This is a genomic window from Nonomuraea sp. WAC 01424, from assembly GCF_003947315.1.
Taxonomy (GTDB): Bacteria; Actinomycetota; Actinomycetes; order Streptosporangiales; family Streptosporangiaceae; genus Nonomuraea; species Nonomuraea spiralis.
This window is the reverse complement of record NZ_QHHZ01000008.1, coordinates 56,446-168,023: the sequence shown is the minus strand read 5'-3', so window position 1 is coordinate 168,023 and position 111,578 is coordinate 56,446. Positions and strand designations below refer to the sequence as shown.

The window sequence follows — 111,578 nt, the reverse complement described above, 5'->3', positions numbered from 1 at the left end:
GGGTGCCGCGGCGTCGTCTTCACGTCGACCACGCTCCCGGGGAGGGGGATGACCGCTCCCGGGACGATCGTTCCGGGACGGCCGACGCCCGTGGCCGAGGTCAGCCGGTCGATCCCGGTGACGGAGGCGTAGGCGTACAGCTTGACCTCGCCGTCCAGGCCGGTGGCGGGGGCACGGAGCTCGGCGCCCGCGACGTACGAGCCGCGCCAGCCGATGGTGAACTGCTTGCCCACGGCGGCGGTGGCGGGCACCGTGAGCGTCAGGTCGATCTTGACGGTCTGCGTCTCGCCCGTGGCGCGGGTCGTGCACGTGTACACGACGGCGGTGCCGCCGTCCGGAGCGGGCGTGGAGAACAGCAGGACGGCCAGGGGCAGGATCAGTTGCAGGCGCACGGCGATTTCCCTTTGTGACGGATGTGGCACAAAAGGGGACGGTGTGCGAGGCCGACAGGTTGACCGGGCTGTCCACATCCGGACAACCCCGTCGTGCGGAGCGGTTCTGTCGGACCCGGCTGGTATCCATGGCTCCCATCAAGATGATCACCCTGACGGCGGAGGCCCCGGGCTCTCGTGAACGTGCGACGCAAGACATTCGAAGACCTCGATGAGCCGGACGCATCCCCGGGCCCCGACTACTCTCCTTTGGAAGGGCATGTCTGGGGGTGGAGGGTTTCGTGACGGTCAACGGGGCTGCGAGCCGGGAGGCGTCTCCTGCTGCGGCGGCGGCCGGAGAGGCGGTCGGGCGGGTCCTCGGCACCCAGGCCGCCTCACCGCTGTCGTTCTGGGTCGGCCTGGAGCCCGGCAAGGTGCTCCAGCTCGACGACGTCGTGGTGACCAGGCGCGAGGTGCCGGGCCACGGCACGGTGCTGGTGGCGGGCGTGGTGACCACGGTCGAGGCCAGGCACGAGGGCGCCGCCTACGACTCCGACGTGTTCCTCATCGCCGAGGGCGCGCTGCCGGCCGCCGTGGTCGAGGTGGCCGAGGTGCGGGTGACCAGGGTCGAGCCCGAGGTGTTCGTGCCGCCGCTGCCCGGCTCCAAGGTCTTCGTGGCCGGGGCGGGCGACCGCGACCAGGCGCTCTACTTCGACGTGATGGACCGCCGGGTCCCCATGGGCATGGGCCGCGACGGCCAGCCCCTCTACGTCAACTTCGACTTCCTCGACGGCACCCGCGGCGCGCACGTGTCGATCTCCGGCGTCTCCGGCGTGGCCACCAAGACGTCCTTCGCCACGTTCCTGCTCTACTCGATCTTCAACTCCGGCGTGCTCGACGCCGAGTCGGCCAACACCAAGGCCCTGATCTTCTCCGTCAAGGGCGAGGACCTGCTCTTCCTCGACCACGACAACGTCCGGCTCGACGAGGGGGCGCGGGCCGCGTACGCCAGGCTCGGGCTGCCCGCGCGGCCGTTCGGCAGCGTGCACGTCTTCGCGCCGCCGCGGCCGGGCGACCCCAACGGCGTGCCGCACGTGTCGGCCCGTACGCAGGGGGTCAGCTCGTTCTTCTGGACGCTGGTCGAGTTGTGCGAGGAGGAGCTGCTGCGGTTCGTCTTCGCCGACGCCGACGACGAGCGCGCCGGATACTCCCTGCTCGTGGGCCAGGTGGCGGCCCGGCTGAAGTCGTGGGCCGAGCCGGTGGGCGACGGCGGCGCGGTCATGATCAGGGGCACCGCCTGCCGCACCTTCGGCGACCTGGTCGAGCTGCTGTCCGACCAGTTGCAGGACGAGGCCACCCGGATCGAGTGGACCGGCGCGCAGACCCCGCTCGGCACCGTCAACGCCTTCCTGCGCCGGCTGCGCAGCGCGGTCAAGCCGCTGTCCCCGATCATCCGCGGCGACCTGCCGTTCTTCCGGGCCCACTCGGTGCGTACGTCCGACGCCCAGGTCACCATCGTCGACCTGCACAACCTGCCCGAACGGGCCCAGCGGTTCGTGGTCGGCGTCGTGCTGCGCGGCGAGTTCCACCGCAAGGAGACCTCGGGCACGGCCAAGCCGCTGCTGTTCGTGGTGCTCGACGAGCTGAACAAGTACGCGCCGCGCGAGGGCGACTCGCCGATCAAGGAGATCCTGCTCGACGTGGCCGAGCGCGGCCGTTCGCTCGGGGTGATCCTCATCGGCGCCCAGCAGACCGCCTCCGAGGTCGAACGCCGCATCGTCTCCAACAGCGCCGTCCGCGTCGCGGGCCGCCTCGACCCGGCCGAGGCCGCCCGCTCCGAGTACGGCTGGCTGCCCCCGGCCGTCCGGGAACGCGCCACGATCGCCAAACCGGGCACCATGTTCGTCGCCCAGCCGGAGATCCCGGTGCCGCTGGCCGTCGCGTTCCCCTTCCCCGCCTGGGCGACCCGGCCGGCCGAGGCCGCGTCCCGGGTGAGCCCGTCGGCCGACCCGTTCCAGGGGTTGCCGGGCGTCGAAGACGACATTCCGCCGTTCTGAAGGGAGCTCGGTGAAATTCCTGCACACCGCGGACTGGCACGTGGGCAAGGTGCTCAAGGGCCGCTCCCGCATGGACGAGCACCGCGACGTGCTGCGCGAGCTGGTCACCGCGGCCCGTACCCATGACGTGGACGCCGTCGTCGTGGCCGGCGACCTGTTCGACACCTCGGCGCCCACACCCGAGGCCCAGTCGCTGGTGCTCAACGCGCTCATGGCGCTGCGCGGCGACGGCCGCGACGTGGTGGTGCTGGCCGGCAACCACGACAACCCGCAGCTCTTCGAGGTCTACCGGCCGGTGCTCGGCAAGCTCGGCATGCACATGGTGGGCGTCTTCCGCCGTCCCGACGCGGGCGGCACGCTGGCCTTCACGGCGCGGTCGGGGGAGCCGGTGCGGCTGGCGGTGTTGCCGTTCCTGTCCCACCGCTATGTCGTACGCGCCGCGGAGGTGCTCACCGGCACCGCCGCCGACCACAACCGCGACTACGCCACCCGCATCTCCGAGCTGGTCGGCGCGCTGACCGCCGGCTTCCAGAACGACACCGTCAACCTGATCACCACCCACGGCACCCTGCCGGGCGGCGCGTTCGGCGGCGGCGAGCGCGAGGCCCAGTCGATCTTCTCCTACTACTTCGAGCCCAGCGCCTTCCCGGTCTCCACCCAGTACGCCGCCCTCGGCCACCTGCACCGCAGGCAGCAGATCCCCGGCCCGTGCCCGATCTGGTACAGCGGCTCGCCGCTGGCCGTCGACTTCGGCGAGGAGGGCAACACGCCCGGCGCGCTGCTGGTGGAGGTCACGCCGGGGCGCCCCGCGGTGGTGCGCGAGCTGCCGTTCACCTCGGCGCGCAGGCTGCGTACGGTGCGCGGCACGCTGGAGCAGCTTGAGGGCCTGGAGGCGGGCGACGACTGGCTCAAGGTGATCGTGGAGGAGAAACCCCGCGTCGGCCTGTCCGACCAGGTGCGCGACCTGCTGCCGGGCTCGGTCGACGTCGTGCTCGACGAACGGTTCCGGCCGGTGCCCGCGGTGCGCAGGGCGGGCTCGGCCGCGCGCAGCCCGCGCGAGCTGTTCCGCGAGTACCTGAGCGCGACCGGCCGCCACGACGACCAGGTCGCCACCCTGTTCGACCGGCTCTACGACGAGGTGACCGGCTGATGCGTCCCCTGCTGCTGCACCTCGACCACTTCGGCAGTTTCCGCGAGCCGGCGACCGTCGACTTCTCCGACACCGAGTACTTCGCCCTGGTCGGCCCGACCGGCGCGGGCAAGAGCACGATCATCGACGCGATCTGCTTCGCCCTGTACGGCACCGTCCCGCGCTGGGGCAAGGAGAACGTCATCGCCCACGCCCTGGCCCCTTCGGCGGGTTCGGGCAAGGTGGCGCTGGTGTTCGAGAGCGACCGGCGGCGCTACGGCGTGGTGCGCTCGCTGGTCCGCGACGCCAAGGGCACCGTGCGTACCAAAGAGGCCAGGATCGACGAGCTCGACCCGGCGGCGCCGCTCGACGTGGCGTACGAGATGGTGCTGAAGTCGCTCGCCGAGGGCGAGCACGTCACCCCCGAGGTGCAGCGGGTGACCGGCCTGGAGTACAAGTTCTTCACCCAGTGCGTGGTGCTGCCGCAGGGGCGGTTCGCGGAGTTCCTGCACGCCGCGCCGCGCGAACGTCAGGACCTGCTGGTGCAGCTCCTCGACGCCGACGTCTACGAGCTGATCAGGCAGCGGGCCGCCCGCGACGAGGAGGCCGCGCGCAGCGCCGCCGCCTTCGCCCGCGACCAGCTCGCCAAGCTGGCGGGGGCCTCCGACGAGGCAGAGCGCGAGCTGGCCGACGGACTGGCCGCGCTGCGGCGGCTGGCCGGCACCCTCGACACCGACCTCGACCTGCTGCGCGCCCGCGAGGCCGACATCGGCCGGGCCGAGCAGGAACGCGCGTCGGTGGCCGAACGGCAGTCGGCGCTGGCCGCGCTGCGCATGCCGCCCGCGGTGCCGACGCTGGCCTCGGCCCGCCGCGAGGCCGCCGACGCGGTCGCCGCGCTCGGCGCCGAGGTGGCGACCCTGGAGGCCGATGAGCACGAGGCGTTCGAGGCGCTGGCGGCGCTCGGCGACCGTGCCGAGCCGGTCGCCGCGCTGGCCGCACTCGACGCCCGCGAGCGCCTCACCGCCCAGGCCGCCGCCGCCCGCGCCGCCGCGGCCGAGGCCGCCGCCTCGCTGGAACGCCTCGTCCCCAAGGTCGCCGAAGCCGAGCACGCGCTGACCGAGGCCGAACACGAACGCGAACGGCTGCGCGACGCCCACGCCGCGGCCGCGCTGACGCATCGGCTGGCCGTGGGGGAGCCGTGCCCGCTCTGCCTGCGCCCGCTGTCCGAGCTGCCCCACCACGAGCGGCCCGCCGATCTCGGCGCCGCCGACCGGGCCCTCGCCGCCGCCCGCGACCGCGCCGGCCGGGGCCGGGCGGCCCTGACCAAGGCCGAGACGTCGGCGTCGATGCTGGCCGCGCAGGCGACCCGGCTCGACACCGACCTGGCCGCGCTGCCCGCCCCCGGCGACCGCATCGAGATCGAAGGGCGGCTGGCCGCCATCGCCAAGGCCGAGGCCCTGGCCACCGAGGCACGCACCGCCGTACGCGGCGCGCGCGGGAAGCTGGAACGCGCGCGTGCCGCCGCCGAGCAGGTCGAACGGCAGGCCGAGAGCGCCTGGCAGACCCTCGGGTCCACCCGCGACCGGCTGCTCGTGCTCGCGCCCTCCGACGACCCGCCGCCGCCGCTCACCCGCGACGACCTCCACCACGCCTGGTCCGAGCTGCTCGGCTGGCGCGACCGGGCCGCCGAGGCCGCCCGCGCCGCCCTGACCGAGCGCGAGCGGGAGCTCGCCCAGGCCACCGCCAGGCTCGCCGCCGAACGCCACAAGCTGACCGAACGCCTGGCCGAGCACGGCGTCACCGTCCCACGCAACGCCACGCCCGACCAGCTCGGCGCGGCCGTCGCCGGAGCGGTCGCGCGGGCCGACGGCGCGCTCGAACGGGTCCGCGAGGAGCGCAGGCGGGCCGCCGACCTGGAGAAGGTCGTCGCGGAGAAGGAGCACGAGGCCAAGGTCGCCCACGAGCTGGCGCTGCGCCTGCGGGCCAACGCCTTCGAACGCTGGTTGTGTGCCGAGGCCCTGGCCGTGCTGGTCGCCACGGCGTCCGAGACGCTGATGGAGTTGTCCGACGGCCAGTACGAGCTGGCGCTCGGCGAGCGTACCGGGGACATCGAGGTCATCGACCACGGGGAGGCGGGCCTGCGGCGCAGCGCCCGTACGCTGTCCGGCGGCGAGACGTTCCAGGCCGCGTTGTCCCTGGCGCTGGCGTTGTCCGGGGCCGTCGCCAGAGGGCTCGACTCGATCTTCCTCGACGAGGGGTTCGGCACCCTCGACCCCGCCACGCTCGACACCGTCGCCACCACGCTCGAACGCCTGGCCGCTGGCCAGGAACGCATGATCGGCGTCGTCACCCACGTCCCGGCGCTGGCCGACCGGGTGCCGGCCCGTTTCGAGGTGCTGCGCGACGCCAAGGGCTCGCACGTACGGAAGGTGGGGCCGTGACCTCGGGTTTCACCGTCGACCCCTGGGACCCCGGCTACGCCGCCGCGATCGCCGTCGAGGCCCTGTCCGAGCTGGGCGCCACCAGCGCCGAGCTGGTCCTCGACATCGAACGGCCGGCCGCCGACTGGAAGCCCGTCACGCCGGGCCCCGACGCCGCCGCGCCCGACACGTTGCTGGTCGCCGACGGCGTGCGCCGGATCGACGCGCGCGTCTGGGTGCACGACCCCGACCTGCCGATGCCCGTCCCCGGGATCGCCGCCTCCTACGCCGCCGGGATCGTACGCTGCGGCCGTGACGGGGCCGAGCTGGCCGCGATCGAGGTCAACAGGTCGCTGATCTCGGCCTCGCCGTACGCGCCGGAGGTGAAGACCGCCCACGCCGCCTACCTGCCGAACAAGGCGGCCGACTCCAGCTTCGAGGAGTTGTCGCTCGCCCTCCAGCGCCAGGTCACCCAGCTGGAGGTGGACCTCGCGGTCCGGCACCGTTCGCTGGGCGACGACCTGCTGCTGGTGGACGGGCCGCTGCGGGGGCGTACCCATCTGCCGCGGACGGTCGGTTACATCAAGACGCACCACGCGGCGTACCTGCCGCCGCCGCAGTCGGCCGTGGTCGCCGCGCTCACGCCGGGGCAGCGTACGCCGGTGTTCCTCATGGGGACGAGCTGGCGCAGGCACGCCTGGTACCTGCGGCTCCCGGTCCAGTCGACGGCCCCGTGGGCGGGCATCGCACGCTGCGAGGCCAGCGCCGACCTCGACCCGGCGCAGGTCGTACACCTGGCCGACGCCGTCACGCTGGCCCTGCCGGCGCTGGCCGGGGTCGACTACAAGGACCCGCGCGCCCCCCAGAACCTGGTCCCGATCGGCGGCCTGGAGAAACTCCTGCGCCACCACCTGGGCGACCCCCGCCTCCTCTACCGCTCCCTCCGCACGGCCGCGCAACTCGGCTGACCGGCCGGCCACCGGACGGGGGCCGCTACCAGCCTTTGTCGACGTCGCAGATGTTCACGGTGACGCTGCGCCGGAGGCTGGTGGGGGTGAGGACGCGGAACACCACGGTGTAGCTGCCCTTGCCCTTCCAGGTGATCGAGGGCAGGACGGGCCTGGTCGAGGCGGTGGCCACCTTTCTGCCCTGGCTCTGGCCGTTGACGAGCCACTGGTAGTCGTAGCCGACGGTGGTGGTCACGTCGGCGTAGACGTTGAGGTCGTAGCGCCAGCAGTCGCCCACGCGGATGCCCTGGTAGGTCAGGGCCACCGAGGTCACGCCGCCCTTGGCGGGAGTCGTCGGCCTGGTGGTCGTCGGTTTGGCGGTGGACGTCGGTTCGGTGGGTGTCGGTCTGGCGGACGTCGGTTTGGTGGTGGGCGTCGGCCTGGTGGTGGTGGGCTGCGGGGATCTGGTGGGTTTCGCGGGCTTGCGGGTGGTTGATCGGCGTGTGCCGGATCTGCGGCTGTCGGGGACGTGCGTGGCGGGGGATGCGGCGGCGTTCGTGGCGTTCGTGGTGTTCCGGCCCGGGGTGGTGGGCCACCACACCCAGACGGCCGTCGCGGTGGCGGCCGTGAGGACGAGCGCCACGCCGCCCGCCAGCAGCGCGAGCCCGGTTCGTGGGCGTCCGCCCGCCGGATGGCGGGGGTGCCCGTGGGCGGAGGGGTGCGTCGGGCCGCCGGGTGGGAGGCCGGAGGGGCCGGTCCATACGTGGGGGGCGGCCGGACGGTCGGGGGAGGGCTGTGGCGTGGGGCGGGGGCCGCCTATGAGCTGGAAGAGCACGTCCTGCATGGTGGGGCGGGCGTCGGGGTGTTTGGCCAGGCAGGCGGCCACGATGGAGCGCAGCGGCTCGGGCACGCCGGCGAGTTGCGGCTCGCCGTACTGGATGCGGCCGAGTACGGCGGGCACCGAGTCGTTGCCGAACGGCGGGACGCCGGTGGCGGCGTACACCATGACGCAGGCCCAGGCGAAGACGTCGGTCGCGGGGCCGACGGTGGCGCCCGCGAACTGCTCGGGAGCCATGTACGACGGCGTGCCCAGGATGCTGCTGGTGACCGTGGCGGAGGCGTCCGCGGCGCGGGCGATGCCGAAGTCGATGACCCGCGGCCCGTCGCGTCCCAGCAGCACGTTGGCGGGCTTGAAGTCCCGGTGGACGACGCCCGCCCGGTGGATCGCGGCCAGCGCGGTCGCGGTCGCCACGGCGAGCCGTTGCAGGTCGGCACCCGCGTGGCGGCCCGCCTGCTGCAACGAGGGCCCTTCGACGTACTCGGTCACGATGTACGGCCGCCCGCCCAGCGAGGCGTCCAGCACCTGCGCGACGCAGAACGGCTCCACCCGCCGCGCGGCGGCGACCTCCTTGGCGAAGCGGCCGTCGCCGGACGCGCCCTCGTGCAGGACCTTGATCGCGACCCGGGCGCCGTCCGGGGCCTCGGCCAGGTACACGGCGCCCTGGCCGCCCTCGCCGAGCTGCCTGACCAGCCGGTACGGGCCGATGGCCGGCGGCATCGTCATCCGTCGTCCATCGTGCAGATGGTCAGGGACACGCTCTTGGTCGCGGCGCTGGGCGCGGTGACCTGGAGGGTGACGGTGTGGGGGCCGGCCTTCAGCATGTACTGGCCTGCGGTGATGTAGGCGCTGTAGTCGTCCTCGGAGACCCAGGACCTGCGGCGTTCGACGCTCTTGCCGTCGATCAGCCAGGCGTAGGAGACCCAGATCTCGCGTTTGGTGGACTCCACGCGGCCCTGGAAGTGCAAGGGGGGCATGTAGCAGCCGCTTCCGGCGGACTGTCCGGGGCCGCCGGACAGGGTGATCTCCCCGACGCTGGCCCTGGCGGCGCTGACCGGCTTCTTGGTGGTGCGGGTGGGGGTGGGGGGCGGACGTGTCGTGGTGCGGGTGACGGTGGGGCGGGGGGTGGGTGACTCCGCGGGGCGGCGGGTGGTGGGCCTGGAGGTCGGTTTCTTGGTGATGGTGGGCTTCGGGGTGCTCCTCCGCTGCGACTTCCTCGCGGTGGGAGTGGAGGGGGGAGGTGTCGGGGTGGCGGAGGGGGCCGTGAGCGCCGATAAGCCGGGGAGGCGCGACCAGGGGGCGAGCCAGACGACCCCGCCCACGAGCGCCGCGGCCACGACCACCGACAACCCCGCGGCCAGCGGCACCACACCCCGCCCGCGCCCGCGCCGCCGTCCCCCCGGACCGGGGCCCGGAGGCGCGGGGTACCCCATGGCGCCGGCCGGACCGGGTCCTGGCGGCGGCCCCTGTCCCATGGCGCCGACCGGCCCGGCGCCTGGTGGTGCGGGGTGCCCCGGTCCCCGGGGCTGGGAGGAGGAGGGATGGGACGGGGTGGGGGCGTCGCCGCTGAGGAGGCGGAGGAGGACGTCGCGCATCGTCGGACGGGCCGCCGGATCCTTGGCCAGGCAGTCGTACACGATCGAGCGCAGCGGCCGGGGCAGGTCGCCGAGCAGCGGCTCGTTGTTCAGGATCCGGTTGATGATCGCGGGCAGCGTGTCCTGGCCGAACGGCGGCGTCCCGGTGCCCGCCCACACCACGACCGCGGCCCACGCGAACACGTCCGCCGGCGGCCCGACCACCTGTCCCGCGAGCTGTTCGGGCGCCATGTACGCGGGCGTCCCCACGATGCCGCTCGTCACGGTGGCCGAGGCGTCCGCGGCACGGGCGATGCCGAAGTCGATCACCCGCGGCCCGCCGGGGCCGAGCAGCACGTTGGCGGGCTTGAAGTCCCGGTGCACGACGCCCGCCTGGTGGATGGCGGCCAGCGCCGTGGCCGTGGCGACGGCGAGCCGTTGCAGGTCGGCCCCCGCGTGGCGGCCCGCCTGCTGCAACGAGGGCCCTTCGACGTACTCGGTCACGATGTACGGCTGAGGCCCCAGGGACGCATCCAGCACCTGCGCGATGCAGAACGGCTCCACCCGCCGCGCCGCCTCGATCTCCTTGGCGAACCGCTCGTCCGGCCCGGCGCCGTGGCGCAGCACCTTGACCGCCACCGTCCGCCCGTCGGGCGCCCGCCCGAGGTAGACGGTCCCCTGGCCACCCTCGGCCAGCAGCCCGAGCAGCCGGTACGCCCCCACGGCCGCCGGATCACCCTCCCGCAGCGGTTCGACGTGCGCCATGAGAGAAGTGACTCCTGATACTGAAATGAACGAAGTTACTTACGATAGCGACCAATATCAGGATTTGTAGTCAAGTTGCGCGAGCAGCCGGCAGCGTCGCCGTAACGATCAGCCCACCGCCCTCGCGGGGCCGGGCCGTCACGTCCCCTCCGTGCGCGACGGCCACCGAACGCACGATCGACAGCCCGAGCCCCGCGCTCATCGCCGTCACCACCCGTTCGGCCCCGTGCCGGTGGAACGGCTTGAACAGCAGCGGCACGTCGTACGGCGGCACGCTCGGCCCGCTGTTGCCCACCTCCACCTCGACCAGCCCGCCGGGGACCATCCGGCTCGACACCCGCACCCAGCCGGTGCCGTCGTCGAGGTTGTGCCGGACGCCGTTCTCCACCAGGTTGTGCACCAGCCGTTCGAGCAGCAGCGCGTCGCCCACGGTCGGCGCGGGCCCGGCGTCCTCCTTCACCACGACTCGCGCCTCCTCGGCGTCGCGCGCGGTCTGGGCGACCACGTGGGTGACGACGTCGGCGAGGTCCACCGGGGAACGGTCGGCGATCTCCTGCTCGGAGCGGGCCAGCAGCAGCAGCCCCGAGATGAGCCGTTCGTGGCGGGCGTTGATCTGCAACAGGTTCTCGCCCAGCTCCTTGACGTCGTCGGAGGCCGTACGCCGGTGCATGGCCAGCTCCACCAGCGCCCGGTTGAGCGTCAGGGGTGTGCGCAACTCGTGCGAGGCGTTGGCGACGAACCTGCGCTGGCCGTCGAAGGAGTGGTCGAGCCGTTCCACCATCGTGTCGAACGTGTCGGCCAGCGTCTTGACCTCGTCCGGGGGGCCGTTGAGCGCGATCCGTTCGTGCAGGCCGCGTTCGGCCATCGGGGCGGCGGCGATCCGGCGCGCGGTCTCGGTCACCAGGTGCAGCGGGGCCAGTACGCGTCCGGCCACCACCCAGCCCAGCCCGACGGCGGTCCCGCACACGACGGTGAGGGCGATCGCGCCCTGGGTGAGCAGCGAGGTCACGGCGGCCTCGCGCACCCCCTCCTCCTGCTGCCGCATCCACTTGATGGCGGCGGGGCCGACCAGCTCGACGCCGTCCTGCTTGAGGAAGATCACGTTCTTGCGGGTGCCGTCACTGGTCATGAACCGGTTCTCGAACGACTGCGTGAGCTGCTGGTTGAACAGCAGGTACGTGACGCCCAGCAGGGCCAGCCCCGCCACCAGGAAGAGCGCGCCGTACACGAGCGTGAGGCGCAGCCTCAGAGTGGGGTGCGGCAGTCTCATGGGATGCGGTACCCCACTCCCGGCACGGTCTCCACCACCGGCGGGTCGGCGAGCTTGCGGCGCAGCTTGAGTATCGTCAGCCGCACCGCCCCGGTGAACGGGTCGGCGTGCTCGTCCCACGCCTTCTCCAGCAGTTGCTCGGCCGAGACGACCGTGCCGCCGGCCCGCATCAGCTCGGTCAGCACGGCGAACTCCTTCTTCGACAGCGGGACGAACCGCCCGTTCCGGAATACCTCCCTGCGTGCCGGGTCCAGCGTGATCCCGGCCCGGCGCAACACCGGCGGCGCGGCGGGCCGCGAGCGCCGACCGAGCGCCAGGACGCGCGCCGCCAGCTCGGGGAGGGCGAACGGCTTGGTCAGGTAGTCGTCGGCGCCCATGGACAGCCCGCTCACCCGGTCGTCGAGCTGGGCGGCGGCCGTCAGCATCAGGACCCGCGCGTCGGACTCGGAGGCGACCAGCTCCCTGCACACGTCGTCGCCGTGCACGCGCGGCAGGTCGCGGTCCAGGACGACCACGTCGTAGTTGTTGACCGCGATCCGCTCCAGCGCCGCCTCGCCGTCGTGGGCGAGATCGACCGCGTGGGTCTCCTCGCGTAACCACTCGGCGATCGCGCCGGCGAGCATGCGCTCGTCCTCCACCACCAGCACCCGCATTCCGTACCTCCGGCTCGATTCTCGCGCGGGTGGCATTTGATCCGGATAAGCCCGGATGGAAACGCCGGGGAAACACGGTCGCGTATTGCATCTCCCCTCGTAACGCCAATCGGCTTTCGGTGAAGGAGAACATTCATGCGAGGACGACCCCTCATGGCGCTGGCCGCGGCCTCGCTGTTCCTGACGGCGTGCGGCGGCCGGCAGGGCGGATCGGACGTGGCGTCGGTGTCCGGCACCGGCGCCAAGCCCGCGGCCAGCGCCCCGGCCACGGCGGACCGCGGCGAACAGGCCATCAAGTACACCACCTGCCTGCGCGAACAGGGCGTGGACGTCCCCGACCCCGGTCCGGACGGCCGGATCCAGATGAAGTTCGACAAGAGCTCGGGCAGCCCGGAGAAGATCCAGAAGGCCATGGACGCCTGCAAGGAGTTCCAGCCCGCCGGGATGACGTCGGGCAAGGGCAACGATCCCAAGACGGCCGAGGCCATGCGCAAGCAGGCCCAGTGCATGCGCGACAACGGCGTGGAGGCGTTCCCCGACCCCGAGGGCGGCATGGTGCGCATCACGCGCGAGGTCGGCGAGGACCCCGACTTCAAGTCCGCGCAGGAGAAGTGCCGGATGAACATCGGCGGGGGACAGGGAGGCTCTTGATGGGGACGGCCACCATCGACGGCCAGGCCGGGCTGGAGGCCCCTCCGCCCCGCCCGGGCCGCCGCCGCGGCGGCGGGCGGACGATCATCGCCCTCCTCGGGGTGGTCGCGGTCGCGGGGGCGGCGGTCCTGGCGATCAATCCCGGCGGCCTGCTGGACGGCGGCGCCACCCCGGCCACGTCGGCCGCCGCGCTGCCCCCGGCCAGCACCCCGGTCGTCCGGCAGACGCTGAACGACACCAGGGACGCCGACGGCGAGCTCGGCTACGGCCCGTTGACCACGGCCGTGGCCAGGAAACCCGGCACGATCACCTGGCTCCCGGACAGCGGCGACCAGATCAGCCGCGGCCGGTCCCTGTACCGCCTGGACAACAAACCGGTCATGCTCCTGTACGGCACCACCCCCGCCTACCGCGACCTGCGGATCGGCACCAAGGGCAAGGACGTCGAGAACCTGGAACGCAACCTGCGCGAACTCGGCTACGACGGCTTCACGGCGGACGACGAGTACACCTACGACACCGCCCAGGCGGTCAGGGAGTGGCAGGACGACCGCGGCCTCGACGAGACCGGCGAGGTGGAGCTGGGCCGGGTCGTCTTCGCCCCCGGCAAGGTACGGGTGGAGAGCATGGAGGCCGAGAAGGGGCAGCCCACGGCCCCCGGGCAGAAGATCCTCACGTACACGGGCACGAAGAAGGTCGTCACGGCCAAGCTGGAGGCCGAGGACCAGCGGATGGCCAAGAAGGGCACCAAGGTCTCGGTCACCATGCCCGACGGCAAGAACGTGACCGGCCGGATCACCGAGGTGGCCACGATCATCGAGCCGGGCGAGGGCCAGAACGCCGACCCGAAGACCCGCCTGGAGGTGCTGGTCTCGCTGGGGACGGCCAAGGCCGCGAAGGAGCTGGACAAGGCGGCGGTGAAGGTGACGTTCACCGCCGACAGGCGGAAGGGCGTGCTGACCGTGCCGGTGTCGGCGCTCGTGGCGCTGCAGGAGGGCGGGTACGGCGTGGAAGTGGTCGAGGACGGCGGATCGCGATACCTCGCCGTCAAGACGGGATTGTTCGCCGGTGGCCGGGTCGAGGTCTCCGGCGACGGGCTCACCGAGGGCATGACCGTGGGAATCCCGAAATGACCCACCCCGCGAACCCCCGTACGACCGCGGCACCCCGTGCGGCGTACGCGATGATCTCGTTGACCGGGGTGTCGAGGACCTATCCCGGCGGTGTGGCCGCGCTGGACTCGGTGTCGCTGGAGATCGGGCACGGTGAGCTCGTCGCCATCGTCGGCCCGTCGGGCTCGGGCAAGTCCACGATGCTCAACCTCGTCGGCACCCTCGACCGCCCCTCCGCCGGCCGCATCGAGATCGACGGGTACGACGTGTCCAAGCTGTCGGACAACCAGCTCTCGGCGCTGCGCGCGACCACGATCGGCTTCGTCTTCCAGCACTTCCACCTGGCCGCCCGGGTCACCGCGCTGGACAACGTGGCCGACGGCCTGATCTACACCGGCCTGCCGCAGTCCGAACGGCGCCGGCGGGCCGAGGCGGCGCTGCGCCGCGTGGGCCTTGGGCACCGGACCTACCACGAGCCGCACGAGTTGTCCGGCGGCGAGCGGCAGCGCGTGGCCATCGCCAGGGCGGTGGCCGGCGACCCGCCGCTGCTGCTGGCCGACGAGCCCACCGGCGCCCTGGACTCGGTCTCGGGAAACGGCGTGATGGACCTGCTGCACGAGCTGAACGCGAGCGGCACCACCATCGTGATCATCACCCACGACCGCGAGATCGCCGCCGGCCTGCCCCGCCAGGTGGGCATGCGCGACGGCCGCATCGTCTCCGACTCCGCCGCGAACCACCCGAAGACCGGCGAAGGCCACGGGTCTGGGTCGTCTGTGCGGGAGCCCGTCGAATCCGAGGTGGCGTGATGGCCACGCTGGAGCGGCCCCGGCTCTCCCCGGCCAGGATGCGGCCGCGCGACGTGATGCGCGTGGGCGCGGTCGGCCTGCGTACGCGCCCGCTGCGGGCGTTCCTGTCCGCGCTCGGCATCGCGATCGGCATCGCCGCGATGATCGGCGTGGTCGGGATCTCGTCCTCCTCCAGCGCCGAACTGGACCGTACGCTGTCCGCGCTGGGCACGAACCTGCTCACCGTCTCCTCCGGCACCACGCTCATGGGCGAGGCGGCCCAGATGCCCATGGACGCCGAGGCGATGATCGAGCGCATCGGCCCGGTGGAGTCGGTCTCGTCCACCGGGAGCGTGGCCGCGGCCAAGGTCTACCGGAGCGAGGAGATCCCCGAGCCCCAGACCAACGGGCTCATCACCATCGCCGCCCGCCTCGACCTGCTGCCGACCGTGGGCGCGACCGTCCGCCGCGGCACCTGGCTGAACGCGGCCACCGAGCGTTACCCGGCCGTCGTGCTCGGCTCGGTCGCCGCCCAGCGGCTCGGCATCGGCACGGTCACCCCCGACACGCAGGTGGTGGTCGGCGGCGTCCGGTTCACGGTGGTCGGCGTGCTCGACCCGGTGCCCCTGGCCGAGGAGCTGAACAGCGCGGCCCTGGTCGGCTGGCCGGTCGCGGAGTCCAGGCTGGACTTCGACGGGCATCCGACCACGCTCTACACCCGTTCGCAGGAGGCCAGGCTGGAGGCCGTGCGCTCGGTGCTGGCCGGCACGGCCAACCCCGAGGCGTCCAACGAGATGAACGTCTCCCGCCCGTCCGACGCGCTGGCCGCCAAGCAGGCGACCGGTCAGGCGTTCGCCGGGCTGCTGCTCGGCGTGGGCGCGGTCGCCCTGCTCGTGGGCGGCGTGGGCGTGGCCAACACGATGGTCATCTCGGTGCTGGAACGCCGCGCGGAGATCGGCCTGCGCCGCTCGCTCGGCGCCACCCGCGGCCAGATCCGCACCCAGTTCCTCGCCGAGTCGCTGCTGCTGTCCGCGCTGGGCGGCGCGGGCGGGATCCTCCTGGGGGCCGGCGTCACCGTCGGTTACGCCTTCTCCCGCGAGTGGCCGGCCGTGGTGCCCGGGTGGGCGACGGTCGGCGGCCTGGTCGCCACGCTGGTCATCGGCGCGGTCGCGGGGCTCTACCCGGCCGTACGCGCCTCGCGGTTGTCGCCGACGGAGGCGCTGTCCGCCCCCTGAGCCCTCTGAGTCTCCCGAGCGCGGGTCAGGGGGCGGTGCTCTCGTTCGCCGGGGTGTAGCAGGTCGTCCTGCCGACGATCCTGACGTTCGGCCCGTCGAGGACGGTGAGCTCGAACGTCAGGTTCGTCTCGGGGTTGCGCACGATGAACACGCCCGTGCTCTCGTCACGCAGGTCCAGGTCGTCCACGATCTGGTCGTAGCCCATGTCCTGGAGGGCGAGCAGCACCCCGTCGGGGGCGCCGGCGGCCTCGCCCTCGGCCTGGACCAGCCGGCGCACCTGGCCGGGCAGGCACGAGCGGTCCTCGGTCTCGTCGGAACGGTGGGCCGGCGACACGGTCAGCGTGGAGGCGGCGAGCAGGGTGTCGGTGTCGGCGGTGAGCCGCCTGGCCGCCTCCTCGAAGGAGGGCTGCCTGGCGGAGGTACAGGCTGCCGCGACCCCGACGCAGAAAAGCACCGCGGAAATCACGACCGAGCGACCAGCCAGGCGCACGATCGGACCTTATCGGAGATCAATTCCGATTGCAGCTCGTATAAACACAAGATTAAGGATCGATGTCGAAGGGCGCCCGGCCGCGCATTCTCATGAGGGCCTGCCATTCAGCTCGTCCAGCTTGCGTTCGATGCGTTCCAGGCGCGCGCGCAGCTCGTCCACGTCGCCGCGTTCGGCCTCCACCTCTTCGGGGCGCAGGCGGACCAGGAGCGCGCCGCCGGGCTCCAGGCGTACGAGGTCGGTGTCGGACACGCTGTCGGCCCCTCTGAGCTGGAGCATGACGTCGAGGTCGGCCTGCCGTACGCCCGTCCGGCGCAGCGCGGAGGGGATGAAGTGCCCGTCGCGGGCCAGGACCACGGGGTCGCCCTCGACCATCCGGCCGATCGAGGGCACGGCCGCCGCCAGCCGTACCACGACCGAGTTGACCGCCACCAGCATCACCACGCCCACCACGCCGCCGATCAGCGAGTTGTCCGGGCCGATGATCGCGTTCTGCACGACGTTGCTCATCAGCAGCATGACGACGAAGTCGAAGTTGTTGAGCTGGGCGATGCCGCGTTTGCCCATGATGCGGATCAGCGCGGCGATCGTCAGGTAGACCACGATCGTCCTGACGGCCTTGTCGGCGAACGAGACCCCCAGGGCGAACAGGTCGCTCACCGGTGTCTGAGCCTGGCGATCAGCCCCAGGTCCTCCACGCAGCGGCCGAGGCCGAGGGCCACGGAGTCGGTGGGCCGCTCCGCGCGGCGTACCGGCATGGACAGGCCCGCGCGCAGCCGCCGGCGCAGGCCGGGCAGCAGCGCGCCGCCGCCGACCAGCACCAGTCCTCCCTCGCCCAGGTCGGCGGCCAGTTCGGCGGGGCAGCGTTCCACGGTGTACTCGGCGGCCCGCACGATGTGCTCGACCGGCTGGGCGGCGGCCTCGCGGACGCGTTCGGCGGGCAGCGCGACCGCGCGCTCCTCGCCGGTGTCGGCGTCCCTGCCGTGGAGCAGGACGTTGCCCGCCGGCTCCCGTACCGAGCACAGCTTGGCCGCCTCGGCCTCCCGCTCGCCGACCAGCAGGCCGTGCTCGTCCTCGGCCAGGCGGGCGACGGCCCGGGTCACCGCGCCCCCGCCGCCGCGTACCGTGCCGACGGTGACCACGGACCCGCAGGAGAGCACGGCGATCCTGGCGGCGTCGCGGCCGATGTCGATGACCATGTGGCCGGCGCTGTCGTCCAGCGGCAGGCCCGCGCCGAGCGCCGCCGCGACCGCGTGCCTGACCAGCAGGATGCCGCGGGCCTCCGCCTCGAACCCGGCGTCGCGCAGCGCCACCCGCTCGATCGGCGTGAAGTCGTCGGGCACGGCCATGACCAGGCGCGGCCTGGGGAAGGGATGCCGGTGCACCTTGTGCAGGAAGTGCCTGATCATGCGCCGGGTGAGCTCGCCGTCCTGGGGCAGGCCGTCGCTGATCGGCCAGTACGTCTCGCCGTCCGCGCCGTCCGCGGCCTCGGCGCCGTAGCCGATGACCTTGCCCGTCTCCCTGTCGCGCGTGACGGCCGAGGGCTCGTCGAGCACGATGCCCTTGCCCTTGGCATAGATCCGCGTGCTGGCCGCGCCGAGATCCATCGCCAGGTCACGACCCAGGAGCCTCATCGCCCTACAGGGAGGTTGACCATCATGCCTGGGTCTATTTCCGGCGCTTCTCCAACGCAACACCAGGAAGCGAAGAGTTCCGTTTTACCCTTCGCGCCGCAGGGCGGCCAGGGTCTCCTCGGCCCACTCCCGGCCGGAGCGCATCTGGCGCAGTCCGAGGGACAGCGCGTAATTGCCGAACTGGCCCTCGGGCTGGCAGTCGAGCACCGCGAGACGGGCCTCGAAGTGGCCCTTGATGCGCTCGACCACGGCGATGGCCTGCTCGGTGTCGAGCAGCGGCAGCAGGAACGCCTGGAGGGCGGTCTCGCTGCGGATGGTCGCCGACGGGTCGTGGTCGACCAGCCACTCGGTGAGCAGCCGGCTGCCGTCGGGGGTGATGGCGTAGATCTTGCGGCCCCGCGCGCCCTCGGCCTCGACCGTCACCAGGCCGTCGGCGGCCATCTTGACCAGCTCGGGATAGATCTGTGTGTGCCCGGCCTGCCAGACGTGGTTGAGCGAGTGCTCGAACCTCTTGGCCAGGTCGTAGCCGCTGGCCGGGCCTTTGGCGGTGAGCAGGCCGAGGAGCGCGATCCGCAGGGACATGCACTCAGCATATCGAAGACTTGACATGTCAGCTCTTACATATCAATCTTCACCTGTGACTAATGACATGAAGACCAAGGGCAACGGCCTGGTGTTGCTGGCGGTGCTCGGCGGGATGTTCCTGGCGATGCTCGACCAGACGATCGTGGGCACCGCGCTGCCCCGCATCACCGGCGAACTGGGCGGCACGGAGCTGTACACGTGGGTGGTCACCGCCTATCTGCTCACCTCCACCGTGACCGTGCCGCTGTACGGCAGGCTCTCCGACCAGCACGGCAGGAAGCCGCTGCTGCTCCTCGGGATGTCGGTGTTCGTGGCCGGGTCGGCGCTGTGCGGCCTCGCCCAGGACATGACCCAGCTCATCGCCTTCCGCGCGGTGCAGGGGCTGGGTGCCGGCGCGCTGCTGCCGCTCTCGCTGGCGCTGGTGATGGAGATGTTCCCGCCCGGACGCAACGGCGCCCGGGTGCAGGGCGCGCTCGGCGGCGTGATGGCGTTGACGTACCTGGCCGGGCCGTTTCTGGGCGGGCTGTTCACCGACCACGCGAGCTGGCGGTGGGCCTTCTACGTGAACGTGCCGCTCGGGATCGTGCTGATCGCGATCGTGGTGCTGCGGCTGCCGTTCCGTCCCGGTACGGGCGGCGAGGGCCGGCCGGACTACGCGGGCATCGCGGTGTTCAGCGTGGCCGTCAGCGCGCTGCTGCTCGGCCTGACCGAGAAGGGCCTGGACGGCAACTCCTGGACCTCGTTGCCCGTGGCCGGGCCGATCCTGCTGGCGCTGGTGCTGCTGGTCGTGTTCGTGCTGGTGGAGCGGCGGGTGGCGAGCCCGATCATGCCGCTGCACCTGTTCCGGGACCGCACGTACACGCTGGTCAACGCGACCTCGTTCTTCACGGCCTTCTGCATGTACGCCGGTGTGGTGTTCCTGCCGCGTTACTTCCAGCAGGCGCTGGGTGTCAGCGCCACCGAGTCGGGGCTGCGGATCTACCCGATGACGCTGGCCATGGTGGCGGGCAGCGCGCTCATGGGCACGCTGATGTCCAGGACGCGCACGTACAAGCCGTGGCTGGTCGTGGCGCCGTTCCTGCTCGTGGCCGGCAGCCTGCTCTGCCTGAACCTGACCCTGCGTACCGACGGACTGGTGCTGGCCGGGTGGATGGTGCTCATCGGGCTCGGCATGGGCCCGATGTTGTCGGGGCTGACCGTGGCCGTGCAGCAGGCCGTCGAGCCGCGGTACATCGGCACGGCCTCGGCCAACCTGACCTTCTTCCGGCAGATCGGCGGCTCGGTGGCGCTGGCGCTGGGCGGCACCGCGTACACCTCGGTCATCGGCACGGACGCGCCCGTCCACGGGCTCGCGGCCGCCCACGCCTCGGCGGCGGCCGTGGTGATCCCGTCGCTGGGGGTGGCAGGCGCGGTGGTCGCCCTGGTCGCGCTGGTCATGATGCCGCGCGCGCTGGTGGAGGAGGCGCCGGCGGCGGAAAACAGAGTGGAGGCCGGTTTCGCGTCGTAAGCGACGTCATGCGAAGCTGTGGATGTCCCCAACACCAGGAGGTCCTCATGGCGGAAACACCGGAGCCGGAAGTCGACGAGACTCCCGAGGACGAGATGAAGCGCAAGTTCCGCGAGGCGCTGGAACGCAAGCGCAACCAGCACGCCGACTCGGCCGCGGGTGGCAAGGGCGTGGACCCGTCGAAGATCCACGGGGCGCACGGTCCGGCCGCGAGTAAAAGATCCTTCAGGCGCAAGAGCGGCGGCTGAAAGGCCCAATTTCTCTGGGGGTACGGCATGCCGTGCCCCCTTTCTCTTTGCCGCGACAGGTAGATCTTTACCCGATTCATGACGATTCGTTTGTATTTGTCCGTTTCTCTGGGTACGGTCTTAACCAATTACCAGCTGGTGGCGTAGTCCCTACCAGGAGAGGGGCGACAGCTGGCGCCGAATCCCGACTTGTCGGGAACCGGGGACCCATCTCATTGGGGTGAATCCGGCCATGTGCCGGTAGGGCATCTCCACGCCCGAACCCGTCAGCTAACCCGGTAGGCGAGATGGAGAGGACTTCACCCGCATGTACCACCTCGTCGTTCCCCCAGGCAGTGTAGTGACGGCCGCCTGCTGAGCGGCCTCTTCCCCGACTTTCCCCCACGCGCCGCGTAACCGCCCTTTCGGCGCTCTGCCCGGTTACGGACCGTAGTCGCGCGCGTTCCCCCTGTCCCCTCGCGAAGGACTCACTGCTTCATGTCTGCTCGATTTGGCCTGCGTTCCATCGCCCTGTTGTCCGCGTCCGCCCTGGGCGCGCTGACCATCGGCGCCACCTGCGCCCACGCCGACACCGGCGACGACCAGAAGGTCCTGCTCAAGGGGTCCACCACGGCCTCCTACTTCTGGGACGACTCCTCCGGCCGCGCCGGCGACACCGGACTTCCCGCCAGTGGCAAGCCCATGCAGAAGGGCCTGGCCGCCAGCCCGAGCTGGCCCCTGATGACCGAGGGTTACGTGACGTTCAACGGCAAGAAGATGCCGTTCTTCGTCGGCGACCGCGGCCCCGGCGTGCCCTCCAATCGCGGGGTCATGCTCGACCTCGACGCCAAGACCTTCGCCGAACTGACCGGCGGCAGCTTCAACTCCGACACCCTGGGCGTGGACGGCAACGGCGGCCGCGGCCACATCAAGATCGACTACGTCATCACCAAGTGGGGCGACGGCAAGGGCAAGAAGAACTACCCCGTGGCCTTCTCGACCGGCGCGTGGAGCAGGTACGACTCGAACCCCGCCGAGCCGCCCAAGGTCGAGGCCGCCCAGTCCGCCGACGACGCCGCCGGTTCCGCCGGTGGCCAGGAGGGGATCGGCAAGTCCGTCGCGATGGGCGGCACCGTCATGGCCGGCGTGCTGGTGGTGGCCGGTGGCGGCGTGGTACTCAACAACGAGCGCCTGCGCAAGCTCCTGAACGACTGATCCCTGGACATACGGCTCTTTACGCCGAACGACCAGAATGACATTCTGGTCGCTGTGATCCAGCGCGCAGCCGCGAACGGCATCGAGATCGCCTACGAGAGCTTCGGCTCCTCTGCGGGACGGCCCCTGCTGCTCATCATGGGACTCGGCGCCCAGCTCATCCACTGGGACGACGACTTCTGTGAACTCCTGGCCGAGCAGGGGCACCACGTCGTCAGGTTCGACAACCGCGACGCGGGCCTGTCCACCCATCTCCACGACGAGGGCGTTCCCCAATGGGGGGCGCCTTCGCCGTATTTGCTGGACGACCTGGCCGACGACAGCGCCGCCCTCATGGACGTCCTGGGATGGCCCGCCGCGCACGTCGTCGGCGCCTCGATGGGCGGGATGATCGCCCAGGCGCTGGCCATCCGGCATCCCGGCCGCGTGCTGAGCCTGACCTCGATCATGTCCACGCCCAGCCCCCAGGCGGCTCCGCCGACCGAGGCGGCCGCAGCGGTGCTGCTCGCCAAGGCCGCCGCGGACCGCGAGGCGGTCGTCGCCGACGCGCTGCGGACCTGGGCCGTGATCGGCTCCCCCGGCTACGAGCTGGACCGCGAACGTGTCAGCAGGCTGGCCGGGCTCGCCTTCGACCGCTGCCACGACCCGGCCGGCTCGGCCCGCCAGCTCGCCGCCATCCTGGCCTCGGGCGACCGTACGTCGCCGCTGGGCGAGCTGAAGGTGCCCGCGCTGGTCATCCACGGCGAGGACGACCAGCTCGTGCCGGTCGCCGGTGGCCGGGCCACGGCCGCCGCCATCCCGGGCGCCCGCCTGGTCACGTACCCGGGCATGGGACACGACCTGCCGCGCCCGCTCTGGCCCGCCATCGTCGCCGAGGTCGGCGCGCACACCGGCTCCGTGACGGCGGCCGTCACGGAGCCGTGAGGCGGTGTTCAGAGCTCCAGCTTCTCCTCGATGACCTTGAGCATGTGCCGCGCCAGGGCCAGGTTGGCGCGGTTGCGGTCGAGGGCGAGGTAGAGGAAGAGGCCCTTGCCGCTGCGGCCGGTGATCGGGCGGATGATGTGGTACTGGGCGGTGAGCGTGATCAGGATGTCCTCGATGCCGTCCTTGAGGCCCAGCGAGTCCATCGTGCGCAGCTTGGCCTTCATGACCTCGGTGTTCCCCGCGGCCGCGACCTGGAGATCCAGCTCCTTCGAGCCGCCGAGCGTGCCGAGCGCCATGCCGCTGCCGTGGTCGACGATCGCCGCGCCGATCGTGCCGTCGATGCCCATCATCTCCTTGAGGGAGACGTCCATGCCTGCCATGCTTTTCCTCCGCTTCGGTCGGGATGGTCAGTGCTTGCGTGCCACGGCGGCCACGGAGGCCGCCGTCTTCCTGCCCTCCAGCCGGAGGAGCCCGACGTTGGCGCCGGGTCCCGCCAGGACCGTGAGGACGATGGTGGGGCCCGCGGCGTAGAAGGCCACGAAACCGGCGGTGCCGGAGACGAGGGTCTCCTCGAACGTCCCGCGGCCCGTCATGGTCAGCATCCGGCTGCTCATCGCGAGCAGGGCCGCCGACAGCGCCGCCGCCCGTTCGCCGGTCTCTCCTTCGAGGTCGCAGGCGATCTGGAGGCCGTCCACGGTGCAGGCGACGCTGCCGGTGACGTCCGGCGTACGGCCGCGCAGGAGCTCCATCTCCGCCAGGACCTCTTGCCGTAGCTCCACGGGTGGCCTCCTCCTGCGTGAGGGGAACCTCACGGCATCTCCTCCAGCGCCTTCTTCAGCCGCCGCAGCAGCGTCAGATCGGTCGGGTCCGCCGTCGGCCGCGGCCCGGCGGCCTGGTGGGAGCCGCCCTCCCCGGTGCGCGCGGGCACCGGCACCGGGCTCGGGACCCGTCGGGGCAGGGGGTCTGTTGTGCCTGGGTTGTCGTCCGGGCGGCGCGGGGGCGTCGCGGCGGGCCGTGCCGGGTCCGGCGGGGCGAGGAGGCCGGCGGCGGCCAGCTTCCTGACGGCCAGCAGCACCGAGTAGCCCGACCGGCCCAGGTGCCGGGCCAGTTCCAGAGGCGTCGCCTTCTGGTCGGCCCGTACGACGACCTCCCACTGCACCTGGCTGAGCGCGACCCCGTGCCCGGGGAGGCGGGGGATCGGCCGTACCGGCTGGGTGTCCACGTCGGAGGAGGGCCAGATGCCGGTGAGCTGGTCGCGGCGGCGGGCGCACTCGCGCACCAGCTCCGGTACGTCGAAGAACCACTGCCCGCCCAGCCAGTGCTCCTCCCCGGGCCGGAACTTCGGCCGTACGCCGGTCACCGGCAGCAGGAAGAACGCGGCGTCCAGGACCACCCCGAGGACGGCGTACTGGAGCTCGGCCAGGGTGACCGGGCCCTCCTGGAGCAGCCGGGCGCGGCCGCCGTCCGCCTGGAGCGCGCGCAGCGCCGACTCCGACACCCGCCCCCTGGCCGCGAACAGCCGCTCGACGCCGGGGGTCTGCGCGCACTCCATGTACGTCACGCGCCCGTCCGACAGGAAGACCGTGCCGTTCCTGCCCAGCCGCAGTGCCCCTGTCGCGCGTTCGCGGGCGAGTCCGGCGAGGAGCGAGTCGAGGGCGGTCATGGCTCAGGTCGTCAGCAGGCCGGCGATGGCCCGCAGGCGGTAGCGGGCCAGGGCGAGGTTCGACCGTTCCAGGTCGAGACGTACGTAGATGACCAGCGGCCCCTCGAAGGCCGTCTCCAGCAGCCGGAGCAGGTGGTGCCCCCGGTCGGTGGTGACGAGCATGTCGTCGATGCGCACGATCTCGCCGGGACACGTCCGGGTCAGCCCGTCGGTGGTGGCGCGCAGCGCCTCGGTCAGCGCCGCGGCGGACCTGTCGGCGTCCACGCCGGACGCGCTGCTGAAGGCGACCGCCATACCGCTGGTGCCGTCGACCAGCATGGCGTCGAGCGCGCCCGGTATTGACATGACCTCCGCCAGGCAGGTGTCCACTCCCAGCACCGCCGTTCTCCCTCCGTCGTGAGACGGGGAAAGCGTAGGGGGCCGCGAGTAGCCAGAAGTCACGCCATTAAACGAGAGATACGTTTTTATACGGCCAGGGCGAAGAAAACCATCACTAGTGCGGAAATAAGATCAATTCACGAAATTTTCTCGCGATGGCGGAGGATCTCGTGCACGTTCTCCTCGGCCCACCGCGCGACCACCGAGATCGGCGCGTGCAGCGAACGCCCGAGGTCGGTCAGCGTGTACTCCACCCGCGGCGGCACCTCGGCGAAGACCTCGCGGGTGAGCAGCCCGTCCAGCTCCATGGCGCGCAACGTCTGAGTCAGGACCTTCGGCGTCACCCCGTTGATACGCCCGCGCAGCGCGGTGAAGCGCATCGGCCCGTCGATGAGGCTGAGCAGCACCAGCACCGACCACTTGTCACCGATCCGGTCCAGGACCAGCCTGGTTGGGCAGTTCGGGTCAAAAGCATCGCCAGTATCCATAAGGTACTTATAGCACGATGAAGTAACCAGTATCTGTTGGATACTGTGCTTCTCATGAAGATCCTCGTGTTCGGCGCGACCGGGATGATCGGTCAGCGCATCGTCAGCGAACTCACCGAACGCGGCCACGACGTCACCGGCGTCAGCCGCCGCGGTCCCGTCAAGGGCGACGTCCACGACGCCGCCACGATCGCCAAGGGGTACGACGCCGTCGTCTCGGCCATCGCCCCGCCGCGCGACGGCACCGAGCCCGAGCCGCCGTTCCTCGCCGCCAACCGCGCCCTCATCGACGGCCTGCGGGCCGCCGGGGTGAGCCGGGTGGTGATCGTGGGCGGCGCGGGCAGCCTCCAGGTGGCCCCCGGCGTCGACCTGGTCGACACGCCCGGCTTCCCGGACATCTACAAGAAGGAGGCCAGGTCCGCGCGGGCCGCGCTCGGGCTCTACCGGGAGGTGACCGACCTGGACTGGACGTACATCTCACCGGCCGCCGTGATCGAGCCGGGCGAGCGCACCGGCGTCTACCGGATCGGCCGCGACGACCTGCTGAGCGACGCCGACGGCCGCAGCTTCATCTCGGCCGAGGACTACGCGGTCGCGGTCACCGACGAACTGGAGGAGAACGCCCACCCACGCACCCGCATCACGGTCGCCTACTGAACGTCCTCGTCCGGTTCGTCGGGCAGCAGCGCCTTCTCGTCGGGCTTGTGCACCAGCACGTTGTCCACGTACGACTTCACGGCCGTGGCCAGCCCGACGTCGGCGCCCGCCGACTCCGACAGGTACCAGCGGTGGTCGAGTATCTCGTGGAAGAGCTGCGCGGGCTCCAGCTTGCCGCGCAGCTCCGCGGGGATGCCGTCGACCGTCGGGTGGAACACCTCGGCCAGCCAGCGGTGGGCCACGATGGACTCGTCCTCGTGCCGCAGCCCCTGGGCCACCCGGTAGCCGTCCAGGTCGTTGAGCAGCCGCCTGGCCTGGTTCTCCTCGACGTCGAGGCCGGTCAGCCGGAGCAGCCGCCGCTGGTGGTGCCCGGCGTCCACCACCTTCGGCCGGACGATCAGCCGGCCGGTGCCGACCTTGCGCCGCACCATCATCTCGGCGACGTCGAAGCCGAGCAGGTTCAGGCGGCGGATGCGGTGCTCCACGCGGTGCCAGTCGACCTCGTCGATGATCTCGCTGTCGGTGATCTCGGCCCACAGGCGGTGGTAGCGGGTGACGATGTCCTCGGCGGTCTCCATGGGGTCGATCGACGGGTGCAGCAGCCCGCCGGCCTCCAGGTCGAGCATCTCGCCGAAGATGTTGGTGTGGGCCACGTCGATGTCGGTCAGCCGCTGGCCCTCGCTGATCATCGGGTGCATCTCGCCGGTCTCGGCGTCCACCAGGTAGGCGGCGAAGGCGCCCGCGTCCCTGCGGAAGAGCGTGTTGGACAGCGAGCAGTCGCCCCAGTAGAAGCCGTTCAGGTGCAGGCGTACCAGCAGCACGGCCAGGGCGTCGAGCAGGCGGGTGAGCGTGTCGGGCCGCAGGGTGCCGGACATCACGGCGCGGTAGGGGAGCGAGAACTGCAGGTGCCGGGTGATCAGCGCGGCGTCCAGGCCCTCGTCGCGGCCGGTGACGTACGCCACGGGCTCGACGGCCGGGGCGTCCAGGCGGGCCAGGTCCCACAGGAGCTGGTACTCCCGCTTGGCGTACCGTTCGCTGATCTCCTTGATCGCGTAGACCTTGCCGGACAGCCGGGCGAACCGCACCACGTGCCGGGAGATGCCGCGCGGCAGATCGACCAGGTGATGCCGGGGCCAGTCCGCCAGCGGGACGTCCCAAGGAAGGCGGATGAGGTCAGGGTCTCCGAGCGCGCCGGTGATCTGCAGGGGCATGACCGTCAGGATAAGGTGCGCAGGTGGACGAGTTTCTCAATTGGTACTTTTCAGACCGTCCGGTCGTCGCCAGCCAACTGGGAGCCGAGGGGTACGACCACACCCTCGGCGACTTCACCGCCGCCGCCTGGGAGTCCCGCGCCCGCGAAGAGGCCCGCTGGATCGAACGCCTCTCGCAGCTGCCGGTAGCCTCCCTCGACGACGCCATCGACAGAGACCTGGTCCTGTCCCAGCTGCGGGGCTCGGTCGCGCTCGAATCCTGGCCCGAGTGGCGGCGCAGCCCCGGCCCGTACGTCACGGCCGTCTTCAGCTCGCTCTTCAACCCCTTCCAGCAGCGGCTCAAGCCGGAGGCCGACCTGGTCGCCGCCGCCGTCTCGCGCCTGGCCGAGGTGCCCGGCGTGCTGGCCGCCTGCCAGGCCAACCTGGACCCCGACCTCGCCGCGCCGCTGCTGGTCACGCGCGGGATCGGCCAGGCGCGTACCGGCCGCAACTTCCTGACCAGGACGCTGCCGTCCATGGTCGCCGACGAGACCCTGCGCGCCCGGCTGGCCGCGGCCGCCGAGCCCGCCGCCGAGGCGTTCGACGCGCTGGTCGTCTTCCTCGAAGGCTTCCAGTGCGGCGGCACCTGGCGGATGGGGGAGAAGCTCTACTCCACGCTGCTGCGCGAGCGCGAGATGCTCGGGTACGGCGCCGCCGAACTGCACGAGAAGGGCAAGGCGGCCTGGGCCGACCTGGACGCCCGCATGCGCCGGGTCGCCCTCGGCGTCAACGGCACCGAGGACTGGCGGGCCGCGATGGAGTCCCTGATGGACGACCATCCGCCGACCCTGGAGGCCATGCGGGCCGAGTACGAGGCCGAGACCCGCCGGGCCCGCGAGTTCGTCCGCGACCGCGGCCTGGTCACCTTCGCCGAGGGGGAGGAGTGCGAGGTCCTGCCGTCGGCCGAGTACACCCGCCCGGTGTTGTCCGTCGCCCACTACCTGTCGCCGCCGCCGCTCAGCAGCTCGCGGACGGGCATCTTCTTCGTCCCCTACACGCCCGACCACTTCACGCCTGAGCAGGTACGCCAGCGGCTGCGGACCAACTCGCGTGCCCAGATGCCCTCGATCGCCGTGCACGAGGCGTACCCGGGGCACCACTGGCACCTGTCGTACATGGCGGGCAACCCGCGTACGGTCCGCAAGGTCTTCAGGACGCCGTACTTCACCGAGGGCTGGGCGCTCTACGTCGAGAAGGTGCTGCACGAGCAGGGCTACTTCGACACCCCCGCCACCGAGCTGGCCCACCTGGACTGCCGCATCTTCCGCGCCGCCAGGATCGTCGTGGACACCGCGCTGCACTGCGAGGACATGTCGATCGAGGAGGCCGAGACGTTCATGGCCACCAAGGCGTCACTGTCGCCCGGCACCGCCCAGGGCGAGGTGAACCGCTACTGCGCCTGGCCGACCCAGGCGCCGTCGTACCTCACGGGGGCCATCGAGATCGACCGCATCCGTGAGTCGTTCACCGGCTCGGCGCGCGAGTTCCACGACCGGATCGCCGGCTCCGGCGGGCTGCCGCTGGGCCTGGCCGAACAGGCCGCGCTGGCCTAGCCGTCCCGGCGCGGGAACGTCGGCGGGTTGGCCGCGCGGTCCACGACGGCGGCGAGCTGCTCGTCGGTCAGGACCGCCGGCTTGCCCACCGCGAGCCCGCGCACGTAGACCTCGCACAGCCACTCCAGCAGCCGGGTGGCCTCGAACGCCTGCTCCATCGTCGCCCCGATGGTCACCCCGCCGTGGTTGGCCATCAGGGCGGCCTGCTTGCCCTCCAGGGCCGCCCGCACGTTGGTGGCCAGCTCCGGCGTGCCGTACGTGGCGTACTCGGCCACCTTGACGACGCCGCCGAGCAGCAGCGCGTTGTAGTGGACCGGCGGCAGCTCGGTCATCGTGGTGGCCACGACCGTGCCGAACACCGAATGCGTGTGCACGATCGCCTGCGTGCCCGTCGCCTGGTAGACGGCCAGGTGCATCGGCGTCTCCGACGACGGTTGCAGCTCGCCCTCGATCAGGTGGCCCTCCGTGTCCACGATCGGGCACATCTCGGGCGTCAGCCGGTCGAGCGCCACCCCGGACGGGGTGACCGCCACCTGGTCGCCCCGGCGCACGCTCAGGTTGCCCGAGGTGCCGATGACCAGGCCCAGCTCGACGGCGCGCCTGCCGTACTCGCACAACTGCTCGCGGAGGCTCATGCGACCGCAGAGTAGTCGGTCGTCCGAAATACTTCCACCGTCAGAGGCGGTCGAGCGCCTGCAACATCAGGCGTTCTAGGTCGACGCGGGTGAGCCGGCCCGGGTAGAGCAGCAGGTGCAGGCTGACGCCGTCGACCAGGGCGAGCAGGTGCTCGGCGAGGTCGTCGAGGTTGCCGTCCGTGCGCAGCTCGCCGGCCGCCCTGGCCTGGCCCAGCAGCTCCCGTACGGCGGCGCGCAGCTCGTCGGCCTCGGCCCGCCGGACCTCGGCCAGCCGTTCCGAGGCGAGGCTGCGGCTCCAGAAGCTGACCTCCAGCCGGCTCTCCTGGGTACGCTCGCCGTCGAGCGGCAGGTTGTCCAGCAGCACCTCGCGCAGGGCGGCCAGGCCCGTGACGCCCTCGACCTTGCGCGTCAGCCGGGCCCTGATGCGCTGGTGCGACTGGCGCAGCGCGGACAGCAGGATCTCGTCCTTGTCGGCGAAGTAGTGCGCGAGCACGCCGTTGGAGTAGCCGGCCTCCTTGGCGATGGCCCTGGTGGTGGCGGCGTCGATGCCGTCCCTGACGATCACCCTGCGGGCCGCCGACAGGACCTCCGCCCTGCGCTCATCGTGATCGACGATCTTCGGCACCGGGATCCCCCCTCTTCTCGCAACGACTCCTACCATATTGACTTTTTATTCGGACGTCTGTCTATTTAGCCCATGACCGTCGCCACGGTCGGCGTGCACATCGTCGACATCCTCGCCAGGCCCGTCGAACACATCCCCGAGGGCCAGGACACCGTACTCGTCGAGCAGATCCGCCTCACGGCCGCCGGCGCCGCCGCCGGCACAGCCGTGGACCTGGTCAAACTCGGCAACGACGTGATCACCATGGGCGCGATAGGGGACGACGAGCTCGGCGACTTCCTGGTGGCCGTCCTCGCCAAGCGCGGCGTGGACGCCTCGCGCCTGGTCCGCAGGGCCGGCGAGCAGACCGCCGCCTCGATCCTGCCCATCCGCCCCGACGGCGGACGGCCCAGCTTCCACGTACCCGGCGCCAACCTCGGCGTCACCCTCGCCGACCTGGACCTCGACGTACTGCGCCGGGCGCGGGCGATCCACCTGGGCGGCGTGGACGTCACGTTCGGGCTGGGCGACCCCGCCTTCTTCGCCCTGCTCGACGAGGTACGGGCGGCGGGCACGATCGTCACGATGGACCTGCTGTCCGAGCTGCCCGACCTGCTGGGGATGGCCCGCGCGTTCCTGCCCCACGTGGACTACGTGCTGCCCAACGAGTCGCAGGCCCTGCTCATGGCCGGGCTCACGACCGGGCTCACCGGCGACGCCGATGTGGCCACCGCCGCCGCGACCCTGCTGGCCGACGGCCCCAAGGGCGTGCTCGTCACCCTCGGCGCGGCCGGCAGCCTCGTGGTGACCGCCGACGGCGACCCCGTACCGGTGCCCGCGCTGAAGACGGACGTCGCCGACACGACCGGGTGCGGCGACGCGTACTGCGCCGGGTTCCTGACCGGGCTCCTGCACGGTCGCGACGTGCTGGAGGCCGCCCGCTGGGGCACCGCCGCGGCGGCTCGCGTGGCCACCGGCCTCGGCTCCGACGCGGGCCTCACCGACCTCGAATCCACCCTAAGGACTCTCGCATGACAGACGCCGAACTCCGCGAGCGCGCGCTGAAGGTCGTCCCCGGCGGCATGTACGGGCACCTCAACGCGGCCATCTTCGCCCCCGGCTATCCCCAGTTCTTCCAGCGCGGCGAGGGTTGCCGCCAATGGGACGTGGACGGGCGTGAGTACATCGACTTCATGTGCAGCTGGGGCCCGGTCGTACTCGGGCACCGCCACCCGCGCGTGGAGGAGGCCGCCGCCCGCCAGCTCGCGCTCGGCGACTGCCTCAACGGCCCCGGACCGATCATGGTCGAGCTGGCCGAGTTGCTGGTGGACACCGTGCCGAGCGCCGACTGGGCGATGTTCTCCAAGAACGGCACCGACGCCACCACCCAGGCGCTCATGGTCGCCCGTGCCGCCACCGGGCGTACGAAGGTGCTGATGGCGCACGGCGCGTACCACGGCGCCGACCCCTGGTGCACCCCCTCGCCGGCCGGCACCACCCCCAACGAGCGCGCCGACCTGGTCGAGTTCGCCTACAACTCGCTGGAGTCCCTGGAGGCCGCCGCCGCGACCGTCGAGGGCGACGTCGCGGCGATCATCTGCACCCCCTTCAAGCACGACTCCTTCGAGGACCAGGAACTCGTGGAGCCCGCCTTCGCGCGCGGCGCCCGCGCCCTGGCCGACCGTCTCGGGGCGGCCCTGGTGATCGACGACGTGCGGGCGGGGTTCAGGATCGACCTGCGGGGGTCGTGGGAGCCGTACGGGGTGCGGCCGGACCTCACGGCCTGGTCCAAGGCCATGGCCAACGGCTACCCGATCGCCGCCGTCACCGGCACCGACGCCCTGCGCGGACCGGCGCAGACGCTCTACACGACCGGCTCGTTCTGGTTCTCGGCGGTGGCGATGGCCGCAGCCAAGGCCACCATCGAGACCCTGCGCGACACGGACGGCATCGCCGCCATGGAACGCGCCGGCACCCAGCTCAGAGAGGGCCTGTACGCCCAGGCCAAGTCCCATGGCTTCGTCGTGAACCAGACCGGCCCGGTGACCATCCCGTGGCTCAGCTTCGACGGCGACGCCGACCTGTCCACAGCCCTGTACTGGAGCGACGCGTGCCTCCGGCACGGTGTGTACCTGCACCCGTGGCACAACTGGTTCATGTCGGCGGCCCACACGGAACAGGACGTGGCCCGCGCACTGGAGGGCACCGACCAGGCCTTCGCCGAAACCCGCACCCACTTCGCCTGACCCGCGCACGCTGCCAGGGTGGCGCCTTCGGCGCCTGTGGTCGGCCCGCCCGTCGCCTGGTCATCGGGCGGGCCTGCGGAAGCCAGCCTCCCAGCAGCGGAGAGCCCATCTCCGCGGACGGAAGAACCGCCAACCGGGGCAGCCGTCCACTCACTCGAACATGATTACCCTGCGCGTTCACTATGTGACAATAAGTGCCATGCCGTCCCCCCCGACACGACGCCCTCAGGCAGATGTTCGTCGACCGCCCGCAACTGGCGGTCGAGATCCTGCGTGACCTCATGGGCGTGGACCTGCCCGACACTCCATTGGTCCGGCAGGAGGACCGTACGTTCAACACCCGGCCGTCCGACGACATCGAGCCGGACATCACCATCGTGCTCGGCCCGCCGCAGAGTCCCGCGCACGCGATCATCGTGGAGGTCCAGCACGACAGGTCCAAGGAGCCGCGGCAGCTGGCCCGCTACGCCGCCTCGCTGTGGCTGATGCTCAAGTGTGACGTGACCGTCCTGGTCGTCTGTCCCGACCGGGCAACCGCCGCCCACTACTCCCGGCCGATCGACTCGGGGCTGACCGGTTACCGGCTCCAGGCGTGCGTGCTGGGGCCGGGCGACGTCCCCGCCATCACCGATCCGTACGAGGCTGCCGCCCACCTGGAGCTCGCGGTCATGTCCGTCATGATCCACGGGCGCGACCGGAAGGTGGTCGAGGCGTTCACCGCCGCGCTGGCGGAGACCCGCGACGAACACGCTCCGAAGTATAGTGAATACGCATACAGCATGTCCGTGCCCGAGATCAGGCGCATCTTGGAGGAGATCATGACGTCCACTGCCTGGCCCGTTTACAGCCCCTTCGCGCGCCAGCACTACGGCCGAGGCCGCGCAGAAGGCATCCAGGAGGGCCGCGCGGAAGGCATCCAGGAGGGCCGGGCAGAAGGCATCCAGGAGGGCCGCGCGGAAGGTATCCAGGAGGGCCGGGCGGAGGGCATCCAGGAGGGCCGCGCGGAAGGTATCCAGGAAACCTGGTCAGAGATCGTGTTGTCCCTGCTGGACGCGCGCGGGATCGATGTTCCCGAGGACGTTCGGGCGCGGATCAGTGCCTGTGCCGATGTCGATCTCTTCAAGCGCTGGGCTCTGCGTGCGGCAAGCGTTCAGTCTGCCCAGGATGTGTTCGACGACTCGGATGAGGAGCGCCGCTAGGGGCGGGTTAGCAGGTGGCGTGGTCGTCGGGGGTCCGACGGCCACGGCCGGTCGACCGGTTGGTCGGGAGGCGATCGAGGGGGATGGTTCCCCGTCGTGTCGTTTCTGCTCATCTGATTTCGGCGTTCGATGGGGGATCATGACATCCGCTGCTTGGCCGGTCTACAGCCCTTTCGCGCGCCAGCACTACGGCCGGGGCCGCGCGGACGGCCGCGCGGAAGGCATCCAGGAAATCTGGTCAGAGATTGTGTTGTCCCTGCTGGACGCGCGCGGGATTGATGTTCCCCAGGACGTTCGGGCGCGGATCAGTGCCTGTACCGATGTCGATCTGTTCAAGCGGTGGGCTTTGCGTGCGGTCAGCGTTCAGTCTGCCCAGGATGTGTTCGACGACTTGGACGAGCAGCGCTGTTAGGGGTTCCGACGGCCCGGCCAGATGGTGGATCGGTGGCGGATGGGCCGCGGTCTTCCGCGCATTGCGCTCGATCAAGGGGATCACGGTGTCCCGGGACGTCCCCGTCTCCGACGGGCGGCGAGGCATGGCGTTCAGCCTCGCCGACTCCGGACTGCGGGACTCCCTCGCCCTGGGGCCGCGGACCCTCCGGTAGCAGGGCGCCAACGGGAGGCGACTGAACGCGCCCGGCCAACCTTTCTGATCGAGGTGGAAAATCTGACCTCTCCCCTCAAAGCCTGTAATGCTGGGAAAAATCCGGACATGGGGGAGGTGTTGCTGACGTCCACGTGAGGAGACCGGATGGGAGCCGATCCCGAGAGCCGGTTCGAGGAGCTCTACGCATCTTGCTACCGACCCCTGCTCGGCTACGCGCTGCGCCGATGCCCTGATCCCGACGACGCGGCCGACGTCGTGGCGGAGACGTTCATGATCGCCTGGCGGCGGATCGAGGAGGTGCCGCACGGGGAGGAGGCCAGGCTCTGGTTGTACGGGGTGGCCAGGAAGGCGCTCGCCAACCACAGGCGCGGCGAGCGCCGCCACGAGCGGCGTACCGAGGCCCTGCGTGCGCGACTGGCCGCCGCGCCCTTGTCCGCCGGCCTGACCGCCGAGGACCTGGCGCCGCTGGCCCAGGCGTTCGGCACGCTCTCCGACGACGACAGGGAGCTGCTCGCCCTGGTCGCCTGGGAGAAGCTGGACGCCGGCCAGATCGCCAGGACCCTCGGCATCACCCGCAACGCCGTACGGGTCCGGCTCTACCGGGCTCGACGGCGATTCGCCCGCCGCCTGACCGAGGCAGGGGTCGAGCACACGCAAGCTGTCGCCCTCGAAGGGAGCCCGTTGTGAAGGGTCGATCTCGCTCGCTGCCCGACAAGGAGCCTTTTGTGAAGGGTCGATCTCGCTCGTTGCCGGACAAGGAGCCCTTTGTGAACATCGCCGATCTCGCCCGTGTGCGTGACGACGTACTGGCGGGGGAGCCGGTGGGGCGGGCGTCCGGCGCGGGGGCGCGGGCGCTCATGGAGTCGATCACGGCCGAGGAGCGCGGGCCCGTCAGGAGCCCGCGCCGCCGCGCGCCGCGCAGGATGTTCCTGCTGGGGGTGGTGGCGGCCGGGCTGGCCGCCGTGCTCGCCGTCATGCTCCCGCTCGGCGGCCCGGCCACCGAGTACGCCAACGCCGCCGTCACGCTCAAGACCGGCGACGATTTCATCGACGTCGTCATCACCGACCCCGAGGCGGACGCGGCGATCTACACCGAGGCGTTCAGGGCCGTCGGCCTGGACGCCACGGTGCAGAAGATCCCCGTCGCGCCCGAGTACGCGGGCATGTTGTTCGGCCCGGCCACCCCGGGGGAGTTCCCGTCGGGGACCGGCGTGACCGTCCGCGGCGGCGAGACCTGCGCGTCGGTCTGGTGCGGCACCGTCTCCATGCCGACCGGGTACAAGGGCAAGGTCATTTTCGGGATCGGACGCCCGGCCAGGCCCGGCGAACGGTACGCCGCGCGGGCGCCGAGCACAATCGGCGTGGCGGCCGACGGCGTGGCGGGCGTCAAGCTCACGGGCAAGCCCGTCTCGCACGCGAAGGCCGAGCTGTCGCGGCGCGGCTTGAAGATCGAGTACGTGGCGCTGTGGATGAAGCCCGACGGCAGCGGCGGCGGTTATGACGTCGCCTCGGAACACGTCAAGGACGACTGGATCGTCGACAGCGCGATCAAGGTCGCCTCCGACACGGTGCGGATGGACGTCGTGGTTCCCGCCGACGTCCCCATGGACTCCCTGCCGAGGGCCGCACGCCCACCGTCCGGCTGGCGCAGTCCCTGATTTCGCGGAACCCCGGCACCGACCTCGATAGCGTCTAAACGTCTTCGGGGCGTGCCGGGGTTTCCGGATCCGTCCTGGCCGAGGATTCCGCGGCGGCCCAGGAGAAAATGCCCTTTGCCATGAGCGACTGTTCTCCGGCGGCCCGGGCGGCGAAAACCTGGGCCCTGACCCGGTGTGTTCCCGGGTCGTCAGGGGCAGCCAGAGCGGCCATTTCCGCGAGATGTCCGGCGAGTCGTTCGTCGCCTTCGGAAAGGGCTTTGAGCGCCGCGTCGCAGAGCGCGTTCGGGCCGCCCGCGAGTTCCGCCACGGATTTGGCGAGAACGGCGTCCGGAGCCGGTTTGAGATTGGCCGGATTGCCGTCGTACCAGCCGCCGTAAAGGCGCCAGAGATTGCGTACGACGAATTCCGGCTCGTCGTAGCGGGCCCGCAGGTAAGGGTGGTCGGAATAACGTTCGGACGGTTTCACGGAATGCACGATCTCGTCGAGCCTGGCGCCCGCGTTGAGCAGGTCGAGCGTTTGCGTGATGATCGACTCCAGCCATTCCGCGGTCTCCAGCAACGCTTGCCGGACGCGGTCGGCGCCGAAGACGGGCGCGCCGTGGCTGGGCAACATGATCTCGGCGTCGAGGGCGGCCATCCGGCGCAGCGCGTGCACCCATTCGCGCGGGTAGCGCTGCACTTTCTGCGGGTTGCCGCAGTTGGGCGTGACCCAGATGAACAGGTCGCCGGGCAGGAGCAGCCGGTGCTCGCGCACGTAGCCGATGGTGGCGTCGTCGGTCTCGCCCTTGGCGTGCAGCAGGTCGAAGGTCAGCCCGCCGCGCCGTACGGTCAGCGCGTCGGTGTAGGTCACGTCGGGCCGCCGGTAGTCGATGGGCCAGCGGAGACGGGTGTTCTGGAACTGCCGCTGGTTGATCACCGTGTTATAACCGTTTGTCAGGACATAACGCTCAAACCGCTCAACAACTGCCTTATGGGCATAAATTGTGGCTCGCGGGCCGGACTGCTCGAATGGCCCCGTACCGAAGACGTGATCCACGTGACCGTGGGAGTAGAACGCGGTGGTCAGCGGCGCGCGGGACCAGCGGCGTACGTCCTCGTGCAGGCGGGCGGCGGCCCACGGTCCGCCGGTGTCGAAGAGCAGCAGCTCACCCTCGGTCTCGAACGTGATCGCGTTACCGAATCCGGGCCACCAGCCCACGCCGTTCGTGACAGTCTGGACGCCCTTGCCCTCCATGCCCGTGTCCACGATGCTGTCGTCAGACTCGCCGCGCCACACCCGGTCCGCGTATTCGATAATCATGTGACCCACCATCCTTCTAGAACGACCTTCTAGACAAGGGATCACGGCAAGGTCACGTCTCGATTGCGCCCCCTTGACGCGTGTCGGCGGCCGTTCGTACGTTCGGGCAAACGTTTAGGAAACTTTCCTAACTGATCCTCTTCGGGAGCCCCCATGACCCACCCGGGCGAGATAACTCGGCGTCAGCTGCTCCGCCGTATCGGCATGACCGCGCTCGTGGCCGGCCCCGGCGCGAGCCTGCTGAGCGCCTGCGCCACCAGCGGCGGTGGCGGCGACCAGCCCTCGGCAGCGCCCGCCACGTCGATCGCGGCCTCGGCGGACCCCAAGAACCCCTTCGGCGTCGACGCCAAGAAGCCGCTGGAAGTGGTCATCTTCAGCGGCGGCTACGGCGACTCCTACGCCAAGGACCTGCACGAAGAGCTGTACAAGAAGGCCTATCCCGGCGTCACGGTCAAGCACACCGCGACCCAGCAGATCGGCACCCAGCTCCGCCCGCGCATCGTCGGCAACGACATGCCCGACGTGATCAACAACTCCGGCCCCGAGGCGCTCGACCTGGCCGCCCTGGCGACGGAGGGTCACCTGGCCGACCTGACCCCGCTCTACGACGCGCCCTCGTTCGACGACCCCTCGAAGAAGGTCCGCGACACGATCACCCCGCTCGTGCTGCAGAACGGCAAGCTCGACGGCAAGGACCTGGTGCTCAACTACACGGTGTCCCACCGGGCGCTCTGGTACAACGCCAAGCTGTTCGCCGCCAAGGGCTGGAGCGTGCCGAAGACCTGGGCCGAGTTCACCGCGCTCGGCGAGGCGGCCAAGAAGGAGGGCATCACGCTCTTCGCCTACCCGGGCAAGAAGGGCCCGTACTACCAGCTCTGGAACGTCCTCTACACGGCCGCCAAGATCGGCGGCAACCAGGTCATCATCGACATCGACAACCTGGTGGACAACGCCTGGCAGGCCGAGGCGATGAAGCAGGCGGTCGCCGCCTGGGTGGGCATCCAGCAGAAGTACGGCGACAAGGCGTACCTGGGCCTCGACCACACCCAGACCCAGGTCAAGCAGCTCCAGAACAAGGTGCTGTTCTACCCGTGCGGCTCCTGGCTCGAGAACGAGATGACCAAGGACATCCCGCTCGACTTCGAGTACGCCATCGCCCCCATCCCCGACGTCACCGCCTCCGACAAGATGCCGTACGGCGCGATCCAGGTCGGCGTGGGCGAGAACTTCGTCGTCGCGGCGAAGGGCAAGAACCCGCAGGGCGGCATGGAGTACCTGCGGCTCATGTTGTCGAAGGAGGGCGCGGCGGGCTTCACCAAGAAGACCAACAACCTCACGGTCGTGACCGGCGCCGCCGACAGCTCCGGGTTCCCGCCCGGCCTGGTCAGCGCCTCCAAGGCGCAGGACGCGGCCGGCGAGAACATCATCACCGACGCCCGGTTCGAGGGCTGGTACAAGGAGCTGTTCGACTACGGCTGGGAGCAGACCAACGTGCTGATGTCCGGCCGTATCACCGCCGACGAATTCTGCTCCCGCATGCAGAAGAAGGCCGACGACATCAAGAAGGACGACTCCATCACCAAGCAGACGCGGAGCGCCTGAGCACATGGAGCGGTTGCGCAAGTATGGATTCGTGATCGGGTTCCTGGCCGTCCCGGTCGCGCTTTACACGGTCTTCGTGATCAGCCCTTATGTTCAGGCGTTCCAGCTCTCCCTGACGAGCTGGAACGGCGTCAGCTCGGTCGTCCGTTACGTGGGCCTGGACAATTTCGGCCGGTTGTTCGACGACGACACTTTCTGGCAGGCCCTGCGTAATCACGGGATTCTCCTGCTCGTGCTGCCGCTCCTGACGATCGTCATCGCGTTGTTCCTGTCGTTCCTGCTGAATCTCGGCGGCGGCACCCGGGGCGCGGGAATGCGCGGGGTCTGGGGGTCGAATTTCTACCGGGTGGTGTTCTTCTTCCCCCAGGTTCTCGCCGTGGCCGTGGTCGGCGTGTTGTTCCAGGCCATCTACCGTCCCGACGAGGACGGCGTGATCAACGGCACGCTGGCCAGGTTCGGGCTCGGCGAGCCCATCGGCTGGCTCACCGAGCCGGGCCTGGCGCTGTGGTCGATCATCGCGGTGATGGTCTGGCAGGCCGTCGGCTTCTACGTGGTGCTGTTCTCGGCCGGCATGGCCGCCATCCCCAAGGACTACTTCGAGGCCGCCTCGATCGACGGGGCCGGCCGCGTGCGGCTGTTCTTCTCGATCACGCTGCCGCTGCTGCGGGACACCCTCCAGGTCGGCTGGATCTACCTGGGCATCGCGGCCTTCGACGGCTTCGCGCTGATCCAGGTGCTGGCGGGGGACCGGGGCGAGCCCGACGGGTCCACCACCATCCTGCCCATCACCATCTACAAGACCGCCTTCGACTACCACAAGGTGGGTTACGCCTCGGCGATGGGCGTGGTGCTGTTCTTCCTGACCGTGACGTTCGCCGTGCTGACGCTCCGTACGACCAGGCGTGAAAGGGTTGAGCTCTGATGGCTTCGCGTGGAGCGGGCAGGCCGCGCCCCGGCGTGCTGAGCGGGCTCTCCCATGTGGCCCTGGCCGTCTGGGCCCTGCTGATCATCCTGCCGCTGCTGTGGACGTTCCTGGCCTCGTTCAAGACCAACACCGAGATCTTCGGCGACCCGCTCCAGCTCCCCGGGGCGCTGCGGCTGGACGCCTGGGGCCGGGCCTGGGACAAGGCGCACGTCGGGCAGTACATGCTGAACACGGTCATCGTCGTGTTCTTCGGCACGGCGGGCACGATGTTGTTCGGCTCGATGGCGGCGTACGTGCTGGCGCGCTACAACTTCATCGGCGGCAAGCTGATCTACTACTACTTCGTCGCCGGGCTGGCCTTCCCCATCTTCCTGGCCCTCGGGCCGCTGTTCTTCGTCGTCAAGCAGTTCGGGCTGCTCGACTCGCACATCGGCCTGATCATCGTCTACATCGCCTACTCGTTGCCCTTCACGATCTTCTTCCTGGCCGCGTTCTTCCGTACGCTGCCCGAGGCGGTCGCCGAGGCGGCGCTGATCGACGGCGCCTCGCACACCCGGACGTTCTTCCAGATCATGGTCCCGATGGCCAAGCCCGGCCTGGTCAGCATCACGATCTTCAACGTCCTGGGGCAGTGGAACCAGTATCTGCTGCCCCTGGCGCTGATGGGCGGCGCGCCAGAGAAGTGGCCGCTGACCCTCGGCATCGCCAGGATCTCCACCCGGGCCGGCTACGAGGCGGACTGGCCGGGCCTGTTCGCCGCGCTCAGCATGACCATCCTGCCGGTGATGATCATCTACATCATCTTCCAGCGGCAGATCCAGTCGGGGCTCAGCTCGGGGGCGCTGAAGTGAGGCCGGGCGGCCGATTCGCCGAACACGTCGCGTAGCCGTCCGGCTACTCATTAGAGTGAGTGACCTCTCGTCAGCACACCCGGGGGGTTTCTCATGCGCGCGCCCGCACTCCTGCTCGTCCTGCTCACGACGGCGGCCTGCACCGGGCCGCCGGCGCCGTTGCAGCAGGTCACGAAGCCGAGCCCGGCGGGCGCGGTGGCGCTGAGCGGCGCCGGCGAGTTCGGTTCGGACGACACCGCCGCCATCGCCTACGACCGCCGCCTGGCCCCGGCGGGCGCGCTGGCCAGCCTCACCGCCGAGTCCGCCGGCGGCACGACCCGCACCTCGCTGGTCGTGGAGGGTTTCCTGCCCAACCGCCACTACGGCGCCCACCTGCACACCGCCACCTGCGGCACCGACCCCGACGACGCGGGCGGCCACTACCAGCACGACCCCGGCCACGCCGACCCGGCCAGCGAGGTGTGGCTCGACGTCGCCACCGACGGGTCGGGCGCGGGCCGCTCGACGGCCCGCCACTCCTGGAGCCTCGACCCCGCCGCCCTGCCGAAGTCGCTGGTCATCCACGCCAAGGCCACCACGAAGAGCGGCGCCCACGCGGGCGAGGCGGGTCCGCGGGTGGCCTGTCTGACGCTGCACTAGCCGACGGGGGCCGGGGCTGACGCCGTACCAGCCGAAAGCGTGCATAATTACACAATTACATAGTGGAGGTCTCGCGTTGACTAGCCGCCAGTGGCAGCCGCCCCGTTTACGGTTGTTCGAACAAGCGACCCGCCGGGCCACCTGGCTGGAGCTACTCTACGACCTCGTCTTCGTCGTCGCCGTCGCGGAGCTGGCCGACCTGCTGGCCGGCGGCGCCGACGCGGGTCGCGTCCTCACCTTCGTCGGGCTGTTCGTACCGGTCTGGTGGTGCTGGGCGGGCTACGTCTTCTACGCCAACCGGTTCGACACCGACGACGTCAGCCATCGTCTGCTCGCGTTGCCGCAGATCCTGGCCGTTGCCACGATGGCGGCCAGTGTCAGCGACATCGAGGAGCGCTCGGCCCTGTTCGCGCTCTCCTACGCCGCCGCCCGGATCCTGCTGATCGTCGCCTACGTCCGGGCCGGTCGGCACGTGCCCGAGGCCAGGCCGCTGACCGTGCGCTACGCGGCCGGGTTCACCGTCGCCGCGGCCGTCTGGCTGGCCTCCCTCGCCGTCGATCCGCCGCAGCGGTACGCGTTCTGGGCCGTCGCGCTGGTGATCGACCTGGCGACGCCGCTGCTCAGCCGCCGCCACCAGAGCCGGCTCCCGCCGCAGAGCGAGCACCTGCCGGAGCGGTTCGGGCTGTTCGTCGTGATCGTGCTCGGCGAGGTGGTCGCGGCCGTGGTCACCGGGCTCAAGGGGCACGAGGTCACGCCGTCCGTGTTGCTGGTCGCCCTGGCCGGGGTGGCCATCGCCATGGCCTTCTGGTGGTTGTACTTCGCCCATGTCGACGAGTCCGTCGTGCTGCGTACCAAGCTGGCCGGGCAGGTGTGGGTGTACTCGCACCTGCCGCTGTCGCTGGGGCTGGTGGCGTTCGGCATCGGGATCGAGCACGCGCTCGTGCAGCCGTCCGGCGCGAGCTGGTCCGTAGGGGTGCCCGCGGCCCTGGTCTTCGCCGTGCTGGGCCTGCAACACCTGTGCTCGGCCGACCGGCGGGCCGGCGCCGTCCGGCTGGCCGCCGCCGTGCTCACGCTCGCCTCGTCCGCGCTGCCCGGCGTGGCGGCGCTGCCGCTCATCCTCCTGTACGGCGCCGCGCAGGTCGCCTACGACCTGCTGCGCCCCTCCCCGGAAGGCACACCGTGACCAAGGACCTGTTCGACCGCCAGCTCGCCGCCATCGCCGACGGCGACCTGGAGGCCCTGCTCGCCCAGTACCACGACGACGCCGTGGTCGTCCGGTTCGACCGGGCCGCGAGGGGCGCCGCCGAGATCCGCGACCTGTTCACCGCCTACCTGGCGGCCGGGCCGCGCGTGGAGGAGATCACGTCGCTCCGGATCGAGGACGACGTGATCTTCTACAACGCGGTCATGACCGTCGGCGGGAACCGGGTCACCACGTTCGGCACGCTGGTCGTGCGGGACGGCGCGATCTGGCGCCAGACCGCCGCCGCCCTGCCGCTCACCTGACCGGCTCACCCGATCAGTTCACGTGATCAGCGAGGCCATCGGCTGCCAGGGTGCGGCGTCGAAGATCAGCATGATGGCGCTGATCCGGCCGTCGGGGTCGAGCTTGAAGTGCTCGGCCGTACGCTGCGTCCCGGCGGGCGTGGCGGTGTGCAGGTCGTAGACGAGCGTCGCCTCCGACTCGCCGTACAGCTCGCTGATCAGGTCGATGCCGGTCACCACGCTCACCAGGCTCTCGATGCCCGCCAGGTGGCCGGTGGGGTCGGCGGAGGAGACGAACGGGCTCCTGAAGGAGAACTCGGCGCCGATCAGCGCCGCCGCGGCCGGTACGTCGCCGCGGAACCTGGCCTCGTGGTAGGCCCTGACCACCTCGCGGGTGCTCGTCATCGTCCCTCCAGGTGTGCTGAGAGCCGCTGCTGGTTGTCGGCCAGCCGCAGGCACAGGTGCCGCAGCGCCGTCAGGTCGGCGGCCGAGAACCCGTGGAACATGGCCCGCATCGCCATCCTGGACGGCGTGCGGAACGCCTCGATCCACGCCCGGCCGTCGTCGGTGATCACGGCCAGCACCGAACGCCGGTCCCGGCTGTCCTGGACCCGCCGGACCAGGCCGTCGCGTTCCAGGGTGTCCACCAGGCCGGTGACGTTGCGCGAGCTGACCCCGGCCGCCTGGGCCAGCTCACCGATGCTGATGCCGTCGCCGGCGCCCGCCGCGCCGAGGCGGGCCTGTACGTCGAGGGCGCCCGAGCTGAGCCCGCGCCCCTCGCTGCCGTGCGCGCGCATACGTTCGACGGCCTGGTACGCCGTCCGTACGGCGGCGGCGGCCTCGAACTCGGCGGTGTCGCCGCCGCCGAGGAACTCGCTCATGGCCGCCCTGGCCAATGGGTCGAAGAAGGAGCCGTCGGGCCCCTGCTCAAATTTATGTACGTCCTTCACAATGAAGTTCTACCAGAAAAGGCGAAGGCCTGTGCGTGATGCACGGGCCTTCGCCGGGGCAGGACGTCAGGAGTGGGCGTGTTCGGCGGGGATGGTGCCGAGGCGGCCGGCCTGGAAGTCCTCGAAGGCCTGGACCAGCTCGGCGCGGGTGTTCATGACGAACGGGCCGTGGTGCGCCACGGGCTCCCCGATCGGCTCGCCGCCCAGCACGATCACGTCGAGCGTGTCCTTGGCGTCGATCGTGATGGTCTCGCCCACGGTGGTCAGGCCCGGCCGGTTGCCGAAGCCGTCGAAGACCGCGAGCTGGCCGTCGTGCAGCGGCCGCCGCTCGGCGCCGACCGTGCCGCGTCCGGAGAGCACGTAGACCAGGGCGTTGTAGTCCTTGCGCCACGGCATGGTCAGCCGCGCGCCCGGGGTGATGGTGGCGTGCAGCAGCGTGATCGGCGTCTGCGTGCTGCCGGGACCGGTGCTCCCCGCCAGCTCGCCGGCGATGAGCCGCACCAGCGCGCCGCCGTCGTGGCTGCTCAGCAGCGCGACACTGGAACGCCCGATGTCCTGGTACTTCGGCGCGATCATCTTCTTGGCGCCCGGCAGGTTGACCCAGAGCTGGATGCCGTGGAACAGCCCGCCCTTCTGCACGAGCCACTCCGGCGGCGCCTCCTTGTGCAGGATGCCGGAGGCGGCGGTCATCCATTGGGTGTCGCCGTTGGTGATCGTGCCGCCGCCGCCGTTGGAGTCGAGGTGCTCCATGACGCCGTCGATCATGTACGTGACGGTCTCGAAGCCGCGGTGCGGATGCCAGGGCGTGCCCTTGGGCTCTCCGGCCGCGTAGTCGACCTCGCCCATCTGGTCCATCATCACGAACGGGTCGAGGTATTCGAGCTTGATCGCCGCCAGGGCGCGGCGTACGGGGAAGCCCTCGCCCTCGAAGCCGCTGGGCGCGGTCTCGACGGCGAGCACCTTCCGCTGCGGCATCCCCGCCACCGGCTCGGGGATGCGCGGGAGGGTGAGCGGGTTCTCAACGGTTACGGCGGGCATGTCGCGCTCCTTCCAGCGGATCTGCCCCTCTCAACCAAGTTTAGTTTTCAACTATTCCGCGAGGGGTCACGGGATGCGGGACATCATCCGTTCCATGCCGTTGATCCAGTTGTCGCGCAGGGCCTGGGTGGCGTTGGGCAGGTCGTCCGTCTGAAGGAACTCGGCGATGCGGCGGTGCTCGGCGGCCTCGCGTTCCAGGGGGGCGTCGTCACCGGCGATCAGGTGGGCGTAGCGGCGCATGCCGGCCTTGACGCTGGTGATGAGGTCGAGCAGGCGCTCGTTGCGGCAGCCGCTGAGCAGCAGGTCGTGCCACTCGTCGTCGTGACGCTCGATGATCTGCTGCTCGGCCACGTTGTCGGGGAAGTCCTGGGCCAGCTTCACCAGGTCGGGGGCGATGGAACGCAGGTGGGCCGGGTCGGAGCAGTCGAGGGCCAGCGCCTCCAGGGCGGCGACGATCTCGCACAGCTCCCTGAACTCCCGCCTGCTCACCGGGGCGAACCGGAAGCCGCGCCCCTGGTTGCTCTCCAGCACGCCCTCGCCCGCCAGGGTGATCAGCGCCTCGCGCAGGGGAGTGCGGCTGACGCCCAGATCGGCGGCGAGGGACGCCTCGTTTATGTCGGTCCCGGCGGCGAAGTCGCCTCGATCAAGCCTGCTCAGCAGCTCTTCCCTGATCTGCTCGCGCAACGGTCGCCGCTCGATCGGCATGGCAACTCCCTCTCGTTCAGGACAACCGAATCTTAACCCTTGACGTGATGCAAAATACTGCACTATGAATTCGGCATACAAAATATTACATTGCATGATCGAGGAGTTCGAGTGGGGCTGACCCGGATACCGGGGCTGCTGTTCGGCGGGGACTACAACCCGGAGCAGTGGCCGGAGGAGGTGTGGGCCGAGGATGCGCGGCTCATGGCCGAGGCCGGGGTCAACATGGCGACCGTCGCGGTGTTCTCCTGGTCACGTCTGGAGCCCGAGCGCGGTTCGTACGACTTCGGGTGGCTTGACCGGGTGCTGGACCTGCTGCACGAGCACGGCATCGCCGCCGACCTGGCCACCGCGACCGCGACGCCGCCGCCGTGGCTGGTGCGCGAGCACCCCGAGATGATGCCGGTCAACGCCGACGGCGTGCGCCTGGAGTTCGGCTCCCGGCAGGGCTACTGCCCGAGTTCACCGGTCTACCGCGAGCACGCCGTACGGCTGGCCACCACGATGGCCGAGCGCTACGGCGAGCACCCCGCGCTGGCCATGTGGCACATCGGCAACGAGTACGCCGACCACACACTCGAATGTTTCTGCCCGGAGTCCGCCCGCCACTTCCGCCGCTGGCTGGAAGCGCGGTACGCGACCGTGGACGGCCTCAACGACGCCTGGGGCACCTCCTGCTGGGGCCAGCACTACACCGGCTTCCACCAGGTCGAGCCCCCGAGGACGGCGCCCGGCCCGGTCAACCCCGCCCAGGTGCTCGACTGGCGGCGCTTCTGCAGCGACGCGCTCCTGGAGTTGTTCCTGGCCGAGAAGGCGGCGCTGCGCGCGGTCACCCCGGGCGTCCCCGTCACCACGAACTTCATGAGCATCCTGCACGGCCTCGACTACTGGAAGTGGGCCGCCGCCGAGGACCTGGTCAGCGACGACGCCTACCCCGACCCCGCCGACCCCGGCTCCCACGTGCAGGTGGCGCTCAGCTACGACCTCATGCGCTCGCTCCGGCAGGGCCCGTGGCTGCTGCTGGAGTCGGCGCCGTCCGCGGTGTCCTGGCGCGAGGTGAACGTCCCCAAGCCGCCGGGCATGATGCGCCTGCACAGCCTCCAGGCGCTCGCCCACGGCTCCGACGGCGTGATGTTCTTCCAGTGGCGGCAGGCCAGGTACGGCCCCGAGAAGTTCCACTCGGCCATGCTCCCGCACGGCGGGACGCGGACCCGCGGCTGGCGGGACACCCTGGCGCTCGGCGGCGACCTCCGCAACCTGTCGGAGGTGGCGGGGACGCGGACCCGCGCCCAGGTCGCGCTGCTGCTCGACTGGCCGAGCTGGTGGGCCCTGGAGGCCCCGGAGTCCATGCCGTCCAACCGGCTCAAGCTCAAGGAACTGCTCCTGTCCTGGTACGCCCCGCTGCACGCCAGGGGCATCGCCGTGGACCTGGCGCCGCCCGGCCGCGACCTGTCGTCGTACGAGCTGGTCATCGCCCCGAACCTCTACATGTGCACCGCCGAGCAGGCCGCGGCGCTGGAGGCGTACGAGGGCAGGCTCGTCGTGGGGCCGTTCAGCGGCGTGGTGGACGAGAGCGACCGGGTGCACCCCGGCGGCGCGCCCGGTCCGCTGGCCGGGCTGCTCGGCATCGCCGTGGAGGAGTTCTGGCCGCTCGCCGACGGGCAGGTCCAGCGGACCGGCCTGGGCGAGGCCCGCACCTGGGCCGAGTGGATCAGGCTGGCGGGCGCCGAGCCCGTCGCCCTGTTCGAGGGCGGCGACCTGGACGGCCTGCCCGCCGTCACCCGCAAGGGCGCGGTCACCTACGTCGGCTGCGTGCTCGACGACGTGACGCCGGTGCTGGAGCCGCTGCTGGACGGCATCGAGCGCGTCGACGTGCCGGAGGGCGTCGAGGCCGTCAGGAGGGGCGGCCACCTGTTCCTCCTCAACCACACCACCGCTCCGCGGCAGGTCACGCTCCCGTACGCCGGGACGGACCTGCTCACCGGGGCCGAACTGCGGGGCGGCATCGAGCTGGCCCCTCGCGACGCCGTCGTGCTCAGGATCGAAGGAGACAAGTGACGCACCCGTACATACCCAACGCCGAGCCGGGCGTGCGAGCCGAGATGCTCGCGGCGGTCGGCGCGTCGAGCGTCGATGAGTTCTACGCCGACATCCCCGCCGAGCTGCGGCTCGACCGGCCGCTCGACCTGCCGGCGCCGTTCACCGCCGAGCGCGACCTGGTGCGCCACATGAAGGGGCTGTTCGACCGGAACACCGACACCGAGGAGGCGCTCAGCTTCCTCGGCCACGGCTGCTACCCGCACCACGTGCCCGCCGTCTGCGACGAGGTCAACTCCAGGAGCGAGTTCCTGACCGCGTACGCGGGTGAGCCGTACGAGGACCACGGCCGCTTCCAGGCCCTGTTCGAGTACGTCAGCATGATGGGCGAGCTGCTGGAGATGGACGTCGTCAACGTCCCCACCTACGACGGCTTCCAGGCCTCCGGCACCGCCCTGCGCATGGCCTGCCGCTACACCAAGCGGTCGAAGGTGCTGGTCACCGGCGCGGTGAGCGCCGACAAGCTGAGCAAGCTGCACGACTTCCTGGCCCCCGACATCACCGTCGAGCTCGCCCCCGTGGCCGCCGACGGGCAGATGGGCGAGATCACGCTCGACGACTCCTACGCCGCGATCTACCTGGAGACCCCGAACGTCTACGGCGTCGTCGAGACCCGCGGCCGCGAGCTGGCCGACCTCGCCCACGCCCACGGCGCGCGGCTGGTCGTCAGCGCCGACCCCATCTCCCTGGGCGTCCTGGCCCCGCCCGCCTCCTACGGCGCCGACATCGTCTGCGGCGACATCCAGTCGCTCGGCATCCACCAGAACTACGGCGGCGGCCACGCCGGCTACATCGCCACCCAGGACCACGAGCCGCTGGTCGCCGAGTTCCCCTCGCGCCTGTTCGGCATCGCGCCGACGAAGGTCCCCGGCGAGTACGGCTTCGGCGACGTCTTCTACGACCGCACCTCCTTCGCCGTGCGCGAGGAGGGCAAGGAATGGGTGGGCACCGCCGCCGCCCTGTGGGGCATCACGGCCGGGGTCTACCTCGCGCTCATGGGCCCGCAGGGCATGAAGGACCTCGGCGAGACCGTCCTGGCCCGTACCCGTTATGCCATGAACGCCCTGGCCGGGTCGGTCACCGTCCGGCACGAGGGCGCGGTGCACTTCCGCGAGTTCGCGATCGAGGTGCCCGACTCCGCGGCGCTGCTGGCCGCGCTGCGCGAGCGCGGCATCTACGGCGGGGTCCCGCTGGACGAGCGCACGGTGCTGGTCTGCGTGACCGAACGCCACACCATCGACGACATCGACCGGCTCGCGGCAGCCGTACAGGAGGTTGTGCAGGCATGAGCGGGCACGGAGCCGAGTCCTTCGCGGAGCTGCCGGTGGCGCCCAAGCCGCCGCTGCGCCGCTTCCACCAGGCACGCTGGGACGAGCCGATCATCTTCGAGCTGTCGCGCCCCGGCCGCCGCGGCCTGGCCGTGCCCGAGCCGGGCGCGGAGAAGGTCGAGCTGCCCAAGGGCGTCGGGCGGGCCACCCCGCCGAAGCTGCCCGAGATGTCGCAGCCGCACGTGGTCCGGCACTACCTGCGGCTGTCGCAGGAGAACCTGGGCGTCGACCTCAACATCGACGTCGGCCAGGGCACCTGCACGATGAAGTACAGCCCCAAGGTCAACGACCAGTTCGCCAACGCGATCGCCGAGCTGCACCCGCTGCAGCACGAGGACACCGTGCAGGGCGTGCTGGAGGTCTACTGGCGGCTGGAGCGCATGCTGGCCGAGATCTCCGGCATGTCGCGCGTGTCGCTTCAGCCCGGCTCGGGCTCGGCGGCCATCTACGCCAACATCGCCATGATCAGGGCCTACCACGCCGCCCGCGGCGAGGGCCACCGGGACCAGGTCATCACCACGATGTTCTCGCACCCGTCGAACGCGGCCTGCGCCAAGACCGCCGGGTACGAGGTCATCACCCTCATGCCGGACGCCAACGGCCTGCCCGACATCGAGGCCCTGCGTGCCGCCGTCGGCCCGCGCACGGCCGCCCTGATGATCACCAACCCCGAGGACACCGGCATCTACAACTCCCGGATCAAGGAGTTCGTGGACCTGGTGCACGAGGTCGGCGGCCTGGCCTGCTACGACCAGGCCAACGCCAACGGCATCCTCGGCATCACCAGGGCCCGCGACGCCGGGTTCGACCTGTGCCACTTCAACCTGCACAAGACGTTCTCCACGCCGCACGCCTGCGGCGGCCCGGCGGCCGGCGCCTGCGGCGTCTCGCCGGACCTGGAACCGTTCCTGCCGGGGCCGGTGGTGTCGTTCGACGGCGACTCGTACGGGCTGGAGACGCCTGCGCAGACCGTCGGCAAGATCCGGCCGTTCCTCGGCGTCACCCCGAACATCGTGCGCGCCTACGCCTGGATCATGACTCTGGGCGCGAAGGGGCTGCGCGAGGTGGCCGAGACGGCGGCGCTGAACAACAACTACCTGATGCACAAGGTGTTGCAGATCCCCGGGGCCTCGGCGCCGTGGAACCAGCGCAGGATCGAGCAGGTCCGCTACTCCTGGCAGGAGCTGTCGGAGGAGACGGGGGTGCACTCGGAGGAGATCGGCGTGCGCGCCGCCGACTTCGGGGTCCACTACTGGACCAGCCACCACCCGTACCTGGTGCCCGAGCCGTTCACGCTGGAGCCGACGGAGTCGTACTCGCGGGAGGACCTGGACGAGTACGCGGCGATCCTGGAGCACGTCGCCTCGGAGGCGCGGCGGGATCCGGAGTTCGTCAAGGGCGCGCCGTACAACCAGACGATCCACAAGATCGACCCGACGCCGCTGGACGACCCCAAGCAGTGGGCGCCGACCTGGCGCGCCTACGTGCGCAAGCACCTGTCCGCGGGCGGCTGACCCATGGCCTCCGGAGGGAACGGCGTGGTCGGGTTGGTCGTCAACCCGGTCGCGGGGCTGGGCGGGGCCGTGGGGCTCAAGGGCAGCGACGGCGCCGGCGTACAGCGGGCCGCGCTGGCCAGGGGCGCCGAGCCCAAGGCCGGGCGGCGGGCCGCGCAGGCCGTCGCCACGCTGCTCGCCCGCCGTCCCGGCCTCCGGCTGGTGACCGTGGCGGGGGCCATGGGCGAGGACAGCGCCCGCGCCGCCGCGGTCCCGTACGAGCTGGTGCCCTCCGGCGGCCAGGACGTGACCACCGCGGCGGACACGCGCGCGGCCGTCATGGCGCTCGCGGACGTGGACCTGCTGCTGTTCGCCGGCGGCGACGGCACGGCCCGCGACGTGCTCGACGCCGTGCGGGAGCTGGGCGCGGCGGCGCCGCCCGTGCTGGGGATCCCGGCCGGGGTCAAGGTGTACTCGGGGTGCTTCGCGCTCAGCCCGGCCACCGCCGGGTTCGTGGCCGCGGACTTCCTGACCCGGCCAGGGACGGCCGAGGCCGAGGTCGTGGACCTGGACGAGGAGCGCTACCGGCGCGGGCTCGTCAGCCCCCGGCTCTACGGTAGCCTGCGCGTCCCGGCAGGTCGCGCGGCCTTGTCGGGACGTAAGGCGGGCTCCTCGGACGCGGCTCCGGCCACGGTCGAGGGCATCGCCCGGGAGATCGCGGCCCGGCTGCGGCCGGGGGTGCGCTACGTGCTCGGCCCCGGCGCCACCACGGCGGCCGTGGGCAGGGAGCTCGGGCTCGCCACCACGCTGCTCGGCGTGGACGTGGTCGAGGCCCGTACGGGCGGCGCCGACCTGGTGGCCGCCGACGTGACCGAGGGGGAGCTGTTCGAGCTGGTACGCGGCCGGGAGACGGTCCTCGTGCTGTCGGTGATCGGCGGCCAGGGCTTCGTGCTCGGACGCGGCAACCAGCAGGTCTCCCCCCGGGTGCTCGACGAGGTGCTCGGCGGTGTCCCCGGCGGTGTCTCAGGCGGCGATCCCAGCGGTGTCTCCGGGGGTGGGGACGGGCTGGTCGTGCTGGCGACGCAGCAGAAGCTGGCCGGGCTCGGAGGGCGGCCGCTGCTGGCCGACAGCGGTGACCAGGAACTGGACCGGAAGCTGGCCGGGCACGTACGAGTGATCACCGGATACCGCGAAAGCACGATTTATCGCATTTGTGCGGCAAGTGAGGAGTTCTACGGATGAACAGGCTCGATGGCAAGGTCGCGATCGTCACCGGTGGTGCCTCCGGCATCGGTCGCGCGACGGCGTTGCTCTTCGCCGAGGCGGGCGCCCAGGTCGTCGTCGCCGACATCGACGGCGCGGGGGCCGAGGAGACGGCCAAGCAGATCGTGGCGTCGGGGGCGGCCGCGGTCGCCGTCCAGGGGGACGTGTCCGCGGAGGAGGACTGCCGGCGCATCGTCCGCACGGCCGTGGACACCTACGGCGGCCTGCACGTGCTGTTCAACAACGCGGGCATCATCCGCCGCACCACCGTCCTCGACCTCGACGCCGATGAGTGGGACCGGGTGATGGCGGTCAACGTGCGCTCGGTGTTCCTGATGTGCAAGCACGCCGTCCCGCTCATGACCGAGGGCGGCTCGATCGTCAACACGGGCTCCGGCTGGGGCCTCAAGGGCGGTGGGAACGCGATCTCCTACTGCGCCTCCAAGGCGGCCGTCGTCAACATGACCAGGGCGCTGGCGATCGACCACGCCAAGGCCGGGATCCGGGTGAACTCCGTCAACCCCGGCGACACGAACACGCCCATGCTGCGGGACGAGGCCCGCCAGCTCAACGAGGACTGGGCCGCCTTCGAGGCCGACGCCGCCGACCGGCCGATGGGCCGCTCGGGCAGCCCCGAGGAGATCGCCCAGGCCGTCCTCTTCCTGGCGAGTGACGCCGCCAGTTACGTCACCGGTTCCGCGCTCGTCGTCGACGGCGGCGGGCTCGCGTAGCCCTCAACAGCACCACCCCCCCGAAGGAGCCCATCATGAAGCGTGCGCTGGCCGTACTGGGTCTGCTCGCCACCGCCGCCACCGCCTGCAGCGGCGGTGGAGGGAACGTTCCCGGCGTGAGCGGGAACGCCGCCGCAGGGCAGGTCACCATCCGCTGGTCCACGTGGGGATCGGCCGAGGACGTCAAGCTCTACGAGTCCTTCACCAAGGACTTCGAGCAGCGTCACCCGAACATCAAGCTCAAGCTGGAGTCCGTCGCCAAGTACGAGGACTACCACCCCAAACTGCTGGCCCAGCTCACCAGCGGCACGGCTCCCGACGTGTTCTTCGTGGGCGACGACAACATCGGCAAGTTCGTCTCCGCCGGGGTCGTCTCACCGCTCAACGACCAGCTCGCGGGCGCCGACTCCAAGAGCAAGCCCGAGGACTTCTACGACGGCATTTACGGCGGCGCCAAGAAGGACGGTCAGATCTACGGCGTCCCGAACGACACCAACCCCGAGGTCCTCTGGTACGACAAGAAGGCCCTGAAGGCCGCCGGCATCACCGAGGACCCGGCCACCCTCAACGCGTCCAAGCAGTGGACCATGGCCAAGTACCTGGACATGAACGCCAAGCTCAAGGCCGCGGGCCTGGGCGGGTCCGTCTACTGGAACTGGTACGGCTCGACGTACTCGGTCGTCAGCGGCTTCGGCGGCAAGGTCTGGGACGGCGGCAAGTTCGTCGCCACCACCGACCCCAAGTCCCGCAAGGCGCTGGAGACCCTGGCCAAGGGCTACCAGGACAAGACGTTCCTGAGCGCGGACCTGCAGCCCGCGAGCAACAGCGGGAACACCCAGTTCATCAAGCACAAGGTCGGCTTCTACGCCGGCGGCCGCTGGGTGATCGACATCGTCAAGAAGGGCGGCGAGCTGGACAACTACGACATCGTCCCGTTCCCGTCCGAGAGCGGCGAGCCGATGCCCGGGGCGGTGGCGGCCTCGTACCTGTCGCTGAACAAGGGCACCAAGCAGGCCAAGGAGGCCTTCACCTTCCTGACGGAGTTCGTCAGCAAGGAGGGCCAGGCGCTGCGGCTCAAGGACGGCGGCGCGGTGCCGTCGATCAAGGGCGCCGAGCAGATCGTGCTGGCCGGCAACTACCCGGCGCACGCCCAGACGTTCCTCGACGTGCGTGACACCGGCTTCGCGAACTACCCCGAAGAGGTCGCGGTGCCCGGCCTGACCGCCTCGATCAACGAGCACCTGATGAAGGTCTGGCAGGGCAAGCTCGGCTTCGAGCAGGGCATGACCGAGCTGCAGTCCCTCGTCGACGGCAAGCTGGGCTAGCCGATGGCAGTGCTCGCCGGGCCGCGCGGCAAGACCGCCGCGCGGCCCGCCAAGAAGCTGCGCGACCGGGACGGCTGGTGGGCCACGCTGTTCCTCGCGCCGCAGGTCGGCCTGCTGGTGGTGTTCCTGGTCATCCCGCTCGGGTTCTCCGTGGTGCTGGCCTTCATGAACTGGGACGGGCTCGGGGAGAAGTCGTGGGCCGGGCTGTCCAACTTCGCCGACCAGCTCACCGACCCGCTGTTCGGCCGCGCGGTGTGGAACACGATCAAGCTGGCGTTCCTGACCGTGCCCTTCGGGCTCGCCCTCGCGGTGCTGATCGCGGTCGCCCTGAACAACATCAAGGGCAGCAACTTCTACCGGGTCGTCTACTTCATGCCGGTCGTCACCAGCTCGGTGGCCGTCGCCCTCATGTGGCAGGTCATCCTGGCCGGCGACGAGAACGGCGTGCTGAACACCTCGCTCCGGAACTGGTTCGGCATCGGCGGCCCCGACTGGCTGCTCAGCCCCAGCTGGGTCATCGTGGCGATCGCCGTCGTGACGATCTGGTCCTCGCTCGGCCTCAACGTGGTCATCTTCATGGCCGGGCTGCAGACGATCCCGCCGCAGGTCGTCGAGGCCGCCCGGATCGACGGCGCGGGTCCGTTCCGGATCTTCCGGTCGGTCACGCTGCCGCTGCTGTCGCCCACGATCTTCTTCTCGTCCGTGGTCGCGGTGATCAGCTCGTTCCAGGCGTTCGACCAGATCTACGTACTGGTGGATCCCAAGGACAACGAGGGCGCGCGCACGATCGTGTACCACATCTACGACCTGGGGTTCAAGAAGTTCGAGTTCGGCCCGAGCAGCGCGGCCGCCCTGATCCTGCTGGTGCTCACGCTGCTCGTGACACTGGTCCAGTTCGCCGCGCAGAAGCGCTTCGTCCACTACGACTCGTGAGGCGGTACGCATGAGATCACGGCAGATCGGTCTGCACGCCGCGCTCACGGTCGGCGGGCTGCTGATGTTGTTCCCCTTCGTGTGGATGTTGCTCACCTCCGCCAAGGGCGTGCGGCAGATGATCAACGATCCGACCGCGTGGCTGCCGACCCCCTGGATCTGGCAGAACTATCCCGACGCGCTGTCGACCATGCCGTTCGGGCTGGCGTACTGGAACAGCTTCTACATCGCCGCGCTGAACGTGGCGCTCACCCTGCTCACCTCGGCCATGGCCGCCTACGCCTTCGCCCGGATCAGGTTCAGGGGGTCGGGCGTGCTGTTCGTGGTGTTCCTGGCCACGCAGATGGTGCCCGCGCAGGTGACCATCGTGCCGCTCTACCTGATGCTGGCCAAGTTCGGCTGGATCGACTCGCACCTGTCGCTGATCATCCCGTCCGTGGCGAACCCGTTCGCGGTGTTCCTGCTGCGCCAGTTCATCAGGGCGGTGCCGATCGAGCTGGAGGAGGCGGCCAGGATCGACGGCGCGGGCCGGTGGCGGTGCTTCTGGAGCATCGTCCTGCCCAACATCCGGCCAGGGCTCGGCGCGCTCGGCATCATCGTGTTCCTGGCGTCCTGGAACTCGTTCCTGTTCCCGCTGATCTTCCTGAACACGCCGGAGCTGTTCACCGTCCCGCTGCTGCTCAGCCAGTTCGCCCAGCAGCACGGCGCGACCGACTACGGGCAGATCCTGGCGGCCTCGGCCATCGCCGTGGTGCCGACGCTGATCGCGTTCCTGATCGGCCAGCGGAAGATCATCAACTCGATGGCCGCCTCGGGCCTTGGAGGAAAGTAAGTGCTGGACCTGCGAGAACGTCCCTTCACCGAACGCGGCTCGCGGCTGCTCGTCATGGCGGCCGACGACGGCTCGCTGCGCGTCGCCCGCGCGCTCTACGAGACGCGGCTCGACGACACGACCGTCCGCACCGGCCTGCGCTTCTACGCCGGCGCCCGCGAACTGCGGGTACGCCGGGCGCTGCCGGACCGGGTCGAGTTCGACGGGGACGTCACCCTCGCCTTCGCCGACCCGGACACCCTCGTCGCGATCGGCGAGGGCGTCCGGGCCGTCTGGGACGGCGGCGAGGCGTCCGTCGACGGCTGCGTCACGCTCGCCGGCGAACCGGCCCTCCTGGACGGCGCCAAGGTGCTGGCACAGGCCGCCGAACGCTGGGCCGCCTGGTTCGCCAGGATGCCCGCCGTACCCGCCGAACTGCGCGAACGCGCCGAGCAGGCGTGGTGGACGCTCGCGGTCAACCTGGTGGACATCCAGGGTCGGGAATCCCTCATCCCGTCCAAGTACGGATACGTCGGCCTGTGGAACTGGGACTCCTACTTCCACGCCATCGCCCTCCGGCACGCCGACCCCGACCTGGCCAGGGAGCAGATCCGCATCCTGCTCGACAACCAGCGCCCCGACGGCCTGATCCCCGACGTCGTGCACGACCACGGCGTGCTCGCGGAGACCACCGACCTGCCCCGCTCCGACCTGGCCAGGCTCGCCCAGCACGTCGGCGGCGAGCCGATCCGGCACGTCGTACCCGTGACCAAGCCGCCGCTCACCGCGTGGGCCGTGTGGAAGATCCACGAGGTGGACCCGGACCCCGCCTTCCTGGCCGAGGTCTACGAGCCGCTGGTCCGGTCGCAGGAGTGGTGGTTCACCCACTCCGACCCCGACGGCGACGGGCTGGCCGAGTACCTGCACCCGTACTCGTCCGGGCTGGACGACAGCCCCATCTGGGACCACGGCCCCCGCGCCGAGCCCCCGGACCTGAACTCCTACCTGGCGCTCCAGTACGACCGCCTGGGCGACATCGCCGCCGCCCTCGGCGCGGACGACGGCGAATGGCGGGCCAGGGAGCAGGCGCTCGTGGACCGCATGGTCGAACGCCGCTGGAACGGCCACCGCTTCGTCACCAAGGTCGCCGGAGCGGGCGAGGCCGACGTGCGCACCCCGCTCGACCTCATGCCGCTGCTCACCGGCCGCCTCCCGGCCGAGATCGCCGACCGGCTGGTCCAGGACCTGACCTCGCCCGCCTTCTGGGCCGAACGCCCGGTCCCCACGGTGGCCTTCGACGACCCGCGCTTCGACCCCGACGCCATGTGGCGCGGCCCGGTCTGGCTCAACGTCAACTACCTGCTGATCGACGGCCTGCGCCGCTCGGGCCACCCCGAGGTCGCCGGTGAGCTCGCCGCGCGCACCCTGGCCATGGTGCGCGACGGCGGCGGCCTCTACGAGTACTGGAACCCCCTCACGGGGCGGCGGGCGGGCCGGGCCACGAGCGGCTTCGGCTGGTCCTCGGCGCTGTTCATCGACCTCGCCCACGCCGCCCTATGAGTTCTTGACCAGCGCGAACGCCCCCCGCGTCAGCGCCAGCAACTCCTGGGCGACGGGCCCCTGGTCGAAGGGCGCGGACGGGTTCACGGCCGACGTGGACACCACGTACGTCCGGCCCCCGGCCGTGCGGGCGAGGAAGCTCATGGCCAGCAGGCCGGGCTCCGAGCCGCCCTTGTGCCACACCAGGGGCCACTGCGCCTTGTCCAGCCGCAGCCCCGCGTCGGCGATCGAGAGGATCTCGCCGACGCGGGCATCCTTCAGCCCGGCCAGCCCGCTGTAGGCCCGGCAGACCTGGACGGGCGTCGCGAACCACTCCAGGCTGTCCAGGTCGCGCGGCTCGCTCCAGGGCCGCACCTTCGACAGCGGCACCTTGCCGACCACCTTGTCCAGGTAGGCGCGGCGGGCGGACGTGCCGAGCGAAAGGTACCGCTCGGCGTGCCGGGGGTAGCCGGCGCCCTTGAGCACGAACAGCTCCCTGGTCGTCAGGAACGGCACGTTGCGCCGGTCGCCGCCCCACGAGCGCATGACCCGCTCGACCGTCCGGCGGCCGGCCTTGTCGATCAGCAGGTCGGCGGCGGTGTTGTCGCTGATCGAGATCATCAGCCGGGCCGCCTCCAGCACCGTCACCTCGCTGTTGTCGGGACGGTCCTGAAGCTCGCCGCTCGGCAGGCTCTTCAGCTCGGGCCTGATCGTGAGCTTGGTGTCCCAGCCGAACGCGCCGCTCCTGACCCGCTCGGCCACCGCGCCCAGCACGTACAGCTTGAACATCGAGCCCAGCGGGAAACTCTTCTCGCCGGCCACCGCGTGGACCGGGCGGCAGCGGCCGTCGCCGGTCACCTCGGCGGCCAGGAAGCCGGCCCGCGGCGCGGCCTGACGCAACCGCCGGTCCAGCTCCGACCAGCTCGCCGGTGCCACGGCGGTGAACTGGATGTAGTCGACCTTGCCGGTCCCGTCCACGCCGAGCGCGAGGGTGAACGCCTTGCCGCCCGCCGCGACGGTGGCCGACAACGACCGCTCCTGGGCCTGGTCCAGCCGGTCCAGCCGCATGCCGCCGAACCCGGCCAGCGCCTGGTTGAGCTGCGCCGGAGGGATGTGTTCGAGGAAGGTGGGCGCGAAGTGCCCGGCCAGCTCGGCGTCGCCGACGGGCAGCCGGTTGACCGCGTCCAGCAGCCAGGTCAGCTGCCTGCCCGCGGGGGTGTCGGGGATCTCCACCGCCGCGCGGGCGGCGGGGGTGGACGTGGGGGCGGCCGAGACCGTCGCGCGGGCGGGGACGGGCTGCGTCGCGCAGGCGGTCACCGCCGCGGCCAGGACGGCCGTCGCCAGAACGGGGAACCTGTGGTGAGACATGACCCCAGCCAACAACGCGCGCCGGACCCGCGCCCACCATACGGGCCACCGTTCTCGCAGGTGAGGGTAGCCGTATGAAATGTGCGGATAACCTCATTGACGCCCTTTCTGTTCCTCCGGACGATGGTGGTCTATGAGTTCCAGGCTGCTCGCCGGATCGCTGGCGACCATCGGGGCCGGAGGCACCCTCGCGGGCGCGCTGTCGGAGTCCCGGATGGGCACCGCGCCGCAGGATTGGGCCTACGCCGTCCTCGGCGTGGTGCTGCCCGCGCTGGGCTGGCTGCTCGTCGTCCGCCGCCCCGACCTGCGCTACGGCTGGCTGTTCCTGGCCGCCGCGGCCTGCCTCGGCCTCGGCTCGCTGGGCACCGGCCTGGCCATCAGGTTCCACTACACCGGGCCGGTCGTCGTCTGGATGTCCGCGCTCTACGCCATGTACTACGGCCTGACCTGGATCTTCGTCCCGCTGCTCTTCCCCGACGGCCGCCTGCCGTCCCGCCGCTGGCGGCCCGTGGCCTGGATCGGCGGGATCGCGATCGCCATGCACACGGTGGGATTCGGGCTGTTCGTGACCGACCCCGCCCGGCCGGGACAGCTGCCCGCCGAGCCGTCCACCGCCTTGATCTGGGCGTCCCTGGTCAGCGCGCTGGGCCAGCTCCTCGTCTTCCTGACCGCCGTCGTCGTCCTGGCCGGGCTCGTGGTGCGCTGGCGGCGCAGCGAGCCGGCCGAACGCGGCCAGTACGCCTGGATGGTCGCCGGCACCACCGTCCAGCTCTCCGCGGGCGTGCTGCTCCTGTACGTGCTGAGCGCGCGGCTGTGGGGCGCCGCGCTGATCGGCATCTTCGCGGTGATGACGCCGCTGCCGGCCGCCGTCCTGGCGGGGATCGTCCGGCACCGGCTGCTCGACATCCGGTTCGGCCTGCGGGGCTCCCGCCTGCACTTGATCTTCGACGTCCGGCCCACCGTGGACGAGGTGCTGTCCGGGCTGAGTACCGCCCTCGCGGCCACGCCCGAGCCGGTCGAGCAGCTCGGCCGTCTCGCCGCGGCCGTACGCGACGGGCTGGAGGCCCGGTGGGCGGCCGTGGCGCTGGCCGACGGCACCCGGGTGGCCGCGGGCGAGGAGGAGGGCCGGGCGGCGCTCACCGTGCCGGTACGCGGCGGCCTCGGCCACATCGAACTCGGCCCGCGCAGGGCCGGCCGGTACGACCGCGAGGACCGGCGGGTCCTGGAGGCGCTGGCCGTGCCCGCCGGTCTCGCGATCCAGAGCGCCGGGCTGGTGGCCCGCCTGGTCAACGCCCAGGAGGCCGAGCGGCGGCGGATCGAACGCAACATCCACGACGGCGTGCAGCAGCAGCTCGTCGCCCTCATCGCCGGCCTGGAGCTGGCCCGCGTCGCCGGCGCCGGTCCCGAGACGCTGGGCCGCCTGCGCGAACAGGCCCGCCAGACCCTCGCCGACCTGCGCGAACTGGCCGCCGGCATCCACCCGTCGGCGCTCAGCCAGGGCGGCCTGGTGGAGGCCGTCGAGGAACGCTGCTCGGGACTGCCCGTGCCCACGAAGGTCGTCTCCGACCCCGGGCTGCGGGCCCGCCGCTTCACGGACGAGATCGAGGGCGCGATGTACTTCACCGTCAGCGAGGCCGTCGCGAACGCGCTCAAGCACGCCGCCGCCACCCGGATCGAGGTAAGACTGACCCTGGCCCCCGGCCGCGTACGGGCCACGGTCGCCGACGACGGCGCGGGCTTCACCCCGGACACCACCGGCCGCCGGGGCCTGGCCACGCTCGCCGACCGCCTCGACGCGCTGGGCGGCGGCCTGGAACTCGACAGCGAGCCCGGAAAGGGGACACGCATGCACGCCTGGGTGCCCGCCGATGCCTGAGCCGATCCGCGCGGTCGTGGCCGACGACCACTACCTGGTACGCGAGGGCACCAGGCAGCTCCTGGAGCTGTCGGGCGAGGTGAGGGTCGTCGGCGCGGTCGGCGACGCCGACGAGCTGCTGGACGCCGTACGCCGGCTGGGGCCGCAGGTCGTGATCACCGACATCCGCATGCCGGGAGGCGAGTGGCGGCAGGGCTTCGAAGGCATCGACGCGGCTCACCGCGTCAGGTCCGGCCATCCCGGGATCGGCGTGGTGGTGTTGTCGCAGTTCTCGGACGCGCTGTTCGCCTTCGAGCTGTTCAAGCACGGGACGGCCGGGTTCGCGTACCTGCTGAAGGACCGCGTGGGCGACCTCGAAGAGCTGCTCGGCGCGATCAGGGCGGTCGCCGGGGGCGGCTCGGTCATCGACCCCCAGGTGGTCGAGGGCCTGCTGGCCAGGCGCGAGGTACGCGGCCAGGGGGACTCGCTGACCCCCAGGGAACGGGACGTGCTGCGCGAGATGGCCCACGGCCGCTCCAACGCCGGCATCGCCCGCGCCCTGCACCTGTCGATCTCGTCCGTCGAGAAGAACGTGAACGCGATCTTCACCAAGCTCGGGCTGGAGAACAGCGGCGACGTGCACAGAAGGGTGGCCGCCGTCCTCGCCTACCTGGGGCCGTCCGACCGCTAGCCGAAGACGGCGGGCGGCGGGACCGGGGCGAGGACGGGGTCGCCGTCCTTGATGGGGTACGCGCCGCCGATGAAGTTCTTCAGCGCCTCGCCGTGCACGCAGCGCGCCTGGGTGAGGCCGCCGGCCGCGCGCCGGGTCAGCGGGTCGAGCGGCAGCTCCGTACGCGAGGCCGCGACGATCAGGTTGCCGAACCGGCGGCCCCGCATGACCCCGGGCTCGGCCATCAGCGCCACGTGCCGGAACGCGTCGCACACCGTGGCCAGCAGCCGCTTGGCGAAGGCCAGGCCCTTGCCGTCGGCCAGGTTGATCAGCAGCGTGCCGTCCGGGGCCAGCACCCGTGCCAGGTCGCCCATGTACTCCGCGGTGGCCAGCTCAACCGGCATCGTGGCGCCCGTGAACGCGTCGAGCACGACCAGGTCGGCCGAGGCGTCCCACACCTTGGCCGTGCCCTCGCGGCCGCCGGCCACGATGACCTTCAGCCGGGGGACCGAGCGCAGGTCGAGCTGCTCGCGTACCAGGTTCACCAGCAGGCCGTCCGGCTCGATCACGATGTGCCGGGAGCCGGGGCGGGTGGCGGCGAGGTAGCGGGGGATCGTGCACGCGCCGCCGCCGACGTGGACGCAGCTCAGCGGCCCTTCGCGGAGCAGGTCGATGACGTCCGCCATGAGCCGGACGTACTCGAAATCCAGAAATGTCGGGTCTTGTAGGTCAACGTACGACTGCGGTACGCCATCCTTGGACAGCACCCAGCCGTCCTGCCTGTCCAGGTCCCGGAGAAGTTCGACCTCGCCGAACGTCACCGGATAAAGGCCAGGCATCGGTTCCCGCTGTCCACGTGCCACGCTGATCCCTCCCTGGGAGAACCGTATGCGACGCCGAAGGCTGATTGTGCTCGTCATCGCGATTGTCGCGATATCAGGCGCGGGACTGTTCGCCTTTCTGGCCGCCGACCACGTCAAGGGCAGCGCCGCGCAGACGGCCGCCGGGTACTTCGACGCCTGGCGCAAGGGGGACGTGGCGGGCATGGCCCTGCTGGTCGACCGGCCGCCCGCCGACTTCTACGACCGCCACCGGTCGTTGTCGGAGGAACTGCACGTCAAGTCGATCGAGCTCACACCGGGACCGGTGCGGAGCACGGGGGAGGAGTCGGCCGAGGTGCGCTTCTCGGGCGTGCGCGAGCTGACGGACCTCGGGCCGTGGCCGTTCGACAGCCTGCTGCGGCTGGGCGTACGGGACCGGGCGTGGCGGGTGTTGTGGACGCCCGAGACGCTCCACCCGCTGCTCAAGGACGGCGGCACGCTGGAGCTGGAGGAGGTCGAGGCGTCGGCGGCCGAGCTGGTCACCAGCGAGGGCGACAAGATCCCCAACGACAGTTACGCCGACGCCTACCTCAACCCGCTCAAACCCGAGTTCGCCGCGGCCAACCACGGGCTGGAGCTGGTGTCGAAGTCGCCGGGCCAACCCGACAAGGCGCTGCTGACCCGCCTGCCGAAGGCGAACGTCGAGCGCACCACGCTGTCGCGCCAGGTCCAGGCCGCCGCCGCGCGGGCGCTGGACGGCGTGGCGAACTCCTCGATCGTGGTCGTCCGGCCGAGCACGGGCGAGATCCTGGCCCTGGCCGACCGGCTGGAGGACAACTTCAGCGCGGTGCGCGACGCCTTCCCGCCCGGTTCCACGTTCAAGACGATCGTGGCGGCCGCGCTGCTGGAGAAGGGGATGAGCCCGTCCGACGAGGTGGGGTGCCCGGCCTCGTACGCGCCGCCGTTCTCGGCGCTGATCAGCAACGACGGCGACGCGGAGCGCGGTACCGTCACCTTCGCCGACGCCTTCGCCTACTCCTGCAACACCACGTTCGTCGAGCAGGCGACGACCAGGCTGACGATGGAGGACCTGCGCAGGACGGCCGCGCGGTGGGGGTTCGACCGGCCGATGGCGACCGGTGTGGGAGGCAGGTGCGGTTCGATCCAGCAGACCGACAACACCGACATGTTCTCCCTGAACGTCATCGGCCAGGGCACGGTGGTGGCCACCCCGCTCTGCATGGCGACCGTGGCCGCCGCCGTGCAGAACGGCACCTGGCGCTCGCCGCGCCTGCTGTCGAAGGAGGACGTACGCCGCGTGGACGGTGAGCCGTTCCCGGACGTGCGGCTGGAGGAGGGGGTCGTCGGCGCGCTGCGGGAGATGATGGCCGCGGTCGTGGACCACGGTACGGCGAGCGGGTCGGGGCTGCCGGCGGGTGTGGCGGGCAAGACGGGGACCGCCGAGGTGGAGGGGCGGACGTCGCACGGCTGGTTCATCGGCTACCGCGACGACCTGGCCTTCTGCGTGTTCGTCCGGAACGGGGGATCGGGCCGCTCGGCCGCGGTGCCGATCGCGGTGCGTTTCCTGAACGGACTGTGACCAGGCGCACTCTGGCTCAATCCGTAACCTACGGTACCGTAGGTTACATGACGACCATCACCGTGAAGCCGAGGCTACGTGGCTGGTTGCACACCGGGGCGCTGCCCGTGACGCTGGTGGCCGGGTTCGTGCTCGTGGCGCTCGGCCCGACCCTTCAGGCCCGGCTGGCGGCCAGCGTCTACGCCATCACCTCGGGGCTGCTGTTCGGCATCTCGGCCACCTACCATCGGGGCACGCTGGGGCCGCGCCTGGCCGAGGTGTTGCGCCGGTTCGACCACGCCAACATCTATCTGATCATCGCCGGCACCTACACGCCGTTCGCGCTGCTGGCCCTCGACGGCGCGGCCAGGATCGCCGTGCTCTCCGTCGTCTGGGGCGGCGCGCTGTCCGGGGTGCTGTTCCGGGTGTTCTGGATGGGTGCGCCGCGCTGGCTCTACACCGTCCTGTATCTGGCGCTGGGCTGGACCGCGATCTTCGTGATGCCGCAGCTGCTCCAGGGCGCGGGGGTGGCCGCCGTCGTGCTCGTGGCGGTGGGCGGGGTGTTCTACACGGCCGGTGCCGTCGTCTACGGTCTGCGCCGCCCCGATCCTTCTCCGCGCTGGTTCGGCTTCCATGAGGTCTTCCACGCTTTCACGGTGGCCGCGTACCTGGTGCAGTACATAGCGGTGTCGATCGTGGTCTACTCCCACATATAGGCCGACATTTGACTCAATGCTGGTCTGTTTTCGCGTGGATCACGGAAAGCAGAGCAGTATGCAGGAAATTTCGCGTTCGTGGTGGCTGCTGCTCGTACGCGGCATCGCCGCGATCATCTTCGGCGTGCTGGCGTTGATCTGGCCGGGGATCACGCTGCTGGTACTGGTGATCTTCTTCGGCGCGTACGCCATCGTCTCCGGCGTCTTCGCCCTGTTCGCCGCGTTCCGGCACGAGACGCGGTCGCGGGGCTGGCTGATCTTCTCCGGCGTCATCAGCATCCTGGCCGGTATCGCGGCCTTCGTCTGGCCGGGGATCACCTCGCTCGCCCTGCTCTACCTCATCGCCTTCTGGGCCATCGTCTCCGGCATCTCCGAGATCGTGGCCGGAATCCAACTCCGCAAGGTCATCGACAACGAATGGATGCTCATCGTGGGCGGCATCCTCGCGGTCATCTTCGGCATTCTGCTCCTCATCTGGCCCGGCGCCGGAATGCTGAGCCTCGTCTGGCTCATCGGCATCTTCGCCATCCTGTACGGAATCGCCATGATTGTTCTGTCACTTCGTGTGAAGAACTTCACTTAGAGGGCATGACTACCATAAATTTTACGGATATGCCGGTCTTTCTCATGAGGAACCTCCGGCTTGTCCAACGATCTTGGAGAAGGCATGGACGTACACACCCGCCTTGCCCGCCACCTGCTCGTCGATGGTTACCGTCTCGTCCTCGATCTCGAACTCAGCCGCGGCTCCTGGCTGGTCGACGCCCGCAACGGCCGTCGCTACCTGGACTTCTACACCTTCTTCGCCTCGGCCCCGCTCGGTGTGAACCCGCCCTTCGACCCCGACTTCGCCGCATTGCTCGGCCAGGTGGCGCGTAACAAGCCCGCCAACCCCGACATCTACACCGAGCACCTGGCCGACTTCGTCGACACCTTCGCCCGTGTGCTCGGCGACCCGGAGCTGCCCCACCTGTTCTTCGTCGAGGGCGGCGCCCTGGCCGTGGAGAACGCGCTCAAGACCGCCTTCGACTGGAAGAGCCGGCGCAACGAGGCCGCCGGACGTCCCCGCGACCTGGGCACCAAGGTCATGCACCTGACCCGGGCCTTCCACGGCCGCAGCGGCTACACGCTGAGCCTGACCAACACCGAACCGGGGAAGACCGACCGCTTCCCGAAGTTCGACTGGCCGCGCATCGACGTACCGGCCATCCACCTCGGTGACGTGGAGGCCGCCGAGGAACGCGCGCTGGCCCAGGCCAGGGCCGCGTTCGAACGCCACCCGCACGACATCGCCTGCTTCATCGCCGAGCCGATCCAGGGCGAGGGCGGCGACAACCACATGCGGGCCGAGTTCCTGCGCGCGATGCAGGACCTGTGCCACGAGCACGACGCCCTGTTCATCCTGGACGAGGTGCAGACCGGCGGCGGCACCACCGGCACGCCCTGGGCCTACCAGCAGCTCGGCCTGGCCCCCGACGTGGTGGCCTTCGCCAAGAAGGTGCAGGTGGGCGGGATCATGGCCGGCCGCAGGGTGGACCTGGTGGCCGACAACGTCTTCCAGCTCAGCGGCCGGATCAACTCCACGTGGGGCGGCGGCCTGGTGGACATGGTCCGCAGCCGCGGCATCCTGGAGATCGTCGAGCGCGAGGGCCTGATCGCCCGCGCCGGCACGCTCGGCGGCGAGCTGCTCGAACGGCTCACCAAGCTGGAGGCCGAGCACCCCGACACGGTCTCGGGCGTGCGCGGCAGGGGCCTGATGTGCGCCTTCGACCTGCCCGACCAGGCCGCCCGCGACGGCTTCGTGACCCGGCTCAGGGAGGAGCACGGCGTGCTGGCGCTGCCCTGCGGGCCCCGGTCCGTACGTCTGCGCCCGGCGCTGAACATCCCCGAGGCCGACCTCGAACACGGCCTGAACGCACTGTCCGCCGCGCTCTGAGCGCCCACGCCTACTGCGCGCGGCGGCTCAGTCCGGTGAGGCGATGCTGGTGGCGCTACGGCGCGGGCCGCCGTAGCGCCAGAAGAAGTTCAGCAGCACGCTGACCCGGTTGCGCCCGCCCAGCAGGTAGGCCACATGCACGAAGATCCAGGCCAGCCAGGCGGGCAGGCCGCGCATGGTCAGCCCGTTCGCGAGCTGGAGCACGGCCTCCGCCTTGCCGACGGTGGCCATGATCCCCGGGTCGCGGTAGGAGAAGGCGCTGAGCGGCCGTCCGTGGGCGGCGGCGAGGATCTGCCGGCCCACGTGCCTGCCCATCTGGATGGCCGGCTGGGCGAGCTGGGGCAGCGCGTTCGGCTGCCCGGCCAGGTCCCCGGCGACGAAGATCTCCGGATGGCCGGGCACGTTGAGCGCCTCGGTGAGCGTGATCCGGCCGCCCTTGCCCTGCGGCAACCCCCAGTCGGCCACCTGCTTGGGCGCGGTCACGCCGAGGGCCCAGACGGTGACGTCGCTCGGCAGGCGCGTCCCGTCGTCCAGGACGACCGCGTCCGGCTCCACGCCCGCCACCGTGGCTCCCAGGCGCATACGCACCCCTCTCCTGCGCAGCGCCGCGGCCAGCGCGACGCGCAGCCGCGACTTGTACGGCGCCAGCACGTAGTCGAACCGCTCGACCAGGGTGACGCTCGTCTGGTCCGGCCGGATCTCGGGATGCGTCAGCGGGATCGTACGGCGGCGCAGCTCGGCCAGCGTGCCCGCGGTCTCCACGCCGGTCGCGCCCCCGCCCACGATCACGACGTGGGTGCTCTCGCGCCGGCCCGACGCGGTGTCCTCCAGGTAGTGCTGGAGCCGTCGCCGCAGGTCGGCCGCGTCGTGCAGCGAGTAGATCGGCAGCGCGTTCTCCGCGGCGCCGCTCACGCCGATCCAGTTGGTGGTGACGCCGGTGGCGATCACCAGGTAGTCGTAGTCGAGTGCGGAGCCGTCCTCGAACTCCACCCGCTTCTCGCCGGGGTGCACCTTGCTGAGCGCTGCCCGGTGGGCGCGGACGTTCGGCCACTTCGCGGAGAACGTACGGATCGGGTAGGAGACGTCGGACGTGCCCATCCCCGCCGTGGCCACCTGGTAGAGCAGGGGCTGGAAGGTCGAGTACGGATTCCGGTCCACAAGCGTGACCAGTGCGCCGCCCTTGGCCAGCTCCCGTGTCGCGGACAGCCCGGCGAAGCCGGCCCCCACGACGACGACGCGAGCTCTCTGCACCATGATCACGTCCCTCCGGATTCCGTTCCATGGTCCATATGGCACACAGGGCATCACTTAAACCATTTCTGCCGGATACACCACCGGGAGGTGGGGAGATCCGGGGTAGGGCACCACGTATGTCTGAGCAAGTGACCACGATGGAACGTCTGGGCCGCCGGATAGCCGAACGCCGCGAGTCGCTGAACCTGAGCAGGCAGGACCTGGCGGACAGGTCGGGCGTGGCGGTCGGCTACGTCGCCTACCTGGAGGACCAGTCCGGCATCTCGGTGCGCGAGGCCCTGGCCCGCCTGGCCGTGGCGCTGGAGACGACCGTGGAGGAGCTGCTCGGCGAGGTGGCCGGGATCCCGCTGGGGACGGGCCCGGCCGCGGCCCACGCCACGCTGGAGGTGCTCGACGAGAACGAGTGCCTGCACCTGCTCCGGCCCGGGGGAGTGGGCCGGATCGCCTTCGAGGGCCGCTACGGCCTGACCGTGCTGCCGGTGAACTTCCGGATGTCCGAGGGCTCGATCGTGTTCCGCACCGTGGCGGGCGGCAGCACCGACCAGGACCTGAGCACCGGCGTCGAGAACGTCGAGTACGGGGTCGCGTTCGAGGTCGACCGCATCGAGGAGGTGACGCGGGGCGGCTGGAGCGTGCTCGTCCACGGCTCGCTGCACCACGTCACGTCCGACGAGGAACGGGCCGAGGCGGAGCAGACGGGCGTCGAACCGTGGGCCGGCGGGCAGCGCCAGCGCTACCTGAAGATCAGGCCCACCCGCCTGACCGGCCGCCGCATCCAGCCCGGCTGACCCCGCCGGACCCCGTCACCCGCGGGCAGGCCACGGTGGGGGCCCCGCGGCAAGGGACCCGACCGGCTCAGGAGCCGTCCTTCCTGAGCGAGAGCCACAGCCCGATCGCCGTCACCCGGGAGTCGACGCCCAGCTTGGCGTAGATCCGGTTGACGTGGTTCTTCACGGTCTTCTCGCTGAGGAACAGGCGCTGGGCGATCTGGCCGTTGGACTGGCCCGTGGCGATGAGGTCCATGACCTCGGCCTCGCGTTTGCTCAAGGACGTGATCACGCTATCGAACGCTGCGTCGTCGACTCTCATCCGGCCTCCGGGGGCGCGCAGACGGTCTGATCGCCGATGGCCCCCGTGCTTCCGGCGTTAGCGGTAGACAGCGAGCATAACTCGCATTGTCCTGATTTGGGGACGTTGCCGGGAGAAAACGACAACAGCCGGTCCCGAGGGACCGGCTGTGTGCTTGGGGTGAGTGAAGGGACTTGAACCCTCGACATCCAGGACCACAACCTGGCGCTCTGCCAACTGAGCTACACCCACCACGGCCGCCCACTCCGTGACGGCACAGGAAAAGTGTAGCGGGGTTCGGGAGTCTTTACGCCATCCAATTACCCGCTGACCCGTTCGGCGAGTTGCCGCGCGGTCGCCGAGTCGGGGCCCGGCTGGCCCACGAAGATGGCCGCGCGGTAGTAACGCAGCTCCCTGATGCTCTCCGTGATGTCGGCCAGCGCGCGGTGTCCGCCCTGCTTCTCGGGCGCGGCGAAGTAGACCCGCGGGTACCAGCGGCGGACCAGCTCCTTGATCGAGGAGACGTCGACCATCCGGTAGTGGAGCCAGGCGTCGACCCCGGGCATGTCCCTGGCGATGAACGTGCGGTCGGTGCCGATCGAGTTGCCGCACAGCGGCGCCTTCTTCGGCTCCGGCACGTGCCGCCGGATGTAGTCGAGCACGAGCGACTCCGCCTCCGCCAGCGTGACCCCGCCCGGCAGCTCGGGCAGCAGGCCCGAGGCGGTGTGCATCTCGTGCACGACCTGCGACATCTGCTCCAGCGACTCCGGCGGCGGCTTGATGACCACGCTCACGCCTTCGTCGAGCTGATTGAGCTCGCTGTCGGTGATGACACACGCCACCTCGACCAGCGCGTCACGCCCAAGGTCGAGCCCGGTCATCTCGCAGTCGATCCAGACCAGCACGTCACTCATTCGATCTCCTCGCCCAGCGGCTCGGAGCAATCCGCCCGCTTGTTACCCCACCAGCCTAGTGCCACCGGTTACGCGGGCTTGAGCGAGCCGAGAACCTTCCCGACCACGTCGGTGCCCAGATTGTCCGGAACGGAGACGTACAGCAGCGTCGGGCGCTGGCCGGACCCGCGGTCCATGAGCACGAGCGCGGCGTTCTCCTTCTTCCACTTGTAGCCCTTCGTCTCCGCCACGGCGGTGAAGTCGAGCTGGAACTGCATCACCCACGCCTGATTGTCGCCGATCTTCACGGCCTTGTTCTCGATGATCTTGGTGGTGTGCTGCGGCTCGTAGAACTCGGTGCTGAACTGCATGAACAGCACCTTCGCCGTCTCCTCCAGCCCCGAGGCGCCCGCGTACGGGATCAGGGCGGCCAGCGGGCCCGCGTAGGCGTTGCCGATCCAGTCCTTCTCGCCCTCGTAGTTCTCCTGCGAGCTGGCGTTCACCCCGCTGGTCCAGATCTGCTGCGTCGGGTCGGAGCCGTTGACGTCGCCGTACGCGGGCACCTTCCAGCCGTCGGGCACCTGGTAGGACAGGCCGGTCTTGGGGTCGGTGATCCGGCCGTCCTGCGGCTGCGGCAGCTCGCCGCCCTGCGCCGGCGGCTCGGTCGGCGGCTCGTTGGAGGGCGGCTCCTCCGTCGGGAACGGCTGGGTGTCCTCGGTGGAGGGCGAGGCCACCGGCGTGCTGCCGCCGCGGTTGATGAAGAAGATCCCGGCCACCACGATCAGCGCGACCACGACCAGTGCGGCCAGCCCGCCGAACACCCACGGCAGCGGGTTGCCCTGCTTGGGCGGCGGCGGCGCGTAGCCGGGGCCGGGCAGCGGGCCACCGGCCCACGGGCCGGACTGCGGACCCGACTGCAGGCCGTGTTGCGGGCCGGACTGCGGGCCGGGCTGCCCGCCCGGCTGCGGGCCGTAGCCGGGCTGCGCCTGCGTGGGCTGCTGGTCGGGGGCGGACTGACCGTAGGCGGGCTGTCCGAAGGAGGGCTGGCCGTACTGGAGAGTGGGGTTCGCCGGGGTGGCCGACCAGTCGGGGGACGACTGGGGCTGCGGCCCGGGGCCGGACTGTGGCCCGGAGGACGGCTGCTGGGCCTGCGGCTGCGGCTGCCGCTCCTGCGCGTGGGTGGCGTCCGTCCATTGGTTGCCGTCCCACCAGCGGAGCTGCGGCTCTCCGTACGGGTCGGGGTACCAGCCCGCGGGGGTCTGCGTGGTCATGCCCGTCAGATTAGTAAGAACCGCTTTGTTGCGCATTCAGCGAGCGTCAGCACTTGTACGTGAAGCTCACCTTGTCCGTACGCGCCGGGCCGGGTGAGAGCACCTTGAGCGTGGCCGTCGCCTTGACGCTGCTCTTGCCCGACAACGTCCAGCGCAGTGGCACGGAGTACGACGTCTGGTCCGACCTTGTGCGTAATGTGCCCTTGACGACCTCCTTGTCCAGGTTCTTGCGCCACTCGTAGCTGATCTCGCCCACGCCCCCGTTCGTGACCACCTTGCCCGTCACGATGATCGCGTCGTCGCAGCCCAGCGTCTTCTTCGGCACGGTCACGTCGATCGACATGACCGTCAGCTCGGGGACGTCCGTCAGCCTGAACCAGGCCATGATCGCGCCCGCCATGATGACCGCGAAGAGCGCCGAGGACAGGATCGTGCGCCGCCGCCGTCGCCGCGAGACCTTGGCCACCCGGCCGGCGGTACGGTTCCCCGGCTGGTGGACGGTCGGGGCGCCGGTCCGTCCCTCGCGCCAGATCCGCTCGGCCGTCGTCTCCTGGCGCTGCTGGGCCGTCCCGGTCCCGGTGCCCACCCCCGGACCGAACTGCAGCCGGGGTTGCGAGCCCGACGCCGGCACACGCAGCAGCGTGACGATGTCGCCCTCGTCCTGCGGCGCCGGCGGCGGCTGCGTGGCGAACGGCGCCTGCGCGAACGCCGACCTGCCGCGCGCCGCCCGTGCCAGGGCGTCCCGGCTGATCAGGCCGCCGGGCAGCGCCTCGCGTTCCCGGGACAGCAGGGTCCTGGCCGCGTCGAGGCCGAGCGTGGTGGCCGTGCCGGCGGCCCGTTCGAACAGGCCGGCGGCGCGCGGCGCGGTCTGCGTGAAGGCGGCGGCCAGCCCGCGGGCCAGCGACGCCCAGCCCGCCGCGTCGCGCTCGCGCGGCGAGACCTGGCCGCGGATCGCGTCGGACAGGCCGCGCTCGGACAGCAGCGCGGCCCCCTCGGCGGTGACGACCACGGTCCCGGGGTGCACCGAGCCGTGCGTGACCCCGGCGGCGTGCAGCGCGATCAGCGTCTGCCCGGTCTCCATCAGCACCGACGCCGCCCCCGCCGGGTCGATGGGCGCGCCGGAGAGCAGGTCGGCCAGCGTCGGGCTGACCGCCTGCGCGGTGAGCAGCCACACCTGGTCGCCCGCCGCCACCACGTCGGCCACCGGGATCAGCCCGCCCAGGCCGCCCAGCACGAGGTGCTGGTCGGTCATGACGGCGCTCACCACACGCTCCCGTACGCCGGGCATGCCGATGACCCGAGGGTCGAACAGCAGCGCCCCGGCCCTGCGGCCGTCCGGCGAGATGGCGTCGATCCAGTTGCCGAGCTCGGTCATCCAGGTGTGCTCGGTGAGCCGGAACCCGGCGATTCCGTTCCTAGGGTTGTCCATCGCCGTTGCCCCCCCGGCGCGTTCTAGCGCTGCTTTCTGTGACGTCCCGTCATGCGACGCTTCACCGCAAGTGTGACCGGAACCGCGCCGGACGTCATCAGGCCGAGCGCGAGGAGTCCGGCCTGCGCCTTGCCCACCTGGTCCAGGGTGGGCGTCTGGGTGCCGCCTCCGCCGTCGCCGTCGTCGGTCGAGGTCCGGGTCGGGGTCGGCTCCTGCGTCTGGGAGGGCGGCGTGCTGGTCGGGGGCGTGCTGGTCGGGGGCGTCCGGGTGGGGGGCGTCCTCGTGGGCGGGGCGGAGGTCGGGGTCGGGGTGGGCGTGGGGGCGGCCGAGGTGGGCTTGCTGCCGTTGCTGGTCGTGCTGTTCTTGCCCGTGATGTCCGGCTCCGGCGAGTCGGTCGGGGTCGGCGTCCTGACCGGCTTCCTGGTCGGCTTGCGCGTCGGGGTCGGCCGGGGCGTCCGCGACGGCGAGGGTGACGCCGTCGCCGTCGGCAGGACGGGCGGCGACGTCGAGACCGCCGGGGCCGTGGACGTCGGCGTCGGGTCGGGCTCGGAGGTGGTCTCCTCCGGCGTCGCGGTCGGCTCCTCCGTCGGCTCCTCCTCGGTCGGCTCCTCGATCACGGGGTCGGCCCCGCTCGGCGTGACCTCGCTGGTCTGCGCCCGCAGCACCGGCTCGTCGGTGGAGGAGTTGACCAGGATCACGCCCACGGTGACCACCACGCCGACGGCGACCGCGCCGATCGCGACCTTGGCCGAGAGCTTGCTGAGCAGGCGCGCGGGGTCGGGGAAGCGGGTCTCGGTGAGCGCGGTCTGCGTCTCGACCGGATCGTGCAGCGGGCTCGGGAACAGCAGCATCAGCAGGCCCGCGAGCGCGGCCAGGCGGCGGCGTCCGCGTTCCTCCCAGTCGGCGCCGTACGCCTCGGCCGCGATGGCCTCCAGCTCGGTCAGGAACGCCTCCGCGGACGGCGGCCGCTCGTCCGGCTGCTTGGCCAGGCCGCGTTCGACCAGGCCCTGCAGCGCCTGCGGCACCTCCTCCACGCGCGGCGGCGCGCTCTGGTGCTGGCGGGCGAGCGCGGCGATGTTGGGTGCCCGGTAGGGCCGGGTGCCGGTCAGGCACTCGAAGAACACCACGGTGGCGGCGTAGACGTCGGTCGTGGGCCCGGCGGGACCACCCGCCCACTGCTCCGGCGCCATGTACGGCGGTGTGCCCGCGGCGCTGACCCCCTCGCCGGCCCGGACCGCGATGCCGAAGTCCACCAGCTTGCTCACGCCGTCGCCCTGGACCATCACGTTCTCGGGCTTGAAGTCGCGGTGGACGACGCCGATCGAGTGCGCGGCGGCCAGGCCCTGGAGCGAGCCCTTGAGGGCGACCAGCGTGGCCTGGGCCCCGGTCGGCCCCTCGGACCGGAGGATCTCGCGCAGCGAGACGCCGTTGACCAGCTCCATGACGATCGCGGCGCCCTGCCCGGACTCGACGTAGTCGATCAGGCGCGCGTGGTGCGAGCTCTGCAGGGTGCCGATCAGCCGGGCCTCGTGCCGGAACCTGGCCACGAAGCCCATGTCGGACCTGAGCTCGTCGTTGAGGTATTTGATGGCGACTTCCACGCCGTCGTGATCGCGCGTGGCCAGGACCACCCGGCCGGCGGCACCGCTGCCCAGTTCCCGGACTTCGGTATAGCCGGGGACCCCCCACTGCCCTTCGCCGTACATAAAACGGTCTCCTCTGGAGTCATCGGGCCCCCACCCGCATCAAACGCTGCGTAGCTTAACCAGAGGGAAGGGCTTTCCCGCCATCGATATGCCGATATGGCCGAATCAGGAGGTCAGTCGCCCCTGTCGGGAGTGTCTGATTGTGGGGATTCCTGCGGTTTGGGTGTTTCATGTGGTTTTGGGGTCTCTCCTGGTTTGGGGGTCTCCCTGGGACACTCCGGGGTCTTCCCGCTCGCCCGGTCGGAGCCGTTGGCCGCGCCGGGCGACGTGCTCGCCGTGACGGCCCAGGTCGTGCCGCACGGGATCTTCAGCGACCGGTTCACCGTCCTCGTGTAGGAGGTGTCGCCGGACAACGTCAGCCGCTCCGAGCCGGCTGCCTCGCCGCCGAGCAGGAACCCCACGTCGAGCGTCACCGGCCGGTCGTCGGCCGTGACCACCGAGACGGTCGCCACGAGGCCGCTCTCGCCGGGCCCGGCCCTGACGATCGAGACCTGCTTCACGGCGGGCGGGCAGGTGACCTCGGTACGGGCGGTCTGCGTACGGTCGCCGGCGCGGACCCGTACCGAGAGGGTGGCGCCGCAGGGGCGCGACCTGAAGGAGTGGGCGAAGGCCCGGAAGTAGGAGGTACGGCCGGACAAGGTCGCCGTACGGGTGCCGACGGTGTCGCCGTTCACCGCGAACGCGGCCTCGACCGGGATCTCGCCGGTCCCGTCGGACGTCACCCTGACCTGGGCGCGCGCGGTCAGCCCCGGCGCGTCGGGCATCGCCAGCGAGACGCGCAGCCCGCTCACCCGCGTCGGGCAGGCCGGCACGGACACCGAGGAGGACCGGGCGCCGCCCGGCGCGGCGGGGGAGGTGAGGACGGTGAGCGTGACGGTCCGGCCGCAGGGGCGTTCGCCGAGGTCCCAGGTGAAGGACCGGGTGTAGGAGGTCGCGCCGCTCAGCCGCAGGCTCTGGGTGCGGCCGCCGCTGCCGGGAGCGGTCCACGTCCCGGTGGCGGTCACGGCGGCGGCCCCGCCGGTCCGTACGGTCACCGAGGCCCGCGCGACGCCGTCGCCGTCCACCGTCACGTCGCCGACGCTCACCCCGAGGACGGTCGCGACGGGCGTGGGCGTCGGAGTCGGAGTGGGGGTCGGCGTGGGCGTCGGGGTCGGGGTCGGGGTCCGCGTGGGTGTCGGGGTGGGGGTCGGCGTGCGGGTGGGTGTTCTGGTGGGGGTCGGCGGGGGCTTCGGCGATGCGGTCCTGGTGGGCTGCCTCGTGGGTTTTCTCGTGGGGCCGGTCGTCGGCGGGTGCGGGGCCGCGGTGGTGGCGGGCGGCTCCGGGTCGGTGGTCGTCGGGGGCAGCAGCAGCTGGGGCGAGGCCGTGGGCGTGGGCCGTTCCTCGGGGGAGGTCTCCGGCGTCGCCTCGGGCGTGCTCGGCGGGGCGGCGACGTCCTCGGTCGTGACCGTGGCGGGCGGCACCGCCGCGGCCGCCCCGACCGGCTGCTCGGGAGGCTGCCGCCGGGCGGCGAGCGCGAGCACCACCGCGACCGTCACCACCGCCGCCAGCGCGGTGCCCATGCCCACCCGCACCGCGTTGGACCGCAGCCCGCGGAAGACGGTCCTGGCCAGCGACGTGCTCACCTCGGGGACGGGCTGCTGCGGGACCGGCAGGAGCAGCGCGAGCAGGGCCACGAGCGCGGCCAGGCGCCGCCTGCCCCGCTCCTCCCACTCCTCGCCGTACGCGGCCCGCGCCGTGGCCTCCAGCTCGTCCACGAAGGCGAGGGCGCTCGGCGGCCGGTCCAGCGGCTCCTTGGCCAGACCGCGCCGGATCAGCGCCTGCACCGGATCGGGCGCGTCGTGGAACGGTACGGGAGCGTGCACGTGCTGGTAGCCGAGCACACTGGGCTCGGTCGACCGGTACGGCCGGTGCCCGGTCAGGCACTCGAAGAACACCGCCGTGGCCGCGTACACGTCGGTCGCCGGCGTGGCGGGCAGTCCCGCCCACAACTCCGGCGCCATGTACGGCGGCGTCCCCTCGGGATGCGTGGCCGTGCCCTGCGGGACCGCGACGCCGAAGTCCACGAGCTTGCTCACGCCGTCGTCGCGGACGAGCACGTTCTCGGGCTTGTAGTCCTTGTGCACGACCCCGGCCTTGTGCGCCCTGGCCAGGCCCAGCAGCGAGCCCTTGAGCACGACGAGCGCGGCCTCAGGCTCGGTGGTGCCGTTCTCGCGCAGCAGGGCGCGCAGCGAGACGCCGTTGACCAGCTCCATCACGATGCAGGCGCCGTTCGGCTCCTGGATGTACTCCCACATCGTGGCGATGTGCGGGTCGCGTAACGAGGTCAGCACCCGCGCCTCGGCCTGGAAGCGGGACAGGGCGGCGGGGTCGCGCAGCAGCGCCTCGGAGAGGTACTTGACCGCGACCCGCACACCCGTCTCGTCGTGCACGGCCAGCGCGACCCGCCCGCTGGCGCCCGCGCCGAGCTGTCTGATCTCCGTGTAACCCGGAGCACTCCACTCCATCGCCCTCTCCCATCAGGAGCCGGCCCACCTGATGAGACGCGTGATCAAGGAGTCGGGTTTGCCAGGTGGTTCCGGATTTATGGAACTACTCCCGACGGAGGATGTGAACTGGTATATCGATACCTTCTGGAAGTGCCGGATCCGCTTGCGGCTCGCCCCACGTCGTGACCAGGGGATGCACGCCCGCCCAGACCGGCAGCGCGTAGTCCTCCTCGTCGTCGATCGGCGCCCCGCGGCGGATCTTGACCGACGCCTCGTCCAGCGGCAACGCCAGCACGGCCGTGGCGGCCAGCTCCTTGCGCGTGGGTTGCCGGACGTAGTCCCACTGGCCGGGGGCGAGCTGCTCGGTGAGCGCCCGCAGGGCCGCCAGCCGCTCGTCCGGGTCCGTCACCAGCCGGGCGCGGCCGTAGATGATCGCCGAACGGTAGTTGACGGAGTGGTTGAAGACCGACCGGGCCAGCACGATGCCGTCCACGTGCGTGACCGTCACGCACACCTCGTCGCCGCCGCCCGCCCGCAGTGACCGGGCGCCGGTGGAGCCGTGCAGGTAGAGGGTCTCGCCGATCCTGCCGTAGCCGGTGGGCACCACCATGGGGTGGCCGTCGACCACGACACCCAGGTGGCAGAACAGCCCGGTGTCCAGCACCTCGTACAGGTCGTTCCGGTCGGTGCTGCCGCGGTGCTTCTCTCGGCCGAGAGTCGTGCGGGGAGTGGAGGAGAGCATGATTCGACGCTAATCGTGAAGTGGACCTATCCTGTAGGGCCACTATCGGACCCTTCCTAGAGACCAGTTCCGTGCGCACCCACATTGACCTGCCGGTATCCCTGTCCCGCGAATCGGCCGTGCCGCTCACCACCCAGCTCGCCGGCTGGCTGCGGCGGGCCATGATGGGCGGCGCGCTCGCCCCGGGCGAACGGCTGCCGTCCACGCGGGCGCTGGCGGACCAGCTCTCCGTGAGCAGGACGGTCGTGACCGAGGCGTACCAGCAGCTCTACGCCGAAGGCTGGCTGGAGGGACGGCACGGGTCGGGCACGTTCGTGGCGGCCATGGAGTCGCACGTCCCGCCCCGCGAACGTTCGTACGAACCGCCGCCCCCCGCCCGCCGCCCTGCGGGCGAGTGGATCGACCTGCGCCCCGGCGAGCCCTGGGTACGCGACTACGACCGGGCCGCCTGGAAGCGCGCCTGGCGCAAGGCCGGCGAGCTGCCGCCGGGCGACTCGCCCGACCTCCACGGCCTGCCGCGCCTGCGCGAACTGCTCGCCGACCACCTGCGCAGGGCCAGAGGCATGGCCGTCGGCCCGGAGAACGTCCTGGTCACCAGAGGCACCGGCAACGGCCTCGACCTGTGCGCGCTGGCCCTGCTGACGGGCGGCGGGCGGGCCGGCGTCGAGGACCCGGGCTACCACGTGGCCCGCACGGTGTTCGCGGCCAGGGGCGCCGAGGTCGTGCCCTGCCCGGTGGACGAGGACGGCGTGATCGTCGACGACCTCCCGCGCGACCTGCGCGTCCTCTACACCACCCCGGCCCACCAGTACCCGCTGGGCGGCCGGCTGCCCATCCCGCGCAGGGAACGCCTGCTGGCCTGGGCCAGAAGCACCGGCGCCACGATCGTCGAGGACGACTACGACGCCGAGTTCCGCTACGACGTCGCCCCCCTGCCCGCCCTCTACGGCCTCGACCCCACCCGCGTCGTGCTCCTCGGCTCGCTGTCCAAGATCCTCGCCCCCGACGTCGGCGTCGGCTGGCTGGTCGGCACGCCCGACCTGGTCGCCAGGATCGCCGCCCTGCGCGCCGCGGTCTCCGACCGCACCAGCGGACCGGTCCAGCAGGCCGTCGCCACCCTCCTGGAACGCGGCGACCTCGACCGCCACCTGCGCCGGATGCGCCTGGAGTACGCCCGCCGCCGCGCCGTCGTCGTGGAGCTCCTCGGCCCGGTCTGCCGCCTGCGCGGCGACACCGCCGGCCTGCACGTCGTGGCCGAGCTGCCGGCGGGCGCCGTCCAGGGGGTCGTGGAACGGGCCAGGGAACGCGGCGTGCTGCTCGACCCGGCCGAGCGCCACCACCACGACCGCGCCGGCCAGCCCGGCCTGGTCCTCGGCTACGGCTCGGCCTCGCTGCGGGACGTCCGGCGCGGCTGCGCGGTACTGGCCGAGCTGATCCGGGATGCTCAGGCCGGATTGAGTATTTGAGCGCTGGCGGCCCCGGGCCCGCCGTCGGCAGGGTGGCGGGCATGAAATCCTGGTTCCTGCTGATCTCGCTGCTCGTCACGGCGCTCACCGCGTGGCTCGTCCTCTACGCGGGCGTGCCCCTGTCCACGCTCCTGTCGCTGGGCCTCGGCGCGGTCTGCCTGGTCTGGCTGGTCGTCCTGCTGACCTTCCCGTGGAACCTGTCCTTCGCCGCCCGGCAGGTCGTGCACGAGATCGCGGTCTCCCGCGAGTCCGGCATCGAGGTCCCGGCCGGCCGCGAGGAGGAGGCCAGGACGATCGCCCGCCGCATGCTCGTCCTCGCGGTCGCCGGGCACGTGGTGTCGGCCGTCGTGGTCGCGGTGGTCACGTTCTTCTCGGGGCGGGACGTCGGCTACTACTTCGCCGGGTTCTACCTGCTGGCCACCGCGTTCCGGCCGGCCGGGGCGTACGTCGCCCACCTGCGCGAGCGGGTCAGGACGCTGGGGCGCGAGGCCCGCTACCCGCGCCTCGACGTGATCGCGCTGCGCGACCAGGTCGAGGCGCTGACCGCCGCCTCCGAACGGCTCACGCGGGAGGTCGAGGAGGTCGGCACCGAGCTCGCGGCCGCCAGGGCCGGCCTGGAACGTGCCGACCACGACCTGAGCCGGCGCCTCACCCTCATGGCCCGCCGCTTCGAGGAGACCGTGGACGGCCTGAACGACAACCAGGAGGTCATCACCGGCCTGCGGGCGTTCCTCCGGCTGGTTCGCGCGGACCCCGCGTAGGCGGTTCGAGGCCGCGCAGCACGGGCAGGGAGCGGGCCGCGTACACCGGGTCGACCGGGAGCACGTGCCGCGCCCACCAGCGCGCCGGGCCGGGGTCGGGCGAGGCGTCGGTGAACCCGGGGGCGTAGTCGTCGTACGGCGGGTCGTAGAGATAGCCGGTGGCCACACCGCGGCGCTCCAGCTCGGCGATGGCCGCGTCCCTGTCGCGTACCAGCAGCGGGACGCGGAACAGCGGCTGGTCCAGGTTGTCCGGCACGGCCGGGGCCACCGTGGGCAGCTCGGCCAGCCGCGCGACCCCGGCCAGCCGCCGGGCGCGCTCGCCGGGCACCTTGGCCAGCCGCCTGGACTGGTACCACCGGACCGGACGGCCCCGGCGGGCGCGGTAGGCGGCCAGGTCGGCGCGTACCCACGGGTCGAACGGCGGCAGCGCGGGCACCTGCTTGAGCGCCAGCTCCAGGGCGTCGGCCTCCAGGGCGATGCGGTAGCCCTCCCGCTCCTCCTGCATGCCGAGGGCGCGCATGAGCGCGAGCGCGGGACGTACGAGATCGAGCCTCAGCGCGGCCTGGCGGGCCATGGAGGTGGCGACGCTGACCAGGTCGGCGCGGAGCCCGCCGGGGACGAGCAGCTCGTCGCGGGCGTGTTCGAGCGCCTGGAGGTCGGCGCGGTCCGCCACGGCCAGCACGCCCCCCGAGCCCGCGCCCGGATGCTTGGACAGGCTGAAGACCCCCGCCTGCCCGAACGTGCCCAGCGGACGTCCCCCGGCCGAGCTCTCCAGGGCGTGCGCCACGTCCTCGATCAGGATCTTTCCCGCGAAGGCGGAGACCTGGTCGGGCAGGCCGTACAGGTTGGTGGTCAGGACGGCGTCCACCGTGGACAGGTCCGTGCGGGAGACGTCGATGTTGCCGTCGCGCGGGGACAGCGGCGCGATCACCGGGCGCAGGCCGGCCGCCAGCACGAGGAAGAGGAGCGCGGCCGGCGAGATCGGCGACATGAGCAGCCGCTGACCCGGCACGCACCAATGGCGCAGCGCGAGGTAGAGGCCGAGGCGGTTGGAGGGGAGCCACAGGCAGTGTCGCCCGGTGCGCTCCGCGATGAGTCTCACCCTTGTAGGACGGTACGCAGTCGCCCGTAGGTTTTCAACGCCTTGTCCGCGGTCTTGAGCAGCAACGGGTTGGCCATCACCGTGGCGCGCGTCTTGCGCACCGGCACCCGCATCATCCAGTGGACCCCGGCCGCCACGCCGGCCCTGGCCACCCGCCCTTCGGCCACTTCGAGCTGGCCGTTCTTGAGCTTGTCCTTGTACTCCTTCTCGCCCCGGCCCATGTCGATCACCTGGACGCCCGACGCGGCGGCCGACTCGGCCATCGCCAGGTGGTGGATGAGCCCGGGGGAGAACTTGGCGTACTGCGTGTCGTAGGCCGGGAACCAGCCGGCCAGCGTCGTACGCGTGCGCACCCCGAAGTGGCCGGCCATCGGCACGTCGTCGACGTAGACCATGTCGAGCACGCCGGCGAAGCTGTCGGACTGCGTGGCGAGCAGCCGCTCGACCAGCTCGACGATCCACCGGTGGGCGAAGCGGTCGGTGCGGCCGGTGCGCCGGTACTGGTCGGTCTTCCAGCCGAGCAGCGTGTGCAGCGGCCCGGTGTCGGTGGTCGCGTAGTCGTGGCGCAGCGGGCCCGCCTCGCGTTGCAGCTTGCGCGACTTGGCCAGCGTCGTCTTGTACGTCTTGCCGGACTGGGTCCTGAGCGTCTCGGTGTAGGGGCCGTAGCCGTCGCGCAGGTCGATGATCGGCGACGGGTGCACGGTGTGCCGTCCGTCGCCGAGCAGCGGCTGGCCCGCCACCAGGTGGTCGAACTCGTAGACCGACAGCCCGCAGTCCTTGATCAGCCGGCGCGGGTCGAGGTCGAGGCCCTTGGCGTGGACCAGGCCCTGCGCGTCGGGGAGCCCGGCCGCGACCGGCTTGCCGATGCCCAGCGGATGGCGTTCGAAGGGGAAGAAGCCGACGATGTCCGGACCGTCGTAGAGGACCGCGACCCGGACCAGGTCGCGGAGCTCACCCACCGTGGCAGTGAATTCCGGGGACAGGAACGGGTTGTCGAAGGCGGCGTCGGACTCCTGGAGGGCGCGCCATCGGCTGAGTTCGGGCTGTCCCAGTTCGCGAGGGTGGGTAACGGTGACGCGCATGGGCTCCTACTGTCGGCTTACCACGATCCGACCAGCATGAGGTCAGAGGTGTATGGCCAGGTTAAAGGATGGGAGTCCATGCCTGGCATATGCCGAGCGTACCGTTATCCAACTCTCAGCTGGTTTTCAGGACCGAGTGGCGTTCTAATGTGTGTCCATGACCGTACCAGGGATCGACTGGCCTCGACTGGTCGCGTGGCTGGGCAGGAACGTGCCGGACGCCGGGGAGCCGCTGTCCGTCTCGCTGATCTCCGGGGGCAGGTCGAACCTGACCTATCTGGTGGAGGCGCGCGAGCGCCGGCTGGTGCTGCGCAGGCCGCCGCTCGGTCACGTGCTGCCCACGGCCCACGACATGCGCCGGGAGTGGCGGGTCATCTCCGCGCTCGCGCCGACGCCCGTCCCGGTGCCCGAGCCCGTCGCCTTCTGCGCCGACGAAGAGGTGGTCGGGGCGCCGTTCTACGTCATGGGGTACGTGCCGGGCGCCGCCGTGCAGACCAGGGCCGAGCTGGCCCGGCTGGGCGAGCCGACGCCGGCCCAGGCGCGGCGGTTGTCGGAGCGGCTGGCCGAGGTGCTGGCCGCCATCCACGCCGTGGACTACCGCGAGGTGGGGCTCGGCGACTTCGGCCGGCCCGAGGGGTACCTGGCCCGGCAGCTCGACCGCTGGTGCCAGCAGTGGGAGCGGTCGAAGACCGCCGACCTGCCCGACTACGACAGTCTCGTACGGCGATTGCGCGAGCGGCTGCCCGCCCACTCCGACAGCACGCTGGTGCACGGCGACTACCGGCTCGACAACACGCTGGTGCGATCGACGCCGCCGCCGGGCGAGATCGAGATCATGGCGGTGGTCGACTGGGAGATGTCCACGCTCGGGGACCCGGTGGCCGACCTGGGGCTGACGTTGACGTACTGGCATGATCGCGGGGACGACGAGCGGGCCCGCATCCCGGTGGCGGGGGACGTGACGGCGGCGCCGGGTTTCATGAACGCCGCCGAGTTCGCCAACCACTACACCAAGGTGTCGGGACGCGATATTTCGGACCTCGGGTTCTATGTGGCCTTCGGCAACTTCAAGCTCGCGGTCATCGTGGAGGGTATCCACGCCCGGTTCAAGCAGGGTAAGACCGTGGGGGAGGGGTTCGACCGCATCGGCGCGGCCGTGCCGACGCTGATCTCCCGCGCCCATCGCATGCTCGACCAGCCCTGACCCCCCTCAAGGAGCGCCATGAGCACAGTTGCACTGATCACCGGAGCGGCGAGCGGCATCGGCGCCGCGGTGGCCCGGCGGCTGTCGTCGGGCGGTGTCAGGTGCGTCCTCGTCGACCGTGACGGCGAGGGCGTCGAACGGCTGGCCAAGGAGGTCGAGGGCGCGTGGCTGGCCGCCGACGTCAGCGAGGAGGAAGCCTCCCTGGAGGCCGTCGCGCTGGCCGAGCAGCGGTACGGCCGCCTCGACCTGGTGCACCTCAACGCCGGCATCTCGGGCGGCGTCGACCTCGCGGACTTCGACCTGGAGCGCTACCGCGCGATCGTCGGCGTGAACGTGGACGGCGTGGTCTTCGGCGTACGCGCCAGCGTCCCGCTGCTGATCAGGTCGGGCGGCGGCGCGATCGTGGCCACGTCCTCGCTGGCCGGACTGGTGGCCTTCGCCGGCGACCCGATCTACACCATGACCAAGCACGCCGTCGTCGGCCTGGTCAGAGCGCTGGCCGAGCCGCTCGCCCAGCGCAACATCCGGATCAACGCGGTGTGCCCGGGATTCACCGACACGCCGCTGGTGGCCGCCGCGCGGGAGATGTTCGTGAACGCCGGATTCCCGCTGCTCACGGCCGAGGACGTCGCCGCCGCCGTCGAGACCGCCTTCTACGCCGAGACGCCGGGCACCCTGCTCGTCGTGCAGCCGGGTAGGCAGCCGGTGCCGTACCGTTACACAGGGGTTCCCGGGCCCGCGGGCGGTCAGCGGCCACCCGCTTCTGATTGATGGCAAGTCTTTCGCAAGCGGGACGATTACCGTCATAAGGGCAGGGCACTGCCTGGCCCTTGTACGTTGCGTGATGGTAAGGAGCGTTCCCGTGATTCCGAGCGAGGGCAAACACGCGCGCAGACGGCCGACCTGGCCGATCGCCCTTGGGGCGGGCCTCCTCGCGGTCCTGCTCGTCGTCGGCATCATGATCTACGCGGGCATGCGGTCGAACTCGCGCCAGGGGTTCAAGGGCGGCGAGGTCGCCGACGTCGGGCCCTCGCAGGCGCCGCCCCAGCTCGACCAGCCGCCCGTGCTCCAGGACTGGCCCCGGTGGGGCGTCACGCACACCCAGTACAGCACCGATACCGAGCCGCGGCAGGTCGTCGACCAGGCCAGGGGCATGCTCGGACGGGTCCCCATGCTGCAGAACCAGCACATCATGGGCTGGGGCGTGGGCAACCCCGAGCCGAGCCCCGGCCAGTTCAGCTTCCGCGACCTCGACCGGCGGCTGACGTTCATGGCGTCCTCGCGGGCGGTGCCGGTGATCACGCTGTGCTGCGCGCCCGACTGGATGAAGGGCGGGCAGCCCGGACGTACCGACTGGAGCAAGAACCACACCGTCGCCCCCGAACCCGAGCATTTCGACGACTACGCCAAACTCGCCGCGCGGGTGGCCAGGCAGTACCCGACCGTCAAGCACTACATGGTGTGGAACGAGTTCAAGGGCTTCTGGGACCCCTCGACCAACCGGTGGGACGCCGAGGGGTACACGCAGCTCTACAACAAGGTCTACACGGCGTTGAAGAAGGTGGATCCGCAGATCAAGGTGGGCGGGCCGTACATGCCGATCGAGAGCGGCTCGGGCGGCGGCCTCTCCGACCTGAAGGGTCCGTGGGGGACCGTCGACCAGCGGGCGCTCGACGCGATCGAGTACTGGATCCAGCACAAGAAGGGCGCGGACTTCATCGTCGTCGACGGCGCCTCGATGACGAACGACAAGGGGAACGTTCCCGACGACTTCGCCGCGCTCGGCAAGTTCAGCGCGATCACGACGTGGCTGCGGCAGAAGAGCGGCGACCTGCCCGTGTGGTGGGCCGAATGGTACGTCGAGCCGGAGAACTCCGGCTGGAGCGAGGAGCGGCGGACGGCGGTGCAGGCGGCGGCGATGATCGAGTTCGCCAAGAGCGGCGTCACCACCGCCCTGTACTGGAACCCGCAGGTGAAGGGGACCGGTGAGTGTCCCGGCTGCCTGTGGGCGCCGGGGCGGGGGGACGAGATGCCGATGGCTGGGCTGCTGAGCGGGTTCACGCGGTGGTTCCCGGCGGGGGTGCGGCTCGACGGGGCGGTGACGTCGTCGGATCCCAAGGTGAAGGTGCTGGCGCAGGAGCAACAGGTCGTCATGGTGAACACGTCGGACCGGGAGGTTACGGCGACGGTGGACGGCAGGACGGTGACGTTGGGGGCGTACGAGATCAAGTGGTCCGGCCGGGGCGGCGCCTGACGGCGCCGATGGTTGCCGCTTTGTTGACCGGCTGCCGGGTGGGTCTGTTGTGAGGCCGTTGACGGGAAGAGCCACCAGCCGATCGTCTCCAATGCGCTGCCCAAGGCCCAATCGGCCACCGCCTCTACGGTCACTCGCCCGTACGGCGATGCCCCGGTCGCGGTCGCTTGCAGTGGGCTTCGGTCGTACGGCGAGGTCACCAACCACCACCCGACCTCACACCCGAGCCTCCAGTCGCCCGCCGTCCGGCACCGTGACGACCATGATGTTGCTCGGGATGTCCAGCTCGATCCGATGCCACCGCCCCCGCGGCACCACGACCGCCGTCCCCGCCGGCAACCGGATCTCCTCCTCCCCCTCTCCCTCCCGCTCCGGCCGCAGATACAGGCGGATCTTCCCGATGAGGCAGGACACGATCTCCTCGGCCTCGGGATGCACCTCCCACTGATCGGCGTGCACGTCGGCGGCGGTCTTCGCGTGGAAGGCCGTCAGCCGCCATCCGTCCGGCTCGGGGGCTGCGGTACGGCGCGCTGTGTGGATCTCGCCGTCCCGCCGGAGGTGCACCGAGGACGCGAAAAGATCGATCGGAACGACACCCTTGTCCAGATCCATACGAGCCATCATCCCGATCAGCGCCCTGAGGATCATCCGCCACCCGTCGCGCACCTGCCATGGATGGCGCGCCGATCGTCGCCTATCCTCCTGGGCATGGAGGCACTGGCCCAACGGTTGTCGCACCTCGATCCGGAGGCCGGGGGAGCGGTCCGGGTCGTCATGTTCTACGACACGCTGATGCGCCGCCGGGTGGACCTCCCGGCGCTCGCCCGTGCCTCGGCGGTCCTGGCCGAGTGCGTGGCCGGGATCCGGCTCCACGGCACGGGCCAGATCATCCGCGTCGGCCCCGACGGCCGCGAGGCGCCCACCACGTCCGCTACGTCTGCCGCGCCCACTACGCCTACAGCGCGCACTGCTGACGCCACGGACGCCACGGACGCCGCCTCAGAGGCGGAGCGGGTCGCGTACGTCACGACGGCGATCACGCTCGACGAGGAGGAGATCGGCGCGGTGTGGCTGGAGCGGCCCGGACCGCCCGTCCCGCTCGACGAGCTGCTGCTGGACCGGCTCGCCATCGCCGCCGCGGCGGTCGTCGAGCGGTACGGCCCCGCCCGCACCACCATGGCCGACCCCGCCCTCGTCGAGCTGGTGATCAGCGCCGACGGCGACGAGGCGGCCACGGCCCGCGCGCTGCGGCTGCTGGGGTTCGCCGCCGACGCACCGGTACGGGTCGTCGCCGTCCGCTCGGAGTTGCCGCTCGACCGGGTCGCCGGGCTGATCTGCCCGTCCAGGCCGGTGAAGGCGGCGCCGCTCGCGGACGTGGGCGTCGTTCTGGCCACCGCCGTCGATCCGGCCCGGTTCCCGGCGGGCGTACGCGCGGGCATCGGCGCCGCCGGGCATCCCGTACGGGGCTGGCAGGAAGCCCGTACGGCCCTGCGTTTCACCACCGCCCGCCGGCCGGTCGTCCACCACGACGACCTGGGCGCGCTGGCGCTGCTGGCCGAGGTGCCCCAGGACGTCGCGCGGGGCAACGCCGACGTGGCCGCGGTCACCCGCCTGGCCGCCGACCCGGACGACCTGGAGACCCTCGACGCCTACTGCGCCACCGGCTCCCTGCGCCGCGCCGCCGACCTGCTGCACCTGCACCACAGCAGCGTCGCCCGGCGCGTCGAACAGCTCGGCAGGATCCTCGGCATCGACCTCACCGACCCCACCGGCCTGGTCCGCGCCAGGCTCGCCCTCACCTCCTGGCGACTGCTCGACACCTGAACCCCCCGAACCGCGAGCCGCGCGAACCGGAGCACAGCCGGTCGCCGCCCGGCACGGTCCACCACCTCACCGATCCGGACACCCCGAGAACGTACAGTGGTCATCCATAAGCTGAAAGTAGCCGACTTGTGATGCCAGGGGCTGTGATGACCGACCGCAACGACGAGCCGCCCATCGTGCACATCATCGACCCGATGAGCGCGGCCTACGACGCCGCCTTCACCACCTTCCTGGCCCACACCGACCAGAAGATCCGGGCCCGCGAGGAGCTGGCCCGGGTGGTGGGCCGGCTGCCCCGCCACCGCGCCCTGATCGACGCCGGCGCCTGGACGGGCGAGACCACCGCCTGGCTGGCCCCCATGTTCGACCGTACGATCGCGATCGAGCCCAACGAGCACATGCGGACGGAGCTGGCCCGCAGGTGCCCCGAGGCCACCGTCCTCGGTGAGGACATCGCCGTCGCCGAGCCGGACGTGCCGGCCGACCTCGTGTTGTGCGCGCACGTCCTGTACTACCTGCCCCAGCCTTCCTGGTTGCCGCAGCTCCAGCGGTTGGCGTCCTGGACCGCCGAGGGCGGCTTCACCGTGGTCGTCCTGCAGAACCCGGACAGCGACTGCATGCGCCTGCTGCGCCGGTTCACCGGCCACCGCTACGATCTGGACGCCCTCGGACGCGCCTTCGCGGCCACCGCCGGCGCGGAGTGGGATGTGGGCATCAGCACCGACCCGGCCTTCATCACGATGCCCGACCTGGACACCGCCCTGACCATCGCGCAGTTCATGCTCAACGTGACCCCATTGGCGCACGCGCCCGTCATGGACGAGGTCGCCGCCTATCTCGACGAGCACTTCCGCACGCCGGAGGGCTACCGACTGAGCTGCGACCAGGACTTCCTGGAACTCCAGCACAACGGCCCGGACGAATGAACGGCTCTCACCGGTCCCGGGCGGGCGGCGGGGTGACGGCCATCGTGAAGGCGGTCTCGGTGAGGAGGGCGTGGTCGAGCGGGATGTGGGGTCTCGTACCGCGTTCGAGCTGCTGAAGGCCGAGCACGACCGCCAGCGCGAGCAGCGCGCGGCGTTCGGCCTCCTCCGCGCCGAAGCCCAGCTCCGCCAGCAGCGCGGCGACGAAGTCGACGCGGCGGCGGGTGACCCGGGTGACGATGTCGGTGACGCCCTCGCGTTCGGCGTCGAGGTAGAGGCGGCTCTCGCCGCCGCGCCGCCCGGCGCGGGCCGCGACCGTGGTGAACAGGGCGCGCAGCCGGGCGCGCGGCTCGGCCTCGGCGGAGGTGGCCGCGATGATGTGCTCGGTCTCCTCGGCCTCCCAGCGTTCCATCACCGCGCGTACGAGCGCGCCGCGGTCGGCGTGGTGCCAGTAGAAGGAGCCCTTGGTGGCGCCGAGGTCGCGCGCGACGGCCTCGACCCGCACCGAGTCCAGCCCGGTCCTGGTGAAGCGCGCGTACGCGGCCTCCACCCACTTGTCCGCCGTGATCCGGCCCCCTTGCGCCACCCGCCATACGGTACCGTATAGTCCTCTCCATACGGCACCGTATGGAGGCGTCATGAGAACACCCGTCTACTGGTCGTCCGCGTTGGAGGACATCCCCGCACCCGACTACGCCGACGTGATCATCGGCGTGCTGCCGCCCCGGGCGACCACCGATCCGCAGGTCTGGGCGAAGGCCGTCTTCTCGATCCGGTCCATGCCCCTCTGGATCGCCGCCGCCATGGGGCTGCGCCAGATGATCGTCCCGCTGATCGGGATCCCGCGCGCGCCGCGCGACGTCTTCCAGGTCGCCCGGGTCGAGGGGGAGGAGGCGCTGATCGTCGCCGACGACCGGCATCTCGACTTCCGCTGCGGGGTGGCGGTCGATCCCGAGGCCCGGCTGGTGCGGGTCACGACCACGGTCCGGCTGAAGGGCCTGCGCGGCCGGCTCTACTTCTGGCCGGTACGGTTCATGCACCCGATCGTCGTCCGGTCCATGCTCCGCGCGGCCCGGCGCCGCCTGGGGGCGTCCAGAGGCTGACGACGCCCTACAGCCCCTCGGGCCGGGCGGCTCTCAGGCGACCTGTGTGGAGTCGCGGGCCCGGCGCCGCTCGCCCGTGGGCCTGCGCCAGTACGTGAGGAAGCGCAGCACCCACTCCACCGGGCCGTACCGGTGGCCCTTGAGCCACCAATGGCTGTAGAGCACCTGGACGGCGAAGATGCCCAGCGCGATCAGCACCTCGGCGCCGGGGCTGACCTGGTCCACGAGGGCGAGGCCGTAACCGGTGAAGATCAGGGAACAGATCAGCGACTGGCCCAGGTAGTTGGACAGGGCCATGCGCCCCGGGGCGGCCAGGGCCCGGCCCACCCGCGGCAGGTACGGCAGCACCCGCAGGAACGTGGCCGCGTACGCGGCCGCCAGCAGCGGCGCGGTCACCAGATCCACGGCCTCGCCCAGGAACTTGTTCACGGTGTGGTTCCAGGCCGACTGCGTGTAGACGAAGGCGCCGGCCAGCCCGACCGTGAACCCGATCCACTGGAGCCGGCGCAGCGCCACCGTGTGGGCCGACAGGTTCCGCAGCGCGCCCAGTTTGCCGACCGCCAGCCCGATCAGGCACGCGGCCAGCACCGCCGGCCCCTGGAACAACACCCGCAGCAGGACGATCAGGGACAGCTTGCGCATGTGCTCGGAGATGATCTGCCAGAACATCCCGCCGAGCGCGGTGTCGGACCTGGCGGCCTCGGCGGTGCCCTCGGCGACCGTGCCGGACGTGTCCAGGCCGACCATGGCCAGCAGGGCCAGCAGCAGGAAGCCGAGCGCCAGCATCAGGGTCAGCAGCACGGCCAGCACGACCGCGGTCTTCGGGCCGATCCTGCGCAGCACCAGCAGCGCGATCCCGACGAAGGCGTACGTCGTCAGGATGTCGCCGGGGAACAACAACACCGCGTGGGCCAGGCCGATCAGCAGCAGCCCGGCCAGGCGGCGCAGGAACATCGGTACGAACGCCCGCCCCTGCCGTACGGCCGAGTCGAGCTGGAGCGTGAAGCTGTAGCCGAACAGGAAGGAGAACAGCAGGTAGAACTTGTTCTCCATGAACAGGGTCACGAGCCAGCGCACGACCCAGTCGAGCGAGGAGTCGAAGCCGGGCTCCGCCATCCCGGCCATCCGGTAGCCGGAGGCCAGGAAGGCGATGTTCACGACGAGGATCCCCAGCAGGGAGAAGCCGCGCAGGGCGTCTACAGAAGCGATCCTCGCAGCCGCGAGTCGTACGTCGGGCATAGCGGGATGTGTCTCCTGTGTCCTCATCAGACGTATATCATCCCGCAAAACCTTAGCGTTTCCTGTGAATTCAGTTATTTGATGCGATGTGGATGAATCTCTCGATGATCACTGCTAGAGAGATCGCGAACGCCGGGACGGCCAGGAACACCAGCCCACGACGCGCCCGTTTGGCCCGGTTGGGCCCGTTCAGCCGGATGACTTCGTAGCCGAACAGCGCCACCCAGGTCACGACCAGCGCCCCGATGCCCACGGGCGTCCACGGCGAGGTGGGATCGCCACGCCCCTTGTACGGGTTGGGATCGGGGATCTCCGTCCCCTTCACGAACTTCTTCCACGTGTAGAGCGCCGCGTCCTCGTTGGAGAAGACCTTCTTCAGGTCGGGCGAGGCGTCCAGCGCAGCCCTGAACCTGGTCCCCCAGTCCTCCGAGAAGCCCTCGTTGAGCTGCAGGTAGCTGACCTGCCCCCGGCTCACCATCAGGTACGAGTTGCGCGGCTGCTCCTTCAGCTTCCGCACCGCGTCGGCGATCTGCGTCGGATCCTTGTGCACCAGCGCCTGTGCGCCGAAGTTGACCAGTTCGACGTCCCGTTCGCCCCACGGCAGGGTCGGTGTGACCTCCGGGCCCTCCTTGGGCACCAGGTAGAGCACCCTGGCGCTCGGCTTGTCATGGTCGTAGACGTAGTGCAGGGCGGCGACCTCGCCCGTGGTGACCCGTTCGAACTTCTCGTTGCCGTACCGGGCCAGCAGGAACGCGAAGGCGAACAGGACCGCGAAGCAGGCCGCGAGCACGACCGAGATCTTCCTGGTCAGCTCGGGGTTGAAGCGCACGTTCCGCTTGCGCAGCGGGACGGTCTCCTCGCGTACGTCGGCGCTGTCGGCCGGCAGGTTCGGGAAGAACGCGAACGCGGCCAGCAGGCAGGAGCCCGGCAGCGCGAACATGTAGATGCGCAGGCCGATCTCGCCGCCGTAGCTCTGCAGCCCCAGCGCCAGCACCGGCACGCACAGCAGGATCAGCGCGGCCCGGTCGAACACCCCGCGCCGCAACCGCCTGAGCAGCCCGGCCGCCGCCAGCGAGAGGATGACGACGAGGATGCCGAGCCGCGCCTGCAACACGAGCGCGTGCGCCGGGTCGCTGCCCTCGACGCGGTCGGAGGTGGCGCTGCCGAAGTTCTGCAGGAACTTGCCCATACCGCCGAAGATCGCGTCGATCTGGCCCGCCCAGAACCCCACCGTCATGTAGCTGATCCAGGCCAGCGTCAGGAGCCCGAGGAGGAACGGCAGCGCCCACGTCAGCGAGGTCCGCTTGAAGATCAGGAACGCGGTGACGACGCCCATCATCATGAACGGCGTGATCTGGTGCGAGGCCACCGACGCGAGGAACAGCGCCAGCAACATCAACAACATCAGCAGCTTGTCGGCCCGGTACGTACCGGTGTTCGCCAGTTCGCCGGGCGTCATCGCGTCGAGCTTGCCGAGCAGCTTGCGCAGCCCCTTGGGCGGGACCGGCTTCGTACGCGGCTCCACCCGTCCGAACCAGCGCAACAGAATCGCCACGAACGCCAGATACAGCGCGAACGTGAAGCCCTGCGGCGAGAAGTAGTCCTGCCCGATCCACTGCACGAGGATGAACAGCAGCGCCGCGAACCAGCGCGCCTTGGTCGTCGCCGCCACCTGACGCAGGATCAGGACGAACGGCAACAGGTAGAGCAGGTTCGACAGGAGCGGCGTCCACTGCAGGATCGTCGTCATGTCGGTGATGCCGGCGGCCTTGGTCACGAACGCGAACAACGCGAAGAAGCCCGGCCACCCCATACGGGCGTCGATGCTGATCGCCGTCTCACCCGTCCTGGAGATGAACTCCACGAACCCGGCATGAATGTACGCCGTGGGGAAACGCGGCTCGGACGCCACCAGCGCGCCCGCGCCGTGCAGGGCGAACGTGATGGCGGCGATCTGGAACAGCAACAGGAACTTGCGGTCGGTGCTCTGGGCGACCGTGACGAAGAACGACACGATCATGATCAGGATGGCGATGAACGCCGTCACCGGCAGCGCCGAGATCAGGCCCAGGCCGTTGATGTTCGCCGGGTCCACACCCCGCAGCGGGCCCGGGGCCACGCGCAGGGCGAGAATGTACATGAGCAGGCCCTCCAGCACGAGGACCACGGGCAACCACTTGGGCGCACTGGCGATCAGCGCCCCGACCCGCCCTCCGGCGACCCGGCCCTTCTGCCCACCTCCGCCCCCGTCCCGCACAACCCCACCAGCGGGCCCGGCGGCCTCAGCCTCCAAAACCCCAACCCCAGCACCACCACCGGAACCGCCACGACCAGCGCTACCAGGGACAGCACCACCGGGGACAGCACCAGCGGGGACAGCACCACCGGGGGCAGAACCGCCAGGGACAGAACCACCGGGGGCAGAACCACGGGAGGCAGCGCCACCAGGGGCGGAACCGCCATGAGCAGCGCTGCCGTCAGTCGCCTTGGAAGCCGCCGCCCTGGAACTCGGCGCCCGGAAGGCCACGGTCCGCCCGTCAGCCTCCCCAGCGCCGTCTTCCCCGGTGCCGGCCGTCTCGGAACCGGCACCGACGCTCTTGGCCCCGGCCCCACCAACACCGGTAACCTTCGGACCGGCTCCGCCGTCACCCACAGTCTCGGCACTGCTCCCACCGGCACCGGCAGTCTTGGGACTGCTCCCACCGGCACCGGCAGTCTTGGCGCTGCTCCCACCGGCGTCAGCCGTCTGGCCACCGGTCCCGCGAATGCTCGCCGTCTTGCCGCCGGTCCCACCGGCGTCGTCGGAGGCCGTGCCTTCGCCGGAGGTCCCCGCCCGACCGGCGCCGGCAGCGCCGCGCGCCGCCCCAACGTTCGCCGAGGCGGCACCCGCACCAGCCGGCCCACCGCGAACACCGCCCGCCGAGCCCGAACCCGCCGGACTCGCCGCGCCAGGCTCCGTGGCACCCGCCGCACCGGCACCTCGACCAGGGGCATCGGCCCCCTTCGGACCGGCCGCACCGGCACCCGCAGCCGAACCTGCCGAACCCGGAGTGCCCGCGTCTGTGCCTGTGTCCGGCGTGCCCCGGGTGGGGGCGCTTGTGGGCATCGGCATGGTGCCGGCGCTGGACGACCCCTTCGGGGCCGAGGCCGCACCGTCCGAGGCCGCGCCCTCCGAACCGGACGCCCCCTTCGCGGGCGCGTCGCCCGCCGGGGCAGCTCCAGCCGCGTGCGGCGGCGCGGAGGTGAACGCGTTCGGCCCGGCGACCGTCGGCGGTTCAGCCTTGTCCCGCTCGGCGAACGCCTGGGAAGGCGCCGAAGACGACGAAGACGCCGAAGACGACGGCTCGTCGGCCGTCGGGGGACGGCCGATGTGCACGGTCCCGGGGATGCGGAAGGCCGTCGTCGTGTCGGCGTTCACCTCCGCCGGGGGCTCCGACGTCTCCTCGGAATCCGCGGGGTCCTCGGAGGCGCCGTCCTGCCCGGTGTCGAACGTCAGCCGCGGGATCACACCCGTGGCCTCCGGATCGAAGGGCGCCTCTGTCTCCTCCACGGCGTCCTTGCGAACGTCCGAAGAGCCGGTTTTCCCCTTAGTCATGCCATCGCCGTCCCGTTGCCTCACGTTGACCATCATGCGGCCCCGGACGACCCCTGAGTGACAGTCGGCTGCCCAGTTTCACCAAAATTGAGAATTTTGCGAAGATTTCCGAAGATCAAAAGTGCCACCAGCAGCTCGCTGAAGAGCAGCCCGTAACCCACCGCGTTCACCCCGAAGGTCGGGAAGAGCGCCACCGTGGACACCAGCACCAGCACCGCCAGCCCGATCTTCACCAGCGCCAGCGTGCGCGCGTGGCTCTGGGCCCGCAGCGCGCTCAGGTACACCTCGATCAGCACCCGAGGCAGTACGGCCAGCGCCATCAGCCGCAGCAGCGTCGAGCCCTCGTCGGCGAACTGCGCGCCGAAGATCGTCAGGATCAACGGCGCCCCGAGGAACGCGACCACGATGATCGGCGTCACGATCATGAAGCCGCGCCGCAGCGCCCGCCGGCAGTTCAGCGCCAGTTTGGAACGATCGAAAGAGCCTTCGACCGTCAGCGACACCGCCATGTTCATGGCCAGCAGCTCGATCATGCTGGCCAGGGTGTGCGCCATCGAGAAACGCCCGAACGTGGCCTCGCCCACCTTGGTCGCCACGACCACGGGCACCAGGTAGACGATCGCCAGGATCGACAACGTCCCGGGGAAGTCGCCGGCCAGGAACCGGCCGATCTGCCGCAGTTTGGGAGGTTCCTGGGCGGCGCCGACGCTCTTGACGTGCCGGGGCACCACCACGCCGAAGATCAGCCAGTTGACGGGGATCAGCGCGAGCGCGGTCGGGATCATCCACGAGACGAAGATCCCGCCGTCGGGCAGCGCGCCGGCCAGCGCGACCAGCAGTCCCATCTTGACCAGGCCGAACACCAGGTTGTTGACCGGCACCCAGGTGGCCTTGCGCAACCCGGTCAGTACGACGTCCTGGAGCGTGAAGACGGCCCACACCAGCACCGAGGCCAGGAAGAACAACCCCGGCCCGAACCCGGCCAGCACCGAGTACGTCGCCCCCCACAGCGGCAGCGTCAGCAGGAAGCCGAGCGCCGCGACCCCGCCCGTGGCGGCGGCCAGGCCGTAGCCACGCAGGATGAGCTCGGGTGTGCGCCGCCCGGCCACCGGCAGGAAGCGGGCCAGCGCGCCCACGAAGCCCAGCGCGGTCAGCGAGGCGAACAGCCGCATCGCGGTGATCACCGCCTGGCCGCGCCCGAACTCCTCGGGGGTGTAGAAGTGCGCCGCCAGCAGCCAGTAGCCCATGCCGAGGGTGCCCGTGACGACCGTGTTGGCCATCAGGGCGTAACCCTGGCGGAAGAGCGGATTGCTGAGGTCGCGGAGGATCTTTTCCCGCAGGCTAGACATTTCCGCGCACCCGTTGCAGTCCGTACCTCGTCCGCCGGACGACCGCGTAGCCCTTGGTGAGGATGCGTTCGCGCAGGTAGATGAGCGGGACGGCGTTGCCTTCGACGGCGCGTCTGAACATGCTGATGGTCGTCGGCTTGCCGACCGTCAGGCGGGGGATGGCGAGCATGTCGTGGCGGTCGGCCGCGATCGTGTTGCTCACGGCGCAGGCGGCGAAGTAGCCGGCCTTGCGCACCTCGTGGCGGACCCTGGCGCTGGAGTAGCCGTAGGGATAGGCCATGGTGGCGACCGGCGCGCCGATCTTCTCCTCCAGCAGGCCCTTGTTCCGGCGCAGCTCCTGCCGCAGCTCGTCGGTGCGGAGCTGGTCGAGCTGCGGGTGGCTGTGGCTGTGGCCGCCGATCTCGATGCCGGTCTGCGCGGCCTCGCGGGCCTGGCCCCACGACAACATGTCGTCGAGCGGCCGGCCCGCGGCGTCCTTGCCGGCGTCGGACACCCAGCCGCTGGTCAGGAAGACCGTGGCCGGGAAGTTGTAGCGGTCGAGCAGGGGCAGCGCCTGGCTGTGGAAGTCGGCGTAGCCGTCGTCGAAGGTCAGCACGATGGGCTTGTCGGGCACCGTACGGCCGTCGATCTTGTTCAGCGCGGCCACCAGGTCACCCAACGTGAGCGCGGTGAACCCGCTCTCCGACAGGTACGCGAGCTGCTCGGACAGGTCGGACGGCCGCACGGCGTGCGGGCGCGTCTCGTCGTTGGGCGTGTCGCTGACGGAGTGGTACATCAGGATCGGAATGCGGATCATGAGCGTGCCACCTTCAGCCGTGCGGTACCCACCACGTAACCCCAGGTCGTCCAGGCCAGGCCGACGACGATCGCGGCGGCCCTGCCGAGGCCCGCCACGTCGCCGCGCACGGCGTCGCCCACCCCGCGCAGCGTGCCGAGCGGCAGCGTCTTCATGGCGTGGGCACGCTCGCTGGCCAGCCCGTCCTGGGTGCCGACCTCCCGCGTGACCAGGGCCTTCGACAGCCCCTCCGCGTAACACCTGGACCTGAAGTAGGCGAAGCCCTCGCGCTGCCTGGACACCTTGTGCCCGATGACGGCGCGGGGCTCGAACAACATGACCGAGCCGGGCTTGCGCTGGCTCAGCCGGATGCAGAACTCGGTCTCCTCGCAGCCCAGCGGGCGCGACTTGCGGCCCTGCACGCTGCGGCCGATGCCGCTGTGGAAGCCGCCGACCTCGGCGACGACCTTGCGCAGGAAGGCGGCGTTGCCGCCCATGACGTTACGGATGGGCGCGCGTACCGCGGGCATGCCGCGGTACGTGCACCCGACCGTCCAGTCGAACTCGTACGGGAACCAGCGGGGCCGGCGCTTGGACGCCCACAACGGGTCGGTACGCCCGCCCACGCCCACAACACCGGATACCTGGAAGCCCTCCTCCAAAGCCTCCAGCCACCCCGCATCGGCGACCGCGTCATCGTCGAGGAACGCGACGATCTCACCGGTCGCCGTGGCGACGCCGGTGTTCTTGCCTCCGGACAGCCCCTGCTCGTGCGTGTTCTCCACCACAATGGCCTGTGGATAGGCGCGCTTGAGCTTCAGATGCAGGTCCGGATTGTGGTCGACCACCAGGATCAGCTCGTGTGCCGGGCGTGTCTGGTTCTCGACCGACTCGACTGCCTGCCTGATGTCCTCCCAGCGCTCTTCGGTGTAGACGCAGATGACAACAGACGTGTTCACAACGGTTCCTCTTACGCGACGCCTCGGTCAGCGGCGGGAGTGGCGGTGGGCTCAGGCTGAGGGTCGGAGGGCTGGCGGCGCCACTCCTTCAGGATCGTCTTGAGCACACGGAAGCCATCTCGTACGGCACGCAGGTTGCTCTCGCCGTGAATGCGGTTGCGCTCGTGGCTCGGCACCTCGTGCACCTTCAGCCCGGCCTTGGCGGCCCGCACGTTCATCAGGGTCTCGACCTCGAAGCCGTCGCAGTCGAGGTCGAGCACGTCGAGGTGACGCGCCCAGAACGCGTTGTAGCCGTAGCACAGGTCGGTGTAACTGGTCTTGTACATGACGTTGACGATGCCCGTGAGGACCTTGTTGCCGAGCCGCCGGTTGAGCGTCAGGTCGTCGCTGCCGCCGCCGGCGGCGTAGCGCGAGCCCTTGACGAAGTCGGCCCCGGTGACGAGGGCGCCCACGAACGAGATGATCTCGCGGCCGTCGGTCGAGCCGTCGGCGTCGATCATCACGATGATGTCGCTGGTGCACGCGGCGAAGCCGGCGGACAGGGCGTCGCCCTTGCCCTTGCCGGTCTGCGTGACGATCTTGACGTTGGGCCGCAGGCGCTTGGCGACCGCGACCGTGTCGTCGACGGAGTTGCCGTCCACGAGCACGATCTCGTCGACCCACTGGGGGATCGTCGCGAAGACGTGCGGGAGGTTCTCGGCCTCGTTCATCGCCGGGACGACCACGCTCACCGTTGGGGAAATGGCCAGGTGAGGTGTGACCGGCGTGAAGCTGGACGGGGGAGGCATGGAACGCAAGGGCGACTTCTGGGCCTTGCCGTTGTGCTTGGTGATCTCGGGACTCATGGCGAGGGATATCCTTCCGGGGCCCGACCCTGCCTACCGCACGGAGTCATCCCCGGGTGCTGCGGGAATGGCGGAGCCGACGAGCGGAGCATTGAAGGGTCCTGTGGAGTGAGGGTGTCTGCTGGTGCCGGGGGGTGGTGCCGGGGGTGGTGCCGGGAGCGCTCAGCCCGCTCCCGTTGGTTCCTTGACTACATTGGGTGACTCCTGCTGCTGCTGCATCGAGGTGCGCACCCGACCAAAGCCCTTGAGGACGCGGTCGGCCGCCCTATAAAGAGACGGTCGATCCATGACTATTGTTCGAGCTTTGTTGAAAGGAGTTCGGCCCATCCAGTGCACCGCCGCTGTCGCGGACGGGCGGGAGATGCGGCCTTCGGCAACGTACAGGACCCCGCTCTTGAGCCAGTCTTTGTACTCCTTGCCGCCCTTGCCCATGTCGACCATGTGCATCCCGTCGTTCGCGGCGGCCTCGGCCATCTGCAGATGGTGGACGATGCCGGGCGAGTATCGGGCGTACTCGGTGTCGTAGGCGGGGAACCACCCTACAAGCGTCGTGGCCGTACGGAGACCGAAATGGCCCGCGACGGGCACGTCCCCGGCATAAAGCATGGTGAGGATGCCGGAGAAGTCCGATGACTTCTCGGCATGCATCATGTCGATCAGCTCGACGATCCACGGCTGGGCGAACCGGTCCACCCGGCCGGTGCGCCGGTACTGGTCGGACTTCCAGGCCAGGAGCGTACGCAGGACCTCCGGGTCGGTCGCGTTCCACTCGAAGCGCAGTCCGCCCTGCTCCCGGCCGAACTTGCGCTCCTTGTAGCGGACGGTCTTGAGGTTCTTGGGGGAGTTGGACTTGACCTGTTCCAGCCAGGAGTCGAAGCCGGAGGTGAAGTCCATCACCGGGGCCGGGCGCACGTCGGCCTCGTACGGGGCGAACGTCGGCTGGCCGGCGACCATGTGGTCGAAGTCGAAGACGCTGAGCTTGCAGGCGCGCAGGAGGTCCTTCGCGTCGATCCGCAGCTCGGGGGTCGCGATCAGGCCGTGGCAGGTGGTGAGGAAGCCGCCGAGCGGCTTGCCGATGCCGAAGCTGTGCCGTTCGTACGGGAAGAAGCCGGCGATGCGGTTCCCGTCGGAGAGGACCGCCACCCTCACGTAGTCGCGCAGGCGGTCCATCGCTATGGCGAACTCGACCGAAAGGAACGGGTTGTCCAGACTGGGGTCGGCCTTCTGTAGCTCACGCCATCGGGCGCGTTCGGAGTCGCCGAGGTCTCTCGGGCGTACTACCTGGATGTTCACCTTGCCCTGGCCCCCTGTTCGGTTTGCATGTTCTTCCCCCGGTACAACACGCGAAGCACGTACATGAACCCTCCGAGCACGGCGACCGTCGCCACCCCTGCTCTGGGCGACCATGCGTTGAACAGCAGCATGGCTTCGGCGAGGAGCACGTTCAGGACGAGGCTGGCCGCAGCTCCTACTGATAGTGCGGCAAGCGGGTCACGATCGCGCAACAGTCCCACCACCGCGGCCCCTGGGACGACCAGAAGGAACAAAGAGATCAGGAGCGGGCGTAGCGGGGTGTCGAGGTCGAACAAGGCGACTACGGCTCCCGCTATGCAGGCGAGTGCCAGCAGCCATGCCAGCGCTCTGCGGTGCTTGAGCATCTCCTGTTTCTCTCCTGATCTTTCTGGTTAAGACATGGTTGATCGCATTTCATGGGACCAATCCGTGTCCGGACACGTCAATGCCGACGCTTGGGGGGCCGCCAGGGTTCACCGGCATGGCGAACTTTCTCATGTGACGTCCGCCACATGACGTGGTCACTCCGGGTTTCCAGGCGTGTTCCCCAAGCTAACCAGAATGCCCTATGTGGCCTATGATGTTCGAGCCAGGGTCCGGTTTATCCCGTTATGTCGCTTCTGGCCTGGGGGTTGTTCGTCACCCTTGGGGTGCTGCGTCCAGATTCGAGGTCTGGGGCTCGCTCGGCGCCTCGGACGGCTCGGGGGAGGCCGGCGGGTCCGAGGGCGGGTCCGGCTGCGGGGCGCGGTCGGCGTTCCAGGCCAATGAGCAACTGGCGGTGCCGCCGTTCGAGGTGAACGAGACCCGGCCACGGCCGGCTGCGCTCGGGTCGATGACGGTCACCCAGATCGACACCGACCCGCCCGCCTTGATCGAACCGGTGGCGGGGAACACGTCCAGACCCTGGGACGCGGTCGCCACCCAGGAGACCGAGGCGTTGCGCGCCCGCATCCTGATCTTGGCCGCGCCCTCGATCGAGGAAGGGCACGACGTGCCGAGCCGGGCGACCGGTACGGGCCTGCGACGGGCGGTCGTGGGCACGGCCGGCCCGGCGGCGGAGCGCCGGGCCGTCGGGCGCGTCGTCGGCGCGGCCGACGCGGACGTCTTCGAGGCGCTCGGGCTCGGCGTGGGCTCGGGCGTCAGCTCGTCGTCCAGCGCCGGCTCCGGCGTGACCGTCCGCTCGTCCACGGAGGGAGAGGCGGAGGGGGCGGGCGTGGGCGCCTGGCGCATCGCGGCCGGCGCGGTCCGCCCGGTATCGGCGCCGTTCATCACGACCACCGCCCCGGTCGCGGCCAGCACGCACGCGCCGGCCAGCACCACCGGCCCGAGGCGGCGCGGCCGGCGGCGGCGCGAGCGCCGTTCGGCGGCCACCGGGAAGCCGGTCCTGTCGAAGTTGTCGCCGCGGTCGGTGATCAGCGTCCTGGTCTGGTCGCGCTGAGGGTTGACGCACGTGTCGATCACCCGGCGGCGCAGCGAGAGCGGTGGGAACTCCACGGGCACCAGGTCGAGCAGGCGGGTGGCCGAGACCCGCCGGTGCTTGCCCTCGGTGCACACCTCGCACCCGGCGATGTGCGCGGACAACCGCCGCCGCAGCAGCGGGGTGAGCGGCCCCTCCCAGGAGTCCACCATCGCCGACAGGTCCGGGCAGTGCGCGCGGCCCGTCTTCGCCAGTACGACCGCCGCGGCGGCGTTCTCCAGCTGGTCGCGGGCCCGGCGCAGCCGTGTGGCGGCCTGGCGGGAGGTCAGCCCCAGCACCGAGGCCACCTCCGCAGGCGTCACGCCGTGCCGCAGCGACAGCTCGACGATCTCGCGCTCGTTCCCGCTCAGCTCGCCCAGCGTCTCGCGGACCAGCCCGGCCAGTTCGGCGAGCTCGGCGTCGGGCGCCCCGGCGGGCTCGACCCGGGGGACGCCGCCGGGCGGGGTGCTGCGGTGCGCCATCCTGGCCCGTACCTGGAACCTGGTCAGCGCGTACAGCCAGGCGCGCAGGCGGCCGGGCTCCTTCAGCCGCTCCACGCAGCCCTGCGCGGTCACCAAAGCGTCGTGCACGGCGTCGCCGGCCGCCTCCCGGTCGCCGATCAGGGAGAGGGCGTAGTCGTAGAGCCGTTCGCCGTAGGAGTCGTACAGAGTGGCGGGAGCATCGGTGTCGGCCCGCCGCAGAGCCTCGACCAGCTCCTGGTCGTCGGCGCGGCCGATCGTCGGCCATCCAGGCACGGATTCCCCTCCCCGCGGGCGAAACGGGCGCTCAAGGCCCCCACGCGGGAGAGGACGCCGCCTCGATCGGCCAGGTTGACCGGTACGGCCCGGATCATGCCGAACGGGCATGACCTCGTGATTCCTGTGACGGGAGTGGCTCAGCCGTCGCAGTCGGGGGCGCAGAGCCGGCGTTCCATGCCCTGGAGGAAGAAGTCGCGGACCTGGAGGACGTCCTTGGCGATGTACGCCTCGCCGCCGGTGGTCTTGGCCAGCGCGTCCATCTGCTTCCTGCCCGCCTCGGCCTCCGGCCCGAAGGCGATGAGCAGGATGCTGATCGGCCGCTTCGGGTTGTAGGTCTTCTTGAGGTACTGCAGGATCTGGGCGTTCGTGACGCCGCCGTCGGGATCGTCGTTGCCCGCGCCGTCCGTGAGGATCAGCAGCGTGTTGATCTTGTCTTCCTGGTACGTCTTCGTCAGCTCGGCGTAGGCCGCCTTGATGGTGTCGTTCAGCCCGGTGTCGCCGGTGGGCTTGGCCTGGATCAGCCCGAACTCCTTGACCAGCGCCTGCTTGCGCAGCACCCCGTCGGTCGACTCGGTGAGCGGCCCGACGGAGACGAGTTCCTTCCAGTCCTTGCCCTGTCCGTCCAGATGCGTGGAGAACGTCCACAGACCGATCTCGGAGTCGGCGGGGAACAGGCCCAGGCCCTCCATGGCGATCTTGTTGATGGCCTGCATCCGGGTCATGTTCGTGTTGGGGACGGGCAGGCCCATCGTGCCCGAGACGTCGAGCAGGGTGAGCAGGCGGGTGCCGAGGTTGAGCCGGGACCAGGTCTGCACCATCGAGGCCACGGTCTTGGCGTCGGGCCTGGGCAGCGCCTCGGGCTTCGCCTGGACGAAGCCCTTCTCCTTCGACAGCGCGTCGCCGGCCTTGCCGTCGGGGCTGCGGAAGCCCGCGTCACGCAGGGTCTTCCTGGCCGAGTCGGTCTCGAGGTCCTGCTTGAAGTCCGCGGCCGCCTTCTGGACCCCCGGGTCCTTGGTGACGATCGTGAGCGGGTAGTCGAGGCTGAGCGTGCCCTCCTTGGGATAGAGGGCGACCACCGGGGCCTCGGGCTTCTTGGCGTTGTGGGCGTAGACGGCCTGCTCGGAGGCGACGCCGACCGGCACCCTGCTGCCCGACTTCACCGTGAGGCTGGCCAGCAGCGCCGACGGGTCGGAGGCGAGTTGTCCCGAGATCTCCTTCAGCGCGCCGACCAGCGCCTTGTTCTGCCCGGCCTCCTTGGCCGAGGAGGCGGCGGCCAGCAGCGCGGCCAGCCCGGCGGAGTTCTTCTGCGGGTCGAGCGCCAGCACCCGGACCTTCTTGCCCGGCCCGTCGGGGTTGGCCACGTTCGCCGCCGCGATCATGCCGGCCCAGCTCGGCGTGAGGCTGCCGGACAACTTCGCCGCCGACGACTTGGCGGTCGCCAGTACGACGGGCGAGACGGCGACCGAGCCGGCCGGCTGCGGCAGCGCCGCGCCCGCGGGGGAGTTGCGCACGTTGCCCACCAGCAGGCTGGAGTCGGCCACCCACACATCGGCGTTCGCCTTGCCCGCGGCCAGCCCGTTCGCGGTCTTGGCCGCGCCTTCCCGCGCCACCGTGACCTCGACGCACTTGCTGTCGATCGAGTGCATGGCCTTGTTGTAGTTGGTGGCGACCTTGTTCAGCGCGGGCTGGATGTCGGGGGTGGCGACGACGCGCAGCGGCAGCTTGCCGGCCGAGCAGTCGTGCTCGCGGTTGAAGATCACGAACGCCGCGACACCGAGGAGCACGGCCAGCGCGACGGCCCCGGCCAGCGGTACGAGCACCCTGCCACGCCCGCTGACGGACTTTCTGCGGGAGGGGGGTTCCTGGGCTCGGTAGCCGCCGTCGAGTTCGTCTGTGCGGTGTCGCCCCACGATGTCCTCTTAGGTGTGTTGAGACCTTCCGGAGACCCTAGCGGGAGTTGCTCCGCAATACTCCGGGAACGATACTCGGTGGGCTCTGTGTGGCAAAACCGCTCTTTTGGTGCGCCTATCGCGCTGAGTAACGGTCAGTGGCAGCATGCGTGACCGCGCCAGGCACGCGCTCCCTCACGCACCGCGACCGCCGCGAGAGCCACCGCCATGGCCGGATCGGCCCACCACCAGCCCAGGGTGTTCAGCCACAGACCGGCCAGCACGCCGGCCGCCATGGCGGCGCAGATGAGGTTCTGGGTGCCCTCTCCGGACGTGGCCGCCGACGCCAGCCGCGTCCCGAGCCGCCGCTTGACCAGCCCCAGCACCGGCATGCTGACCAGGCTGACCGTCGTCACCACGATGCCGAGCACGGTCGGCGTCGCCCGGTGACCGGCGTCGAGGTCGTGCGCGACGTGCACGACGAGGTAGGGGGCGAGCAACCAGAAGCTCACCGCGACCGCGCGCCTGGCGGTGCTCTCGGCGTTCGGCGAGAGCGTACGGGCGCCGGTGAAGCGCCACACCACGATCAAACTGGCCGCCGCCTCGGCGAAGGCCGACAGGCCCCACCCGATCAGCGCGACGGAATGGGCCGAAAGCCCGGCGGCCAGGCCGAGCGTGCTCTCCACGGCCAGCCAGGCCAGCGTGGCCACCGAGAGGGCGCGGGCGGCGCGGGCGGCCCGCAGCCACTCGGCCGTCGCGGCCGGATGCTCATGAATCCGCTGGTCAGGCACCATGAACCCCCGAACTCCCGGCTATCCGGCCGTCGACAGCGCTACGTAACGTACCCATCACTTCTGGTGACCTTAAGCCCTGTGCGGCAAAGGATGTTCAAGATTCACCGGATAATGGCGGTGATCGCGTCCCGGGGGAGGGATCGTGCCGTTCACGCCCAGTCACATCGCCGCCGTGCTGCCGCTGGTGGCCTCCGAACGCGGGCGGCGCCTCGCCGATCCGTGGGCCCTCGCGCTGGGCACGATGGTGCCCGACCTGCCGATCTTCCTGCCCTTCCTGCCCGTGTACGGCGACTGGCACTCCTGGACGGGCGTGCTCACGCTCGACCTGGCCGCGGTTCTGGTGCTCCTGCCGCTGTTCCACCTCGTCCTGCGCGACCCGTTGATCGCGCTGCTGCCGCCGTCGCTGGCCGGCCGCGCCGCGCTTCTGCGGCCGGGACGGCCGAGGTTCCTGCCGGTCGTGGCGGGCGGGGTGATCGGCGCGGCCACCCACGTGTTCTGGGACTCCTTCACCCACTCATACTCCTCCGCCCGCTGGGGCACGTGGCTGGACACACCCGTTCACGGCACGACCAAGCTCTTCGGCGTGCTGCAGTACACCTCCTCCGCCGTCGGCCTGGCCGTGGTCGTGGGGTGGGCCTGGCGGGCGCTGTCGCGGATGTCGGCGGCCGACGTGCCGGGCCGCCTGCGGACGTCGCCCGCCGTACGGTGGGCCGTGCTGGCCGCGTGCGCGCTCGGCACGGTCGCCGGCGCCCTCGTGTGGCCCCTGGTGGACGAGCCCAACCCCGCGCTGGGCTTCAGGAGCGTGGTCACCAAGACCGGCGCGGGCACGGTGGTCGGCCTGTCCGCCGTCCTGGCCTGTTACGCGATCGTCTGGCAGGTCAGGCGGCGCGTGGCAGTATCGGAAGGTGCCTGACTACGTATTCGACGCCGACGACCCCCGACTCGCCGACTACACCCGGCTGCGGGACGTCGAGCTGCGCAAGAGCCTGGAAGCCGAGCGCGGCCTGTTCCTCGCCGAGGGGGAGAAGGTGATCAGGCGGGCCATCGCCGCCGGTTACCCCATCCGCTCGGTCCTGACCACCAGGCGCTGGTACGAGTCCCTGTCCGACGTCATCGGCGACGCCACGGTCTACGAGGTGAGCGACGAGCTGATGTCCGGCATCGCGGGTTTCCCGGTCCACCGCGGCGCGCTGGCCTCCATGCGGCGCCTGCCGCTGCCCTCGGCCGAGGCCCTGATCAAGGGCTCCGCCCGCCGGTTGCTGGTCCTTGAGGACCTGGTCGACCACTCCAACGTCGGCGCGATCTTCCGCTGCGCCGCCGCGCTCGGGGTGGACGGCATCCTGCTGTCGCCGCGCTGCGCCGACCCGCTCTACCGCCGGGCCGTGAAGGTCTCGATGGGCGCGGTCTTCTCGATCCCGTACGCCCGGCTCGACGACTGGTACACCGGCCTCGGCCGGCTGCGCGAGGCGGGGTTCCAGACCCTGGCGCTGACCCCCGACCAGGCCGCGACCCCGATCGACCGGGTGGCGATGGGCGACCGGGTGGCGCTCCTGCTCGGCTCCGAGGGCGACGGCCTGTCCTCCCACTGGCTGCACGAGGCCGACCGCGCGGTGTGCATCCCCATGAGCCCGGCCGCGATGGACGCCGGCGTCGACTCGCTCAACGTGGTGGCCGCGGCGGCGATCGCCTGCCACGGGCTGATGCGCTCGGCGCCGGTCGCCGCCGAGCGCTGACCGTCACCGGCTCACACCAGGTCCTCGGCTCACACCAGGTCCTCGGCGACCTGCATGCCGGCCGTCACCCAGGCCAGCAGGGTGGTGCCGGGGCAGTCGGTGTTGCCGACGTCGCTGTGGCCCCGCTTGGCGAGCTCGTGGCCGGTCTTGGCGCACGCCTCGTCGTACAGGGCGCGGATCGTCCTCTTGGCCGTCTCGGTCGGCTGGTTCATGCCGATGTACGCGCAGCCGATCCCGGTGACGTTGTGGTCGGTCGCGTGGGCCCCGCGGACGAGCCAGCCGCGGCCCTCGTACACGGTGCCGTCGTCGCGTACGAGGAAGTTGTAGCCGATGTCGTTCCAGCCGCGTTCGTCCATGTGCGAGTCCTGGATGGACCTCGGCGTGCGGTCGGCCGGGGTCTCGGTGTGGTGCACGACGAACTCGGTGCGCTCGGACAACGGGACGTGCTCGACGTCCGCCGGGTCCCTGGGCGGGCGGGCGTTCCAGCCGGCGCGGTCGACGATGACGATCCCCATGCTGTGCTCCTCCTGTCTTGTGCTGGTGTTTTCGCAGGTTAAGCGGCGCACGGGCGCGGAGGACGAGGGGCGCGACGCGGTTGCCGGGATTTCATCCCGGCTTGGCAGGAGCGGCGGGAGAGCGGCTCGGACGTGGGCCTGGCGGCGCCTCGACCAGCCGTGTAACCATGTAATCATGGAGACGCTATACGAGCACGCGGGCGGCGAAGAGGGTTTACGCCGCTTCATCGAGATCTTCTATCGCAGCCTGCTGGCCGACCCCCTGCTCCAGCCGCTGTTCGGCACGGGCAAGGCCAGCCATGTGGACAATCTGACCGCCTTCACCGCCGAGACGTTCGGCGGCCCCGACACGTTCTCGGCGGAGATGGGCGGCTTCCCGCTGCTCATCGACGCGCATCGCGGGCTGCGCATCGAGGAGGCCCAGCGGCTCAGGTTCGTCGAGCTGTACATGCTGGCGGCCGACACGGCCGGGCTGCCCACCGACGAGCCGTTCCGGGCCTCGTTGCGTTCGCACGTGGAGTTCGGCACCCAGGTGGCGCTCCAGAACTCCCACGCCGACACCGACGACCAGCTCCACCCGCTGCGCGAGGTGCCGATCTGGGAGTGGGAGCAGCCGCCGCGGTAGCCGGTCAGGGGTGGTCGGTCTCCTCGGTGAGCCAGTCGGGACGGGCGTCGATGTCGTGCAGCACCGGCTGGGAGTCGATCGGGCCGTGCCCGCCGTTCGCCCTGATGTGCGCCGCCAGTGCGGCGGCCTGCGTCTGCGGCGTGATGAGCGTGATCTGCCAGGAGATCCCGGTCTCCGTGGACGGGACTTCCGCGATGTCGATCGAGGTTGCCAGCCCCGCGAGCAGGATGGCGTGCGCCAGCGCGGCGGCCTGCTCGTGGCCCTCGATCGTCGTGCGGACTTCGATGAATTCCGCCATGATCTTCCTTATTGCGGAGAGGTAGATTCCCCACCCTATCTGCGTGAATCGGCCGGGGGGTCGGCTTCGGGCCGGGAAATAATCCCGAACCGGGTCGGGCCGCTACCTCGTGGGGATCGGTCATTGCTCATCTCTCGGGCGACAACGCCGGCAGGGGCCCGCCGCCGTACGGGGATGCGGCAAGATGTGATCGGACGATCACACGAAGCGACCGACGGAGGGGTCCCGTGAAGCTGGCCTGGATCATCGCGGCCGCGGCCGCGGCGGCCCCCTGCGCGTGGGCGGCCCCGCAGGCGCCGACGGCCGTCCGTACGCAGGCGTTCCCGCGGGCCCGGCCCGCCGCCGAGGGCGCCGCCCTGACCTGCGCCGTCAGCTCCCCCCAAGGCCGGCCGCTGACCTTCACCCCGCGCATCGGCCTGACCGCGCGTCCGGTCTCGGCCCGCGGCAACCTCCAGCTCACCGGCTGCCTGTCGGGCGACGGCTCGGCCCCCTACCTGCGCTCCGGCTGGGTCACCCTGAAGAGCGTCGGCCAGGCTTCCTGCACCAGCGCCCGGCACGTCCACGGCACCCTCCGCATCACCTGGTTCGGCATCGACGGCCGGCCCGTCGGCACCTCCGAGGTGCGTACGCGAGCCGACCGCCTGGCCACCCAGAGCCCGGCCGACAGCTTCCTGGCGGGCACGGTCGTCTCGGGGCCGCTCGCCCGCGAGCGCGTCGGCGGCGGGATCACGCCCGCCATGGGCATCCTCGGCTGCGCGACCGGCGGCCTGAGCAGGCTTCCCGCCGCCGGCCGGCTCACCTTCGGCTGACCTTCCTGCCCTCAGCCGCCGGCGATCTGCTCGCCCGCGTAGTCGAGCAGCCGTTCGGCGGTCGCGAAGCGGCGTTCGTCCCCGTCGTGGAGCAGGACGCCCACCACGCGCCTTCCGGCCCGCTCACCGGCGAACAGCAGGCAGTACCCGGCCGCGTTCGTGTACCCGGTCTTGACGCCCAGCACGTCCTCGCTGCGGCCGAGCAGTTTGTTGGAGTTGCGCCAGGTGTGCGCCCGGTGCACGGCCGTCTTGGCGGTCTTGTGCACCTGGGCGCCCACCACCGTGCGGAAGATCGGGTCGGCCAGCGCCCGCTGCGCCAGCTTGACCTGGTCCACCGCTGTCGAGTACCCGCCGGCGGCCGGCGTGGGCAGGCCGTCGGGGTTGGTGTAGCGGGTGTCGGCGAGGCCGAGCGAGCGGGCGGCCCGGTTCATCTTGGCCACGAACGCGGTCTTGCCCGGTCCGTACTGCCTGGCCAGGGCGTTGGCGGCGTCGGCGCCCGAGGGGAGCATGAGGCCGTACAGCAGGTCTTTGGCCGTCAGGCGCTCGCCCTTCTTCAGGCCGGCCGTGGTCGCGCCGTTGCTGGTCGCGTGCTTCACGTCGGCGGCGGTGATCGTGATCGTGTCGGTCAGCCGGCCCTCGTTCAGGACGACGTAGGCCGTCATGACCTTGACGAGGCTGGCGACCGGGACCCGCCGCGTCTCCCGCTTGCGGAAGTGGACCGTGCCCGTCGAGTCCACCACGTACGCCGAGGTCGCCTTCACCGCCGGCGCGTCGGCGGCCCACGCGGCGGACGCCGGGTAAGAGACCCCCACAAGCAAGGCGAGTACGGCAGAGCCTATGAAACCCCCAATACGCATGCCAGATATGTTCGCAGGAGATCAAGGGTTGATTTGCGAAACTCGGCCGTAAGTCACCCTCACTTGGGGGTAAATGCTTGATAGATCCGACTTCCGCGGGGAGATGAGGCGAGTGGCAGGCAGGTTCGTCATCAGCCAGGACGAGCGGGGAACGTTCCGTTTCGCGCTCGTCGCGAACAACGGGCAGACGCTGGCCGTGGGCGAGGGCTATCCGAGCAAGGCCGCCTGCGTGAACGGCATCGAGACCGTACGCAGGAACGCTCCCGAGGCCGCCATCGACGACCAGGCCCCGGCCGCCCTCTAGGACGAGGCCAGCCGCCGGCGGCGGACGAAGAACCAGGCCACGCAGGCCGCCACCGCGAGCAGCGCGACCACCGCGCTGACGGGGGAGTGGGCGGCCAGCTCCAGCCAGCCCCACACCAGCGCCGTGAGCCCGAACCACCAGATGGGCGCCCAGGTCAGGCAGCCGAGCGCGCTGGCCACCACGTACCAGGGATAGGACACCCGCAGGGCGCCCGCCACCCACGGCAGCGTGTGCCGCAGCATGGGCACCCAGAAGCAGCCGTAGACCGCCAGCGCACCCCACTTCTCGACGACCCGCTCGATGCGCTCGATGCGCTCACGGCCCAGCCGCTTGCCGACCCGCGACTCGTGGATCTTCTCGCCGAGCTTGCGGCCCACCCAGTAGTAGACCTGGAACGCTCCGAACAACGCGAGGATGAGGACGGCCCCCACCAGCCAGTACGGCAACCCGAACCAGAACGGCCGGGCGGGATCAGGAAGGGCGACCGCCGCATGCCACATGAGCCCGCTCACCCCCACTCATAAACCTTAGGTCAGCCTAACCTTAGTCAAGGAGTAAGCATTCCGCCACATCAGCATGCAAGGCTGAGGCAACGGCTGCAAGCAGGCGACAACCACCCCTCAACCATCCCGCCCTATACCTGAACTGAGCAAAAGGGGTGTTGATCATGTCGTCGAGAAGCGCAGTGGTTCTGGCCGGGGGTACCGCCAACGCGGTCAAGCTGTTCGTGGCGGCCCTCGCCTTCACCAGTGCCTACGTCGGCTTCTCCGCGTACAACAACGTCGGGCCGGCCGCCGAGCCCGCGCGGACCGTCACCCTGTCGGCGCGCGAGGTGCCGATCACCGCCCCGGCCGGGGAGAGCGCCCCGGCCAAGGCGGGCGAGATCGCCCTCAGCGCGCAGAACGACGGCACCCCCGGCTGCGGCAGGTCGTTCCTGGCCCGCAGCCTGCTCGTCAACCCGCGCCCCGGCGAGACGGTCCTGTACCGCTGGCGGCTGTCACGCTGGAGCCCGGCGGCCAAGGCGTGGCGCACCTACCTGATGGACCACTCCGGGTTCGCCGGGGCCGGTCAGAACGTCGAGTGGCAGCCGCAGGTCTCGGGCAACCCCGGTTGGTACCGGGTAGAGCTGGTCACCGGGTCGGGCGCGACCGTCACGAGCGAGCGTTTCCAGGTGAGCTGCTGACCGAGCGCCGCGCGGCCTCGACCCAGCGTGGCACGCCCACCCGCTGCGCCACCTCCAGCGCCTTCTCGTAGTGCTCGCGCGCCGCGTCGGGCTGGCCCAGCCGGATGGCCAGGTCGCCGAGCGGCAACGCCACCGGCCACAGCGCCACGACGCCCGTGCCCGCGCCGGCCACCCGGTCGGCGAACGGCTTGAGCTTGTCGTAGCAGTCGACCATGCGCTCGCGGTCGTCCAGCAACATGCCCGCGAGGGCCCGCCAGGTCATCACCAGCTCGTAGAGGAAGTCGGGCCGGACCGGCGGGCGCGTGGCGGCCACCGCCCTGGCGTCGTTGACGTGCCCGGCCGAGGCCAGGGCCAGCGCGTAGGCGTCGAGGGTCCACTTGGCGCCGCGCTGGTGGGCCGCCGCCAGCAGGTCGACCGTCTCGGCCGCCCGGCCGTCGACCAGGTGCAGGCAGAACGTCGTGATCAGCGGGAGGTCCTGGCGGCCTTCGAGCATGCCGGCCCGCGCGGTCATCCTGGCCGCGTCGCGGTAGGCGCGTTCGGCGCCGGTGTAGTCGCCGGCGATCATCAGGCGCTGCCCGGCGTACCAGACGACGACGGCGGCCGGGGCCGACAGGTCGTACTGCCTGGCCAGGCTGTCGAGGGCGGCGGCGTGCCGGTCGGCTGCCGCGAAGTCGCCCCTGGCCGCCGCGCACTCCAGCAGCACCAGGTGGGCGAGGGCCTGGGTGGCCATCTGCCCCGAACGCTGGGCGACCTCCAGCAACTCCCTGCCGATGCTCTCGCGGGTGTCGACGGCCGGGATGTCGTAGGACTGGCGCAGCCGCCCGCTCAGCGCCGCCGCGATCAGCGTCGGGTCGCCGCTCTGCCTGGCCAGCTCCAGCGCCTCCAGCGAGGCCTGCCGCCCGCGCTCGGGCGAGGAGGAGCCCTCCAGCTCCAGCGCCAGCGTGGTGAGCAGGCTCGCCCGCAGGCGCTGCTCGCCCTCGGGCAGCTCTATGAGCGCCTTCTCGGTGACGTCGACGATCTCCCACGCGGTGCGGGTGAAGTCGCGGGCCATGCCCTTGTGCGGCACGGCCAGCGACGCCGCCACCTTCGCGGTGATCTCCAGGTCGCCGAGCGGCAGCGCGGCGTCCATGGCCTGGCGGCGCAGCAGCCTGGCCGCCGTCATGTCGCCGCACAACGCCAGCGCCTTGATCTGCCGGAGCATCAGGCGCAGGCGCTCCTTGGCCCGCTCGGGCGCCGGCTCGCGCCCCTTGTCGTCGGTACGGGGGCCGCCGCGGTCGAAGGCCGCGATGGCCTGCTCCCACAGGGTGGCCGCCTCGCGGTGGGCGAAGCGCCGCTCGGCCTGCTCGGCGGCCAGGCCCGCGTAGTGGACGGCCTTCCCGGCCGCGTCGGCCAGGAAGTAGTGATGGGCCAGCGCCGCCACGTCGGACGGGGCGCGCTGCTCGATCACCGTGGCGACGGCCGCGTGCAGCCGGGTGCGGCGCAGCCGGGAGGCGTCGGAGTAGATCGTGTCGCGCACCAGGTCGTGGTCGAAGCGCAGCAGACCGGGCCCCGGCTCGGTCACCAGCCCGGCCAGCAGCGCGGCCTCGACCGCCTCGATCACCGCGTCCTCGTCGGCGGCGACCGTGACCAGCACGTCGAGGTCGACGTCGCGGCCGATCACCGCGGCCTGGAGCAGGATCTGCTGGGCGCCCGCGGGCAGCCGGGAGATGCGCCGGCGCAGCACGTCGCGTACGCCCGAGGGCACCCGCGAGAGCACCTGCGTGGCGCTGGCCCGGTCGGCCGCGCCCTCGGCGTCGAGCAGGCGTACGGTCTCACGCACGAAGAACGGGTTGCCGCCGGTGCGCTCGACGATGGACTCGACCGCGTGCTCGTCGATCTCGCGTACGCAGGTGGCCTTGACCAGCTCGGCCACGGCCTTGGGGTCGAGGCCCGACAGGCCCACGCGGACCGGCTCCAGGCGGGCCAGCGCGGCCAGCACGTCGGACTGCCGGTCGTCGAGCTCGCTCTCCCGGCACGTCACGACGAGCAGGACGCGGCTGGTGGCCAGCAGGCTCGGCAGCGCGCGCAGCAGGGCCAGGGTCTGGTCGTCGGCCCAGTGGAGGTCCTCGAGCGTCAGCAGCACCGGCGCCCGGCGCGCCACGCCGGCGAGGTAGCCGCCGACCGCGCGGTGGAGGCGGAAGCCGCCCGAGACCTCGTCCTCGGCGCGGTCGGGGGCGGTGTCGTCGAGCAGGGGGGCGAGGAGCTGGGCGTACTCACCGGCGCCGGTCATGCCGATCAGCGAGCGCAGGATCTCCACCCAGGCCCAGCCCGGCGGGGTCGCGCTGGAGTCGGGGCAGGCGCCGGAGGCGGTGATCCAGCCGTCGGTGCCGAGCCGGCCGTCGAGCTGGCGCAGCAGCGTGGTCTTGCCCGCGCCCGCGACCCCGGTCACGATCGCGACCTGGAAC

110 protein-coding genes, 1 tRNA gene and 1 riboswitch (2 of these 112 only partly in view) are annotated in these 111,578 nt (G+C 71.0%); of the genes, 57 read left to right on the top strand and 54 right to left on the bottom strand.

Annotated features, from left to right (window positions below; genetic code table 11):
- Window positions 1–392: the 5' portion of a hypothetical protein gene (locus DMB42_RS22885; RefSeq protein WP_125637037.1), read on the bottom strand. It extends 388 nt beyond the left edge of the window; only the first 392 of its 780 coding nucleotides appear in the window; its start codon is at window positions 390–392; the stop codon falls past the left edge of the window.
- 281 nt (window positions 393–673) lie between these two features.
- Between DMB42_RS22885 and DMB42_RS22880 the strand changes: the two genes are divergently transcribed.
- From DMB42_RS22880 to DMB42_RS22865, 4 genes are read left to right on the top strand one after another with little or no spacing between them, the layout of a single operon-like run.
- Entirely contained in the window at window positions 674–2,428 is a 1,755-nt protein-coding gene (locus DMB42_RS22880; RefSeq protein ID WP_125637036.1) for an ATP-binding protein, read from the top strand.
- Window positions 2,429–2,438: 10 nt separating this feature from the next.
- Window positions 2,439–3,578, top strand: coding sequence for an exonuclease SbcCD subunit D (locus DMB42_RS22875; protein WP_125637035.1), 1,140 nt, complete (start codon window positions 2,439–2,441; stop codon window positions 3,576–3,578).
- A complete protein-coding gene (locus tag DMB42_RS22870) occupies window positions 3,578–5,998 on the top strand; it encodes an AAA family ATPase (RefSeq protein ID WP_125637034.1) in 2,421 nt (806 codons plus the stop codon). Before DMB42_RS22875 ends, DMB42_RS22870 begins: the two co-directional genes overlap by 1 nt.
- Complete coding sequence (locus DMB42_RS22865; RefSeq protein ID WP_125637033.1) at window positions 5,995–6,945, top strand: hypothetical protein; 951 nt, start codon at window positions 5,995–5,997, stop codon at window positions 6,943–6,945. Before DMB42_RS22870 ends, DMB42_RS22865 begins: the two co-directional genes overlap by 4 nt.
- Before the next feature lie 25 nt (window positions 6,946–6,970).
- On the opposite strand, the gene DMB42_RS55110 is transcribed toward DMB42_RS22865, so the two are convergent.
- The 4 genes from DMB42_RS55110 to DMB42_RS22845 form a co-directional block, all read right to left on the bottom strand.
- Window positions 6,971–8,488, bottom strand: coding sequence for a serine/threonine-protein kinase (locus DMB42_RS55110; RefSeq protein WP_260477874.1), 1,518 nt, complete (start codon window positions 8,486–8,488; stop codon window positions 6,971–6,973).
- Window positions 8,485–10,101: a serine/threonine-protein kinase gene (locus tag DMB42_RS56025; RefSeq protein ID WP_185844816.1), complete on the bottom strand. Its 1,617-nt coding sequence runs from the start codon at window positions 10,099–10,101 to the stop codon at window positions 8,485–8,487. Before DMB42_RS56025 ends, DMB42_RS55110 begins: the two co-directional genes overlap by 4 nt.
- A 70-nt stretch (window positions 10,102–10,171) precedes the next feature.
- A complete protein-coding gene (locus tag DMB42_RS22850; RefSeq protein WP_125637032.1) occupies window positions 10,172–11,371 on the bottom strand; it encodes a HAMP domain-containing sensor histidine kinase in 1,200 nt (399 codons plus the stop codon).
- Window positions 11,368–12,024 carry a response regulator transcription factor gene (locus DMB42_RS22845; RefSeq protein WP_125637031.1) on the bottom strand — a complete coding sequence of 219 codons (657 nt, stop codon included), beginning with the start codon at window positions 12,022–12,024 and terminating at the stop codon, window positions 11,368–11,370. The genes DMB42_RS22850 and DMB42_RS22845 overlap by 4 nt, the downstream gene beginning before the upstream one ends.
- 135 nt (window positions 12,025–12,159) lie before the next feature.
- Between DMB42_RS22845 and DMB42_RS22840 the strand changes: the two genes are divergently transcribed.
- From DMB42_RS22840 to DMB42_RS22825, 4 genes are read left to right on the top strand one after another with little or no spacing between them, the layout of a single operon-like run.
- A complete protein-coding gene (locus DMB42_RS22840; RefSeq protein ID WP_125637030.1) occupies window positions 12,160–12,675 on the top strand; it encodes a hypothetical protein in 516 nt (171 codons plus the stop codon).
- Entirely contained in the window at window positions 12,675–13,808 is a 1,134-nt protein-coding gene (locus DMB42_RS22835; protein ID WP_125637029.1) for an efflux RND transporter periplasmic adaptor subunit, read from the top strand. The genes DMB42_RS22840 and DMB42_RS22835 overlap by 1 nt, the downstream gene beginning before the upstream one ends.
- Window positions 13,805–14,596 carry an ABC transporter ATP-binding protein gene (locus tag DMB42_RS22830; RefSeq protein WP_396983202.1) on the top strand — a complete coding sequence of 264 codons (792 nt, stop codon included), beginning with the start codon at window positions 13,805–13,807 and terminating at the stop codon, window positions 14,594–14,596. Before DMB42_RS22835 ends, DMB42_RS22830 begins: the two co-directional genes overlap by 4 nt.
- Window positions 14,596–15,810, top strand: coding sequence for an ABC transporter permease (locus DMB42_RS22825; protein ID WP_125637028.1), 1,215 nt, complete (start codon window positions 14,596–14,598; stop codon window positions 15,808–15,810). The genes DMB42_RS22830 and DMB42_RS22825 overlap by 1 nt, the downstream gene beginning before the upstream one ends.
- Window positions 15,811–15,835: 25 nt before the next feature.
- On the opposite strand, the gene DMB42_RS22820 is transcribed toward DMB42_RS22825, so the two are convergent.
- From DMB42_RS22820 to DMB42_RS22805, 4 genes are all read right to left on the bottom strand, one after another.
- The gene (locus DMB42_RS22820; protein WP_125637027.1) at window positions 15,836–16,300 is read right to left on the bottom strand and encodes a hypothetical protein; all 465 of its coding nucleotides are present in this window, start codon (window positions 16,298–16,300) and stop codon (window positions 15,836–15,838) included.
- Between the two features lie 90 nt (window positions 16,301–16,390).
- Window positions 16,391–16,960 carry a YetF domain-containing protein gene (locus DMB42_RS22815; protein ID WP_125637026.1) on the bottom strand — a complete coding sequence of 190 codons (570 nt, stop codon included), beginning with the start codon at window positions 16,958–16,960 and terminating at the stop codon, window positions 16,391–16,393.
- Window positions 16,957–17,934: a rod shape-determining protein gene (locus DMB42_RS22810; RefSeq protein ID WP_125637025.1), complete on the bottom strand. Its 978-nt coding sequence runs from the start codon at window positions 17,932–17,934 to the stop codon at window positions 16,957–16,959. Before DMB42_RS22810 ends, DMB42_RS22815 begins: the two co-directional genes overlap by 4 nt.
- Before the next feature lie 84 nt (window positions 17,935–18,018).
- Window positions 18,019–18,516: a PadR family transcriptional regulator gene (locus tag DMB42_RS22805; protein ID WP_125637024.1), complete on the bottom strand. Its 498-nt coding sequence runs from the start codon at window positions 18,514–18,516 to the stop codon at window positions 18,019–18,021.
- 55 nt (window positions 18,517–18,571) lie between these two features.
- On the opposite strand from DMB42_RS22805, the gene DMB42_RS22800 reads away from it, so the two are divergent.
- The 4 genes from DMB42_RS22800 (at window position 18,572) to DMB42_RS22785 (ending at window position 22,392) form a co-directional block, all read left to right on the top strand.
- Window positions 18,572–20,026: an MDR family MFS transporter gene (locus DMB42_RS22800; RefSeq protein ID WP_260477871.1), complete on the top strand. Its 1,455-nt coding sequence runs from the start codon at window positions 18,572–18,574 to the stop codon at window positions 20,024–20,026.
- 47 nt (window positions 20,027–20,073) lie between these two features.
- Window positions 20,074–20,274 (top strand): DUF5302 domain-containing protein, encoded by a 201-nt coding sequence (locus DMB42_RS22795; RefSeq protein ID WP_125637023.1) that lies wholly within the window; start codon window positions 20,074–20,076, stop codon window positions 20,272–20,274.
- A 165-nt stretch (window positions 20,275–20,439) separates the two neighbouring features.
- Window positions 20,440–20,574, top strand: a riboswitch (cyclic di-AMP (ydaO/yuaA leader).
- Between the two features lie 177 nt (window positions 20,575–20,751).
- Entirely contained in the window at window positions 20,752–21,468 is a 717-nt protein-coding gene (locus tag DMB42_RS56385) for a hypothetical protein (RefSeq protein ID WP_396983196.1), read from the top strand.
- A 54-nt stretch (window positions 21,469–21,522) separates the two neighbouring features.
- Window positions 21,523–22,392 (top strand): alpha/beta fold hydrolase, encoded by an 870-nt coding sequence (locus DMB42_RS22785; protein WP_260477870.1) that lies wholly within the window; start codon window positions 21,523–21,525, stop codon window positions 22,390–22,392.
- 8 nt (window positions 22,393–22,400) lie between these two features.
- On the opposite strand, the gene DMB42_RS22780 is transcribed toward DMB42_RS22785, so the two are convergent.
- From DMB42_RS22780 to DMB42_RS22760, 5 genes are all read right to left on the bottom strand, one after another.
- On the bottom strand, window positions 22,401–22,772 hold the full coding sequence (locus DMB42_RS22780; protein ID WP_125637022.1) for a hypothetical protein: 372 nt from the start codon (window positions 22,770–22,772) through the stop codon (window positions 22,401–22,403).
- Window positions 22,773–22,799: 27 nt separating this feature from the next.
- On the bottom strand, window positions 22,800–23,171 hold the full coding sequence (locus DMB42_RS22775; protein WP_125637021.1) for a roadblock/LC7 domain-containing protein: 372 nt from the start codon (window positions 23,169–23,171) through the stop codon (window positions 22,800–22,802).
- A 29-nt stretch (window positions 23,172–23,200) separates the two neighbouring features.
- Window positions 23,201–24,055, bottom strand: coding sequence for a DUF4388 domain-containing protein (locus DMB42_RS22770; RefSeq protein ID WP_125637020.1), 855 nt, complete (start codon window positions 24,053–24,055; stop codon window positions 23,201–23,203).
- A gap of 3 nt (window positions 24,056–24,058) precedes the next feature.
- Window positions 24,059–24,433, bottom strand: a complete 375-nt coding sequence (locus DMB42_RS22765; RefSeq protein ID WP_125637019.1) for a roadblock/LC7 domain-containing protein — start codon at window positions 24,431–24,433, stop codon at window positions 24,059–24,061.
- A 137-nt stretch (window positions 24,434–24,570) separates the two neighbouring features.
- Window positions 24,571–24,921 (bottom strand): helix-turn-helix domain-containing protein, encoded by a 351-nt coding sequence (locus DMB42_RS22760; protein WP_125637018.1) that lies wholly within the window; start codon window positions 24,919–24,921, stop codon window positions 24,571–24,573.
- 54 nt (window positions 24,922–24,975) lie between these two features.
- Here DMB42_RS22760 and DMB42_RS22755 point away from each other — a divergent pair, with 54 nt between their 5' ends.
- Window positions 24,976–25,578: an NAD(P)-dependent oxidoreductase gene (locus DMB42_RS22755; RefSeq protein ID WP_125637017.1), complete on the top strand. Its 603-nt coding sequence runs from the start codon at window positions 24,976–24,978 to the stop codon at window positions 25,576–25,578.
- Here the strand turns inward: DMB42_RS22755 and DMB42_RS22750 are convergent.
- The gene (locus DMB42_RS22750; RefSeq protein ID WP_185844813.1) at window positions 25,572–26,789 is read right to left on the bottom strand and encodes a DUF4032 domain-containing protein; all 1,218 of its coding nucleotides are present in this window, start codon (window positions 26,787–26,789) and stop codon (window positions 25,572–25,574) included. The genes DMB42_RS22755 and DMB42_RS22750 overlap by 7 nt on opposite strands.
- A gap of 23 nt (window positions 26,790–26,812) precedes the next feature.
- On the opposite strand from DMB42_RS22750, the gene DMB42_RS22745 reads away from it, so the two are divergent.
- Complete coding sequence (locus DMB42_RS22745) at window positions 26,813–28,381, top strand: DUF885 domain-containing protein (RefSeq protein WP_125637016.1); 1,569 nt, start codon at window positions 26,813–26,815, stop codon at window positions 28,379–28,381.
- On the opposite strand, the gene DMB42_RS22740 is transcribed toward DMB42_RS22745, so the two are convergent.
- Window positions 28,378–29,016: a class II aldolase/adducin family protein gene (locus DMB42_RS22740; RefSeq protein WP_125637015.1), complete on the bottom strand. Its 639-nt coding sequence runs from the start codon at window positions 29,014–29,016 to the stop codon at window positions 28,378–28,380. The two genes, DMB42_RS22745 and DMB42_RS22740, sit on opposite strands and share 4 nt — an antisense overlap.
- Window positions 29,017–29,056: 40 nt before the next feature.
- The gene (locus DMB42_RS22735) at window positions 29,057–29,641 is read right to left on the bottom strand and encodes a TetR/AcrR family transcriptional regulator (protein ID WP_125637014.1); all 585 of its coding nucleotides are present in this window, start codon (window positions 29,639–29,641) and stop codon (window positions 29,057–29,059) included.
- Between the two features lie 72 nt (window positions 29,642–29,713).
- Here DMB42_RS22735 and DMB42_RS22730 point away from each other — a divergent pair, with 72 nt between their 5' ends.
- The 6 genes from DMB42_RS22730 to DMB42_RS22705 all read left to right on the top strand — a co-directional run bounded on the left by DMB42_RS22730 (window position 29,714) and on the right by DMB42_RS22705 (window position 35,330).
- The gene (locus tag DMB42_RS22730; protein ID WP_125637013.1) at window positions 29,714–30,655 is read left to right on the top strand and encodes a carbohydrate kinase family protein; all 942 of its coding nucleotides are present in this window, start codon (window positions 29,714–29,716) and stop codon (window positions 30,653–30,655) included.
- Window positions 30,652–31,866, top strand: coding sequence for an aminotransferase class III-fold pyridoxal phosphate-dependent enzyme (locus DMB42_RS22725; protein WP_125637012.1), 1,215 nt, complete (start codon window positions 30,652–30,654; stop codon window positions 31,864–31,866). The genes DMB42_RS22730 and DMB42_RS22725 overlap by 4 nt, the downstream gene beginning before the upstream one ends.
- Before the next feature lie 233 nt (window positions 31,867–32,099).
- Window positions 32,100–33,065, top strand: a complete 966-nt coding sequence (locus tag DMB42_RS53370; RefSeq protein ID WP_260477868.1) for a hypothetical protein — start codon at window positions 32,100–32,102, stop codon at window positions 33,063–33,065.
- A gap of 139 nt (window positions 33,066–33,204) precedes the next feature.
- Window positions 33,205–33,477, top strand: coding sequence for a hypothetical protein (locus DMB42_RS22715; protein WP_125637011.1), 273 nt, complete (start codon window positions 33,205–33,207; stop codon window positions 33,475–33,477).
- Window positions 33,478–33,816: 339 nt separating this feature from the next.
- Window positions 33,817–34,359, top strand: coding sequence for an RNA polymerase sigma factor (locus DMB42_RS22710; RefSeq protein WP_125637010.1), 543 nt, complete (start codon window positions 33,817–33,819; stop codon window positions 34,357–34,359).
- An 80-nt stretch (window positions 34,360–34,439) separates the two neighbouring features.
- Complete coding sequence (locus DMB42_RS22705; protein ID WP_125637009.1) at window positions 34,440–35,330, top strand: hypothetical protein; 891 nt, start codon at window positions 34,440–34,442, stop codon at window positions 35,328–35,330.
- Between the two features lie 34 nt (window positions 35,331–35,364).
- Here DMB42_RS22705 and DMB42_RS22700 read toward each other — a convergent pair whose 3' ends face one another.
- The gene (locus DMB42_RS22700) at window positions 35,365–36,630 is read right to left on the bottom strand and encodes an alkyl sulfatase dimerization domain-containing protein (RefSeq protein ID WP_185844812.1); all 1,266 of its coding nucleotides are present in this window, start codon (window positions 36,628–36,630) and stop codon (window positions 35,365–35,367) included.
- Window positions 36,631–36,834: 204 nt separating this feature from the next.
- Between DMB42_RS22700 and ngcE the strand changes: the two genes are divergently transcribed.
- From ngcE to DMB42_RS22670, 6 genes are all read left to right on the top strand, one after another.
- Entirely contained in the window at window positions 36,835–38,232 is a 1,398-nt protein-coding gene (ngcE, locus tag DMB42_RS22695; RefSeq protein ID WP_260477867.1) for an N-acetylglucosamine/diacetylchitobiose ABC transporter substrate-binding protein, read from the top strand.
- 4 nt (window positions 38,233–38,236) lie between these two features.
- Window positions 38,237–39,154: a carbohydrate ABC transporter permease gene (locus DMB42_RS22690; RefSeq protein WP_125637006.1), complete on the top strand. Its 918-nt coding sequence runs from the start codon at window positions 38,237–38,239 to the stop codon at window positions 39,152–39,154.
- The gene (locus DMB42_RS22685) at window positions 39,154–40,008 is read left to right on the top strand and encodes a carbohydrate ABC transporter permease (RefSeq protein ID WP_125637005.1); all 855 of its coding nucleotides are present in this window, start codon (window positions 39,154–39,156) and stop codon (window positions 40,006–40,008) included. The genes DMB42_RS22690 and DMB42_RS22685 overlap by 1 nt, the downstream gene beginning before the upstream one ends.
- A gap of 93 nt (window positions 40,009–40,101) precedes the next feature.
- A complete protein-coding gene (locus DMB42_RS22680) occupies window positions 40,102–40,647 on the top strand; it encodes a superoxide dismutase family protein (protein WP_125637004.1) in 546 nt (181 codons plus the stop codon).
- Window positions 40,648–40,759: 112 nt separating this feature from the next.
- Window positions 40,760–41,830 carry a low temperature requirement protein A gene (locus tag DMB42_RS22675; protein ID WP_185844811.1) on the top strand — a complete coding sequence of 357 codons (1,071 nt, stop codon included), beginning with the start codon at window positions 40,760–40,762 and terminating at the stop codon, window positions 41,828–41,830.
- Entirely contained in the window at window positions 41,827–42,153 is a 327-nt protein-coding gene (locus DMB42_RS22670) for a nuclear transport factor 2 family protein (protein ID WP_125637002.1), read from the top strand. Before DMB42_RS22675 ends, DMB42_RS22670 begins: the two co-directional genes overlap by 4 nt.
- An 18-nt stretch (window positions 42,154–42,171) precedes the next feature.
- On the opposite strand, the gene DMB42_RS22665 is transcribed toward DMB42_RS22670, so the two are convergent.
- The 4 genes from DMB42_RS22665 to DMB42_RS22650 all read right to left on the bottom strand — a co-directional run bounded on the left by DMB42_RS22665 (window position 42,172) and on the right by DMB42_RS22650 (window position 44,825).
- On the bottom strand, window positions 42,172–42,537 hold the full coding sequence (locus DMB42_RS22665) for a hypothetical protein (protein WP_125637001.1): 366 nt from the start codon (window positions 42,535–42,537) through the stop codon (window positions 42,172–42,174).
- The gene (locus DMB42_RS22660) at window positions 42,534–43,082 is read right to left on the bottom strand and encodes a MarR family winged helix-turn-helix transcriptional regulator (RefSeq protein WP_221762295.1); all 549 of its coding nucleotides are present in this window, start codon (window positions 43,080–43,082) and stop codon (window positions 42,534–42,536) included. Before DMB42_RS22660 ends, DMB42_RS22665 begins: the two co-directional genes overlap by 4 nt.
- Before the next feature lie 66 nt (window positions 43,083–43,148).
- Window positions 43,149–44,120, bottom strand: a complete 972-nt coding sequence (locus tag DMB42_RS22655; protein WP_125637000.1) for a pirin family protein — start codon at window positions 44,118–44,120, stop codon at window positions 43,149–43,151.
- Window positions 44,121–44,186: 66 nt separating this feature from the next.
- On the bottom strand, window positions 44,187–44,825 hold the full coding sequence (locus DMB42_RS22650) for a GntR family transcriptional regulator (protein ID WP_125636999.1): 639 nt from the start codon (window positions 44,823–44,825) through the stop codon (window positions 44,187–44,189).
- Window positions 44,826–44,936: 111 nt separating this feature from the next.
- Between DMB42_RS22650 and DMB42_RS22645 the strand changes: the two genes are divergently transcribed.
- Genes DMB42_RS22645 through DMB42_RS22605 form a run of 9 tightly spaced genes read left to right on the top strand, consistent with a single transcriptional unit; the run spans window position 44,937 to window position 56,366 of the window.
- Window positions 44,937–46,883: a beta-galactosidase gene (locus DMB42_RS22645; protein ID WP_221762294.1), complete on the top strand. Its 1,947-nt coding sequence runs from the start codon at window positions 44,937–44,939 to the stop codon at window positions 46,881–46,883.
- Window positions 46,880–48,211 (top strand): aminomethyl-transferring glycine dehydrogenase subunit GcvPA, encoded by a 1,332-nt coding sequence (gene gcvPA, locus DMB42_RS22640; RefSeq protein ID WP_125636998.1) that lies wholly within the window; start codon window positions 46,880–46,882, stop codon window positions 48,209–48,211. The genes DMB42_RS22645 and gcvPA overlap by 4 nt, the downstream gene beginning before the upstream one ends.
- On the top strand, window positions 48,208–49,764 hold the full coding sequence (gene gcvPB, locus DMB42_RS22635; RefSeq protein WP_125636997.1) for an aminomethyl-transferring glycine dehydrogenase subunit GcvPB: 1,557 nt from the start codon (window positions 48,208–48,210) through the stop codon (window positions 49,762–49,764). The genes gcvPA and gcvPB overlap by 4 nt, the downstream gene beginning before the upstream one ends.
- Window positions 49,765–49,788: 24 nt before the next feature.
- Window positions 49,789–50,985, top strand: a complete 1,197-nt coding sequence (locus DMB42_RS22630; protein WP_221762293.1) for an ATP-NAD kinase family protein — start codon at window positions 49,789–49,791, stop codon at window positions 50,983–50,985.
- Window positions 50,982–51,737: an SDR family NAD(P)-dependent oxidoreductase gene (locus DMB42_RS22625; protein WP_125636995.1), complete on the top strand. Its 756-nt coding sequence runs from the start codon at window positions 50,982–50,984 to the stop codon at window positions 51,735–51,737. Before DMB42_RS22630 ends, DMB42_RS22625 begins: the two co-directional genes overlap by 4 nt.
- Window positions 51,738–51,772: 35 nt before the next feature.
- Window positions 51,773–53,062, top strand: coding sequence for an ABC transporter substrate-binding protein (locus tag DMB42_RS22620; protein ID WP_125636994.1), 1,290 nt, complete (start codon window positions 51,773–51,775; stop codon window positions 53,060–53,062).
- Between the two features lie 3 nt (window positions 53,063–53,065).
- Complete coding sequence (locus DMB42_RS22615; protein ID WP_125636993.1) at window positions 53,066–53,995, top strand: carbohydrate ABC transporter permease; 930 nt, start codon at window positions 53,066–53,068, stop codon at window positions 53,993–53,995.
- A 10-nt stretch (window positions 53,996–54,005) separates the two neighbouring features.
- Complete coding sequence (locus DMB42_RS22610) at window positions 54,006–54,827, top strand: carbohydrate ABC transporter permease (RefSeq protein ID WP_125636992.1); 822 nt, start codon at window positions 54,006–54,008, stop codon at window positions 54,825–54,827.
- Entirely contained in the window at window positions 54,828–56,366 is a 1,539-nt protein-coding gene (locus DMB42_RS22605; protein ID WP_125636991.1) for an amylo-alpha-1,6-glucosidase, read from the top strand. It abuts the gene before it with no gap.
- Here DMB42_RS22605 and DMB42_RS22600 read toward each other — a convergent pair.
- Window positions 56,361–57,713 (bottom strand): serine hydrolase, encoded by a 1,353-nt coding sequence (locus DMB42_RS22600; RefSeq protein WP_125636990.1) that lies wholly within the window; start codon window positions 57,711–57,713, stop codon window positions 56,361–56,363. The genes DMB42_RS22605 and DMB42_RS22600 overlap by 6 nt on opposite strands.
- A 133-nt stretch (window positions 57,714–57,846) precedes the next feature.
- On the opposite strand from DMB42_RS22600, the gene DMB42_RS22595 reads away from it, so the two are divergent.
- Together DMB42_RS22595 and DMB42_RS22590 are read left to right on the top strand one after the other, a co-directional pair.
- Window positions 57,847–59,589 (top strand): ATP-binding protein, encoded by a 1,743-nt coding sequence (locus DMB42_RS22595; RefSeq protein ID WP_125636989.1) that lies wholly within the window; start codon window positions 57,847–57,849, stop codon window positions 59,587–59,589.
- Window positions 59,582–60,259, top strand: coding sequence for a response regulator transcription factor (locus DMB42_RS22590; protein ID WP_125636988.1), 678 nt, complete (start codon window positions 59,582–59,584; stop codon window positions 60,257–60,259). Before DMB42_RS22595 ends, DMB42_RS22590 begins: the two co-directional genes overlap by 8 nt.
- On the opposite strand, the gene DMB42_RS22585 is transcribed toward DMB42_RS22590, so the two are convergent.
- Window positions 60,256–61,059 (bottom strand): spermidine synthase, encoded by an 804-nt coding sequence (locus DMB42_RS22585; RefSeq protein ID WP_260477866.1) that lies wholly within the window; start codon window positions 61,057–61,059, stop codon window positions 60,256–60,258. The genes DMB42_RS22590 and DMB42_RS22585 overlap by 4 nt on opposite strands.
- A gap of 67 nt (window positions 61,060–61,126) precedes the next feature.
- Here DMB42_RS22585 and DMB42_RS22580 point away from each other — a divergent pair, with 67 nt between their 5' ends.
- The 4 genes from DMB42_RS22580 (at window position 61,127) to lat (ending at window position 65,290) form a co-directional block, all read left to right on the top strand.
- A complete protein-coding gene (locus DMB42_RS22580) occupies window positions 61,127–62,659 on the top strand; it encodes a penicillin-binding transpeptidase domain-containing protein (RefSeq protein WP_125636986.1) in 1,533 nt (510 codons plus the stop codon).
- A 47-nt stretch (window positions 62,660–62,706) separates the two neighbouring features.
- Window positions 62,707–63,354: a hemolysin III family protein gene (locus DMB42_RS22575; protein ID WP_125636985.1), complete on the top strand. Its 648-nt coding sequence runs from the start codon at window positions 62,707–62,709 to the stop codon at window positions 63,352–63,354.
- 58 nt (window positions 63,355–63,412) lie between these two features.
- Window positions 63,413–63,937, top strand: coding sequence for an HdeD family acid-resistance protein (locus tag DMB42_RS22570; protein WP_125636984.1), 525 nt, complete (start codon window positions 63,413–63,415; stop codon window positions 63,935–63,937).
- An 84-nt stretch (window positions 63,938–64,021) separates the two neighbouring features.
- Complete coding sequence (gene lat, locus DMB42_RS22565) at window positions 64,022–65,290, top strand: L-lysine 6-transaminase (protein ID WP_125636983.1); 1,269 nt, start codon at window positions 64,022–64,024, stop codon at window positions 65,288–65,290.
- Window positions 65,291–65,317: 27 nt separating this feature from the next.
- Here the strand turns inward: lat and DMB42_RS22560 are convergent, their stop codons facing one another.
- The gene (locus DMB42_RS22560; RefSeq protein WP_125636982.1) at window positions 65,318–66,544 is read right to left on the bottom strand and encodes an NAD(P)/FAD-dependent oxidoreductase; all 1,227 of its coding nucleotides are present in this window, start codon (window positions 66,542–66,544) and stop codon (window positions 65,318–65,320) included.
- A gap of 116 nt (window positions 66,545–66,660) precedes the next feature.
- Here DMB42_RS22560 and DMB42_RS22555 point away from each other — a divergent pair, with 116 nt between their 5' ends.
- Entirely contained in the window at window positions 66,661–67,332 is a 672-nt protein-coding gene (locus tag DMB42_RS22555; protein WP_125636981.1) for a pyridoxamine 5'-phosphate oxidase family protein, read from the top strand.
- A gap of 67 nt (window positions 67,333–67,399) precedes the next feature.
- Here the strand turns inward: DMB42_RS22555 and DMB42_RS22550 are convergent, their stop codons facing one another.
- The 8 genes from DMB42_RS22550 to DMB42_RS22515 form a co-directional block, all read right to left on the bottom strand.
- Window positions 67,400–67,603 carry a LuxR C-terminal-related transcriptional regulator gene (locus tag DMB42_RS22550; RefSeq protein ID WP_260477865.1) on the bottom strand — a complete coding sequence of 68 codons (204 nt, stop codon included), beginning with the start codon at window positions 67,601–67,603 and terminating at the stop codon, window positions 67,400–67,402.
- A 185-nt stretch (window positions 67,604–67,788) separates the two neighbouring features.
- Window positions 67,789–67,864: transfer RNA gene (locus tag DMB42_RS22545), tRNA-His, on the bottom strand.
- A gap of 68 nt (window positions 67,865–67,932) precedes the next feature.
- Window positions 67,933–68,526: an oligoribonuclease gene (gene orn / locus DMB42_RS22540; RefSeq protein WP_125636979.1), complete on the bottom strand. Its 594-nt coding sequence runs from the start codon at window positions 68,524–68,526 to the stop codon at window positions 67,933–67,935.
- A 68-nt stretch (window positions 68,527–68,594) separates the two neighbouring features.
- Window positions 68,595–69,776 carry a DUF2510 domain-containing protein gene (locus DMB42_RS53365; RefSeq protein ID WP_185844810.1) on the bottom strand — a complete coding sequence of 394 codons (1,182 nt, stop codon included), beginning with the start codon at window positions 69,774–69,776 and terminating at the stop codon, window positions 68,595–68,597.
- Between the two features lie 46 nt (window positions 69,777–69,822).
- Window positions 69,823–71,205 (bottom strand): hypothetical protein, encoded by a 1,383-nt coding sequence (locus DMB42_RS22530; RefSeq protein ID WP_125636978.1) that lies wholly within the window; start codon window positions 71,203–71,205, stop codon window positions 69,823–69,825.
- Between the two features lie 23 nt (window positions 71,206–71,228).
- Window positions 71,229–72,911 carry a serine/threonine-protein kinase gene (locus tag DMB42_RS56020; RefSeq protein WP_125636977.1) on the bottom strand — a complete coding sequence of 561 codons (1,683 nt, stop codon included), beginning with the start codon at window positions 72,909–72,911 and terminating at the stop codon, window positions 71,229–71,231.
- Window positions 72,912–73,024: 113 nt separating this feature from the next.
- Window positions 73,025–75,415, bottom strand: coding sequence for a serine/threonine-protein kinase (locus tag DMB42_RS22520; protein ID WP_125636976.1), 2,391 nt, complete (start codon window positions 75,413–75,415; stop codon window positions 73,025–73,027).
- Window positions 75,416–75,500: 85 nt separating this feature from the next.
- On the bottom strand, window positions 75,501–76,139 hold the full coding sequence (locus DMB42_RS22515) for a pyridoxamine 5'-phosphate oxidase family protein (protein ID WP_125636975.1): 639 nt from the start codon (window positions 76,137–76,139) through the stop codon (window positions 75,501–75,503).
- Between the two features lie 71 nt (window positions 76,140–76,210).
- On the opposite strand from DMB42_RS22515, the gene DMB42_RS22510 reads away from it, so the two are divergent.
- Together DMB42_RS22510 and DMB42_RS22505 are read left to right on the top strand one after the other, a co-directional pair.
- Window positions 76,211–77,605 carry a PLP-dependent aminotransferase family protein gene (locus DMB42_RS22510; protein WP_125636974.1) on the top strand — a complete coding sequence of 465 codons (1,395 nt, stop codon included), beginning with the start codon at window positions 76,211–76,213 and terminating at the stop codon, window positions 77,603–77,605.
- A gap of 41 nt (window positions 77,606–77,646) precedes the next feature.
- A complete protein-coding gene (locus DMB42_RS22505) occupies window positions 77,647–78,366 on the top strand; it encodes a hypothetical protein (RefSeq protein ID WP_125636973.1) in 720 nt (239 codons plus the stop codon).
- On the opposite strand, the gene DMB42_RS22500 is transcribed toward DMB42_RS22505, so the two are convergent.
- Both DMB42_RS22500 and DMB42_RS22495 read right to left on the bottom strand, forming a co-directional pair.
- Window positions 78,317–79,468, bottom strand: coding sequence for a DegT/DnrJ/EryC1/StrS family aminotransferase (locus tag DMB42_RS22500; protein ID WP_221762292.1), 1,152 nt, complete (start codon window positions 79,466–79,468; stop codon window positions 78,317–78,319). The two genes, DMB42_RS22505 and DMB42_RS22500, sit on opposite strands and share 50 nt — an antisense overlap.
- A complete protein-coding gene (locus DMB42_RS22495; protein ID WP_125636972.1) occupies window positions 79,465–80,550 on the bottom strand; it encodes a GNAT family N-acetyltransferase in 1,086 nt (361 codons plus the stop codon). The genes DMB42_RS22500 and DMB42_RS22495 overlap by 4 nt, the downstream gene beginning before the upstream one ends.
- 157 nt (window positions 80,551–80,707) lie before the next feature.
- Here DMB42_RS22495 and DMB42_RS22490 point away from each other — a divergent pair, with 157 nt between their 5' ends.
- From DMB42_RS22490 to DMB42_RS22480, 3 genes are all read left to right on the top strand, one after another.
- Window positions 80,708–81,754 (top strand): phosphotransferase family protein, encoded by a 1,047-nt coding sequence (locus DMB42_RS22490; protein WP_125636971.1) that lies wholly within the window; start codon window positions 80,708–80,710, stop codon window positions 81,752–81,754.
- Between the two features lie 18 nt (window positions 81,755–81,772).
- Window positions 81,773–82,525: an SDR family oxidoreductase gene (locus DMB42_RS22485; protein ID WP_125636970.1), complete on the top strand. Its 753-nt coding sequence runs from the start codon at window positions 81,773–81,775 to the stop codon at window positions 82,523–82,525.
- Between the two features lie 91 nt (window positions 82,526–82,616).
- On the top strand, window positions 82,617–84,008 hold the full coding sequence (locus DMB42_RS22480; protein WP_260477864.1) for a GH39 family glycosyl hydrolase: 1,392 nt from the start codon (window positions 82,617–82,619) through the stop codon (window positions 84,006–84,008).
- A 216-nt stretch (window positions 84,009–84,224) separates the two neighbouring features.
- Here DMB42_RS22480 and DMB42_RS22475 read toward each other — a convergent pair whose 3' ends face one another.
- Window positions 84,225–84,620, bottom strand: a complete 396-nt coding sequence (locus DMB42_RS22475) for a cupin (protein ID WP_125636968.1) — start codon at window positions 84,618–84,620, stop codon at window positions 84,225–84,227.
- A 96-nt stretch (window positions 84,621–84,716) separates the two neighbouring features.
- On the opposite strand from DMB42_RS22475, the gene DMB42_RS22470 reads away from it, so the two are divergent.
- Window positions 84,717–85,832 (top strand): CdaR family transcriptional regulator, encoded by a 1,116-nt coding sequence (locus DMB42_RS22470; RefSeq protein ID WP_125636967.1) that lies wholly within the window; start codon window positions 84,717–84,719, stop codon window positions 85,830–85,832.
- 146 nt (window positions 85,833–85,978) lie between these two features.
- Complete coding sequence (locus DMB42_RS22465; protein ID WP_185844809.1) at window positions 85,979–86,758, top strand: bifunctional 2-polyprenyl-6-hydroxyphenol methylase/3-demethylubiquinol 3-O-methyltransferase UbiG; 780 nt, start codon at window positions 85,979–85,981, stop codon at window positions 86,756–86,758.
- Between the two features lie 7 nt (window positions 86,759–86,765).
- Here the strand turns inward: DMB42_RS22465 and DMB42_RS22460 are convergent, their stop codons facing one another.
- A complete protein-coding gene (locus DMB42_RS22460; protein WP_185844808.1) occupies window positions 86,766–87,341 on the bottom strand; it encodes a TetR/AcrR family transcriptional regulator in 576 nt (191 codons plus the stop codon).
- A gap of 52 nt (window positions 87,342–87,393) precedes the next feature.
- On the opposite strand from DMB42_RS22460, the gene DMB42_RS22455 reads away from it, so the two are divergent.
- On the top strand, window positions 87,394–87,858 hold the full coding sequence (locus DMB42_RS22455) for a DUF2867 domain-containing protein (protein WP_125636964.1): 465 nt from the start codon (window positions 87,394–87,396) through the stop codon (window positions 87,856–87,858).
- A 33-nt stretch (window positions 87,859–87,891) separates the two neighbouring features.
- On the opposite strand, the gene DMB42_RS22450 is transcribed toward DMB42_RS22455, so the two are convergent.
- From DMB42_RS22450 to DMB42_RS22440, 3 genes are all read right to left on the bottom strand, one after another.
- Window positions 87,892–89,097 (bottom strand): DUF418 domain-containing protein, encoded by a 1,206-nt coding sequence (locus tag DMB42_RS22450; protein ID WP_260477863.1) that lies wholly within the window; start codon window positions 89,095–89,097, stop codon window positions 87,892–87,894.
- A gap of 70 nt (window positions 89,098–89,167) precedes the next feature.
- A complete protein-coding gene (locus tag DMB42_RS22445) occupies window positions 89,168–91,354 on the bottom strand; it encodes a hypothetical protein (RefSeq protein WP_125636962.1) in 2,187 nt (728 codons plus the stop codon).
- A complete protein-coding gene (locus DMB42_RS22440; protein WP_125636961.1) occupies window positions 91,291–91,560 on the bottom strand; it encodes a hypothetical protein in 270 nt (89 codons plus the stop codon). The genes DMB42_RS22445 and DMB42_RS22440 overlap by 64 nt, the downstream gene beginning before the upstream one ends.
- 635 nt (window positions 91,561–92,195) lie before the next feature.
- Here DMB42_RS22440 and DMB42_RS22435 point away from each other — a divergent pair.
- A complete protein-coding gene (locus tag DMB42_RS22435; RefSeq protein WP_125636960.1) occupies window positions 92,196–92,753 on the top strand; it encodes a hypothetical protein in 558 nt (185 codons plus the stop codon).
- On the opposite strand, the gene DMB42_RS53360 is transcribed toward DMB42_RS22435, so the two are convergent.
- From DMB42_RS53360 to DMB42_RS22395, 9 genes are all read right to left on the bottom strand, one after another.
- The gene (locus tag DMB42_RS53360) at window positions 92,725–94,041 is read right to left on the bottom strand and encodes a lipopolysaccharide biosynthesis protein (protein ID WP_185844807.1); all 1,317 of its coding nucleotides are present in this window, start codon (window positions 94,039–94,041) and stop codon (window positions 92,725–92,727) included. The two genes, DMB42_RS22435 and DMB42_RS53360, sit on opposite strands and share 29 nt — an antisense overlap.
- The gene (locus DMB42_RS22430) at window positions 94,034–94,837 is read right to left on the bottom strand and encodes a polysaccharide deacetylase family protein (protein WP_125636959.1); all 804 of its coding nucleotides are present in this window, start codon (window positions 94,835–94,837) and stop codon (window positions 94,034–94,036) included. The genes DMB42_RS53360 and DMB42_RS22430 overlap by 8 nt, the downstream gene beginning before the upstream one ends.
- Window positions 94,834–95,775, bottom strand: a complete 942-nt coding sequence (locus DMB42_RS22425) for a glycosyltransferase family 2 protein (protein WP_125636958.1) — start codon at window positions 95,773–95,775, stop codon at window positions 94,834–94,836. The genes DMB42_RS22430 and DMB42_RS22425 overlap by 4 nt, the downstream gene beginning before the upstream one ends.
- A gap of 11 nt (window positions 95,776–95,786) precedes the next feature.
- Entirely contained in the window at window positions 95,787–96,620 is an 834-nt protein-coding gene (locus tag DMB42_RS22420; RefSeq protein ID WP_125636957.1) for a glycosyltransferase family 2 protein, read from the bottom strand.
- Window positions 96,621–96,782: 162 nt separating this feature from the next.
- Window positions 96,783–97,913: a GNAT family N-acetyltransferase gene (locus tag DMB42_RS22415; RefSeq protein WP_125636956.1), complete on the bottom strand. Its 1,131-nt coding sequence runs from the start codon at window positions 97,911–97,913 to the stop codon at window positions 96,783–96,785.
- Window positions 97,910–98,278, bottom strand: coding sequence for a hypothetical protein (locus DMB42_RS22410; protein ID WP_125636955.1), 369 nt, complete (start codon window positions 98,276–98,278; stop codon window positions 97,910–97,912). Before DMB42_RS22410 ends, DMB42_RS22415 begins: the two co-directional genes overlap by 4 nt.
- 274 nt (window positions 98,279–98,552) lie before the next feature.
- A complete protein-coding gene (locus DMB42_RS22405; RefSeq protein WP_185844806.1) occupies window positions 98,553–100,124 on the bottom strand; it encodes an RNA polymerase sigma factor in 1,572 nt (523 codons plus the stop codon).
- Between the two features lie 140 nt (window positions 100,125–100,264).
- On the bottom strand, window positions 100,265–102,037 hold the full coding sequence (locus tag DMB42_RS22400) for a substrate-binding and VWA domain-containing protein (protein ID WP_260477862.1): 1,773 nt from the start codon (window positions 102,035–102,037) through the stop codon (window positions 100,265–100,267).
- A gap of 134 nt (window positions 102,038–102,171) precedes the next feature.
- Window positions 102,172–102,810, bottom strand: a complete 639-nt coding sequence (locus DMB42_RS22395; RefSeq protein WP_125636953.1) for a hypothetical protein — start codon at window positions 102,808–102,810, stop codon at window positions 102,172–102,174.
- Window positions 102,811–102,952: 142 nt separating this feature from the next.
- Between DMB42_RS22395 and DMB42_RS22390 the strand changes: the two genes are divergently transcribed.
- Together DMB42_RS22390 and DMB42_RS22385 are read left to right on the top strand one after the other, a co-directional pair.
- Complete coding sequence (locus DMB42_RS22390) at window positions 102,953–103,723, top strand: DUF4184 family protein (RefSeq protein ID WP_125636952.1); 771 nt, start codon at window positions 102,953–102,955, stop codon at window positions 103,721–103,723.
- The gene (locus DMB42_RS22385; RefSeq protein WP_125636951.1) at window positions 103,716–104,543 is read left to right on the top strand and encodes an RNA methyltransferase; all 828 of its coding nucleotides are present in this window, start codon (window positions 103,716–103,718) and stop codon (window positions 104,541–104,543) included. Before DMB42_RS22390 ends, DMB42_RS22385 begins: the two co-directional genes overlap by 8 nt.
- 29 nt (window positions 104,544–104,572) lie before the next feature.
- Here DMB42_RS22385 and DMB42_RS22380 read toward each other — a convergent pair whose 3' ends face one another.
- Window positions 104,573–105,058, bottom strand: coding sequence for an N-acetylmuramoyl-L-alanine amidase (locus DMB42_RS22380; protein WP_125636950.1), 486 nt, complete (start codon window positions 105,056–105,058; stop codon window positions 104,573–104,575).
- A gap of 175 nt (window positions 105,059–105,233) precedes the next feature.
- On the opposite strand from DMB42_RS22380, the gene DMB42_RS22375 reads away from it, so the two are divergent.
- Window positions 105,234–105,683, top strand: coding sequence for a group II truncated hemoglobin (locus tag DMB42_RS22375; protein ID WP_125636949.1), 450 nt, complete (start codon window positions 105,234–105,236; stop codon window positions 105,681–105,683).
- A gap of 4 nt (window positions 105,684–105,687) precedes the next feature.
- On the opposite strand, the gene DMB42_RS22370 is transcribed toward DMB42_RS22375, so the two are convergent.
- Entirely contained in the window at window positions 105,688–105,981 is a 294-nt protein-coding gene (locus tag DMB42_RS22370) for a hypothetical protein (protein ID WP_125636948.1), read from the bottom strand.
- Window positions 105,982–106,208: 227 nt separating this feature from the next.
- On the opposite strand from DMB42_RS22370, the gene DMB42_RS22365 reads away from it, so the two are divergent.
- Complete coding sequence (locus DMB42_RS22365; protein ID WP_125636947.1) at window positions 106,209–106,790, top strand: hypothetical protein; 582 nt, start codon at window positions 106,209–106,211, stop codon at window positions 106,788–106,790.
- An 11-nt stretch (window positions 106,791–106,801) separates the two neighbouring features.
- Here the strand turns inward: DMB42_RS22365 and DMB42_RS22360 are convergent, their stop codons facing one another.
- Complete coding sequence (locus DMB42_RS22360; protein WP_260477860.1) at window positions 106,802–107,602, bottom strand: D-alanyl-D-alanine carboxypeptidase family protein; 801 nt, start codon at window positions 107,600–107,602, stop codon at window positions 106,802–106,804.
- A gap of 148 nt (window positions 107,603–107,750) precedes the next feature.
- Here DMB42_RS22360 and DMB42_RS22355 point away from each other — a divergent pair, with 148 nt between their 5' ends.
- Window positions 107,751–107,951: a DUF1508 domain-containing protein gene (locus tag DMB42_RS22355; protein WP_260477859.1), complete on the top strand. Its 201-nt coding sequence runs from the start codon at window positions 107,751–107,753 to the stop codon at window positions 107,949–107,951.
- On the opposite strand, the gene DMB42_RS22350 is transcribed toward DMB42_RS22355, so the two are convergent.
- Entirely contained in the window at window positions 107,948–108,463 is a 516-nt protein-coding gene (locus DMB42_RS22350) for a DedA family protein (protein WP_260477858.1), read from the bottom strand. The genes DMB42_RS22355 and DMB42_RS22350 overlap by 4 nt on opposite strands.
- Window positions 108,464–108,618: 155 nt before the next feature.
- On the opposite strand from DMB42_RS22350, the gene DMB42_RS22345 reads away from it, so the two are divergent.
- Window positions 108,619–109,134 carry a hypothetical protein gene (locus DMB42_RS22345; RefSeq protein ID WP_125636946.1) on the top strand — a complete coding sequence of 172 codons (516 nt, stop codon included), beginning with the start codon at window positions 108,619–108,621 and terminating at the stop codon, window positions 109,132–109,134.
- Here the strand turns inward: DMB42_RS22345 and DMB42_RS22340 are convergent.
- On the bottom strand, window positions 109,103–111,578 hold the 3' portion of the coding sequence (locus tag DMB42_RS22340) for a BTAD domain-containing putative transcriptional regulator (protein WP_125636945.1). It continues 929 nt past the right edge of the window; only the last 2,476 of its 3,405 coding nucleotides appear in the window; the start codon falls outside the window, past its right edge — the gene reads right to left on this strand; its stop codon occupies window positions 109,103–109,105. The genes DMB42_RS22345 and DMB42_RS22340 overlap by 32 nt on opposite strands.

Coding starts and splice junctions, on each gene's coding strand:
- DMB42_RS22870 (WP_125637034.1), top strand. CDS start 3,578: ATGCGTCCCCTGCTGCTGCACCTCGACCACTTCGGCAGTTTCCGCGAG.
- DMB42_RS55110 (WP_260477874.1), bottom strand. CDS start 8,488: ATGACGATGCCGCCGGCCATCGGCCCGTACCGGCTGGTCAGGCAGCTC.
- DMB42_RS56025 (WP_185844816.1), bottom strand. CDS start 10,101: ATGGCGCACGTCGAACCGCTGCGGGAGGGTGATCCGGCGGCCGTGGGG.
- DMB42_RS22850 (WP_125637032.1), bottom strand. CDS start 11,371: ATGAGACTGCCGCACCCCACTCTGAGGCTGCGCCTCACGCTCGTGTAC.
- DMB42_RS22845 (WP_125637031.1), bottom strand. CDS start 12,024: ATGCGGGTGCTGGTGGTGGAGGACGAGCGCATGCTCGCCGGCGCGATC.
- DMB42_RS22840 (WP_125637030.1), top strand. CDS start 12,160: ATGCGAGGACGACCCCTCATGGCGCTGGCCGCGGCCTCGCTGTTCCTG.
- DMB42_RS22835 (WP_125637029.1), top strand. CDS start 12,675: ATGGGGACGGCCACCATCGACGGCCAGGCCGGGCTGGAGGCCCCTCCG.
- DMB42_RS22830 (WP_396983202.1), top strand. CDS start 13,805: ATGACCCACCCCGCGAACCCCCGTACGACCGCGGCACCCCGTGCGGCG.
- DMB42_RS22825 (WP_125637028.1), top strand. CDS start 14,596: ATGGCCACGCTGGAGCGGCCCCGGCTCTCCCCGGCCAGGATGCGGCCG.
- DMB42_RS22810 (WP_125637025.1), bottom strand. CDS start 17,934: ATGAGGCTCCTGGGTCGTGACCTGGCGATGGATCTCGGCGCGGCCAGC.
- DMB42_RS22805 (WP_125637024.1), bottom strand. CDS start 18,516: ATGTCCCTGCGGATCGCGCTCCTCGGCCTGCTCACCGCCAAAGGCCCG.
- DMB42_RS22795 (WP_125637023.1), top strand. CDS start 20,074: ATGGCGGAAACACCGGAGCCGGAAGTCGACGAGACTCCCGAGGACGAG.
- DMB42_RS56385 (WP_396983196.1), top strand. CDS start 20,752: ATGTCTGCTCGATTTGGCCTGCGTTCCATCGCCCTGTTGTCCGCGTCC.
- DMB42_RS22780 (WP_125637022.1), bottom strand. CDS start 22,772: ATGGCAGGCATGGACGTCTCCCTCAAGGAGATGATGGGCATCGACGGC.
- DMB42_RS22770 (WP_125637020.1), bottom strand. CDS start 24,055: ATGACCGCCCTCGACTCGCTCCTCGCCGGACTCGCCCGCGAACGCGCG.
- DMB42_RS22760 (WP_125637018.1), bottom strand. CDS start 24,921: ATGGATACTGGCGATGCTTTTGACCCGAACTGCCCAACCAGGCTGGTC.
- DMB42_RS22755 (WP_125637017.1), top strand. CDS start 24,976: ATGAAGATCCTCGTGTTCGGCGCGACCGGGATGATCGGTCAGCGCATC.
- DMB42_RS22750 (WP_185844813.1), bottom strand. CDS start 26,789: ATGCCCCTGCAGATCACCGGCGCGCTCGGAGACCCTGACCTCATCCGC.
- DMB42_RS22740 (WP_125637015.1), bottom strand. CDS start 29,016: ATGAGCCTCCGCGAGCAGTTGTGCGAGTACGGCAGGCGCGCCGTCGAG.
- DMB42_RS22730 (WP_125637013.1), top strand. CDS start 29,714: ATGACCGTCGCCACGGTCGGCGTGCACATCGTCGACATCCTCGCCAGG.
- DMB42_RS22725 (WP_125637012.1), top strand. CDS start 30,652: ATGACAGACGCCGAACTCCGCGAGCGCGCGCTGAAGGTCGTCCCCGGC.
- DMB42_RS53370 (WP_260477868.1), top strand. CDS start 32,100: ATGTTCGTCGACCGCCCGCAACTGGCGGTCGAGATCCTGCGTGACCTC.
- DMB42_RS22715 (WP_125637011.1), top strand. CDS start 33,205: ATGACATCCGCTGCTTGGCCGGTCTACAGCCCTTTCGCGCGCCAGCAC.
- DMB42_RS22710 (WP_125637010.1), top strand. CDS start 33,817: ATGGGAGCCGATCCCGAGAGCCGGTTCGAGGAGCTCTACGCATCTTGC.
- DMB42_RS22700 (WP_185844812.1), bottom strand. CDS start 36,630: ATGATTATCGAATACGCGGACCGGGTGTGGCGCGGCGAGTCTGACGAC.
- ngcE (WP_260477867.1), top strand. CDS start 36,835: ATGACCGCGCTCGTGGCCGGCCCCGGCGCGAGCCTGCTGAGCGCCTGC.
- DMB42_RS22690 (WP_125637006.1), top strand. CDS start 38,237: ATGGAGCGGTTGCGCAAGTATGGATTCGTGATCGGGTTCCTGGCCGTC.
- DMB42_RS22685 (WP_125637005.1), top strand. CDS start 39,154: ATGGCTTCGCGTGGAGCGGGCAGGCCGCGCCCCGGCGTGCTGAGCGGG.
- DMB42_RS22680 (WP_125637004.1), top strand. CDS start 40,102: ATGCGCGCGCCCGCACTCCTGCTCGTCCTGCTCACGACGGCGGCCTGC.
- DMB42_RS22665 (WP_125637001.1), bottom strand. CDS start 42,537: ATGACGAGCACCCGCGAGGTGGTCAGGGCCTACCACGAGGCCAGGTTC.
- DMB42_RS22655 (WP_125637000.1), bottom strand. CDS start 44,120: ATGCCCGCCGTAACCGTTGAGAACCCGCTCACCCTCCCGCGCATCCCC.
- DMB42_RS22650 (WP_125636999.1), bottom strand. CDS start 44,825: ATGCCGATCGAGCGGCGACCGTTGCGCGAGCAGATCAGGGAAGAGCTG.
- gcvPB (WP_125636997.1), top strand. CDS start 48,208: ATGAGCGGGCACGGAGCCGAGTCCTTCGCGGAGCTGCCGGTGGCGCCC.
- DMB42_RS22625 (WP_125636995.1), top strand. CDS start 50,982: ATGAACAGGCTCGATGGCAAGGTCGCGATCGTCACCGGTGGTGCCTCC.
- DMB42_RS22620 (WP_125636994.1), top strand. CDS start 51,773: ATGAAGCGTGCGCTGGCCGTACTGGGTCTGCTCGCCACCGCCGCCACC.
- DMB42_RS22615 (WP_125636993.1), top strand. CDS start 53,066: ATGGCAGTGCTCGCCGGGCCGCGCGGCAAGACCGCCGCGCGGCCCGCC.
- DMB42_RS22610 (WP_125636992.1), top strand. CDS start 54,006: ATGAGATCACGGCAGATCGGTCTGCACGCCGCGCTCACGGTCGGCGGG.
- DMB42_RS22600 (WP_125636990.1), bottom strand. CDS start 57,713: ATGTCTCACCACAGGTTCCCCGTTCTGGCGACGGCCGTCCTGGCCGCG.
- DMB42_RS22595 (WP_125636989.1), top strand. CDS start 57,847: ATGAGTTCCAGGCTGCTCGCCGGATCGCTGGCGACCATCGGGGCCGGA.
- DMB42_RS22590 (WP_125636988.1), top strand. CDS start 59,582: ATGCCTGAGCCGATCCGCGCGGTCGTGGCCGACGACCACTACCTGGTA.
- DMB42_RS22580 (WP_125636986.1), top strand. CDS start 61,127: ATGCGACGCCGAAGGCTGATTGTGCTCGTCATCGCGATTGTCGCGATA.
- DMB42_RS22575 (WP_125636985.1), top strand. CDS start 62,707: ATGACGACCATCACCGTGAAGCCGAGGCTACGTGGCTGGTTGCACACC.
- DMB42_RS22570 (WP_125636984.1), top strand. CDS start 63,413: ATGCAGGAAATTTCGCGTTCGTGGTGGCTGCTGCTCGTACGCGGCATC.
- lat (WP_125636983.1), top strand. CDS start 64,022: ATGGACGTACACACCCGCCTTGCCCGCCACCTGCTCGTCGATGGTTAC.
- DMB42_RS22560 (WP_125636982.1), bottom strand. CDS start 66,544: ATGGTGCAGAGAGCTCGCGTCGTCGTCGTGGGGGCCGGCTTCGCCGGG.
- DMB42_RS22555 (WP_125636981.1), top strand. CDS start 66,661: ATGTCTGAGCAAGTGACCACGATGGAACGTCTGGGCCGCCGGATAGCC.
- orn (WP_125636979.1), bottom strand. CDS start 68,526: ATGAGTGACGTGCTGGTCTGGATCGACTGCGAGATGACCGGGCTCGAC.
- DMB42_RS53365 (WP_185844810.1), bottom strand. CDS start 69,776: ATGACCACGCAGACCCCCGCGGGCTGGTACCCCGACCCGTACGGAGAG.
- DMB42_RS22530 (WP_125636978.1), bottom strand. CDS start 71,205: ATGGACAACCCTAGGAACGGAATCGCCGGGTTCCGGCTCACCGAGCAC.
- DMB42_RS56020 (WP_125636977.1), bottom strand. CDS start 72,911: ATGTACGGCGAAGGGCAGTGGGGGGTCCCCGGCTATACCGAAGTCCGG.
- DMB42_RS22520 (WP_125636976.1), bottom strand. CDS start 75,415: ATGGAGTGGAGTGCTCCGGGTTACACGGAGATCAGACAGCTCGGCGCG.
- DMB42_RS22515 (WP_125636975.1), bottom strand. CDS start 76,139: ATGCTCTCCTCCACTCCCCGCACGACTCTCGGCCGAGAGAAGCACCGC.
- DMB42_RS22505 (WP_125636973.1), top strand. CDS start 77,647: ATGAAATCCTGGTTCCTGCTGATCTCGCTGCTCGTCACGGCGCTCACC.
- DMB42_RS22495 (WP_125636972.1), bottom strand. CDS start 80,550: ATGCGCGTCACCGTTACCCACCCTCGCGAACTGGGACAGCCCGAACTC.
- DMB42_RS22490 (WP_125636971.1), top strand. CDS start 80,708: ATGACCGTACCAGGGATCGACTGGCCTCGACTGGTCGCGTGGCTGGGC.
- DMB42_RS22485 (WP_125636970.1), top strand. CDS start 81,773: ATGAGCACAGTTGCACTGATCACCGGAGCGGCGAGCGGCATCGGCGCC.
- DMB42_RS22475 (WP_125636968.1), bottom strand. CDS start 84,620: ATGGATCTGGACAAGGGTGTCGTTCCGATCGATCTTTTCGCGTCCTCG.
- DMB42_RS22470 (WP_125636967.1), top strand. CDS start 84,717: ATGGAGGCACTGGCCCAACGGTTGTCGCACCTCGATCCGGAGGCCGGG.
- DMB42_RS22465 (WP_185844809.1), top strand. CDS start 85,979: ATGACCGACCGCAACGACGAGCCGCCCATCGTGCACATCATCGACCCG.
- DMB42_RS22455 (WP_125636964.1), top strand. CDS start 87,394: ATGAGAACACCCGTCTACTGGTCGTCCGCGTTGGAGGACATCCCCGCA.
- DMB42_RS22450 (WP_260477863.1), bottom strand. CDS start 89,097: ATGCCCGACGTACGACTCGCGGCTGCGAGGATCGCTTCTGTAGACGCC.
- DMB42_RS22440 (WP_125636961.1), bottom strand. CDS start 91,560: ATGGCGGTTCCGCCCCTGGTGGCGCTGCCTCCCGTGGTTCTGCCCCCG.
- DMB42_RS53360 (WP_185844807.1), bottom strand. CDS start 94,041: ATGTCTAGCCTGCGGGAAAAGATCCTCCGCGACCTCAGCAATCCGCTC.
- DMB42_RS22430 (WP_125636959.1), bottom strand. CDS start 94,837: ATGATCCGCATTCCGATCCTGATGTACCACTCCGTCAGCGACACGCCC.
- DMB42_RS22420 (WP_125636957.1), bottom strand. CDS start 96,620: ATGAGTCCCGAGATCACCAAGCACAACGGCAAGGCCCAGAAGTCGCCC.
- DMB42_RS22410 (WP_125636955.1), bottom strand. CDS start 98,278: ATGCTCAAGCACCGCAGAGCGCTGGCATGGCTGCTGGCACTCGCCTGC.
- DMB42_RS22395 (WP_125636953.1), bottom strand. CDS start 102,810: ATGGTGCCTGACCAGCGGATTCATGAGCATCCGGCCGCGACGGCCGAG.
- DMB42_RS22380 (WP_125636950.1), bottom strand. CDS start 105,058: ATGGGGATCGTCATCGTCGACCGCGCCGGCTGGAACGCCCGCCCGCCC.
- DMB42_RS22375 (WP_125636949.1), top strand. CDS start 105,234: ATGGAGACGCTATACGAGCACGCGGGCGGCGAAGAGGGTTTACGCCGC.
- DMB42_RS22370 (WP_125636948.1), bottom strand. CDS start 105,981: ATGGCGGAATTCATCGAAGTCCGCACGACGATCGAGGGCCACGAGCAG.
- DMB42_RS22355 (WP_260477859.1), top strand. CDS start 107,751: ATGAGGCGAGTGGCAGGCAGGTTCGTCATCAGCCAGGACGAGCGGGGA.
- DMB42_RS22345 (WP_125636946.1), top strand. CDS start 108,619: ATGTCGTCGAGAAGCGCAGTGGTTCTGGCCGGGGGTACCGCCAACGCG.